At 75.8% G+C, this 114,606-nt stretch carries 95 protein-coding genes and 1 pseudogene (1 of these 96 cut by a window edge); 43 read left to right on the top strand and 53 right to left on the bottom strand.

All coding sequences use genetic code 11. From position 1 onward, the window contains the following. From OH807_RS39450 to OH807_RS39420, 7 genes are all read right to left on the bottom strand, one after another. Positions 1–1,061, bottom strand: partial view of an amino acid adenylation domain-containing protein gene (locus OH807_RS39450; RefSeq protein ID WP_406209737.1) — the 5' end (the start) only. It extends 8,719 nt beyond the left edge of the window; only the first 1,061 of its 9,780 coding nucleotides appear in the window; the start codon lies at positions 1,059–1,061; its stop codon lies beyond the left edge, outside the window. After that, complete coding sequence (locus tag OH807_RS39445; RefSeq protein ID WP_406209734.1) at positions 1,058–13,507, bottom strand: amino acid adenylation domain-containing protein; 12,450 nt, start codon at positions 13,505–13,507, stop codon at positions 1,058–1,060. The genes OH807_RS39450 and OH807_RS39445 overlap by 4 nt, the downstream gene beginning before the upstream one ends. A gap of 126 nt (positions 13,508–13,633) precedes the next feature. Then, entirely contained in the window at positions 13,634–14,629 is a 996-nt protein-coding gene (locus OH807_RS39440) for an ABC transporter substrate-binding protein (protein WP_406209731.1), read from the bottom strand. A gap of 170 nt (positions 14,630–14,799) precedes the next feature. After that, a complete protein-coding gene (locus tag OH807_RS39435; protein ID WP_406209729.1) occupies positions 14,800–15,057 on the bottom strand; it encodes a phosphopantetheine-binding protein in 258 nt (85 codons plus the stop codon). A 101-nt stretch (positions 15,058–15,158) separates the two neighbouring features. After that, the gene (locus tag OH807_RS39430; protein WP_406209726.1) at positions 15,159–16,517 is read right to left on the bottom strand and encodes a lysine N(6)-hydroxylase/L-ornithine N(5)-oxygenase family protein; all 1,359 of its coding nucleotides are present in this window, start codon (positions 16,515–16,517) and stop codon (positions 15,159–15,161) included. Positions 16,518–16,802: 285 nt separating this feature from the next. After that, positions 16,803–17,684 carry an acetylglutamate kinase gene (gene argB / locus OH807_RS39425; RefSeq protein ID WP_406211429.1) on the bottom strand — a complete coding sequence of 294 codons (882 nt, stop codon included), beginning with the start codon at positions 17,682–17,684 and terminating at the stop codon, positions 16,803–16,805. A gap of 742 nt (positions 17,685–18,426) precedes the next feature. Then, positions 18,427–19,149: a siderophore-interacting protein gene (locus OH807_RS39420; RefSeq protein WP_406209723.1), complete on the bottom strand. Its 723-nt coding sequence runs from the start codon at positions 19,147–19,149 to the stop codon at positions 18,427–18,429. Positions 19,150–19,310: 161 nt separating this feature from the next. On the opposite strand from OH807_RS39420, the gene OH807_RS39415 reads away from it, so the two are divergent. Together OH807_RS39415 and OH807_RS39410 are read left to right on the top strand one after the other, a co-directional pair. Continuing rightward, positions 19,311–20,015 (top strand): TetR/AcrR family transcriptional regulator, encoded by a 705-nt coding sequence (locus OH807_RS39415; RefSeq protein WP_406209720.1) that lies wholly within the window; start codon positions 19,311–19,313, stop codon positions 20,013–20,015. Between the two features lie 49 nt (positions 20,016–20,064). Then, a complete protein-coding gene (locus OH807_RS39410) occupies positions 20,065–21,255 on the top strand; it encodes an FAD-dependent oxidoreductase (protein WP_406209717.1) in 1,191 nt (396 codons plus the stop codon). Positions 21,256–21,294: 39 nt separating this feature from the next. On the opposite strand, the gene OH807_RS39405 is transcribed toward OH807_RS39410, so the two are convergent. The 4 genes from OH807_RS39405 to OH807_RS39390 form a co-directional block, all read right to left on the bottom strand. Further along, a complete protein-coding gene (locus OH807_RS39405) occupies positions 21,295–21,822 on the bottom strand; it encodes a MarR family winged helix-turn-helix transcriptional regulator (protein ID WP_406209714.1) in 528 nt (175 codons plus the stop codon). Between the two features lie 16 nt (positions 21,823–21,838). Then, entirely contained in the window at positions 21,839–23,584 is a 1,746-nt protein-coding gene (locus OH807_RS39400) for an MFS transporter (protein WP_406209711.1), read from the bottom strand. Between the two features lie 53 nt (positions 23,585–23,637). After that, a complete protein-coding gene (locus OH807_RS39395) occupies positions 23,638–25,035 on the bottom strand; it encodes an ATP-binding protein (RefSeq protein ID WP_406209708.1) in 1,398 nt (465 codons plus the stop codon). Between the two features lie 133 nt (positions 25,036–25,168). Continuing rightward, positions 25,169–25,846 carry a response regulator transcription factor gene (locus OH807_RS39390; RefSeq protein ID WP_406209705.1) on the bottom strand — a complete coding sequence of 226 codons (678 nt, stop codon included), beginning with the start codon at positions 25,844–25,846 and terminating at the stop codon, positions 25,169–25,171. Positions 25,847–25,987: 141 nt separating this feature from the next. Here OH807_RS39390 and OH807_RS39385 point away from each other — a divergent pair, with 141 nt between their 5' ends. Together OH807_RS39385 and OH807_RS39380 are read left to right on the top strand one after the other, a co-directional pair. Further along, positions 25,988–26,629 (top strand): hypothetical protein, encoded by a 642-nt coding sequence (locus OH807_RS39385; RefSeq protein ID WP_406209702.1) that lies wholly within the window; start codon positions 25,988–25,990, stop codon positions 26,627–26,629. 5 nt (positions 26,630–26,634) lie between these two features. After that, positions 26,635–27,465 (top strand): hypothetical protein, encoded by an 831-nt coding sequence (locus tag OH807_RS39380; RefSeq protein WP_406209699.1) that lies wholly within the window; start codon positions 26,635–26,637, stop codon positions 27,463–27,465. Between the two features lie 426 nt (positions 27,466–27,891). Here the strand turns inward: OH807_RS39380 and OH807_RS39375 are convergent. Together OH807_RS39375 and OH807_RS39370 are read right to left on the bottom strand one after the other, a co-directional pair. After that, positions 27,892–28,194: pseudogene (locus OH807_RS39375) on the bottom strand (CopD family protein); the annotation flags it as partial. 917 nt (positions 28,195–29,111) lie between these two features. Beyond that, positions 29,112–29,471 (bottom strand): 5-carboxymethyl-2-hydroxymuconate Delta-isomerase, encoded by a 360-nt coding sequence (locus OH807_RS39370; protein ID WP_406209696.1) that lies wholly within the window; start codon positions 29,469–29,471, stop codon positions 29,112–29,114. Between the two features lie 305 nt (positions 29,472–29,776). On the opposite strand from OH807_RS39370, the gene OH807_RS39365 reads away from it, so the two are divergent. Further along, positions 29,777–29,947: a hypothetical protein gene (locus OH807_RS39365; protein WP_406209693.1), complete on the top strand. Its 171-nt coding sequence runs from the start codon at positions 29,777–29,779 to the stop codon at positions 29,945–29,947. A gap of 104 nt (positions 29,948–30,051) precedes the next feature. Here the strand turns inward: OH807_RS39365 and OH807_RS39360 are convergent, their stop codons facing one another. The 6 genes from OH807_RS39360 to OH807_RS39335 form a co-directional block, all read right to left on the bottom strand. Further along, positions 30,052–32,916: an ATP-binding protein gene (locus OH807_RS39360; RefSeq protein WP_406209690.1), complete on the bottom strand. Its 2,865-nt coding sequence runs from the start codon at positions 32,914–32,916 to the stop codon at positions 30,052–30,054. Positions 32,917–33,231: 315 nt separating this feature from the next. Further along, positions 33,232–33,756, bottom strand: coding sequence for a hypothetical protein (locus OH807_RS39355; RefSeq protein ID WP_406209687.1), 525 nt, complete (start codon positions 33,754–33,756; stop codon positions 33,232–33,234). 292 nt (positions 33,757–34,048) lie between these two features. Next, entirely contained in the window at positions 34,049–34,948 is a 900-nt protein-coding gene (locus OH807_RS39350; RefSeq protein WP_406209685.1) for a GNAT family N-acetyltransferase, read from the bottom strand. A 365-nt stretch (positions 34,949–35,313) separates the two neighbouring features. After that, entirely contained in the window at positions 35,314–36,585 is a 1,272-nt protein-coding gene (locus tag OH807_RS39345) for a hypothetical protein (RefSeq protein ID WP_406209682.1), read from the bottom strand. Positions 36,586–36,837: 252 nt separating this feature from the next. Continuing rightward, positions 36,838–37,041 (bottom strand): hypothetical protein, encoded by a 204-nt coding sequence (locus tag OH807_RS39340; RefSeq protein WP_406209679.1) that lies wholly within the window; start codon positions 37,039–37,041, stop codon positions 36,838–36,840. A 230-nt stretch (positions 37,042–37,271) separates the two neighbouring features. Continuing rightward, on the bottom strand, positions 37,272–38,102 hold the full coding sequence (locus tag OH807_RS39335; RefSeq protein WP_406209676.1) for an SDR family NAD(P)-dependent oxidoreductase: 831 nt from the start codon (positions 38,100–38,102) through the stop codon (positions 37,272–37,274). A gap of 469 nt (positions 38,103–38,571) precedes the next feature. Between OH807_RS39335 and OH807_RS39330 the strand changes: the two genes are divergently transcribed. Continuing rightward, positions 38,572–39,951 carry a histidine-type phosphatase gene (locus OH807_RS39330; protein ID WP_406209673.1) on the top strand — a complete coding sequence of 460 codons (1,380 nt, stop codon included), beginning with the start codon at positions 38,572–38,574 and terminating at the stop codon, positions 39,949–39,951. A 231-nt stretch (positions 39,952–40,182) separates the two neighbouring features. Then, positions 40,183–40,653 (top strand): GreA/GreB family elongation factor, encoded by a 471-nt coding sequence (locus OH807_RS39325; RefSeq protein WP_406209670.1) that lies wholly within the window; start codon positions 40,183–40,185, stop codon positions 40,651–40,653. Positions 40,654–40,725: 72 nt separating this feature from the next. Here OH807_RS39325 and OH807_RS39320 read toward each other — a convergent pair whose 3' ends face one another. Beyond that, positions 40,726–41,361, bottom strand: a complete 636-nt coding sequence (locus OH807_RS39320; protein ID WP_406209667.1) for a DUF1345 domain-containing protein — start codon at positions 41,359–41,361, stop codon at positions 40,726–40,728. 286 nt (positions 41,362–41,647) lie between these two features. Between OH807_RS39320 and OH807_RS39315 the strand changes: the two genes are divergently transcribed. Then, positions 41,648–42,217 carry a TetR/AcrR family transcriptional regulator gene (locus OH807_RS39315; protein WP_406211427.1) on the top strand — a complete coding sequence of 190 codons (570 nt, stop codon included), beginning with the start codon at positions 41,648–41,650 and terminating at the stop codon, positions 42,215–42,217. A 100-nt stretch (positions 42,218–42,317) separates the two neighbouring features. After that, positions 42,318–43,493, top strand: coding sequence for a GDSL-type esterase/lipase family protein (locus OH807_RS39310; RefSeq protein WP_406209664.1), 1,176 nt, complete (start codon positions 42,318–42,320; stop codon positions 43,491–43,493). Between the two features lie 132 nt (positions 43,494–43,625). Here OH807_RS39310 and OH807_RS39305 read toward each other — a convergent pair whose 3' ends face one another. Next, complete coding sequence (locus OH807_RS39305) at positions 43,626–44,216, bottom strand: lytic polysaccharide monooxygenase (protein ID WP_406209661.1); 591 nt, start codon at positions 44,214–44,216, stop codon at positions 43,626–43,628. Positions 44,217–44,676: 460 nt separating this feature from the next. On the opposite strand from OH807_RS39305, the gene OH807_RS39300 reads away from it, so the two are divergent. The 3 genes from OH807_RS39300 (at position 44,677) to OH807_RS39290 (ending at position 48,707) form a co-directional block, all read left to right on the top strand. Next, complete coding sequence (locus OH807_RS39300; RefSeq protein WP_406209659.1) at positions 44,677–44,871, top strand: hypothetical protein; 195 nt, start codon at positions 44,677–44,679, stop codon at positions 44,869–44,871. Positions 44,872–45,105: 234 nt separating this feature from the next. Continuing rightward, positions 45,106–45,546 (top strand): Lrp/AsnC family transcriptional regulator, encoded by a 441-nt coding sequence (locus tag OH807_RS39295; protein WP_406209656.1) that lies wholly within the window; start codon positions 45,106–45,108, stop codon positions 45,544–45,546. 191 nt (positions 45,547–45,737) lie between these two features. Next, on the top strand, positions 45,738–48,707 hold the full coding sequence (locus tag OH807_RS39290; protein ID WP_406209654.1) for an aminotransferase: 2,970 nt from the start codon (positions 45,738–45,740) through the stop codon (positions 48,705–48,707). A 36-nt stretch (positions 48,708–48,743) separates the two neighbouring features. Here OH807_RS39290 and OH807_RS39285 read toward each other — a convergent pair whose 3' ends face one another. After that, on the bottom strand, positions 48,744–49,739 hold the full coding sequence (locus OH807_RS39285; RefSeq protein ID WP_406209651.1) for an aldo/keto reductase: 996 nt from the start codon (positions 49,737–49,739) through the stop codon (positions 48,744–48,746). A 243-nt stretch (positions 49,740–49,982) separates the two neighbouring features. On the opposite strand from OH807_RS39285, the gene OH807_RS39280 reads away from it, so the two are divergent. Then, positions 49,983–50,729, top strand: coding sequence for a hypothetical protein (locus OH807_RS39280; protein WP_406209649.1), 747 nt, complete (start codon positions 49,983–49,985; stop codon positions 50,727–50,729). Positions 50,730–50,964: 235 nt separating this feature from the next. Here the strand turns inward: OH807_RS39280 and OH807_RS39275 are convergent, their stop codons facing one another. Further along, on the bottom strand, positions 50,965–51,978 hold the full coding sequence (locus OH807_RS39275) for a LacI family DNA-binding transcriptional regulator (protein WP_406209646.1): 1,014 nt from the start codon (positions 51,976–51,978) through the stop codon (positions 50,965–50,967). A 320-nt stretch (positions 51,979–52,298) separates the two neighbouring features. Here OH807_RS39275 and OH807_RS39270 point away from each other — a divergent pair, with 320 nt between their 5' ends. The 4 genes from OH807_RS39270 to OH807_RS39255 all read left to right on the top strand — a co-directional run bounded on the left by OH807_RS39270 (position 52,299) and on the right by OH807_RS39255 (position 56,767). Beyond that, a complete protein-coding gene (locus OH807_RS39270; RefSeq protein ID WP_406209644.1) occupies positions 52,299–53,009 on the top strand; it encodes an RDD family protein in 711 nt (236 codons plus the stop codon). 106 nt (positions 53,010–53,115) lie between these two features. Beyond that, complete coding sequence (locus OH807_RS39265; protein ID WP_406209642.1) at positions 53,116–53,631, top strand: SSI family serine proteinase inhibitor; 516 nt, start codon at positions 53,116–53,118, stop codon at positions 53,629–53,631. A 159-nt stretch (positions 53,632–53,790) separates the two neighbouring features. Then, positions 53,791–55,218 (top strand): DUF2252 domain-containing protein, encoded by a 1,428-nt coding sequence (locus OH807_RS39260; RefSeq protein WP_406209639.1) that lies wholly within the window; start codon positions 53,791–53,793, stop codon positions 55,216–55,218. 181 nt (positions 55,219–55,399) lie between these two features. Next, the gene (locus OH807_RS39255) at positions 55,400–56,767 is read left to right on the top strand and encodes a M64 family metallopeptidase (protein ID WP_406209636.1); all 1,368 of its coding nucleotides are present in this window, start codon (positions 55,400–55,402) and stop codon (positions 56,765–56,767) included. Between the two features lie 80 nt (positions 56,768–56,847). Here OH807_RS39255 and OH807_RS39250 read toward each other — a convergent pair whose 3' ends face one another. Then, entirely contained in the window at positions 56,848–57,810 is a 963-nt protein-coding gene (locus tag OH807_RS39250; RefSeq protein ID WP_406209634.1) for an EamA family transporter, read from the bottom strand. An 84-nt stretch (positions 57,811–57,894) separates the two neighbouring features. Here OH807_RS39250 and OH807_RS39245 point away from each other — a divergent pair, with 84 nt between their 5' ends. Continuing rightward, positions 57,895–58,803 (top strand): LysR family transcriptional regulator, encoded by a 909-nt coding sequence (locus OH807_RS39245; RefSeq protein ID WP_406209631.1) that lies wholly within the window; start codon positions 57,895–57,897, stop codon positions 58,801–58,803. A 25-nt stretch (positions 58,804–58,828) separates the two neighbouring features. On the opposite strand, the gene OH807_RS39240 is transcribed toward OH807_RS39245, so the two are convergent. Beyond that, positions 58,829–60,595 carry a glycoside hydrolase family 3 protein gene (locus OH807_RS39240; RefSeq protein ID WP_406209628.1) on the bottom strand — a complete coding sequence of 589 codons (1,767 nt, stop codon included), beginning with the start codon at positions 60,593–60,595 and terminating at the stop codon, positions 58,829–58,831. Then, positions 60,589–61,374, bottom strand: a complete 786-nt coding sequence (locus tag OH807_RS39235) for a tyrosine-protein phosphatase (protein ID WP_406209624.1) — start codon at positions 61,372–61,374, stop codon at positions 60,589–60,591. Before OH807_RS39235 ends, OH807_RS39240 begins: the two co-directional genes overlap by 7 nt. 226 nt (positions 61,375–61,600) lie before the next feature. Here OH807_RS39235 and OH807_RS39230 point away from each other — a divergent pair, with 226 nt between their 5' ends. After that, positions 61,601–62,443, top strand: coding sequence for a GntR family transcriptional regulator (locus tag OH807_RS39230; protein ID WP_406209621.1), 843 nt, complete (start codon positions 61,601–61,603; stop codon positions 62,441–62,443). Here OH807_RS39230 and OH807_RS39225 read toward each other — a convergent pair. Then, on the bottom strand, positions 62,428–63,051 hold the full coding sequence (locus OH807_RS39225; protein ID WP_406209619.1) for a TetR family transcriptional regulator: 624 nt from the start codon (positions 63,049–63,051) through the stop codon (positions 62,428–62,430). The two genes, OH807_RS39230 and OH807_RS39225, sit on opposite strands and share 16 nt — an antisense overlap. Before the next feature lie 304 nt (positions 63,052–63,355). Here OH807_RS39225 and OH807_RS39220 point away from each other — a divergent pair, with 304 nt between their 5' ends. From OH807_RS39220 to OH807_RS39185, 8 genes are all read left to right on the top strand, one after another. Then, positions 63,356–64,915 (top strand): ABC transporter substrate-binding protein, encoded by a 1,560-nt coding sequence (locus OH807_RS39220; protein ID WP_406209617.1) that lies wholly within the window; start codon positions 63,356–63,358, stop codon positions 64,913–64,915. After that, a complete protein-coding gene (locus OH807_RS39215) occupies positions 64,912–65,880 on the top strand; it encodes an ABC transporter permease (RefSeq protein ID WP_406209614.1) in 969 nt (322 codons plus the stop codon). The genes OH807_RS39220 and OH807_RS39215 overlap by 4 nt, the downstream gene beginning before the upstream one ends. Next, positions 65,867–66,766 (top strand): ABC transporter permease, encoded by a 900-nt coding sequence (locus OH807_RS39210; protein WP_406209612.1) that lies wholly within the window; start codon positions 65,867–65,869, stop codon positions 66,764–66,766. Before OH807_RS39215 ends, OH807_RS39210 begins: the two co-directional genes overlap by 14 nt. After that, positions 66,763–67,875 carry an ABC transporter ATP-binding protein gene (locus OH807_RS39205; RefSeq protein ID WP_406209610.1) on the top strand — a complete coding sequence of 371 codons (1,113 nt, stop codon included), beginning with the start codon at positions 66,763–66,765 and terminating at the stop codon, positions 67,873–67,875. The genes OH807_RS39210 and OH807_RS39205 overlap by 4 nt, the downstream gene beginning before the upstream one ends. After that, on the top strand, positions 67,872–68,819 hold the full coding sequence (locus OH807_RS39200) for an ABC transporter ATP-binding protein (RefSeq protein ID WP_406209607.1): 948 nt from the start codon (positions 67,872–67,874) through the stop codon (positions 68,817–68,819). The genes OH807_RS39205 and OH807_RS39200 overlap by 4 nt, the downstream gene beginning before the upstream one ends. 129 nt (positions 68,820–68,948) lie before the next feature. After that, complete coding sequence (locus OH807_RS39195; RefSeq protein ID WP_406209604.1) at positions 68,949–69,506, top strand: GNAT family N-acetyltransferase; 558 nt, start codon at positions 68,949–68,951, stop codon at positions 69,504–69,506. Positions 69,507–69,592: 86 nt separating this feature from the next. Continuing rightward, a complete protein-coding gene (locus tag OH807_RS39190; RefSeq protein WP_406209601.1) occupies positions 69,593–70,360 on the top strand; it encodes a GNAT family N-acetyltransferase in 768 nt (255 codons plus the stop codon). Between the two features lie 158 nt (positions 70,361–70,518). Continuing rightward, entirely contained in the window at positions 70,519–71,079 is a 561-nt protein-coding gene (locus tag OH807_RS39185) for a DinB family protein (protein WP_406209598.1), read from the top strand. A 134-nt stretch (positions 71,080–71,213) separates the two neighbouring features. On the opposite strand, the gene OH807_RS39180 is transcribed toward OH807_RS39185, so the two are convergent. Further along, positions 71,214–71,864 carry a DUF4360 domain-containing protein gene (locus tag OH807_RS39180; protein WP_406209595.1) on the bottom strand — a complete coding sequence of 217 codons (651 nt, stop codon included), beginning with the start codon at positions 71,862–71,864 and terminating at the stop codon, positions 71,214–71,216. Between the two features lie 183 nt (positions 71,865–72,047). Further along, positions 72,048–72,293, bottom strand: a complete 246-nt coding sequence (locus OH807_RS39175) for a hypothetical protein (RefSeq protein WP_406209592.1) — start codon at positions 72,291–72,293, stop codon at positions 72,048–72,050. Between the two features lie 229 nt (positions 72,294–72,522). On the opposite strand from OH807_RS39175, the gene OH807_RS39170 reads away from it, so the two are divergent. Together OH807_RS39170 and OH807_RS39165 are read left to right on the top strand one after the other, a co-directional pair. After that, positions 72,523–73,443, top strand: coding sequence for a hypothetical protein (locus tag OH807_RS39170; protein WP_406209589.1), 921 nt, complete (start codon positions 72,523–72,525; stop codon positions 73,441–73,443). 170 nt (positions 73,444–73,613) lie between these two features. Continuing rightward, positions 73,614–74,105, top strand: a complete 492-nt coding sequence (locus OH807_RS39165; protein WP_406209586.1) for an HPP family protein — start codon at positions 73,614–73,616, stop codon at positions 74,103–74,105. Between the two features lie 239 nt (positions 74,106–74,344). On the opposite strand, the gene OH807_RS39160 is transcribed toward OH807_RS39165, so the two are convergent. The 5 genes from OH807_RS39160 to OH807_RS39140 form a co-directional block, all read right to left on the bottom strand. Beyond that, complete coding sequence (locus OH807_RS39160; protein ID WP_406209583.1) at positions 74,345–74,500, bottom strand: DUF6131 family protein; 156 nt, start codon at positions 74,498–74,500, stop codon at positions 74,345–74,347. Positions 74,501–74,609: 109 nt separating this feature from the next. After that, positions 74,610–75,452 (bottom strand): YhjD/YihY/BrkB family envelope integrity protein, encoded by an 843-nt coding sequence (locus OH807_RS39155; RefSeq protein WP_406209580.1) that lies wholly within the window; start codon positions 75,450–75,452, stop codon positions 74,610–74,612. Between the two features lie 25 nt (positions 75,453–75,477). After that, positions 75,478–76,356 (bottom strand): SigB/SigF/SigG family RNA polymerase sigma factor, encoded by an 879-nt coding sequence (locus OH807_RS39150; protein ID WP_406209577.1) that lies wholly within the window; start codon positions 76,354–76,356, stop codon positions 75,478–75,480. Positions 76,357–76,711: 355 nt separating this feature from the next. Then, positions 76,712–77,182 carry an ATP-binding protein gene (locus OH807_RS39145; protein WP_406209574.1) on the bottom strand — a complete coding sequence of 157 codons (471 nt, stop codon included), beginning with the start codon at positions 77,180–77,182 and terminating at the stop codon, positions 76,712–76,714. A 181-nt stretch (positions 77,183–77,363) separates the two neighbouring features. After that, the gene (locus OH807_RS39140) at positions 77,364–77,759 is read right to left on the bottom strand and encodes an STAS domain-containing protein (RefSeq protein ID WP_406209571.1); all 396 of its coding nucleotides are present in this window, start codon (positions 77,757–77,759) and stop codon (positions 77,364–77,366) included. A 217-nt stretch (positions 77,760–77,976) separates the two neighbouring features. Here OH807_RS39140 and OH807_RS39135 point away from each other — a divergent pair, with 217 nt between their 5' ends. After that, on the top strand, positions 77,977–78,915 hold the full coding sequence (locus OH807_RS39135) for a SigB/SigF/SigG family RNA polymerase sigma factor (RefSeq protein ID WP_406209569.1): 939 nt from the start codon (positions 77,977–77,979) through the stop codon (positions 78,913–78,915). 390 nt (positions 78,916–79,305) lie between these two features. Further along, positions 79,306–80,550: a PP2C family protein-serine/threonine phosphatase gene (locus OH807_RS39130; RefSeq protein ID WP_406209566.1), complete on the top strand. Its 1,245-nt coding sequence runs from the start codon at positions 79,306–79,308 to the stop codon at positions 80,548–80,550. A gap of 6 nt (positions 80,551–80,556) precedes the next feature. On the opposite strand, the gene OH807_RS39125 is transcribed toward OH807_RS39130, so the two are convergent. The 5 genes from OH807_RS39125 to OH807_RS39105 all read right to left on the bottom strand — a co-directional run bounded on the left by OH807_RS39125 (position 80,557) and on the right by OH807_RS39105 (position 83,907). Next, positions 80,557–81,057, bottom strand: coding sequence for a DUF6328 family protein (locus OH807_RS39125; RefSeq protein ID WP_406209563.1), 501 nt, complete (start codon positions 81,055–81,057; stop codon positions 80,557–80,559). Between the two features lie 80 nt (positions 81,058–81,137). Further along, a complete protein-coding gene (locus OH807_RS39120; protein ID WP_406209560.1) occupies positions 81,138–81,281 on the bottom strand; it encodes a hypothetical protein in 144 nt (47 codons plus the stop codon). 203 nt (positions 81,282–81,484) lie between these two features. Next, on the bottom strand, positions 81,485–81,994 hold the full coding sequence (locus tag OH807_RS39115; RefSeq protein ID WP_406209557.1) for a DinB family protein: 510 nt from the start codon (positions 81,992–81,994) through the stop codon (positions 81,485–81,487). Positions 81,995–82,101: 107 nt separating this feature from the next. Beyond that, the gene (locus OH807_RS39110; RefSeq protein WP_406209555.1) at positions 82,102–83,085 is read right to left on the bottom strand and encodes an aldo/keto reductase; all 984 of its coding nucleotides are present in this window, start codon (positions 83,083–83,085) and stop codon (positions 82,102–82,104) included. Between the two features lie 138 nt (positions 83,086–83,223). Beyond that, positions 83,224–83,907 carry a Tat pathway signal sequence domain protein gene (locus OH807_RS39105; RefSeq protein ID WP_406209552.1) on the bottom strand — a complete coding sequence of 228 codons (684 nt, stop codon included), beginning with the start codon at positions 83,905–83,907 and terminating at the stop codon, positions 83,224–83,226. Positions 83,908–84,157: 250 nt separating this feature from the next. On the opposite strand from OH807_RS39105, the gene OH807_RS39100 reads away from it, so the two are divergent. Beyond that, a complete protein-coding gene (locus tag OH807_RS39100; RefSeq protein WP_406209549.1) occupies positions 84,158–84,598 on the top strand; it encodes an SRPBCC family protein in 441 nt (146 codons plus the stop codon). A gap of 75 nt (positions 84,599–84,673) precedes the next feature. Here the strand turns inward: OH807_RS39100 and OH807_RS39095 are convergent, their stop codons facing one another. The 3 genes from OH807_RS39095 to OH807_RS39085 all read right to left on the bottom strand — a co-directional run bounded on the left by OH807_RS39095 (position 84,674) and on the right by OH807_RS39085 (position 88,021). After that, positions 84,674–86,020: a cryptochrome/photolyase family protein gene (locus OH807_RS39095; RefSeq protein ID WP_406209547.1), complete on the bottom strand. Its 1,347-nt coding sequence runs from the start codon at positions 86,018–86,020 to the stop codon at positions 84,674–84,676. A 206-nt stretch (positions 86,021–86,226) separates the two neighbouring features. Further along, positions 86,227–87,438 (bottom strand): helix-turn-helix domain-containing protein, encoded by a 1,212-nt coding sequence (locus OH807_RS39090; protein WP_406209544.1) that lies wholly within the window; start codon positions 87,436–87,438, stop codon positions 86,227–86,229. 145 nt (positions 87,439–87,583) lie between these two features. Continuing rightward, entirely contained in the window at positions 87,584–88,021 is a 438-nt protein-coding gene (locus tag OH807_RS39085; RefSeq protein WP_406209541.1) for an SRPBCC family protein, read from the bottom strand. 248 nt (positions 88,022–88,269) lie between these two features. Here OH807_RS39085 and OH807_RS39080 point away from each other — a divergent pair, with 248 nt between their 5' ends. After that, the gene (locus tag OH807_RS39080; protein WP_406209538.1) at positions 88,270–88,602 is read left to right on the top strand and encodes a VOC family protein; all 333 of its coding nucleotides are present in this window, start codon (positions 88,270–88,272) and stop codon (positions 88,600–88,602) included. Between the two features lie 66 nt (positions 88,603–88,668). On the opposite strand, the gene OH807_RS39075 is transcribed toward OH807_RS39080, so the two are convergent. Further along, positions 88,669–89,817, bottom strand: coding sequence for an FAD-dependent oxidoreductase (locus tag OH807_RS39075; RefSeq protein ID WP_406209536.1), 1,149 nt, complete (start codon positions 89,815–89,817; stop codon positions 88,669–88,671). Between the two features lie 240 nt (positions 89,818–90,057). On the opposite strand from OH807_RS39075, the gene OH807_RS39070 reads away from it, so the two are divergent. From OH807_RS39070 to OH807_RS39060, 3 genes are all read left to right on the top strand, one after another. Further along, positions 90,058–90,636 carry a TetR/AcrR family transcriptional regulator gene (locus tag OH807_RS39070; protein ID WP_406209533.1) on the top strand — a complete coding sequence of 193 codons (579 nt, stop codon included), beginning with the start codon at positions 90,058–90,060 and terminating at the stop codon, positions 90,634–90,636. 173 nt (positions 90,637–90,809) lie between these two features. Beyond that, the gene (locus OH807_RS39065) at positions 90,810–91,319 is read left to right on the top strand and encodes a hypothetical protein (RefSeq protein WP_406209531.1); all 510 of its coding nucleotides are present in this window, start codon (positions 90,810–90,812) and stop codon (positions 91,317–91,319) included. Positions 91,320–91,356: 37 nt separating this feature from the next. After that, positions 91,357–92,136, top strand: coding sequence for a hypothetical protein (locus tag OH807_RS39060; RefSeq protein WP_406209529.1), 780 nt, complete (start codon positions 91,357–91,359; stop codon positions 92,134–92,136). An 89-nt stretch (positions 92,137–92,225) separates the two neighbouring features. Here the strand turns inward: OH807_RS39060 and OH807_RS39055 are convergent, their stop codons facing one another. Together OH807_RS39055 and OH807_RS39050 are read right to left on the bottom strand one after the other, a co-directional pair. After that, complete coding sequence (locus OH807_RS39055) at positions 92,226–93,545, bottom strand: MFS transporter (protein WP_406211425.1); 1,320 nt, start codon at positions 93,543–93,545, stop codon at positions 92,226–92,228. A 17-nt stretch (positions 93,546–93,562) separates the two neighbouring features. Then, positions 93,563–94,102 (bottom strand): ArsR/SmtB family transcription factor, encoded by a 540-nt coding sequence (locus tag OH807_RS39050; protein ID WP_406209526.1) that lies wholly within the window; start codon positions 94,100–94,102, stop codon positions 93,563–93,565. A gap of 425 nt (positions 94,103–94,527) precedes the next feature. Between OH807_RS39050 and OH807_RS39045 the strand changes: the two genes are divergently transcribed. Genes OH807_RS39045 through OH807_RS39035 form a run of 3 tightly spaced genes read left to right on the top strand, consistent with a single transcriptional unit; the run spans position 94,528 to position 98,062 of the window. Then, entirely contained in the window at positions 94,528–95,856 is a 1,329-nt protein-coding gene (locus OH807_RS39045; protein ID WP_406209524.1) for a discoidin domain-containing protein, read from the top strand. A gap of 2 nt (positions 95,857–95,858) precedes the next feature. Continuing rightward, positions 95,859–97,094 carry an MFS transporter gene (locus OH807_RS39040; protein WP_406211423.1) on the top strand — a complete coding sequence of 412 codons (1,236 nt, stop codon included), beginning with the start codon at positions 95,859–95,861 and terminating at the stop codon, positions 97,092–97,094. Further along, positions 97,061–98,062 (top strand): TolB family protein, encoded by a 1,002-nt coding sequence (locus OH807_RS39035; RefSeq protein ID WP_406209521.1) that lies wholly within the window; start codon positions 97,061–97,063, stop codon positions 98,060–98,062. The genes OH807_RS39040 and OH807_RS39035 overlap by 34 nt, the downstream gene beginning before the upstream one ends. 149 nt (positions 98,063–98,211) lie before the next feature. On the opposite strand, the gene OH807_RS39030 is transcribed toward OH807_RS39035, so the two are convergent. From OH807_RS39030 to OH807_RS39020, 3 genes are all read right to left on the bottom strand, one after another. Next, the gene (locus tag OH807_RS39030) at positions 98,212–99,993 is read right to left on the bottom strand and encodes a S8 family peptidase (protein WP_406211421.1); all 1,782 of its coding nucleotides are present in this window, start codon (positions 99,991–99,993) and stop codon (positions 98,212–98,214) included. Between the two features lie 324 nt (positions 99,994–100,317). Continuing rightward, positions 100,318–101,073 carry a thioesterase II family protein gene (locus OH807_RS39025; RefSeq protein ID WP_406209518.1) on the bottom strand — a complete coding sequence of 252 codons (756 nt, stop codon included), beginning with the start codon at positions 101,071–101,073 and terminating at the stop codon, positions 100,318–100,320. 162 nt (positions 101,074–101,235) lie between these two features. Further along, the gene (locus OH807_RS39020) at positions 101,236–101,847 is read right to left on the bottom strand and encodes an AAA family ATPase (RefSeq protein ID WP_406209515.1); all 612 of its coding nucleotides are present in this window, start codon (positions 101,845–101,847) and stop codon (positions 101,236–101,238) included. A gap of 442 nt (positions 101,848–102,289) precedes the next feature. Between OH807_RS39020 and OH807_RS39015 the strand changes: the two genes are divergently transcribed. The 3 genes from OH807_RS39015 (at position 102,290) to OH807_RS39005 (ending at position 104,556) form a co-directional block, all read left to right on the top strand. Further along, the gene (locus OH807_RS39015; RefSeq protein ID WP_406209513.1) at positions 102,290–102,520 is read left to right on the top strand and encodes a hypothetical protein; all 231 of its coding nucleotides are present in this window, start codon (positions 102,290–102,292) and stop codon (positions 102,518–102,520) included. Positions 102,521–102,785: 265 nt separating this feature from the next. Beyond that, on the top strand, positions 102,786–103,649 hold the full coding sequence (locus OH807_RS39010; RefSeq protein WP_406209510.1) for an aldolase: 864 nt from the start codon (positions 102,786–102,788) through the stop codon (positions 103,647–103,649). A gap of 1 nt (position 103,650) precedes the next feature. Then, on the top strand, positions 103,651–104,556 hold the full coding sequence (locus OH807_RS39005) for a dihydrodipicolinate synthase family protein (protein WP_406209508.1): 906 nt from the start codon (positions 103,651–103,653) through the stop codon (positions 104,554–104,556). 115 nt (positions 104,557–104,671) lie between these two features. Here the strand turns inward: OH807_RS39005 and OH807_RS39000 are convergent, their stop codons facing one another. The 4 genes from OH807_RS39000 to OH807_RS38985 all read right to left on the bottom strand — a co-directional run bounded on the left by OH807_RS39000 (position 104,672) and on the right by OH807_RS38985 (position 112,842). After that, complete coding sequence (locus OH807_RS39000) at positions 104,672–105,247, bottom strand: helix-turn-helix domain-containing protein (protein WP_406209505.1); 576 nt, start codon at positions 105,245–105,247, stop codon at positions 104,672–104,674. Between the two features lie 140 nt (positions 105,248–105,387). Further along, positions 105,388–106,419: an ABC transporter ATP-binding protein gene (locus OH807_RS38995; protein WP_406209502.1), complete on the bottom strand. Its 1,032-nt coding sequence runs from the start codon at positions 106,417–106,419 to the stop codon at positions 105,388–105,390. 145 nt (positions 106,420–106,564) lie between these two features. Further along, entirely contained in the window at positions 106,565–109,477 is a 2,913-nt protein-coding gene (locus OH807_RS38990; protein WP_406209499.1) for a hypothetical protein, read from the bottom strand. Then, positions 109,474–112,842, bottom strand: coding sequence for an FtsX-like permease family protein (locus OH807_RS38985; protein ID WP_406209496.1), 3,369 nt, complete (start codon positions 112,840–112,842; stop codon positions 109,474–109,476). Before OH807_RS38985 ends, OH807_RS38990 begins: the two co-directional genes overlap by 4 nt. A gap of 343 nt (positions 112,843–113,185) precedes the next feature. Here OH807_RS38985 and OH807_RS38980 point away from each other — a divergent pair, with 343 nt between their 5' ends. Then, positions 113,186–113,893: an ABC transporter ATP-binding protein gene (locus tag OH807_RS38980; RefSeq protein ID WP_406209493.1), complete on the top strand. Its 708-nt coding sequence runs from the start codon at positions 113,186–113,188 to the stop codon at positions 113,891–113,893. A gap of 214 nt (positions 113,894–114,107) precedes the next feature. Here the strand turns inward: OH807_RS38980 and OH807_RS38975 are convergent, their stop codons facing one another. Beyond that, positions 114,108–114,383, bottom strand: coding sequence for a hypothetical protein (locus tag OH807_RS38975; protein WP_406209491.1), 276 nt, complete (start codon positions 114,381–114,383; stop codon positions 114,108–114,110). Positions 114,384–114,606 lie beyond the last annotated feature (223 nt).

The raw sequence follows: 114,606 nt of genomic DNA, 5'->3' as shown, positions 1-114,606 counted from the left end.
GCGGCGGCGCCGGCCAGGGTGGCCCCGGCGGCGGGGCGCACCCGTACCGGCACGGTGTTGATGAAGAGGCCGACCATCGTCTCGGCGCCCGGCAGGTCGTCGGGGCGGCCGGAGACGGTGGTGCCGAACACCACGTCGGTGGTGCCGGTGAGGGAGCCGACCAGGACGCCCCAGAGCGTGTGGGCGACGTTGCCGAGGGTCAGGCCGCGGCCGCGGGCGGCGGCGGCGAGGCGCTCCGAGAGGGCGGCGTCGGCGTACCGGGTGATCAGGCCCGGCTCGACGGCGGTGGCGGTGTCGGCGCCGGGCGCCACCGGGTGGGCCTGCTCGAAGCCGGCCAGCGCCTCGCCCCAGGCGGCCTCGGCGGCGGCGGTGTCCCGGGTGGCGAGCAGCGCGAGGTGATCCTTGTAGGGGCGGACGGGCGGGAGCGCGGAGACGTCCCCCGCGGCGCCGTACAGGGCCATCAGCTCGCGGAAGACGATCGGCATGGACCAACCGTCGAGCAGCAGGTGGTGGCAGGTCAGGACGAGCCGCGAGCGGTCCTCGCCCAGGCGCAGCAGGGCGAGGCGCAGCAGCGGCGGGGCGTCGAGGTCGAAGCGGCGGTGCCAGTCCTCGTCCATGGCGGCGCGCACGGCCGCGTCCTGGGCCTCGCCGGTGAGCGCGGTGAGGTCGGCCTCGCGCAGCGGGGTGCCGACGCTGCGCTGGACGAACTGGACGACGGCCTCCGGGTCCTCGTACCAGAAGCCGGCCCGCAGGTTGGCGTGGCGGGTGAGCAGGGCGTCGAGGGCGGCGGCCAGCCGCGGCGTGGCGACGGCGCCGGCCAGGTCGAGGTGGGCCTGCACGACGTAGACGTCGCGGGCGCCGTCGTCGTAGAGGGCGTGGAAGAGCAGGCCTTCCTGGAGCGAGGAGAGCGGGTAGACGTCTTCCAGGTCCGATGCGGCCGCGCCCTCGGCCTGGGGGTCGTCGATCGGTGCGGTGGAGTCGTTCATCACGGTCTTCTCGGTCCTGGGGGTGGTGGGGACGTGGTGGTCGGTCGGGTCGGGTCGGGAGGCGGCGGCGCTCATCGGCGGCGCCGTCCGCGCAGCCGGGACTCCAGCCGGTCGATCTGTGCCTGCTTCAGCGAGACGAGGCTGAGGTCGGAGGGGGTGACCCCGCCCGCCCCGCCGTCGGCGGTGTGCCGGGCGAGGGCGTCCAGGGCGGCGAACCAGGCGTCGGCGAGGGCCGCCACCTCGGCCTCGGTGAGCAGGGCCTGCGGCCAGCTCCACTCGACGGCCAGCTCGGGCCGGCCGTCCGCGCCGGCCCGGACGACGGCGTCGATCTCCAGCGGGTAGCCGGCGGCCATCCGCGGGTCGGGGCCGGCGCCGGCGGCGACGGCGTCCCGCTCGGGCTGCGGGGCGAGCGGCCAGCCGCCGAGCGCCCCGGTCGCGCCGTCGGCACGCCCCCGGTAGTTGAACAGCACCTGCGAGCGCGGCGCGGCGGCGAGCAGCGCGGCGGTCTGCGGGTTGAGGTGGCGCAGCAGGCCGAAGCCGAGGCCCTTGTCGGGGGCGGCCCGCAGCTGCTCCTTGACCTGCTTGAGGACCTGCCCGGCGGCCGGGCCGCCGGCGAGCGCGGCGGCGGGGTCGATCCCGGCGAGGTCGAGGCGGACGGGGTGGACGGTGGTGAACCAGCCGACGGTGCCGGCGAGGTCGGGGGTGAGGCCGGGGTGGCCGCCGCGGCCGTGCCCCTCCAGGTCGACCTGCACGGCCGGGGCGCTGCCCGGGCGGGCGGTGGCCGCGCCGAGCACCAGGCCGGCCAGCAGGACGTCGTCCACGCCGGCGCCGAAGGCCTCGGGCAGCTCGGTGAGCAGCGGGGCGGTGCGGTCGGCCGGCAGGGTGCGGCGCAGCGTGCGCACGGTGGCGACGGTGTCGCGCTCCGGGTCGGCGGCGAGCGCGGCGAGCGGCCCGGCGGGCCCGGCCAGCGCGGTGCGCCAGTGCGCGGCCTCGGCGACCCGGGTGCGTTCCTGGGCGTGCGTCAGCAGGTGCTCGGACCACGCGCGCAGCCCGTACGCCTCGGGCTCCGGGGAGCGGCCCTCGTACGCGGCGGCGAGGCCGGGCAGCAGGGTGCGCCAGGAGACGCCGTCCACCGCGAGGTGGTGCACGGTCAGCAGCAGGCGGCCGTCCCGGTCGTCGCCGGCGTCGAACCAGACGGCGCGCAGCACCCGGCCGGCGGCGGGGTCGAGGGCGGCAGCGCTCGCGTCGGCCTCCCGGGTGAGCAGGGCGGTGAGGTCGCCGTCGCGGGCGTCGACCCGGCGCAGCGTGTCGGCCTCGGTGGTGGCGGGGGCCTGCGCGACCGGCAGGATCTGCTGGGTCCAGAGGCCGTCGGTGCGGTCGAGGCGCAGCCGCAGCGCCGGGTGGTGGGCGGCCAGCGCGGCCAGGGCGGCCCGCAGCGGCTCCTCCCGCAGGCCGGCCGGGACGGTGAGCAGCACCGACTGGTTGAACCGGTCGACGGGGCCGCCGCGTTCGCGCAGCCAGTGGACGACCGGCAGGGCGGGCAGTTCGCCGTCGGCCGGGCGGGCCGCGGCGGCGGCCGGGGCGGCGGGGCCGGTGGTGACGGCGTGCCCCTTGGCCGCGGCCAGGGCGGCCGGGGTGGGGTGCTGGAAGACGTCCTTGGCGGCGAGGTCGAAGCCGGCCTTGCGGGCGCGGCTGATCAGCTGGATCGAGACGATGCTGTCCCCGCCGAGGGCGAAGAAGTTCTCGTCCTCGCCGACCTCGGCCAGGCCGAGCACGTCGGCGAAGACCCGGGCGAGCGCACCGGCCGCGGACCGGCCGCCGCCGGTGGGCAGCGCCTGCTCGGCGCGGCGGCCGGGGGCCGGCAGGGCCTTGCGGTCGAGCTTGCCGTTGACGCTCAGCGGCAGCGCGTCCAGCACGGTGACGGTCACCGGCACCATGTGCTCGGGCAGCACGGTGGCGACGGCCGCGCGGACGGCGTCGCCGCCCACGCTCGCGCCGGCCTGCGGGACGACGTAGCCGAGCAGTTGGCGCGCCCCGCCCTCGGTGAGGGCACGGGCGGTGACGGCGGCCTGGCCGACGCCGGGGACGGCGGCGAGCGCGGACTCGATCTCGCCGAGCTCGATCCGGAAGCCGCGGACCTTGACCTGGTCGTCGGTGCGGCCGAGGTACTCGACCTCGCCGTCGATGCGGCGGCGCACCAAGTCCCCGGTGCGGTACATCCGCTCGCCCTGCGCGAACGGGTCGGCGACGAAGCGGCCCGCGGTCAGGCCGGGGCGGCCGAGGTAGCCGCGGGCCAGCTGGACGCCGGCCAGGTAGAGCTCACCGGGCACGCCGACCGGGGCGGGGCGCAGCGCGGCGTCCAGCACGTACAGGCGGGTGTTCCAGACCGGGCGGCCGATCGGGACGACGCCGGAGCCGGCCCACGCCCGGTGGTAGGTGACGTCCACGGCGGCCTCGGTCGGGCCGTACAGGTTGTGCAGCTCGATCTGCGGCCAGAGGGCGAGGAAGCGGTCCACCGCGGCGGCGGGCAGGGCCTCGCCGGAGCAGTAGACCCGGGAGACGCCGGCGAAGGCCGTGCGCAGGGTGTCGTCCTGCTCGGCCGCGCCGGTGAAGGCGGTCAGCATGGAGGGCACGAAGTGGCAGGCGGTGACGGACTCGCGGGCGGCCAGCGCGGCCAGGTACTCGGGTTCGCGGTGGCCGCCGGGGCGGGCCAGCACCACCCGGGCGCCGGTGACCAGCGGGAGGAAGAACTCCCAGACCGACACGTCGAAGCTGGCCGGGGTCTTCTGCAGGATGCGGTCGGCGGCGGTGATGCCGTAGACCTCGCGCATCCAGTCGAGCCGGTTGACGATCGCCCGGTGGGTGACCACAACGCCCTTGGGGCGGCCGGTGGAGCCGGAGGTGAAGATGACGTACGCGGCGTGGTCGGGGCCGGGCGCGGCGGGGGTGACGGGCGCCGGTGCCTCGGCGTCGACGGTGAGCACCGGCGCGCCCGGGACGGCGGGCAGGCCGGGCAGGCCGCCTTCCGGGCCGGGGGCGGTGAGCACGCACACCGGGGCGGCGTCCTCGACCATGGCGGTGAGGCGCTCGGCCGGGTACTCGGTGTCCAGCGGCAGGTAGGCGGCGCCGGACTTGAGCACGGCCAGCAGCGCGACCATGAGCTCGGCGGAGCGCGGGACGGCCACGGCGACGATCCGGTCGGGGCCGGCGCCGGCGGCGGTCAGTGCCCCGGCGAGTCGGGCGGCGCGCCCGTCCAGCTCGCGGTAGGTCAGCGCGGTGCCCTCGAAGACCACCGCGACGGCGTCGGGGGTGGCGGCGGTGCGCTCGGCGATCCGGTCGAGCAGGGTGCCCTCGCGCACGGTGATGGCGGTGGCGTTCCACTCCCCCGCGAGGCCGCGCCGCTCCTGGGCGGCGGTCGGCTCGATCCGGGCGACCGGCCGGCCGGGGGCGGCGAAGGCCTGCTCCATGACGCGCAGCAGCCGGGCGCCGAACAGCCGCGCGGTGGCGCGGTCGAACAGGTCGTCGGCGTGGATGACCGTCAGGTCGGTGCGGCTCCCGTCGGCGGACTCCACGAACGTGAAGGCCAGGTCGAAGCGGGCCGCGTGCACCGGGTCGGGCAGCAGGGCCGTCCGGGCGCCGAGCAGCCGGTCGAGGCCGCCGGCCTCCCGGCGGTGCTGGACCATCACCTGGAACAGCGGGTGGCGGCCGAGCGAGCGCTCGGGGTTGACGATCTCCACCAGCCGGTCGAAGGGCAGGTCCTGGTGGGCGAGGGCGCCGAGCACCGTCTCCCGGGAGCGGGTGACCAGTTCGTCGAAGCTCGGGTCGCCGGCCAGGTCGTGGCGGAGCACCAGGGTGTTGACGAAGAAGCCGACCACGGACTCCAGCACCTCGTCGCTGCGGCCCGCGACGGGCGTGCCGAGCGCGACGTCGGCGGTGCCGGCCAGCTTGCCCAGCAGCAGCGCCGCGGCGGCCTGGGTGACCATGAACGGGGTGGCGCCGGTGCGCCGCGCGTAGTCGCGCAGGGCGGCGTGCAGGTCGTCCGGCAGGCGCAGCCGCACCGCGCCGCCGCGGCCGCTCGCCTCGGCCGGGCGGGCCCGGTCGGTGGGCAGGGTCAGCTCGGCGGGCAGGGCCGCCAGCCGCTCCGTCCAGTAGCGGGCCTGGTCGGCCGCCGGGCCCTGCTCCGCGGCCAGCAGCTCGCCCTGCCACAGCGCGTGGTCGGCGTACTGCAGGGGCAGCGGCGGGAACTGCGGGGCGGCGCCGGCCCGGCGGGCGGCGTAGGCGAGGTCGAGGTCGCGCAGCAGGACGCCCTCGGACCACTCGTCACCCGCGATGTGGTGCAGCGCGATGCAGAGCACGTGCCGGGCGGGGCCGGCGCTCAGCAGGGTGGCCCGGACGGGGATCTCGGTGGCCAGGTCGAAGGCGTACGCGCCGGCGGCGGCGACCTCGGTGTCCAGCCGGAGCCCGGTGACCTCGGCCGCGGTGAACGGCACACCGGCGGCCTGCGGGTCGAGGATGCGCTGGTACGGCCGGCCCTCGTGGTCGGGGAAGACGGTGCGCAGCGCCTCGTGGCGGGCGAGGACGTCGGCGAAGGCGGCGCGCAGCGCGTCCGCGTCCAGTGCACCGTCGATCCGCAGCGCGCACGGGATGGTGTACGCGGTGCTCGGGCCCTGGAGGCGGTGGAGGAACCAGAGCCGGGCCTGCGCGGCGGAGAGCGGGATCCGCTCGGGGCGCGGGCGGGCGGCCGGGGCGGTGCGGCCGGTGGCCGCGCCGTCGAGGCGGGCGGCGAAGGCGGCGGGGGTGCGGGTCTCGAACAGGTCGCGGACGGCGACCTCGGTGCCGAGCGCGGCGCGCAGCCGGCCGACCACCCGGGTGGCGAGCAGCGAGTGGCCGCCGAGCGCGAAGAAGTCGTCGTCGATGCCGGCCGCGGGCAGGCCGAGCACGTCGGCGTAGACGCCGCAGATCACGGCCTCCCGCTCGGTGCGCGGGGCCCGCCCGGCCGGGGCGGCGAAGGCGTCGGCGCCGGGCTCCGGCAGGGCCTGCCGGTCGAGCTTGCCGTTGACGTTCAGCGGCAGCACGGGCAGCGCCACGATCGCGGCGGGGACCATGTACTCGGGCAGCTCCCCGGCGAGCGCGGTGCGCAGGGCGGCGGGGTCGGCGACGGCCCCGGGGGCGGCGACGACGTAGCCGACCAGCCGCTTGACGCCGCCGGCGGATGCGCGGGCCAGGACGGCCGCCCCGGCGATGCCGGGCTGGGCCGCGAGGGCGGCCTCGACCTCGCCGGGCTCGACCCGGAAGCCGCGGATCTTCACCTGGTCGTCGTCGCGGCCCAGGTAGTCCAGACTGCCGTCGGGGCGGTGGCGGACGACGTCGCCGGTGCGGTACATCCGCTCGCCGGGGGCGCCGAACGGGTCGGCGACGAAGCGGCTCGCGGTGAGCGCCGGGCGGTTGCCGTAGCCGCGGGCCAGGCCCGGGCCGGCGATGTACAGCTCGCCGGGGACGCCGGCCGGGACGGGGCGCAGCCGGGCGTCCAGGACGTAGGCCCGGGTGTTGCCGATCGGGCGGCCGACGAACGGCGTGGGGCTGTCGTCGAGCGCGGCGCCGAGGGTGTCGACGGTGTATTCGGTGGGGCCGTAGAAGTTGTGGCCGAGCACGCCCTCGGTCTCCCGGATGCGGGTCCACAGGGCGTCGTCGACGGCCTCGCCGCCGACCAGGAAGAGCAGCGGGCGGTGCCGCTGCGAGTCGAGCAGGCCCCACTCGACGAGCTGGCGGCCGAACGACGGGGTGACGTCGAGGGTGTCGATCCGGTCGGCGAGCAGCCGCTCGGCCAGGGCCTGCGGGTCGCGGCGCAGGTCCTCGCCGTAGACGTGCAGTTCGTGGCCGAGGATCAGCCAGAGCAGCTGCTCCCAGGAGGAGTCGAAGGAGAACGAGGCGGTGTGCGCGGCGCGCAGCCGGCGGCCGCCGGCCAGCTCCACGGCCCGGGCGAAGACGGTACTGCCGTGGTGCTCCAGCATGTTGGCCAGGCCCCGGTGCGGCACGAGCACGCCCTTGGGGCGCCCGGTGGAGCCGGAGGTGTGGATGACGTACGCGAGGTCGTCGGCGTGCGGGCGGACGGGGTCGGCGCCCAGCGTGCCGAGTTCGGCGACGGTGAGGACGCCCTTGCCGTGGGCGGCGAGCACCGGGTGGCGCTCGGCGACCTCGGGCGTGGTGAGGGTGAGCAGCGGGTCGGCGTCCTCCAGCATCAGCGCGATCCGCTCGTCCGGGTGGTCGAGGTCGATCGGCAGGTAGGCGGCGCCGGAGGCGAGGACGCCGAGCAGGGCGGCGACGAGGTCGGCCGAGCGGGGCAGCGCGAGGGCCACCACCCGGCCCGGTCCGGCGCCGAGCGCGGCGAGGTGCCGGGCGGTGCGGGTGACGCGGGCGGCGAGCTCGGCGTAGTCGAGCCGTTCGTCGCCGAAGACGACGGCGGTCTCCGCGGGCATCGCGGCCGCACGGGCGGCGAAGGCGTCGACGACGGTGCCCTCGGGGACGGCGCGCGCGGTGGCGTTCCACTCCTCCAGGACGGTCCGGCGCTCGGCCGGGGCGAGGATCTCCAGGGCTCCGACGGCGGTCCGCGGCGCGGTGGCGATGGTGGTGAGCAGCCGCAGCAGGCGCTCGCCGACGGCGCCGGCCTGCTCGGCGGTGAACACGTCGGGGCGGTACTCCACGGTCAGCTGCGGGGCCTCGCCGGGCAGGGTGAGCACGGTGAGCGGGTAGTGGGTGGCGCCGCGGTTGCCGATCCCGGCGACCCGCAGGCCGCGGGCGGTGAGGTGCTCCGGGTCGACGGGGTAGTTCTCGAAGACCAGCAGGGTGTCGAAGAGGGTGCCGTGCCCGGCCGCGGCCTGGATGTCGGCGAGGCCCAGGTACTGGTGGTCGAGCAGGGCGGACTGCTGGGCCTGGAGGCGGCCGAGCGCCTCGGCGACCGGCTCGTCCTCGCGCGGCTCGAACCGCACCGGGACGGTGTTGCTGAACAGGCCGACCATGGCCTCGACGCCGGGCAGGTCGCCGGGGCGGCCGGAGACGGTGGCGCCGAAGACAACGTCCGTGCGGCCGGTGAGGCGGCCGAGCAGGATCGCCCAGGCGCCCTGGACGAGGGTGTTGAGGGTGAGGCCGTGCTCGCGGGCGGTCGCGGTGAGGGCGGCGGACACCTCGGCCGGGATCGGCAGGTCGATCTCCCGCCCGGCGGCGGCGGGCCCGGCGGCCGGGGTGCCGAGGCTGTCGGCGAGCAGCGTCGGCGCGTCGAGGCCGGCCAGTGCCTGCTGCCAGGCGGCGGTGTCGGCGGCCGCGTCGCGGGCGGCCAGCCAGCCGAGGTGGTCGGCGTAGGGCGCGGCGGCGGGCAGCGCGGCGGCGCTGCCGTCGGCCCCGTAGGCGGTGATCAGCTCGCGCAGCAGGACGGGGGTGGACCAGCCGTCCATGACGATGTGGTGCCGGGTCAGGACGAGCCGGTGGTGGTCCCGGCCGAGCGTGACGAGGGCGCAGCGCACCAACGGCGGGCGGGCCAGGTCGAAGCGGCGGGAGGCCTCGGCGTCCTCGATCCGGGCGGTCTCGGCGGTCTGCCGGTCGGCGGGCAGCGCGCTCAGGTCGTGCTCCGTCCACGGCACCCGGACCAGGCCGGCGACGAGCTGCAGCGGCTCGGGGACGCCGGCGCCGAGGAAGCCGGCGCGCAGCGCGGAGTGCCGGTTGACGACGGCGTCGACGGCGCGGACGAGTCCGGCGCGGTCGAGCGGGCCGCGCAGGTCGAGCGAGGTGAGCGAGGTGTAGAGGTCGTCGGCGCCCCGCTCGTCCTGGAGCAGGGTGTGGAAGAGCAGGCCCTCCTGGAGCGGGGAGAGCGGCAGGACGTCCTCGGTGTCGGGGTGTTCGGCGGCCAGCTGGTCCAGGACGGCCTGGGTGACGGGGGCGAGCGGCACGTCGGAGGGGGTCAGGCCGCCGGCGTCGGGGCGGGCGGCGTACCGGGTGAGCGCGTCGAGGTGGGCGAACCAGCCCTCGGCGATCTCCCGGACGGCGTCCTCGGTGAGGATGCCCTGCGGCCAGCCGAACTGGACGGTCAGTTCGGGGCCCGCGGGGCCGTCCTGGACGAACGCGCCGATCTCCAGCGCGTGCGCGCAGGGCAGGCCCGGGTCCGCGGAGGCGGTGACGGCGTCCCCGGCCTCCGGGGCGACGCCCCACTCCTCGCCGGTGGTGGCGAAGCGGCCCAGGTAGTTGAAGAGCAGCTGCGGCTCGGCCAGGTCGGCGAGGGCGGCGGCGGACTGCGGGTCGAGCCGGCGCAGCAGGCCGTAGCCGGCGCCCGCGTGCGGCAGGGCGCGCAGCTGCTCCTTGACCAGCGCGAGGGCGCGGCCGGCGGCGGGCCCGCCGGCCAGGGCGGCCGCGGCGTCGACGCCGGTCAGGTCGAGCCGGACGGGGAACTCGCTGGTCAGCCAGCCGACGGTGCGGGCGGTGTCGGCGCCGGGGACGAGCGCGTCCTCGCGGCCGTGGCCCTCCAGCCGCAGCAGCAGGTCGGGGCGGGTGTCCTCGCCCGGCCGGGCGCGGCGCCGGGCGAGCAGGGTCAGCACGAGGCCGGTGAGCAGGACGTGGTCCACGCCGGCCCGGTGGGTGGCGGGGACGTCGGTGAGCAGCGGGGCGGTGCGCGCGGCGGGCAGGGTGAGCCGCAGGCGGCGGGTGGTGGCGGCGGTGTCCCGGCCGGCGTCGAGCGGGCGCTCGCCCAGCAGCGGTCCGCTGCCGTCCGCCAGCACGGCCTGCCACAGGGGCAGTTCGGCGCGGACGAGGTCGCCGGTGGCGGCCTCGGCGAGTCCGCGGGTCCAGGCGCGCAGCGGGGTGGGGACGCCCTCCGGGGCGCGGCCCTCGTAGGCGGCGCGCAGGTCGGGCAGCAGGATGCGCCAGGAGACGCCGTCGACGGCCAGGTGGTGGGCGGCGAGGACGAGCAGGCCCGGGGTGCGGTCACCGGCGTCGAGGTGGACGGCCTGGAGGACGACGCCGAGGCCCGGGTCGAGGCGGTCGGCGGCGGCCTCGCGCTCCAGGGCGGCGGCGGTGGCGAGCTCCTCGGCGGTCACGTCGATGTGGCGCAGTCGGTCCGCGGCGGGCGCGGCGCCGGCCGGCCGGACCTCCTGGGTCCAGCTGCCGTCCTCGGCGACGTGCAGGCGCAGGCGCAGCGCGTCGTGGTGGTCGGTCAGCGTGTCGAGCGCGGCGGCCAGGCGCTGCCGGTCGAGGCCGGCGGGGACGGTGACGACGGTGTGCTGGGCGAAGCGGGCGACCGGCCCGCCGCGCTCGCGCAGCCACTCGCTGATCGGGGTGGTGGGCAGCGGCCCGGTGGTGTCGACGGCGTGGGCGGCCGGGCCGGCGTCGGTGCGGCTGCCTTCGGCGACGGCGGCGATCCGGGCGACGGTACGGCGGTCGAAGACCACGCGCGGGGTGATCCGGAAGCCGGCGCGGCGGGCGCGGCTGCCGAGCTGGATGGCGGAGATGCTGTCCCCGCCGAGGGAGAAGAAGTTGTCGTCGACGCCGACCTCGTCGGCGGGCAGGCCGAGGACTTCGGCGACGAGCGCGGCGAGGATGTGCTCGGTCTCGGTGCGCGGCGCGCCGCCGCCGTCGCCGCGGCCGGCGGCGGGCGCGGGCAGGGCCTTGCGGTCGAGCTTGCCGTTGAGGCTCAGCGGCAGGGCGTCCAGGCCGACCAGCACGGCCGGGACCATGTGCTCGGGCAGGGTGCGGGCGAGTTCGGCGAGCAGTGCCTCCGGGTCGGCGGGCGCCGGCACGGCGTAGCCGACCAGCTGCCGGGCGCCGCCGGCGGTCAGCTCACGGGCGGTCACGGCGGCCTGGACGACGCCGGGCAGGGCCTCCAGGGCGGCCTCGATCTCGCCGAGCTCGATCCGGAAGCCGCGGACCTTGACCTGGTCGTCGGTGCGGCCGAGGTACTCGACGGTGCCGTCGGGGGCCCGGCGGACGAGGTCACCGGTGCGGTACATGCGCTCGCCCGGTGCGCCGTGCGGGTCGGCGACGAAGCGGCCGGCGGTCAGGCCGGGGCGGCCGAGGTAGCCGCGGGCCAGCTGGACGCCGGCCAGGTAGAGCTCACCGGGCACGCCGACCGGGGCGGGGCGCAGCGCGGCGTCCAGCACGTACAGGCGGGTGTTCCAGACCGGGCGGCCGATCGGGACGACGCCGGTGGCCGGGGCGGTGTGGTGGTGGGTGACGTCGACGGCGGCCTCGGTGGGGCCGTACAGGTTGTGCAGCGGCACCGCGGGGAGGGCGGCGTACCAGCGGTCGACGACGTCGCCGGGCAGGGCCTCGCCGGAGCAGAAGGCGCGGCGCAGGCCGGCGCAGCGCTCGGTGACGGTGGGCTCCTCCAGGAAGGCGCGCAGCATGGACGGTACGAAGTGCAGGGTGGTGACGTGCTGTTCGGCGATCAGCGCGGCGAGGTAGGCGGGGTCCTTGTGGCCCTCGGGGCGGGCCAGGACGACGGTGGCGCCCTCGCACAGGGCCCAGAAGAACTCCCAGACGGAGACGTCGAAGCTGGCCGGGGTCTTCTGCAGGACGCGGTCGTCGGCGCCGAGCCGGTAGGCGTGCTGCATCCAGTCGAGCCGGTTGACGATGGCGCGGTGGGTCACGACGACGCCCTTGGGGCGGCCGGTGGAGCCGGAGGTGTAGATCAGGTAGGCGGCGTGGTCGGGGCCGGGCACGGGCAGTGCGGGGGCGTCCTGGGCGGGCGCCACGGCGGCGGCCGGTCCGTCGACCAGCAGGGCGGCGGCGCGGGCAGCCTCGGGGAGCCGCTCCAGCAGCGGGCGGACGGTGACGACGCGGACGGGCGCCGCGTCCCCGACCATGTACGCGAGCCGGTCGGCCGGGTAGTCCGCGTCCAGCGGCAGGTACGCGGCGCCGGACTTGAGCACGCCGAGCAGGGCGACCATCAGCTCGACGGAGCGCGGCACGGCCACCGCGACCACCCGGTCGGGGCCGGCGCCGGCGGCCCGCAGCGCGTGGGCGAGGCCGGTGGCCCGGGCGTCGAGCTCGGCGTAGCTGAGGCTGCGGCCCTCGGCGATCACCGCGGTGGCCTCGGGGGTGGCGGCGGCGCGCTCGGCGATCCGGCTGACCAGGGTGCCTTCGCGGACCTCGCGGGCGGTGTCGTTCCACCCGTGCAGGACGTCGTGGAGCTCGGCGTCGGCGAGCAGCGGCAGGCCGGCCAGCGGCTGCTCGGGCGCTTCGGCGAGGCGGGTCAGCAGGGCGGCGAACCGGTCGGCGTGGCGGGCGAGTTCGCCCGTGCCGTAGAGCACCGGGTTGGCGTCGAACTCCAGGACGAGGCGGTCGTCCGGCGTCTTCAGGACGGAGAGCGAGAAGTCGTCGACGGGCCCGGAGGCCAGGTTGACGGTGCTGCCGGGGCTGCCCGCGAAGTCCAGGTCGAGGTCGAAGGGCTTGATGTTGAGCATCGGCCCGTGCAGGCGCCGGTCCGTGCCGACCAGGCCGAGGTCGCGCCGGATCTCCTCGCCGCGGTGGAGCTGGTGGCGGCGGACGGCCTTGAGCTCGCCGGCCGAGCGGCGCATCAGCTCGGTGAAGGAGTCCTCGCCGGTGACGGCGAGCCGGACGGGGAGGATGTTGACGGCCATCCCGGGCACCCGCAGGGTGCCGGGGGCGGTGCGGGCCATGAAGTGCATGCCGAGCACGGCGTCGGCCGTGCCGGTCATCCGGTGCAGGTAGGCCGCGAAGGCGGCGTTCGCGGCCTCGGCCCAGGTGACCCGGGCGGCCTTCGCCGCGGCGAGGACGGCGGCGGACGGCCCGGCCGGCAGCTCCACCCGGTGCCGCAGCCCGGCGGGGGCGGCCGCGGCGGTCTGCTCGGTGAGGCCCACGACCGCCGGGGCGTCGGCGAAGCGCTCCCGCCAGTAGGCACGGTCGGCCCCGGCCTGCTCGGAGGCCAGGTAGTCGCGCTCGGCCTCGGCGAGCAGGGCGGCGGGGCGGAACGGGCTGTCGGGGACGTCCGCGCCGGTGGCGAGGGCGGTGTAGACCTCGGCGACGCGGCGGCTGAACAGCGCCACGCTGTAGCCGTCCACGACCAGGTGGTGGAACCACTGGAACCACAGGTGGCTCGCCGGGCCGGTGCGCACCAGGAGGGAGCCGGTGAGGGCAGCCGCACCGGGGCCCTCCAGGACGGCGGGGACGGCCAGTTGCTCGCGGACCAGGGTGACGGCGGCGCCGAGCGGGTCGGTGGCACCGCTGGTGTCCAGCCGGGGCAGCGCCCAGGCCTCGGCGTCGAAGCCGGCGGGCACCCGGGTGGTGCGCTCCTGCGGCCCGGCGAGGCGGATGTGCAGCCCGTCGGCCTCGGTGAGGGTGCGGCGCAGCGCGGCTTCGAGCAGCTGCTCGTCGAGCTCGCCGTCGATGCGGACGTACTGGCCGACGTTGTAGGCCGGGTTGTCGGGGTCGATCCGTTGGGCGGCGAGGATGCCTGCCTGGGCTGCCGTCAGCTCCTGCGGAGCGTCCTGCTCGGCCTGCGTGGTGGTGCTGCCAGCCATGGGTCGGGCCCTTCCCGGTTTCCGCGGCCCCGCCGACGTGCCAGCCCGGGGCGCTCCTGCGCTTGGTGCGATGTGGTGGTGAGCGTCCGGGCGGCCGCGGGTGGGCGGCCGCCCGGACGTGGCGGGCTAGAGGCCCTTGAGGATGGTCTCGATCTGGTCGAGGACGTTCAGCGAGGTGCCGTACCGGTCGGAGGTGGCGTAGGTGACCGGGACGACCTTGCCGGCCTGGACGGCCTTGAGGTTCTTCCACGACGGCTGCTTGTCGAGGTCCTTGGTGTCCTGCGGGACCTCGCCGGTGGCGGCCGTCCTGGGGACGAGGATGATGTCGGCGTCGGCGAGGACGTCGAGCTTCTCGACCGAGTAGGTGGTCTCGTGCTCCTTGGTCTCCGAGGAGGCCTGGGAGAACTTGGCGCCCGCGTCGTTGAGCACGCGGCCGACCCAGGAGGTGCTGGTGTCGACCAGGAACTCGCCGCCGCCGTAGGAGGAGGCGATCGTCCACTTGACGGAGTTGAGCTTGGTCGCGTAGTCCGTCTTGATCTTCGCGGCCTTGGCGTCGTAGTCGGACTTCAGCTTCTTGAACTCCGCCTCCTTGCCGACGGCGGTGGCGATCTTCTCCTGGGCGTTCAGCAGGTCGACCGGGGTGTCGACGCCGAAGTACAGCGTGGGGGCGACGCCCTCCAGCTTCTTGACGCCCCAGTCGAAGGCGGTGGCACCCTCGACGACGATCAGGTCGGGCTTGAGCGAGGCGACCTTCTCGATGTTGATCTCGATGCCGGAGCCGATCGGCTCGATCTTCTTGGCGGCCTCGGTCTGCGAGGGCAGCAGCTCCATCGGGTTGTTGTCGTCGATGGTGCTGGTGCCGACCGGCTGCACGCCGAGGTCCAGCAGGGCGCCGGTGGCGTAGGAGATGCTGACGATGCACTTGACGCCGGCCGGCACGGTGATCTTGCCGTTGGTGGCCTCCACGACCACGGGGCCCGCCGCGGAGCCCGCCGCGGCCGAGGCCCCGGCCGAGGCGTCCTTGCTGTCGCCGTTGGAGCCGCAGGCCGCGAGGGTGAGGGCGGTGGTGGCGGCAACGGCGGCGATTCTGACGCTACGGGACGTCAGGGCGCGGGTGTTCATGGTTCTCCTTGGAGGTGATACGCGGTGCGTGCGGCGGCTCGCGGGGGTCGGCGGGCCGCCGAGGTCGGGGAGCCCGGTCCGCGGGACGCGGGCGGGTGGTGCCGGCGGGGTCGTGCGGGCCTGGTCCGGGACCGGGTCCGGGACCGGGTCCGGGACGGCTCGGGTACGGCTCAGGGACGGCTCAGGTAGGCGGACCAGGTGGTGACGGTCGGCTCGCCGAGATCGGCCAGGTCGGCGAACTCGACCCGGGCGCCGCGGGCGCGCCAGATCTCGACGAGGTGCATCAGCCGCATCGAGTCGAGGCCGACGTCCCGCAGGTTCTCGTCGTCCTCGATGTCCTCCGGACGCTCGCCGAGGAGGTCGGCGATCTCCGCCCGAATCGTGTCCGGGCCGAACCCCTGCGGGCCGGGTGCGGTGGTGGCGGTCATGGAAGAGGTCCGTTCGGTGAGGAAGGGGTGTGGTCCGGCGGGGCGGTGGTCCTGCCCGGCGGGGTTCCGACGCGGCGTTCCGGCCGGGCCCGGCGGGGAGTTCAGCCGGCCACGCCGAGCGGGCTCTGCCGGGCCCGCAGCTGGTGTCCGGCCTGCCGCAGCAGGATGGAGTCGCAGATCTCACCGGAGCGGACGGCCAGCGTCGAGAGCAGCGAGGAGGTGATGCCGTGGGTGTGCTCGGTGCCGCCCTGGAGGTAGATGCCCACGTCGACGTGGTCCTCGGTCAGCACCCGGTGGTCGCGGTCGACCCGGAGGTGGCCGGACTCGTCGGTGAGGCAGGAGGCGGCGAGGTCGCCGAGCAGCTCCCGGGGGTCGACGTGCGCGTACCCGGTCGCGAGGACGACGGCGTCGCAGTCGAGCGTCTGCTCCTCGCCGGTGAGGAACGAGCTGACGCCGGCGCGCACGCCGTCCGCCGCGTCGCTCACCCCGGTCAGGCGGCTGGCGTTGAGGATCCGGAGCCGCTCCTTGCCCGCGACCTTCTCCTGGTACACGATCCGGTACAGCTGCTCGATGAGGTCGCCGTCCACCACCGAGTAGTTGGTGTTGGCGTGGTAGCCGAGCAGCGCCCGCTTGGCCTCGTCCGACGCCGCGTAGAACTCGTCCACGGCGGACGGGTCGAAGATCCGGTTGGCGAACGGGCTGTCGTCCGCCGGGCTGTAGCCGTAGCGGGTGAGGACGGCGCAGATCTCCGCGTCCGGGAAGGTGCGGTGGAGGTACTCGACCGCCTCGGCGGCCGACTGCCCGGCGCCGACCACCGCGATGCGGCGGTGGCGCAGCTCCCGGCCGGCCAGGGCGGGCGCCTGCACCAGCAGGTCCCGGGTGTGCCAGACGCGCTCGCCCAGGGTGACGCCGGCGGGCAGCCGCGGCGTCAGACCGGTGCCGACCGCGATGTTCCGGGCCCGGCGGACCTCCCGGTCGCCGCCGGCGACGGCCTCCGAGACGACCTCGACGCTGTCGATCCGGCCGTCCGACTCCACCGGCCGGATCCCGGTGACCTGCCGGCCGTACCCGGTCTGGCCGGCGAACTCCGCGGCGCACCACTCGAAGTAGTCGTGGAACTCCAGCCGGGTCGGGTAGAACGACTTCATGTTGATGAAGTCGACCAGCCGGCCGCGCTCCTGGAGGTAGGTCAGGAAGGTGAACCGGCTGCGCGGGTCGCGCAGGGTCACCAGGTCCTTGAGGAAGGACACCTGCATCGTGGCGCCGTCGAGCAGCATGCCCCGGTGCCAACCGAAACGTTCCTGCTTCTCCAGGAAGCGGACCTGGAGCGCCTGCGCGGAGTCGCGCCGGTTGTGGTCGTCGATCGCGATGGCCAGAGCCAGGTTGGAGGGGCCGAAACCTATACCGACCAGGTCATCGACGCTGCCGTCTCCGTGGATTGCGCCGTTCTCGCGCGACATGACTCGTCCTTCCGTCTGCCTACTGCTGATTCGCGGACCCGGAGAGAAGCTCCGGGGCTGAAACTCCCGGCGCAACACCGAAGAGCTTTGGTTAGGCTTGCCTAAGTTCTCCTATCGGAGCGGCAGAGTCAAGTTCGCGACCCCCTGCCGCACCCCTGCCACCCCGCGGGTGACCTGCCCAGACGTGCCGTCACCCACCCCGGCGGCCTGCGCGGCACCCCCGGCGGCCCGGAAATCCGGACCGGCCGCACGGTCGGGCCGGGGGCACCGGGCCCCCAGGGCCGTTCACCGGTGGGCGAGTTCGCCGGGAGCCGGACTCCGCGACGCCACCACCGGAGCGGGCGGCGACGGGACCACCTCGGTCCCCGGGGCCGCCGCGCCGAAGGCCCGCAGCACGGCGTACGGGACGCGGCCGTCCAGCACCCGGACGGCACCCACCCCCGCCCGCAGGCCCGCCAGACAGGCCTCCATCTTCGGCACCATCCCGCCGGCGAGGCCCGGCAGCAGGGCCGCCAACTCCTCGGCGGTCAGCCGCGGAATCACCTCGTCGTCGGTGGGCCACTCCCGGTAGAGGCCGGGGACGTCGGTCAGCATCAGGAACACGTCCGCCCGCAGCGCACCCGCCACCGCCGCGGCGGCCGTGTCGGCGTTGACGTTGTAGACGCTGCCGTCCTCGCCCGGCGCCACCGACGAGACCACCGGGATCCGGCCATCGGCCAACAGGGATTCCAGCAAGGACGGTTGGACGGAGACCACGTCCCCCACCAGGCCGATGTCGACCCGCTCGCCGCCGACCACCGCGAAGCGTTTCGCCGCGGTCATCGTGCGGGCGTCCTCGCCGGTCATGCCGACCGCGAACGGCCCGTGGGCGTTCAGCAGCCCGACCAGCTCGCGCTGGACCTGACCGGCCAGCACCATCCGCACCACGTCCATCGCCTCGGGCGTGGTCACGCGCAGGCCGCCGGCGAACGACGAGGCCAGGCCCAGCCTGTCCAGCTGGGCACCGATCTGCGGGCCGCCGCCGTGGACCACCACGGGGCGCAGCCCGGCGTAGCGCAGGAAGACCACGTCCCGGGCGAAGGCCGCCTTCAGCTCCTCGTCGACCATCGCGTTGCCGCCGAACTTCACGACGACCGTGGAACCCCGGAAGCGCCGGAGGTCCGCCAGACACGCCTGGAGGTCCGGCGGATGCCCCTCGGCCGCCGCCCGACCTGCACCAGAAGGAGTCACACTGCCGCTGCCCACCGGTCCCCCGCGCTCGTCACCTCAACTCACCGGCGCCATTCGCGCCGGGGCCCGTCCGACCGGTCCGGCGTACGCGCCGGAAGGCGGTTCGACCCCCACCAGGGAGATTAGGCAAGGTTTACCTTACATGCTCCGCGGAGTACCGCCCAGACCGCGGTCGGCGCCGACGGGCGGGGCCCACCGGCAGAGCTGACGGACGGGCACCGGCCGACGGACGGGCAGGGACGGGCACGGACGCGACAGCGCCGCCGACGGCTCACGGCCGCCGGCGGCGCAGCGGCCTGACGGCCGGTCGGTGGGACGGGGGTGGTCGGCCCTGCAATCGGCCCTGCACCTACAGTCGGCCCGCGGCGGGGCAGGCAAGGGGCCCGGCCTCGTCGGCGGCCCACCGGCCTGACGACGAGGCCCCGCGCCGGCAGTCCTCGGCGACGAGGAGCCGTTCGTGCCGTGACGGCATTGCGGTGGGAGCCGCTGCTGAGCAGGGTCATCAGCCGGCGGTCGACGGCTCGCGCGGCTTCCGGATCCTCGTCCGCGCCCGGTGGGCGGGTTCCGAGGCCGGCGACTTGTTTGTCGCGTTCGTCGCGGCCGCGAGGCGCGCCGCGGGAAACAGGACGTGGCGCTCGGCCGAGGGGGGACCATCCCCCCGGCCGGGCGCCACGGGTCTTCAGGGCCGCCAGTAGCCGAGGGCATGCACCTGCGGCTTGGCGAGCGCGAGTTCCTTGCGGGTGAACCGGGCGAGCGCCCGGGTGGTGGCGGTGTCGCAGGCGATCCAGACGTACGCGCCGGCCGGGTCGCCCAACAGGCCGGGCAGGGCGTCGCGGACCTCGGCGACCAGCCGGGCGCCGTCGCCCTCGCGCGGGACGTGCCGCACCTCGTGGCGGGCCGGCCGGATGCGCAGCGGAAGCTGCTCGTCGGCGGCGTGCTGGGTCTCCAGCCAGATGGTCGCCGGCACGTCCGGCAGCGCGGAGAGCAGGGAGTTGACGGCGGGCACGGAGGCGCGGTCGCCGATCAGGAACATCCGCTCCGGCAGCGGCTCGGGGGCCGCGAAGGCCGAGCCCTGCACGGTCGCCGGGACGGTGTCGCCCGGCCCGGCCGCCGCCGCCCAGCGGCTGGCCGGGCCTTCGTGGAGCGCGAACTCGATGCCGAAGGTGCCGTCCGCCGGGTCGGGGTCGACGAGGGTGTAGGCGCGCTGGTGCGGGCGCCCCGCACCCGGGAACCAGACCCGCACCCACATCGTCGGGTGCACGCCGGTCTCGGCGAGCATGCCGCCGTCGGTGAACCGCACCCGCCGGCAGTGCTCGGTGACCTCCTCGACGCCGGTCACCGTGAACGTGAAGTCCCGGCCCCGCATCAGCTTGAGGACGACGCCCTCCCAGCCATGCCCCACGACACCCTCCCCCGAGCTCATCAATTATTAGGTAAGCCTACCCTGATTACCTCCATTTCGCCCGGTCGAGCACGTCACCGCGCCCCGCCCTCGAACCGGATAATGACGAACATGTTCGTCACGTACTTGTTCGGAGCAAACGCGTTCGTTACCGTGGTGGTGTGACCGAGAAGCCCAGGAACCCCGTGAGCCGCCGTGAGCGGCCTGCCAAGCCGGCCCTGACCAGGGAGGCGATCGTGGCGGTGGCACTCGCCGTGCTGCGGTCGGACGGACTGGAGAAGGTGACCATGCGCCGCCTCGCACAGGAGCTGGACACCGGACCGGCCTCGCTCTACGTGTACGTCCGGAACACCGCCGAGCTGCACGCCGCCGTGCTGGACGAGGTGCTCGGCGAGCTGGACGTCGCCGTGGCCCGGACCGGGGACGGCGACTGGCAGACCCGGCTGGAGCGCCTGCTCGTCTCCTACACGGTGCTGCTGTTCGGCCACCCCGCGCTGGCGCGCTCGGCGCTGGTCGCCCGCCCGAGCGGGCCGCACTACCTGGACCTGCTGGAGACGCTGCTCACCCTGCTCGCGGAGGGCGGCGTGCCGGACGGCCGGGCGGCGTGGGGCGTGGACGTGCTGCTGCAGTTCGGGACGGCGACCGCCGCCGAGCAGGCCGCGCGCCACGCCGCGCCCGGTGCGGACGGCGAGCTCGACGCCCTGGCCGCCGCCGTGCAGGCGTCCTCGGCGCAGACCCGGCCCCGGCTCGCGGCGGTCGCCGACGACGTGCTCTCCGGCACTCCGGAGGACCGGCTCGCCTGGGGCTTCCGCGTCCTGCTCACCGGCGTGGCCCGGACGGCGCGGCCGGGCCAGGAAACCGGCTGACCCCGCCCGCCGCCTCGCCACCCCGACCCGATCCCGAGAGGACCTCCCCGTGAACACCACGACCACCACCCCCGGCGGCGCCGGATCCCCCGCCCACCACCCCGTCGTCATCGTCGGCGCCGGGCTGGGCGGCCTCACGCTCGCCCGCGTCCTGCACGTCCACGGCATCGCCGCGGCCGTCTTCGACCTGGAGGCCTCCCCCGAGGCCCGGACCCAGGGCGGCATGCTGGACATCCACGAGGAGTCCGGCCAGCAGGCGCTGCGCGCGGCCGGCCTGTACGACGAGTTCCGCGCGCTCGTCCACCCCGGCGGCGAGGCGATGCGGCTGGTCGGGCCGGACGCGGTGGTCCGCCTGGAGGAGGCGGACGACGGCACCGGCGGACGCCCCGAGGTCGACCGCGGACAGCTGCGCGACCTGCTGCTCGCCTCCCTCCCGGCGGGTACCGTCCGCTGGGGCCGGAAGGCCGCCGGCGCCCGCACGCTCGACGACGGCCGGCACGAGGTCTCGTTCGCGGACGGCTCCACCGTCACCACCGGCCTGCTGGTCGGCGCGGACGGCGCCTGGTCGCGGATCCGGCCGCTGCTCTCGGCCGCGGAGCCCCGCTACACCGGGGTCTCCTTCGCCGAGACGGACCTGCACGACGCCGACCGGCGCCACCCGGCCGCGGCGGCCCTGATCGGCGGCGGCTTCTTCCTGGCACTGCCGGACGGCACCGGCAGCGGCCGGGCTGTCCTGGCCCACCGCGAGAGCGACGGCAGCCTGCACGTCTACACCGCACTCCGGGCGGACGAGGAGTGGCTGGACGGCTTCCGGACCCTCGGCCGGGACGCGGCGAAGGAGGCCGTCCTCGCGTCGTTCGACGGCTGGCACGAGAGCCTGCGGGCGCTGGTGGCCGACGCCGACGCGGTGGTCGGCCGGCGCATCCACGCCCTGCCGGTCGGGCACCGCTGGGAGCCGCGCCCCGGGGTCACGCTGCTGGGCGACGCCGCCCACCTGATGTCACCCTTCGCGGGCGAGGGCGCCAACCTCGCCATGCTCGACGGGGCCGAGCTCGGCCGCGCCCTCGCCGCCCGGCCGGGCGACGCCCGCGGTGCGGTGGCCGCCTACGAGGAGGCGATGTTCACCCGCTCCGAGGCGGCCGCCGCCGAGTCCGCGGCCAACCTGGAGCTGATCCTCGGCGAGAACGCCGTCGAGTGGATGGCCGCCGTGTTCACCGGCGCCGGGGCCGGGGCCGCATAGCGGCCGGTCCGCACCGGGCGGGCCGCACCGGGCGGGCCGTCAGCTCCCGTCGTCCTCCGTCGCCCCGACCGGCTCCTGCTCCTGCTCCTGCTCCTGCTCCTGGGGCGGCTCCGGCTCCTCGGCGAGGAGTTCCAGCACCGGCAGGGCGGCGAGCAGGATGTCCGTCTGGCCCGGCGAGAGGCGCACCAGGCGGTCGGCCAGCAGTTGCGAGCGCTGGGCGCGGATCTGGGCGATGGTGACGCGGCCGTGCTCGGTGAGGGTGATCCGCGCGGAGCGGCGGTCCCGGGGGTCGGTCTCCTTGGTGATCAGCCCGTCCGCGTGCAGCGGGGCGAGCGTGCGGTTCATGGACGGCGGGGCGACGCCCTCGCGCGCCGCGAGGTCCACCAGGCGGACGGGGGCGTGCGCCTCGATCCGGGCCAGCGCGGAGAGCTGGGCGAAGGTCAGGTCCAGGCGGGTGGACGCCTGCACCATCTGCCGGTGCAGGCGGGCGACGGCGAGCCGGAGCCTGGTGAGGTCCTCGGTGGGCAGGGGGTGCTCGGCCCCGGTCGGGGTCGGTTCCGTCGCCATCGGCCGGTGGCCCTCCTCAGCTGCGCGGCTCTGCCCGGGCGGAGCGCGCCGCGGCGCCCGGTTCGGTCTTCACCGTACCGTCCGGCGCCGGTGCCGCCGAGGCCGGCGGACGGCTCCGCACCAGCGAGGCGACCGCTCCGAGCAGTGAGAGCACGATGGCGAACCAGAACACCACGACCAGGCCGTCGTGGAACGGGCCGGAGATGAGCTGGGGGAAGAACTCCCGGCCGGTGAGCGTCTGCGCGTTGTCGGCGGGCAGCCGGCCGAGCACGTCCGGGCCGAGCAGTTCGCGGACCGGGTTGTACCCGAGGAAGGCCGCGAACAGCGTGCCGACCGGCGGCAGCGCGGCGATCGACTGCGCGGTGCCCGCCGGCACGCCCTGCGCCGTCAGCCCGCTCTCCAGCCCGTGCGGCAGCGAGCCGGACAGACCGGCCACCATCAGCGAGAAGAAGATGCCGATCGAGAGCACCATGCCCGCGTTCTGGAAGGTGGCCCGCATGCCGGAGGCCGCACCGCGGGCGTCCGCCGGGACGGCCGACATGATCAGCGAGGTGTTGGGCGCGGCGAACAGCCCGCCGCCCAGCCCGTTCAGCAGGATCAGCAGCGCGAACCACCCGTACCCGAAGTCGGTGGGCAGGAGCAGCAGGCCGCCGAAGGAGACGGCCATCAGCGCGAGCCCGCCGGCCGCGAAGAGCCGGGCCCCGTACTTGTCGGAGAGGTGCCCGGCGACCGGGCCGGCGATCAGGAAGCCGACCGTCAGCGGGATCATGTAGATACCGGCCCAGAGCGGGGTGTCCTCGTACTGGTAGCCGTGCAGCGGCAGCCAGATGCCCTGGAGCCAGATGATCAGCATGAACTGCAGGCCGCCGCGCGCCACCGAGCCGAAGAGGGTGGCGGCGTTCCCGCCGGTGAAGGAGGCGTCGCGGAAGAGCCGCAGCGGGAACATCGGCTCGGCGGTGCGCCGCTCGACGACGCAGAACAGCAGCAGGACGGCGGTGCCGCCGATCAGGCCGGCGAGCACCCACGGGTTGGTCCAGCCCATGGTGTGGCCGCCGTAGGGCTGGATGCCGTAGGTGATGCCCGCCAGCAGGGCGGTCAGGCCGACGCCGAAGGTCAGGTTGCCCCACCAGTCGATCCGGGCCGGACGCCGGATGCCGGTGTCGCGCAGGGAGCGGTAGGCCCAGACGGTGCCGAGGATGCCGATCGGCACGTTGACCCAGAAGATCGAGTGCCAGTTCCACTCGGCGAGCACCCCGCCGAGGACCAGGCCGATGAACGAGCCGGCGATGGCGGCGACGATGTTCACCCCGAGGGCCATGCCGCGCTGCCGGGCCGGGAAGGCGTCGGTGATGATCGCCGCGGAGGTGGCCATCAGCATCGAGCCGCCCACCGCCTGGGCCACCCGCCAGAGGATGAGCCACAGCGCGCCGCCCCCGCCGGACATCGGGTCCAGGGAGAGCGCGACCGAGGTGAGCGTGAAGATCAGGAACCCGGCGTTGTAGATCCGCACCCGGCCGTGGATGTCGCCCAGCCGCCCGAGGGTGACCACCAGGACGGCGGTGACCAGCATGTAGCCCATCAGCATCCAGAGCAGGTAGCTGACATTGCCGGGCTCCAGGGGGTTGAGCCCGATGCCGTTGAAGATCGCGGGCAGCGAGATCAGCACGATCGAGCTGTTGATCGTGGCCACCAGCATGCCGAGGGTGGTGTTGGACAGGGCCACCCACTTGTAGCGCGAGTGGTCCTGCGTCTCGATCTCCATGACGACCCCCGTGCTCCGGACCGAAGTGCCCAGAAGTAGTTAGTTGCGCTTAACTAACTATCTTCCCGGGACGGGCCGCGCACAAGACCCACCGGCAGGCGGGTGCGGAAGGTGGTGCCGGCCGCGGTGTCCCGCGCGGTGAGGGTGCCCCCGTGGAGGGCCGCGATGTCGCGCGCGATGGGCAGGCCGAGGCCGCTGCCGCCGTCGTCACGGCTGCGCGCGTCGTCGAGGCGGGCGAACCGTTCGAAGATCTTCTCGCGGTCGCCGGGATCGATCCGCGGCCCGTCGTTGGCCACGTCGAGGACGGCCTGTCCCGCCTCCGCGTCCCCGAGCAGGGTGACGGTGACGCTCTGCCGGGCGTGGCGCTGGGCGTTGTCGAGCAGGTTGGTCAGCAGTCGGCCCAGCCAGAGCGGGTTGCCGGTGACGGTGACCTCGTCGGGGGTGCGGAGGACCACCGGGTGCGGCTGGGGTCCGCGGGCCCGCACGGTCGTCCGGACGAGTTCGGTGAGATCGACCGGCTCGTCCGCCCGGTCGTGGCCGGTGGTGTCGAGGCGGGCGAGCAGCAGGAGGTCGGTGCTGAGCGCCTGGAGGCGCTCGGTGTCCTGGAGCGCGCCGGCCACCAGGTCGGCGCGGACGTCGGGGTCGGGGTGGGTGAGCGCGACCTCCAGCTGGGTGCGCAGCACCGCGAGGGGGCTGCGCAGCTCGTGCGAGGCGTCGGCGATGAAGCGGCGCTGGCGGGTGCCGGCGGCCTCCAGCCGCTCCAGCATGGCGTTCATGGTGTGGGCGAGGCGGGCGATCTCGTCGTCGCTGCGCGGTTCGGGGACGCGCCGGTCGAGGTCGCGGTCACCGATCGCGGCGACCTCGGCGCGGATCGCGTCGACCGGGCGCAGCGCGCGGCCGGTGGCGCGCCAGGTGAGGGCGCCGACGGTGAGCACCAGGACGGCACTGAGGGCGGCGAGGGCGGCGGTGGTGACGTCGTCGGCGGCGTCGGCGGTCCGCAGCGAGGCGCCGACGTGGACGGTGACCGGGCCGGTGGGGGTGTCGGCGGTGAGGGTGGTGACGCGTTGGTGGTGCTCCTCGCCGAGGGCGTGGAGGTTGTAGCTGCGGTGGCCGTCGCGGGCTCCGGTGGGGGCCAGGGCCGGGCGGCCGATGAGGTTCTGGCTGGCGGCCACGACCCGGCCGCCGGCGTCGATGACCTGGACGAAGTCGGTGCCGTGGTCCAGCGGCAGTGCCGCGGTGAGGTGGCCGTCGGTGGCGAGCCGGGCGACGGCGCGGGCCTGTTCGCGGGCACCGTCCTCGACGCTGCGTTCCAGGTTGGCGCGGAGCAGCAGGACGACGGCGGCGGAGGCGGCCAGCAGGACGACGGCCACGCTGGTGCAGGCGGCGAGCGTCGTGCGGGCGCGGACGGAACGCGGCGCCAGGCGGGTGGCCAGGGTGACCAGGGCGACCACCCGGGGGTGCCGGGTGGGACGGCGCAGGACGGCCCGGACGGCCCGCAGAGGACGAAGGGGACGAAGGGGGCTCGGTGCTCGCGGTGGCCGGGCGGCCCTCGCCGCGGGGACGGTGCGGCGGGCGCGGGTCGGGTCAGCCACCGTCGGCCGCCAGCCGGTAGCCGGCGCCGCGCACGGTCTGCACCGCCGCGCGGCCGAACGGGGTGTCGATCTTCCGGCGCAGGGCGCTGACGTGCACCTCCACGGTGTTGGGGTCGCCGTCGGGGCCGCTGTCCCAGACCTGGTCGAGGATCTCCCGTTTGGAGACCGCCTCGCCGGCCCGCCGGGCCAGGTGGTCGAGGAGGGCGAACTCGCGGGGGGTGAGGGCGACGGCGGCGCCGGCCCGGGTGCAGGTGCGGGCGGCGGAGTCCACCACGAGATCGCCGAGCACGGTGCGCTGCGGCGCGCGGCTGCCGATCCGGCGGGCGAGCGCCTTGAGCCGGGCGACCAGGACGACGAAGGAGAACGGCTTGGACAGGTAGTCGTCGGCGCCGGTGTCCAGCGCCTCCGCCTCGTCCCACTCGCCGTCCTTGGCAGTGAGCATCAGGATGCCGGCGTCGCTGCCGGCCGCCCGCAGCCGGGCGCAGACCCGGTAGCCGTTGAGGCCGGGCAGCATGATGTCCAGCACGATCACGTCGTAGGACTGGTCGGTCGCCCGGGCGAGGCCGGTGAGGCCGTCGTGGGCGATGTCCACGGTGAATCCCTCCGCCGTCAGCCCGTGCTGCAGCGCCAGGGCCAGCCGCCGTTCGTCCTCCACCACCAGTACGCGCATGCCCACCAGGGTGGCAGGTCGCCGGGCCGGCTCGCTGAAGGGGCCTTCAGGTCTTCAGCAGACCTTCAGCAAGGCCCGGTCATGCTGGCCGCGTCGTCCGGGCGCAGGGCCCGGGCCTGGCAGGGAGTCGGGGTGGGCAGCATGAGCGAGCCTTTCGGTGCACAGGAGCCGCAGGAGCAGCAGGAGCAGCCGGGCGGCGGGCGTCCGGGCCGGGCGGCGGGCGTCCGCCGCTGGGTGCGGCGGCGCCCGGTGCGCTGGATAGCGGCGGGTGCGGCGGCCGTGGTGGTGGTCGGCGGCGGTGCGGCCGTCGCCGTGCACCACGCGGCGGAGGGGCACGGCGGTCACCGCGGCCCTCTGGCGGCCGGCGAGGAGCACGGCGGTCAGGAGGGCGGCGGTCGCGGGGGCCACGACGGCCGGGGCAGGGGCGGCGACGGGAAGCGCGACGAGCAGCGGGGGCACGGCGGCCCGGAAGGCCGGGGCGACCACGGTCAGGGCGGGCGCGGCCAGGACGACCACGGGCAGGACGGGCCGGCGCCGGGTGACCGCGCCGGACGGCAGGGCCCCGCGGCCGCGCCGCTGCCCGCGCTCTCCGCGGCCGACGCGGTGGCCAAGGCGGCCGCGGCGGTGGACGGCGGCCGGGTCGAGTCGCTGACCACGGTCAGCGACCAGGGCGGCGGCCGGGCCTGGCGGGCCGTGGTGATCGGCCCGGACGGCGTCCGCCACACGGTCACCGTCGACGGCGCGAGCGGCACGCTCACGGGCAACACCGTCCTCGGCGGCTGACGGCCGTGAGCACCACGACGTCCCCGCCCGCGACGCGGCGCCGCCGGTCCGCGGGCGGGCGGCCCCGGCCCGGACCGGTACCCGGCCCCGGGGCGCAGCTGAGCAAGGTCCCGCAGGTCACGGCGGCGTTCTGGGCCGTCAAGATCCTCACCACCGGGATGGGCGAGACCACCTCCGACTACCTGGCCCGGACCCTCGGGCCCGTCCCGGCGGTCGGCTCGGCCGGCCTGCTGCTGGCCCTTGCGCTGGTGGCGCAGGCCCGCGCCCGCCGGTACGTGCCGGCGGTGTACTGGGCGGCGGTGGTCATGGTGAGCGTGTTCGGCACGATGGCCGCGGACGTCGCCCACGTCGCCCTGGGGGTGCCGTACGCGGTGTCCGCGTCGGCGTTCGCCGTCCTGCTGGCCCTGGTGTTCGGGCTCTGGCGGCGGACGGAGGGCACGCTCGCGGTGGAGACGGTCGCGGGCGGGCGGCGCGAGGTCTTCTACTGGGCGGCGGTGCTGGCGACCTTCGCGCTCGGCACCGCCGTCGGCGATCTGACCGCCGCCACCCTGGGCTGGGGCTACCTGCCGTCCGGGCTGCTGTTCGCCGGTCTGATCGCGGTGCCCGCGCTCGCCCACCGGCTGCCGGGCCTGCCGCCCGTGCTGACCTTCTGGTGGGCGTACGTGCTGACCCGGCCGCTCGGCGCGTGCTTCGCCGACTGGGCCGGTGTCGGTCACGAGCGCGGCGGCCTGGATCTGGGCACCGGGCCGGTGAGCCTCGTCCTCGGGGTGGTCATCGTGGTGGCCGTGGGGTGGTCGACGGTCGTCGACCGGCGGGCGCCGCGGCCCCTGGGCTGAGGTCGCGCCGGCCTCCGCGGGCCCGAACCGGCCGGGGGCCCACGGACCCGGCGTGCTCCCTCGGCCACTCCGCCTCCGGACTCCCCCCGGCCGGCAACGCACGCGACGCGGGGGCGCATGCAGCGCCCCCGCGTCGACCGTGTCCGTCGGGTGTTACGGGCCGTCGGATTGCTACGGCCGCCGGCCGTTTCAGGCCGTCAGGCCGTCAGCCGTTTCGAGCCGTCAGGCGCCTCAGGCCGTCGCCGCGGCGGTGACGACCGGGCGGCGGGACAGGGCCTCGGAGGCCTTGGCCGTGGCGTAGAAGGAGACGGCCAGCGCGATCGCGAGGGCGGCGCCGCCCGCGAAGACCGTCCCGGAGGAGACGGCCTTGGCACTGCCCGCCTCGGTGCGGGCGGAGCCGGCGATGAACGGCAGCACGAAGAGCACGGCCACCCCGAGGACGACCTCGCCCCAGACCACCTTGGGGAAGTGGCGCAGCGTGAGGTGCAGCAGCGAGCCGGTGTCGTCGGCGCGGCGGGCCCGGACGATCCTGGGCATCAGCCAGAACTGGTTGAAGGCACCGGCGGTGACCAGGCCGGCCACCAGCAGGATCTTGACCAGCAGGGCGATGCCGTAGCCGGTGGTCCACAGCTGGGAGATCCCGCCGACGTGCTTCCAGCTCAGCCAGAGGCCGGAGAGGACGACGGCGCCGACGCAGACCATGGCGACGAGGCTGAAGCGGCGCCACATCTCGGCCCAGAGCAGCCCGGCGCCGGCACCGAGGCGGCCGCGGGTGCCGGCCAGGGCGACCAGCAGGGCCAGGCCGCCGAGCCAGACGACACCGGAGACGATGTGCGTCTGGTCGAAGGCGAGGTCCAGCCACTTGTCCAGGTCGGCGGGCTCGGTCGCGGGGACGGCGGCGATCAGGGTCACGGCGAGCGACAGCGGCAGCGCGGTGAGGGCGATCGCGTCGGTGTGGCGGCGGACGGCCGGCACGAAGAGGGCGATCAGGGCGGCGGCCGCCATCACCAGCACCGCGTTCTGGACGATGTAGACGGTGCCCTGGGCGATCCAGGCGCCCTTGGCGGCCGGGGCCCGGAGGTAGTCCCAGATCCGGTCCGGGGCGAGGGCGTCACCGAACGGCATGCCCTTGCCGGCGCGCGCGAGGCGGGCGGCGAGCTGGAAGTAGCCCGCCACCAGCAGGACGACGCCGGCCCAGGCGAGGTAGGTCGCCGATCTTCTTCGCAGCACCGCGGCGTCCTCGGGGCTGCTGCCCGGTGCGCGGAGCGCCGGCCGGACGGTGGTGGCGTAGGTGACGGTGGCGCCGATGGCCCCGCTCAGACCGATGAAGTATCCGGTCTTGGTGAGAAGCCGCCACGACTGGGGCATGGTGTATCCGGCCGTGGTCGCGGCCAACAGGGCGTGGTTCATGAGGGAAGGCTAACCTAAATAAGGGCACCGTTAGCAACCCCTCCCGGCCCCGGTTGTTCAATCGTCACCTTTCCGTGAGCTACCGCCCGGACGGCCTCCGTTCCCGGCGTTCTCCCTGGTCGGACGGGTCGGCCCGGGCGCGGGCAGGGCCGTGCGTACACGCCGGCGCCGCCCGGCCTCCGGGGTGCCCCGGAGGCCGGGCGGCGCCGGGCGTGGCCGGGCGGACCCCTCGCGGGTCAGCCGGCCCGGTGGCCGGGGTGCCGGACCACGCGGTAGGTCTCCCGGTCCAGCTCGGTGACCTCCACCCCGAGCGCGGCCGGCACCCGGACCAGCGCCTCCAGCACCGTGAGCACCCGCGCCGTCAGCTCGGCGCGCTGCCCGGCCGAACGGCCCGCGAGGATCTTGATCTCCACGAGCACCACCGCGTGCCCGTCCGTCCCGTCGCCGACCGCGTACTGCGCGGCCGGACGGAAGACGGTCTTGCAGTCCGCCACCGTGGTGTCGATCACCTCGGCGATCAGCCCGTGCACCTCCTTGACGAAACCGGCGTGGTCGAGGTCGAGGTCGGACGAGTGGTCGACCAGAATCTGCGGCACCGAAAGCTCCCCGGGGGACAGGCCCGCCGGGGCTCCGGCGGGCGGCGTCGTGACACCGTCGTGCAGTGCGGGCACCCCGACGGGCACCCTTCTGAATGAGGTGTGACATGGCATCATGTCTCGTCGACGGTACCGGGGGCCGACCGTACGGCGGTACCCACGATTCGGCGCAGGGGTTGGGTAGCGGTACGCATTGTTCCCCCAGCGGCCGGGCCGGTTTGCTGGACCTCGCCGCACCCAGGCCGCACCGCACCGCACCCGCACCGCACCCACGCCGCCGACCCCCAACGCCACCGGAGGCCGCCATGACCCGCCGCGAACGCTTTCGGCTCTACGCCCAGGAGCACTTCACCGCCCTCGACGACCCCGGGCTCGTCCACCCCGCCCGCCGCGGCACCGCCGGCCGGCAGACCCGCCTCGCCCGGCTGGCCCGGCTCGCCCGGCTCGCCGAACGCGCCGGCCACCCGTACCGCTGACGGCCGGCTGCCGAGCATTGCCGACGGCCGAGTACTGAACTACTGACTACTGACTACTGACCGCTGACTCCCGATCGGGGCCCGGACCCTCACGAGCCCGGACGTCACGAGCCCGCCGGCCCCCCGGGGGCCTCGGTCCCCTCCTCCGCCGCCAGTGCCTCGGCCAGCTCCGAGCGGCCGGCACCCAGCTTGCGGAGCACGCTCGCCACGTGGTGCTCGACCGTCCGCGGCGAGAGGAAGAGCGCCCGGGCGATGTCCTGGTTGGCCGCCCCCTGGGCCGCCAGCGCGGCGACCTGACGCTCCCGCGGCGAGAGCCGCTCGCCGTAGCCCCGGCGGCCGGGCGACGCCACCCGCCCGAGGCCGAGGTCGCGGCGCAGGCGCTGGCACCGGGCCGCGTCCGAGGCCGCACCCAGCACCAGGTAGGTCTGCTCGGCGGCGGTCATCCGCTCCCCCGCCCCGGCCCGGTCGAGCCCGGACAGGGCCCCGCCGGCCCGCTCCTCGGCCCGGGCCGCCTCGTACGGGCGGCCGATCTCCCGCCAGCCGTCCCGGGCCCTGGTGAACGCCTCGGCCGCGCCTGCCGGATCCTCGTCGCCCAGCAGCAGGCCGCGCGCGAAGTCGAGCGCCGCGAAGGCCGCCGGGGCGTCCCGGCCCGCCAGCCTCGCCGCGGCCTCCTCCGCCAGCCGGTCGGCGGCCGGGCGGTCGCCCTCGGCGAGGAACACCTCGACCGCGACCGGCAGCAGTTCGGCGGCCCGGGCCCAGGCCCGGGCGCGGTGCAGCGCCGCGACGGCCGGCGCGAGCGTGGCCGCGGCCTGCGCGGTGTCCCCCTCGGCGAGCTGCAGGGCGGCCAGCCCGGCGGCGGCCCGCATCGCGGCCGTCACCTGGGACTCGCGGTCCCCGTACGGGCCGGCCTCGGCGAACTGCTGCCGCGCCACGGCGAGCCGGCCGCGGGCCGCCGCCAGCCGGCCGAGCAGCAGGGCCTGCTCGGCCCCGGCCATCGCGAGGTCCGGGAACTCCGTCCCCAGGGCGGCGAGCCGCTCCTCCAGACCCGCCCAGTTCCCCGCCAGGCCGTCGAGCCGGACGAGCGCGATCCGGCTGTAGCACTCCAGGTACGGGATGGCCGCCCGGCGGGCCAGCCGCCGGCTCTCCTCCAGCAGGCGCGCGGCCCGGCGGTCGTGGCCCAGCTCGACGGAGATCTCGCCGACGTTGTAGAGCGCGCGGGTGGTCTGGCGGACGATCTCGGCCTGCTCGGAGCTGCGCGGCAGCCGCTCCAGCAGCGGCCACACCGCTGGGTCCCCCTCGCGCGCCAGGAAGGTGAGCCGGGTGGCGCGCACCGCGGCGGCCACCTCCTCGTCCGGGCCGGTGGCCAGCGTGCGCTCGGCCCGCTCCAGCCACTCCCAGGACCGCTCGCCGGCGCCGTCGCGCTCGTTCATCGCGATCGCCACCATCGCCCGGGCCGCGCGCGCCGGGCGCTCCTCCAGCTCCTCCAGCGACTCCTCGATCCGGGCGAACCCGGCCCGGTCGCCGCCCTGGATGGCCATCAGGATGCCGAGGGTGAGCCGGATCTCGCCGCGGTCGGCCACCGGCAGCCTCGGGTCCGCGATGATCCCGGTCAGCGTCTCGGCGCTCGCCGCGGCGTCCACGCCGTTGGCGGCGATCCGGGCGAGCGCGAGGGCGGCGCGGCCGCGCCGGCGGGGGTCGAGGTCCGGTTCGTCGAGGAGCCGGCGCAGCAGCGAGCCCGCGAGCCCGCTGTCACCGAGCGCGACGGCCTGGTCGGCCGCCGCCTCGGCCACCTCCTGCCAGGCCCGCCGGTCGCCGAGCGCGAGGGTGTGGTGGGCGATCTGCACGAGCGGTCGCGGCTCGCGCTCCCCCAGGGCCCCCACCGCCCGCCGGTGCAGGGCGGTGCGCTGCGGCCCGGGCAGCCGGCGGTAGGCCACCTGCTGCGCCAGGACGTGCCGGAACCCGTAGTGGGCGAGCGGCTGCTCGTGCAGCAGCGTGGCGCGCAGCGCCTCGGTCAGCCCGTCCGCGGCAGCGCCCCGGTCGAGGCCGGCCACCGCGGCGAGCAGTTCCTCCGCCACCGGCAGGCCGAGCACCGCCGCCGCGGACGCCACCGCGGCGGCGTCCGGCGAGAGCGCCGCGAGCCGCTCGGTGACGGCGTCGCGCAGGCCGCGCGGGACCTCCGAGTGCTCCAGGTCGGCGGCGAGGTCCGCGGCGTCGGTCAGCCCGCCCGGTCCGCGCTGCTCGCACAGGGTGATGAGGTCCTCCTCGGCGACCAGCGGCAGGCCCTCGCTGCGGTCGAAGAGCACCCGGGTGAGCGCCGCGGTGGCGCGCAGGCCGAGGGCGGCGCGGGCCAGGTCGTGGATCTCGGTCTCGGCGAGCGGCCGCAGCCGGATCAGCGCACCGCCGACGCCGGACGGGCGCCGGTAGGCGGCGCCGAGCACGGGCGTGTCGGCCGGGAGGTCCTCCGCGCGGTAGGTGAGCACCAGGGCCAGCCCCGGCGGCATGTCCCGGGCGAGCAGCAGGAGCAGCTCACGGGTGGCGTCGTCCACCCAGTGCAGGTCCTCGATGACCAGCACCACCTCGCCGAGCACGCCGAGCAGCGCGCGCACCGCCTGGACGAGCAGGTGCCGGCCGGGCAGCCCGTCACCCGCACCCGGCGGGTAGGGCGGCAGCCGGTGGGCCAGGTCGGGCAGCAGCGGGCGCAGCGCCCCGGCGCTCGCCGGGATGCCCCCGGCCGGCGGGAGGAGCGGGCCGACGGCCCGCAGCGCGTCCACCACCGGGCCGAACGGCAGCGGCTCGCGCAGGGGGTGGCAGAAGCCGGTCAGCACCCGGCGGCCCGCGGCGGTGGCCCGGGCAGCGGCCTCGGCGACCAGCCGGGACTTGCCGAGGCCGGCCTCGCCCTCGACCAGTACGACGGCGGGCGGGCGCACCATGGCCTCGGTCAGGCGGGCCAGTTCCGGTTGCCGCCCCACGAAGTCGAAGCCCGCACCGGGCGCCCCCGGTTCCGCCGGCCGGCTCACGGCCGCCCGGCCGGTTCGCGCAGACGGCGCGAGCCGGGGAGGGGTGCGGAGGACATGGGCCCATCATGCCGTGCCGGCTTCCGGTGGCGCCCGCCGGGGTGGCCGGTCCCGGCCGGCGGGCGGACCTCGCGGCGGCCGGTCGGCCGGGCTCTGCGGCCGACCGCCGGAGCCGGGTGCGCCGAGCGGGGGCGGGGGTCCCGGCGGCGGCAGCCGGGCCGGGGGTGCGGGCGGGCGTCGGATCCACGGCGCGGAGCGGACGGTGCACGCTCAGGCGCTGCGGGCGTCGACCGGCGCCGGGCGGGTCGCCGGCCGGGCGGGCGGGCACGTCGCGAAGGCGGGCCGCGGCACCGGCGGCCGGGCCCGGTCGGCCCGGTCGGCCCAGGCGGCGCGCCCGGTCAACCCGGCACGCTCGGCCTGCGCGGCGCGGTCCGCCTGCACGGCCCGGTCCGCGCGCCCGGGGAGTTCGAGCACCTCACAGCCCAGCGCCTCCAGCCGGCACACGGTGGCCCGGGCGGCCCGGTCGTCGAGCGCGAAGACGAACGGCCCCGGCACCAGTACGACGTCCACCCAGCCCTGCACGGCCTCGCGCAGCAGACGTTCCAGGGCCGGCAGCGGCGCGCCGGAGCGGTGCCCGTTGTCCAGGTAGAGGCCCGGCGCCGGCAGCCCGTGCTCGACGGCGAGCCGCTCCAGGGCCGCGCGCTGGCAGTCGAGCCCCGCCGTGTCGCACGGGTAGCAACGGAGGTAGAGCGCGGCGCGGGCCGGGCGGCCCGGCCGGGTGGGGTGGTCGATCATGCCGTTCACCTGATCTGTCCGAACGGAGGGAGACGGGCCGGGGAGCCCGTCCACTCCAGCAGGCCCCGGGAAACCGTGCGGGAACAATAGGGGTGATCACCCAATCCCCCAATCCGCCGCATTCTCCCGTACCCGTACCCGCTCCCGGCCCGGAGCATGGGACGAGCGGTCCGGACCTGCCGACGGACCGGACCGCTCGCCGCGTGCTGCTCCTCGCCGGGGCCTGTCCGACGATTCCCGCCGCGTGCCGATGCGACGCGAATCGTCGGACAACCCCCGAACCCCCTGACCCCTAGACCGCCCGGCCGGCCGGGTGGAAGTTGACGCGTTCCCTGACGACGGGGAAGCCGGCCTTGGTGAAGTTCGCGGCCATGGGGAAGTTGCCCTGGTCCGTCGCCCCGGTGACGAACTCCGCGCCCTGCTCGACGAGGACGTGGGTGCACTCGGCGAGGAGGTCGTAGGCGTAGCCGCGGCCGCGGTGTTCCGGGACGACCCCGATGAAGCCGATGGTCGGGCCGGAGGGGTTGTGGGCCGGGATGTGGATGCCGGCCAGGTCGCCCTCCGGCGTGTGCGCGAGCTGCCACCACTCCCGCGGGGAGGGGCACCAGTGGAAGAAGTCGAGTTCCTCCTGGGCGGCCCGGTCGAGGCCGCCCTCCGCCACGGCCCTGCGCGCGTGGGCGTCCAGCGTGACGGAGTGGATGCGGCGCAGCGCGTCGAAGAACACGGTGTCGTCGGGTTCGGCGCTGAAGCGCAGGCGTCCGGGCCGCTCGGGCAGCCCTCGCTCGGGCGTCCAGCGGTAGAGGAAGCGTTCCACCAGGAGTTCGTACCCTGCGGATCGTGCGGCGGCGAAGCGAGCCTCGGCGCCGGCGCGCAGGTCGGCCCTGTCCCGCCAGCCGCCGGGCAGGTTGATCTCCAGTTCGACCTGCCGGGGCGCGGAGCGCAGGAGTGCGGCCCCGGCCTCCTCCTCGCCCTCGGCGACGTCGAACCAGTTGATGGTGACGGGCTCCGCATCGTCGGGGCCGCCCCACCACGCGCCGCGTGCGACGACCTCGCCGTCGCGCAGGGCGACGCGCTTCCAGTCGGGGCGGAACCGGGTACGCCGATGGCCTTCAGCGGCGCCCAGGGGGTCGGGGAGTGCGTCGAAGAGATGAACGTCGCGCGCGGAGAGCGCGCGGATGACCGGATCGGTCATGGATTCCTCCGGGATACAGGCTGCTTGGAGCGCTCCCGGTCAGGACTGACCAACCACGCCGGGACAGCGGACGAGGGAGCGCGGGAACGGTGTGAACTGCACGGCACTCGCCTCCTTCCATCCGTCTCAGGGCGTGTGGCCACACCGTACGTGATCTTCCGCGGGCCCGTCCACGGATTTTCGCGCCCCCGGAACGACGGGTTCGCGGCACGGGTGCGGAGCACCGTCGAGGGCTACCGGCGCCTGCGGACGGCCTGCCGTTCGCCCGGTTGTCGGGTCCCGCCCCGCCCCGGCCCCGGGCGCGGACGCACGGGTGCCCGGTCCGCCCGGGATCCGGGCGGACCGGGCACGGGAGCGGCACGGCGTCAGCGGCGGCCGGTGACCACCAGCGGCTGGTAGTCCGAGGACTTCGGGGTCGTGCCGGCGCCCACGGCGGTCAGCCGGCCGCCCGGGCCGGCCACCACCGCCTGGTAGGACTGGTTGACGTACCCGGGCACGGACAGGTCGAGCGTCTCCCACCGGCCGTGGGTGAGGCGCAGGCCGAGCGGCTGGTCCTGCTCACCACTCGCGTCCCAGCCGACCGCGGCCATGCCGCCGGGGGTGGCGGTGACCGACCAGAGCTTGCCGGCCACACCCTCGGGGGCCGCCACCGTGCTCCAGGAGCGGCCGTCGTAGTGGGCGACCAGCGGGTGGCCGCGGTCCTTGTCGGTGAGGACGGCCCGGCCCACCACCCAGACGTCGTCCGGCCCGGCGGCCGCGACGCTCTGGTACTCGCCGTAGAGCCCGGTGAAGGCGGGGGCGGCGACCCTGGTCCAGTCGTGGCCGTCGTAGTGCAGCAGGACGGGTCGGTCGTCGGGGTAGCTGGTGTTCCCGACCGCCCAGACGTCGTCCGGCGCGATCTCGGTCACGGAGTTGAGCCACCAGTTCCCGTCGATCTCGGGAGCGTCGATCCGGTGCCAGGCGGTGCCGTCCCAGCGTTCGATCACGCCGGTGGTCCGGGTCTCCGTCAGGGGCGGGTCCCCGGGGGTCGGACCGGGGGTCCGGCCGGTGACGACGCTCGCGCCGCCGACCGCCCAGGCCCGGCCCGGCCGCGGTGCGGAGACGCCGAGCAGATAGGCACTGTTGAGCTCACCGGGCGGCGCCTCGATGGTGGTGCTCGTCCAGGTGGTGCCGTTCCAGTGCTGGGCGAGGATCCGGCCGGTGTGCCGGTCGAGGTCGCCCACGAGCCAGGCGTCGCGCGCCGAACTGCCCGCCACCGCCGTCGCCCGGCCCTCGAAGTCGGCAGCGGGGAGCGGGAGTTCCCGCCAGGGACCGTCCGCTCCCACCCGCTCCGCGACCGTCGGCGCGAACCGCAGCCTGCCGTTGTCGCCGGTGAGCCGGAAGCCGGCCGCCCAGGTGGTGCGGGCGTCGAGCTGCGCGCCGGAGCTGAGTATCGCGCCCTCCAGGGGCAGCTTCGCCGGCGTGAAGCGCGCCCCGGCCGAAGTGGCCCCGGCCGCCCCGGCGGCCGTGGTGGGTGCGGTGGGTGTGGTCGCCGCGTTGGGTGCGGTCGCCGCGGTCGCGGTGGTGGCCGTCGCCGTGGCCGCCGTCAGCACGGAAACCGCCAGTGCGGCCGCGGCCCAGTGTCGTACTCGCCTCATGTGTCGATCCCCGGATTCCTCGGTAGGCGTGGCATCGAGGGGCACCATCGGCGTGATCGCGCCCCCGCAGAGAAGAGGCACCGGACCTGACGATCTGTTACACGCCCGCGCCGCACCCACCGGGGCCGACGTCGACGGCGCCGGGATGCGCGCCGCACCCACCGGGCGCGCGCCCGCCTCCCGCCTCCCGGGCCCGGACGCACGGGTGCCCCGGCCGCACGGAGCGGCCGGGGCACCCGGAGCCGGAAGGCGTCAGCCGTTGGAGCGGCTGTAGGCGTCGAGCCAGCTGATCTTCGGGCCGAAGAGGCCGACCGAGGCCCCACCCGTCGAGAGGCCGGACGCCGAGGACGGCTGCGGAGCCCCGTACGCCATCGCCGCCGTCGGCACGGCCACGGTGGCAACGGCCGCCAGCACCGCGGTGACAGCGACCTTGCAGAGCTTTCCACGAACGGACATCTCATGACCTCCAGGTCACATCGCTGCTCGTCAATCTGCCCGAGCGGGCAGGCCGGGCCCGGAACGGGCCGCGGGAAACGCCCCGCCGAGGGGCGCACGAGCCACGTTTGCACACGAACACACCGGGCTCGCACCTCTCGCAACCGCAGCGGTGCGAACGGGTGACAGAGATCCCCCGACCGGCCCAGCGCGCCCGGCCACCGGCGCCGAGGGGGCCGCCGGAGACCGGCTCAGGCCGGCCCGGCGTCCAGCAGGGCGCGCGCGGCGGCGAGTTCCTCGGCGGCCGCCACCTGGACGGCCGCCACGAAGTCCTGACTGCCCGGGCCGACCGGTATCCGCACCGGCAGCGGCCCGGGCTCGGCGACGATCCGCAGCACCAGCCGGGCGAAGTCCTCCGGCCGCCCGACCGTCGGGCCCTCGACCATCGACCCGAGCAGCCCGCGCATGGGGTCGGTGAACGGCGCGTAGAGCGGCGAGCGGCCGGCCGCGTCGGCGAGCGAGGTGCCGTACCGGGTCGCGTACCCGGCCGGCTCCAGGGCTGTGACCCGGACGCCGAACGGCGCCGCCTCCGCAGCCAGGGCCTGCGTCATGCCCTCCAGCGCGTACTTGCCGGTGACGTACGCGGCCAGCCCCGGGAAGGCCATCCGGCCGGCCAGCGACGAGACGTTGAGGATGTGCCCGCCGCCCTGCGCGCGCATCAGCGGCAGCACCAGCCCGGCCAGCCGCCACGGGCCGACCACCAGCGTTTCGAGCTGGTCCCGCAGTTCGCCGTCCGTCACCTCCTCCACCGCGCCGAACACGCCGTTGCCCGCGTTGTTGACCAGGACATCGAGCCCGCCGAGCCGCTCCACCGCGTGCGCCACCGCCGCCTCGCACTGCGCGCCGTCCCGGACGTCCAGTGCCACCGGAAGGAGCCGGTCGGGGCGGGACCGGACCAGCTCGTCGAGGTCCGCGGGCCTGCGCGCGGTGACCACCACGGTGTCCCCCGCGTCGGCGGCCGCGGCCGCCAAGGCCCGCCCCAGCCCGGACGAGCAGCCGGTCACCAGCCAGCGCCGTGTCATGCGGTACCCCCATCGTCGAACGGATCGTGCCGCGGTCACCGTCCCAGAGCCGGTCCCGCCCGCCCAGACCTGCGACGTGCAGCTCCGGGCGCACCGAGGCACCCCGGGGCGTGCGGCAGATCCCCGCACGCCTGCCGAACGACCCTCCGCCGCAGCGGAACCGGTCCGCGGGCCCGCCGCGGAGCGGACACCGCGGGCACCGCGGGCACCGCGGGCACCGCGGGCACCGCGGGCACCGCGGGCACCGCGGGCACCGCGGGCACCGCGGACACGACGACCCACCGGCGCCCCACCGGCGGCCCGCCCACGGCCCGCCCACGGCCCGTCGGCGGCACGGGGGTTCGCCCGGTGTTCACCCGCGCCTCACCGGACGCAGCGGAGCCGCTCACCGCCCGTTCGACGGGTGACCCCAGGCTGCGCAGGGCCGCGGCCGAACCGTCGGTCGCCGCACTCCCTGAAGGGCCTGGTCGTGAACCGCTCCGTCCCCCTCTCCGCCGCCATGGCCGCGGCCCTGACCGCCGTCGCCGTCCTCGCCGGCGGCACCGCCGCCGCGCACGACGCCTCCGGCGCCTCCGCCGCGTACCGCCCGTCCGACGTGTACGGGACCAAGACCCCCTACGAGCCGCAGGGGAGGCCGAAGCAGTACCAGCGGACGCCGAAGGGCTACACCCCGGTCCTCACCGAGAACGTCGCCCGGCACGGCTCCCGCGCCATGACCAACAGCGGCGACGGGGACGCGGTGCTGGCGGTGCTGCAGAAGGCCGGGCAGGACGGCGCCCTGACCCCGCTCGGCACCGAGCTGGCCCCGCAGGTACGGCAGTTGCTCGCCGCCGCGGCGGCGCTCGGCTACGGCAACCTCTCCGGCCGCGGCGCCCGGGAGCACCGCGAGACTGCCCTGCGGCTGGAGGAGCGACTGCCCGAGCTGTTCCGCACGATCACCGCCGAGCACGAACCGGTCGTCGTGGAGACCTCGGGCGTGCCCCGCGCGGTGGCGAGCGCGAACGCCTTCACCGCCGGACTGACCCAGGGTGTGCCCGCACTCGCCGGCGTCGTCGCACCCCCGGTCACCGACAAGGACCTGCTGTACTTCCACAAGCAACCGCAGAACGCCGACTACCAGGCCTACCTGGCGAGCGACCCGGACCTCGCCGCCGTGCTCGCCCGGATCGACGGCCTGCCGCGGACGGAACAGGCGGCCGGCCAGGTCGCCGGACGGCTCTTCACCGCGGGCTTCGCGGCCGCGCTGCCGCCCGCCGACCGGATCGCCTTCGCCCGTGCCCTCTACCAGCTCTTCAGTGCCGCCCCGGACCTCCGCGACGAGGCGCCGGACGTCGACCTCCGGCCGTTCCTGACGACCCGTGACGCGCAGTGGTTCGGCTACCTCGACGACGCCGAGGAGTTCTACGGGAAGGGCCCCGCCTTCAGCGGGCGCACCGTCACCTACCGGATGGCGCAGGTGCTGCTCGACGACCTCTTCCAGCAGGCCGAGGCCAAGGCCGGCGGGACCAGCCGGAACGGCGCCGTGCTCCGCTTCACCCACGCCGAGGAGATCGAGCCGCTCGCGGCGCTGATGGGCCTGCCCGGCAGCACCGAACCGGCCGCCCCGGACGAGCCGTTCGACTACCGGAGCAACCCGTGGCGGGGGGCCCGGGTCTCCCCGATGGCCGCCAACATCCAGTGGGACCTCTTCACCAAGGACGCGGGCGGGCGCGGGAAGTCCCCCGCCCACCTCGTCCGGATGCTCTACAACGAGAAGGAGACGGCCTTCAAGCCGGGTTGCCGGCCCGTCGCGAAGGGCAGCTACTTCTACGACCTCGACGAGCTGAAGCGCTGCTTCGGCCGCGGCTGACCGGTCGGCCGGGCGGGGCGCTCCCCCGCCCGGCCGTACCGTGACCGCCGCGCCCGAGCCGCCCCGGGCCGTGACCGTGACCGTGACCGAGCTGCCCCGGACCGTGCCGGTGCCACCCCCGGCCGCCCCGGGCGGCTGCCGTCGCAGCGTGGCGATTTACCCGATATCGTGAAGAATGCCGCAGGCCATCCGCGGCCTTCGCCCGTGCCGCCTGCACCCACAGGAGCCGGAATGACCGGTGGACCCGAGCCCATCAGTGCCGTCGCCCGCGAGGCGTTCGAACGCGAACTCGCCCAGCTGCGCACCGACCGCGCGGCGGTCGCCGCCACCCTGCGCGGCGGCAAGGAGGTCGGCGACCAGGCCGACCAGGCCGACGAGTTGCAGCGCGCCTCCGAACTCGACCGCCTGGACCGGCGGATCACCGGGATCGAAGGCCGGCTGCGCGAGGCCGCCGTCGCCGAACCGCCCGGCACCGACACGGTCGGCGTGGGCAGCACGGTGAAGGTCCGGTTCGCGGACGGCACCGAGTCCACCGTCCAGCTCGGCGAACTCGCCACCGCCCTGGACCGGACGCTGGTCACCGCCGACAGCCCGCTCGGCCGGGCCCTGCTCGGCCGCCGCGCCGGAGACACCGTCGCCTACGAGACCCCCCAGGGCCCGACGCGCACGGTCGTCCTGGCCATCGGCGACGACGCCTCGTAACCGACCGGCCGCACTGAACCGAACCGGACCGAACCCGCCCGGCCCGGCCCGGGCCGCTGCGGACCGCGCCGGTCAGCCCGTGACGATGCCCGTCACCAGGTTGATGGTGGTGGCCAGGATGCTGGCACCGAAGAGGTAGGACAGCAGGCAGTGCCGGAGGGTGACCGCCCGGATCGCGGACGTCGAGACCGAGGTGTCCGACACCTGGTACGTCATGCCGAGGTTGTAGCTGAAGTACAGGAAGTCGCTGTACCGAGGCGGGTCCTCGGTGTTGAAGTCGATCCCGCCCCCGGGCGGCAGGTAGTAGATGTACGCGTAACGGGTGGCGTACATCAGGTGCAGGGCCGCCCAGGCCATGAAGACGCCGCAGAGCGCCGTGGCGGCCGCGACGGGCCCCTGGTCCGAGCGGCCGACCAGGAGCAGCAGCACGATGCCGACCAGCCCGCACAGGGCCGCCGCGACGACGGCCAGCTCCTCGACCACCGGCCGGAACTCCTCGCGCCCGACGTTGCGCCGGGTGCTCGCCGCGTCCATCGGCCACAGCACCAGCCACCCGGCGACGACGAAGACCGTCTCCGCCGCCGCGATCCCGGCGAGGATGCCCAGCGGCGCCCCGGCCGGGAGGCCGACGGCGGCCCCCGTCACCGCACCGACGAGCGAGGCCCAGACGAGCCGGGGAACGGCGGACAGCACCGGCCAGTGGTTCATGCGGGCCTCACGGGTGGCGCCTCGACACCTCGGCGGCGGAGCCGACGGTGCGGCCTGCGCGGAGGGTACGGCTGGGACGACGGCGGACGGCGCCAGCGTATCCGCGCGGCCACCGGGGTGCACCGCCCCGCCGCGTCCCGGCCCGTCCCCGCCCCGCCCCGGCCACGGCCCTGCCGGCCCGTCGGGCGGATGTTGGGCCCGTCAGGCCACGGCCTGAACGACCAATCTATTTGCCTATAGGCTGTAGGCAAGCGCATGATGACCATAGGCAAATGGAGGGAACATGATGGTTCGCGCAGGCCTGACCCCCGAGCGGCTGACCCTGGCCGGGGCCGAGCTGGCCGACGAGGTCGGCTTCGACCAGGTCACCGTGTCCGAGCTGGCCCGGCGCTTCGACGTCAAGGCCGCCAGCCTCTACTCGCACCTGAAGAACTCCCACGACCTCAGGACCCGGATCGCCCTGTTCGCCCTGGCGGAGCTCGCGGACCGGGCCGCCGACGCCGTGGCCGGGCGGGCCGGCAAGGACGCCCTGGCCGCCTTCGCCGACACCTACCGCGACTACGCCCGGGAGCACCCCGGGCGCTACGCCGCCATGCGCTACCCGCTCGACCCGGAGACGGCGGCCGCCAGTGCGGGCGTCCGGCACGCCCAGCTGACCCGCGCGCTCCTGCGCGGCTACGACCTCAGCGAGCCCGGCCAGACGCACGCCGTCCGGATGCTCGGCAGCGTCTTCCACGGCTACGTCAGCCTGGAGACGGGCGGGAGCTTCGCCCACACTCCCGTCGACCCGCAGGAGTCCTGGGAGTGGATCGTCGACGCCCTCGACGCCCTGCTGCGCGGCGGCGCCGCCCGCTGAACCCGGCCGCACGGCACGCCCCCGAAGCGGGCCGGCCCGAAAGCGGCCCCCCGAACACGACCGTCCCGAGGGCGGTCACCCCGAAGACCGGACTGGAACGATGAGCACCGCGCACCCCCTGATCACCACCCCCGTCACCGCGGACCTGCTACGCGGACACCTCGACGTCGAGCGCACGCCGCACGGGCTGCTCCCGCACCGGCTGCCCGCCCGGGCGCGCCGCCAGGTGCCCGACGCCCAGCTCGCGATGGCCGAGGCCCAGCCGTCCGGCGTCCGCCTCGCCCTCCGCACCCGCGCCACCGTGGTCGAGCTGGAGACCCTGCCGACCAAGCGGCTCTACCGCGGCCTGCCCGCCCCGGCGGACGGCGTCTACGACCTGCTCGTCGACGGCCGTCCGACGGCGCACACGACCGTCGCCGGCGGCAACACCCGCGTGATCGACATGGCCGCCGGCACCGCCGAGCTGCGGGAGGGCCCGACCGGCACCGCAAGGTTCACCGGACTGCCCGCGCGCGACAAGACCGTCGAGATCTGGCTCCCGCACACCGAGATCACCGAGCTGGTCGCCCTGCACACCGACGCACCCGTGACGCCCGCGCCCGACAGCGGGCTCCGGCGGTGGCTGCACCACGGCAGCTCGATCAGCCACGGCTCCAACGCCGACCGCCCGACCGCGACCTGGCCCGCCCTGGCCGCCGCAGCCGGCGGCGTCGACCTGGTCAACCTCGGGTTCGGCGGCGGCGCACTGCTCGACCCGTTCACCGCCCGCGCCATGCGCGACACCCCCGCCGACCTGATCAGCGTCAAGATCGGCATCAACATCGTGAACGCCGACGTGATGCGGCTGCGCGCCTTCGGCCCCGCCGTCCACGGCTTCCTCGACACCGTCCGCGACGGCCACCCGACGACGCCGCTGCTGGTCGTCTCCCCCGTCCTCTGCCCCGTCCAGGAGGACACCCCCGGCCCGCTGGCGCCGGACTTCAGCAGCGGCACGCTGAAGTTCCGGGCCACCGGCGACCCGGCCGAACGTGCCGCCGGGCGGCTCACGCTCACCGTGATCCGCACGGAGCTCGCCCGGATCGTCGCCGAACGCGCGGCCGAGGACGAGCAGTTGCACTACCTCGACGGGCTCGCGCTGTACGGCCCCGCCGACCACGCCGAGCTGCCGCTGCCCGACGAAGTCCACCCCGATCCGGCGGCGCACCGCCGTATCGCGGAGAACTTCGCCCGCCTGGCGTTCGCCCCCGGCGGGGCCTTCGCCCGGCCGGCCGGCTGACGACCCCGGCCTGACGCGCGGGCCGGGGCGGCCGGGGCTGCCGCGGGTGGCCGCCCCGCGGGCCGCCGACCGTCGATCGGTCGGCGGCCCGGCCGGGCGGGCCCGGCGCACGGGGTGAGCGTCCGGATCGGATCAGAACTGGACGTCGGTGCAGGAGTAGAACGCGTTGGCCGTGTCGGCCACGTCCCAGACCGCGACGACCACGTGGTGCCCGGTGCGGCCCGTGGGGAGGGTCGCGGTGTGAGTGGTCGTGGCGGCGGGCTGGCGGCCGTTGTAGGGAACGGTCAGGAACGGGGTCAGGTCGAGGCTGGCCCGGGTGATCTTCTGGGTCGCGTCGTAACCGGGCTTGGTCAGGAAGTAGCGGAAGTTCGTGGTCGAGTGCCTGGCCTCGATCTCCCAGGTGAAGTTGAGCTGCTGGCCGGCCGTCACCTTGGTGGTCGGCCACTTCCCGCCGCGCGGGTTGTCGAGCGGCGCCCAGCGCGCGTCGGCGCCCGCGCAGATGGTCCCGTCCGCGGGGCCCTTGGCCGGGAAGCCCTTCGGCCCCTCGACGCTCTGGGGCTCCCACTGGATGTCGCCGCAGTTGGTGACGGCGCCCGTCCCGCAGAGTGCGGCCCGGCTCGGCGGGAGGTTGATGAAACCGTGCGAACTGGCCGGTGCGGCCATGGCGAGCGGCACGGCCGCGGCCGCGGCCAGGGCGGCACCGATGATCTGACGTCTGCGCATGATGCTCCTCCGTGGGGGGATGGAGAGTGCGCCCGGCGACAGGAAGCGCGTGGGGGTGCGCTGGCCACGACAGTTCTTGGCATGCCTTCGCCAGGCCGGTACCGGAAACCGTAGACGCCGCCCGACACGCCGTCAATGGTATGGACCACTGGGCCAGTTGGACAGAACACCGGTCCCGGCCGACCCCTCTGCCGGCCCCTCCGTCGACCTCCGCACCGACCCGCGACCGGACGCGCCCGGACCGCGACCGCGCCGCGCGCCGGCCCCGGACGGACACCGGCGGGTACGACCGGCAGCAGGGCCCGCGCCTGGCGCCGCCGTCGCGCTCCCGTGCGCGGCTACTCCCCGGCCGGTGGCGGCTGGTGTCATGGATGCGCCGACCGCCCACCGGCCCGCGGGAGAGACCCGCCGAGCGGGGCCGACGATCCGCCGACCGACCCGCACGAACGGGGACACGCCGTTGACCGTCAGCGCGACCGTGGCATTCGCCGTCATCATCCTCATCCGGCTCGCCCGCCGGACCGAAGCCCGGACCAGGGCGGACGAGAAGTTCACCGCCTTCCTCTGCGTCGTGCTCGGCGTACTCATCGCCGCGACGCCGTGGGGACAGGCCATTCTCCGGCTCGTCGGCGTGCTGACCCGGGCGACCCTGTAGCCCCCGGGCCCCACCCCGGGCGCAGGCCCCCGACCGCCGAGCGGCTCCAGCCGCCCCTCGCACCCTTTTCCACGTCTTCCACGATCGATTCGAGCGTGAAACATTGCCGAAGCACGCGAATCGATCGTAGAGTCAATCCCACCCCGACCCTGGAGGACCACCGATGCACCGCTCCTGCACTCCGGCCGCCGGGCCGGCCGGCCGTTCCGCCCGGGCTGCGGGGCGGTGAACGCCATGGACGGGACCGACCGGGCGATCCTGCGGGAGCTCCAGGCCGACGGCCGCATCCCCTACGCCGACCTGGGGCCCAAGGTCGGCCTGTCGCCGTCCGCGGCCCGGCTCCGGCTGCAACGGCTGATCGACGCCAAGGTCGTCCAGGTCGTCGGCGTCACCGACCCGATGGCGATGGGCGGCCAGGCCATGGCGCTGCTCGGGATCCGGGTCGACGGCGATCCGCGGGCGGTGGCCGACGCACTCTCCCGCCACGAGGAGGTCGTCTACGCCGTCCTGACCTCCGGCACCTTCGACCTCTTCACCGAGGTCGTCTGCCGGAGCCCGACCGCCCTGCTCGACTTCATCAACGACGTGGCCCGCCCGGTCGAGGGCGTGACGGCGATCGACAACTTCCCCTACTTCGGCATCCACACCCACCGGTTCTTCTGGGACGTGGGCTGAGGCCCGACCACCGCGGCCCCACGCGGCCGACCGGCCCCACGCGCCCTACCCACGCCCCTCACGCGGCCGACGCGCCCCCACGCGGCCGCTCCCGTCCGCCGCCGCCGACCCGTCCGCCGCCGATCCGACCGGCGCGCGGCCCCGCACCGCGCCGCCCCCGGCCGACCGCGCCCAGCCGAAGGAACCGCCGCATGCCCCACGACCAGCCCTCCGGCGTCGACTTCTTCGCCCGCAAGGCCCTGCCGGCCCCCCGGGTGAGCGGCCCGGACGCACGCCGGATCGCCGCCGAGGCCTTCGGACTCTCGGTGCGCGCCGACGCGCTCGGGAGCCAGCAGGACACCAACTTCCTGCTGCGCCGGGGCGACGGCTCCCCCGTGGCCGTGCTCAAGATCGCCAATCCGGCGTTCGGCGCCACCGAGATCGAGGCCCAGGACACCGCCGCCGACCTGATCGCGGCAGCGCACCCGGAGCTGCGGGTGGCGACCGTCCTGCGCGACCTCGTCGGTGCACGGCAGGCGACGACCGTCCGCACCGAGGACGGGCCGGTCACCGCGCGGCTGCTGCGCTACCTGCCCGGCGGGGCCCTCTCCGGGCCCCGGCACCTCTCCGCGCGCACGGTCGCGGCCATGGGCGGCATCGCCGGCCGGGTCGGCAACACGCTCCGCGACTTCCGCCACCCGGGGCTGGACCGCGTCCTGCAGTGGGACCCGCAGCACGCCGACCGGGTCGTCGACGCCCTGCTGCCGCACGTCCGCGAGGCGGACCGCCGCAGCACCGTGGCGGCCGCCACGGCCGGGGCCTGGGCGGACGTCTCCGAGCTCGCCGACGGCCTGCCCCGGCAGGCCGTGCACCTCGACCTCACCGACGACAACCTGGTCCGCGCCCCCGGGAGCCGCGCGAACCTCCCCGACGGGATCATCGACTTCGGCGACCTGACGCACAGCTGGGCCGTCGGCGAGCTCGCCGTCTGCCTCTCCTCCGTGCTGCACCACGCCGGCATGGAGCCCCACCACGTCCTGCCCGCCGTGCGCGGCTTCCACGCCGTCCGCCCGCTCGCCCCCGAGGAGGCGGCGGCGCTCTGGCCGCTGGTCGTGCTGCGCGCCGCCACCCTGGTGGTCAGCGGCCGGCAGCAGGCCGAGGTGGACGGCGACAACGCCTACGCCCGCGCGGCGCTCGCCGACGAGTGGCGGATCTTCGAGCAGGCCGTCTCGGTGCCCTCCGCCGTGATGGCGGGGCTGGTCACCGACGCGCTCGGGCTCCCCGCCCGGCCGGCCCCGTCGCTGCCGGTCGGCCGCCCGCTGGTGGCGGGGCTCGCCCCGGACTCGATCGCCGTGCTGGACCTCTCGACCGACTCCGACGTGCTGGACCACGGCAGCTGGCTGGAGGCCGGCACCGAGGAGCGGCTGGCGGCCGACCTGCTCGCCCGTGGCACCGCCGCCGTGGCCACCCGGTACGGCCGGCCCCGGCTCACCGCGGCCGCGCCGCTCCGCGCCGACTCGCCCGCGACCGTCGCCACCGGCATGGACCTCTGGCTCGGCGGCCCGGCCGAGCTCCGCGCGCCCCGGGACGGCGAGGTGCTCGACGCGGCGCCCGGCCGCGCGACCCTCGGCTGCGGCCTCCACCTGCTGGAGGTCACCTGGGACGGGCCCGCCGAGCCGCGGGCCCGCGCCGGCGCCGCGCTGCGCGCCGGGGAGCCACTGGCGGCCCTGCCCGCCGGGAGCCGCGTGCACCTCGCCCTGCGGCGCCGGCCCAGCCCCGCCGCCCCGCCGCTGGTACGGCCCGAGTACGCGGCCGGCTGGCTGGCCCTGACCGCCGATCCGGCCGCCCTGCTCGGCCTGCCGGCCGCCGCGCCGGCGCCACCGCCCGCGGAGCTGCTCGACCGGCGCGGCGCCTCCTTCGCCACCGTCCAGGAGCACTACTACGACGACCCGCCGCGGATCGAGCGCGGCTGGCGCCACCACCTCGTCTCCACGGACGCGCGGGTCTACCTCGACATCGTCAACAACGTCACCCCGCTGGGCCATGCGCATCCGCGCGTCGAGCGGGCGGTGGCACGGCAGTTGCGGCGGCTGAACACCAACTCCCGCTTCCACTACGCCTCGGTGGTGGAGTTCACCGAGCGCCTGGCCGCCCTGCTGCCGGACCCGCTCGACACGGTGTTCCTGGTCAACTCGGGCTCCGAGGCGGTGGACCTGGCGCTGCGGCTGGCCATCGGCGCCACCGGCCGGCACGACGTCGTGGCCCTGCGGGAGGCGTACCACGGCTGGACGTACGCCTCGGACGCCGTCTCGACCTCGGTGGCCGACAACCCCAACGCCCTGACCAGCCGACCGGGTTGGGTGCACACCGTGGACTCGCCCAACCCGTACCGCGGGCGCCACCGCGGCGCCGACGCGGTGGCCTACGCGGCCGACGCCGTCCGCGCCGTCGACGACCTGGCGGCGGCCGGCCGGGCGCCGGGCGCCTTCATCTCGGAGTCCTTCTACGGCAACGCCGGGGCGGTGGCCCTGCCGGACGGCTACCTCCGCCAGGTGTACGGCGCCGTCCGGCGGCACGGCGGCCTGGCCGTCGCGGACGAGATCCAGGTCGGTTACGGCCGGCTCGGCAGCTGGTTCTGGGGGTTCGAGCAGCAGGGCGTGGTGCCGGACATCGTCACGGTGGCCAAGGCCATGGGCAACGGCCATCCGTTGGGCGCCGTCATCACCTCGCGGGAGATCGCCGACCGCTACCGCGACCAGGGGTACTTCTTCTCCTCCACCGGGGGCAGCCCGGTCTCCAGCGTGGCCGGTCTCACCGTGCTGGACACGCTGCGGGACGAGGACCTCCAGGGCAACGCGCTGCGGGTCGGCACCCACCTGCGGGACCGGCTCCGGGCGCTCGCGGACCGCCACCCCGTGATCGGCGCCGTGCACGGCGCCGGCCTCTACCTGGGCGTCGAGCTGGTGCGCGACCGCGACACGCTCGAACCCGCCCCCGAGGAGACCGCGGAGCTCTGCGACCGGATGCTCGAACTCGGCGTCGTCGTGCAGCCCACCGGGGACCACCTCAACGTCCTCAAGATCAAGCCGCCGCTCTGCCTCGACCGCGCGGCCGCCGACTTCTTCGCCGACATGCTCGACCGCGCCCTCACCGAGCTGGCGCCGGGCCCGCGCGGGCACTGACACACCCGGGGGCAGGCCCGGCCGGCCCGTCGGCGGTCACGCCCAGGGCAGCGCCGCGCGATCCCGCCAGTACTCCTGCGCGGGCTCGGCCAGCGCGGCCAGCCCGGCGAGCTGCGCCGCGTCGGGCCGCAGCGCGGCGGCGGCGAGGTTGGACGCCAGCTGCTCCTCCGTCGCCGCGCCGGAGAGCACCACGTCCGCCCACGGCTGGGCGGCCACGGCCGCCAGGGCGACGGCGTCGCAGGTCGTACCCGCTCGGGCGGCGGCCGCCCGCAGTGCGGCGGTGTCCGGCCCGGTGGCGTTGCGGTCGGCGAGGCGGCCGTTGGCCATGCCCTCCTTCACCACCACCAGCCACCCCGCGTCGTGCGCGGCCGCCAGCGCCGGCCCGGCGGAGGGCTCCAGCAGGTTCCAGGTGGACTGCACCGCGGCGAACAGCGGCCGGCCGGCCACCTGCACCTCCAGGGCCGCCCGGACGGTGGCGGCCTGCGCCGGGCCGCTGGTCGACAGGCCGATCCGGACGCCCTCCGCGGCGAGGCCGGCGAGCCGCCCGTGCAGGGCGGGGTCGGTCAACGCCGGGCTGTCCGGCGTCACCGAGTGCACCAGGTACACGTCCGGGGCCCGGCCCAGCAGCGCCCTGCTCTCGGCGATCTGACGGTCGAAGACCTCCGCCGTGTGCTCCTTGACCTCGTGCACGGGCACCCCGGAGGTGCGCCAGCCGGCGGTGTAGGTGTAGCCCCACTTGCTGCCGACGGTCACCTCCGCGGCGGCCTCCGGCCGCGCGGCGAGCCACTCGGCGACGAACTCCTCGGCGCGGCCGTAGGACCGGGCCGTGTCGATGTAGCGGACCCCGGCCGCGTAGGCGGCGTCGAGCAGGTCGTGGGTGCGCCGGCGCAGCGCCTCGACGGTGCGCCCGGCCGGGAGGTCGAGGTCGCGCCCGAGCGTGATGTAGCCGGGCCGGCCGACGGCGGCGGTGCCCAGTCCGAACCGGGTGAGCGACGGCCGGGGTGTGGGTCCGGAGGCAGGTGCGGCCGGCATGGCGTGGTCCCTTCGACGTGGCGGTGCGCGGGTGCTCCGCACGCACCCGTCCGTACGCACCCTATCCAGCGCCCGTTCCGGGCCACCCGCCGTGACCGGCGGCGACGGCACGGACGGCCGGGGTCGGGCCGGGGCAGGCGGTGCCGGGGCGCGCGGTTTCCGGCGTTCTGCCGCTGGGCGGGTCCGAGTTCTGCCACCATCGGACTCACACCACGAGGGGTGGGCTTCACGAGGGGGTGGGGTGTGGGTTCCCAGCGCGCGTCCCTGGCCGGGCGGGCGTCCCGGATCCGGCGAGCGGCCGGCCCGGTGCCGGTGCTGCTCGCCCTGGTGCTGGCGGGCTGTTCGAGCGCCACCGGCGGGACGGCCGCGGACGGCAGCCCGGCGGGCGCCACCGGTACGGCGTCGGCCACCACCGCGAACGGCACCGCGACGGTCTCCACCTCGACGGCCTCGACGCCCTCGCCGACCGCGACGCCGGCGCCCACCGCCACCTGCTACGACACCGCGATGGTCGGGGACTCCACCGCCGCCCGGTTCCTGACCCGGCTGCTCGGCCCCGAGCGGCCCATCTCCCCCGGCATCGTGATGGATCTGGACGGTCTGCACCTCAAGACGACCAACAGCGAGCGCACCTGCGGGCCCGTCACGCTCCGGATCACCCGGTTCACCGTGCGGATCGCCGGTGCCGGGCCCGCCACCGCGACCCACTCGGTCTACGACTACCGCCCGCTGGACAGCATCACCGTGACGCTGGGCCCGGCCGACGGCCTCGCCCCGAACAGCGCGCCGCCGGCGCCCTCGGCGTGCACGGCGGTGCTCTCGGTGGCGCACCTGGGCGATCCGGTCAAGGACTCCCAGCTCCCGAAGACGCTCCCGCTGGGGGCGTCGGACCCGGCGCCGACCAAGCCGTACGCCATAACCGTCAAGGTCCAGGGCGACACCGTGGTGGCCGCCGGGCTGGTCGTGCCGCCCACCATCAACGGCTGCTGACCCCCCGATCCCCGCGATCCCCGCCCGCTCCCGGCCCGCCCGACGGCCCGGCGGCGCGGTCGGAACCGGAGAACCGGCAATGCCCGGTCGCCTTTTTGCGTGATACCACCGAACAGTTGCAGTGCCGCTCCGGCCGGGCCGACGGACCGTGCGGCCGTGCGGCCGTGCACGCACGGAAGCGGGGCGGGCACCCGAAGGCACCCCGCCCCCTCGCACCCGGCGCCCGGACGCCCCGTCAGTCGCGCTCGCGCGGCGGCGCGGTGGACCCGCGCACCACCAGCTCCGGCTCGAAGAGCAGCTCGTCATGGGTGACCCTGACGCCGCCGATCTCGCCGACCAGCAGCTCCACCACCGCGCGGCCCATGGCGTCGATCGGCTGCCGCACCGTGGTCAGCGGCGGATCGGTGCACATCATGAACGACGAGTCGTCGTACCCGACCACCGAGACGTCGTCGGGCACCGTGAGCCCGGCCCGGCGGACGGCGCGGACGGCGCCGAGGGCCAGCGGATCGCTGGCGCAGACCACTCCGGTGACGCCCCGGCGCAGCAGCCGGGTGGTCGCGGCCTGGCCGCCCTCCAGGGAGAACAGGGCCCGCTCGACGCAGTCCTCGCCCAGCTCCAGGCCGAGCCGGCCGGCGACCGCCCGGGCCGCCGCGAGCTTGCGCTGCGAGGGCACGTGATCGGCCGGGCCGAGCACCAGCCCGACCCTGCGGTGGCCCAACTGCCGCAGGTGGCCGAGGGCGTGCTCGACCGCCACCGCGTCGTCGCAGGAGACCCGCGGGAAGTCGAGGTCGTCGATCGCGGCGTTCAGCAGCACGGTCGGCAGGCTGCGCTCGGCCAGGCGCGCGTAGTGCCCGTGCGGCGCGTCGCCCTGCGCGTACAGACCGCCGAAGAACACGACACCGGACACCTGCTGCTCCAGCAACAGGTCGACGTAGTCCGACTCCGAGACCCCGCCGGCGGTCTGGATGCAGAGCACCGGGGTGAACCCGTGGCCGGCCAGCGCACCGCCGACCGCCTCCGCGAACGCCGGGAAGATCGGGTTCTGCAGTTCGGGGAGCACCAGACCGACCAGCCGGGCCCGCTCGCCCCTCAGCTGGGTGGGCCGCTCGTAGCCGAGCACGTCGAGGGCGGTCAGCACCGCGGCCCTGGTCGCCTCGGAGACGCCGGGCTTGTCGTTGAGCACGCGGCTGACCGTCGCCTCACTCACCCCGACCTTCTTGGCCACCTCGGCAAGTCGTCGTGTCATGGCGGAGAGCTTACGCCAGGCACGCAAGCGGCTTGCGCGTACTTGCAAACCCATGTCGTTCCCGAACAGTGGCCGATCGTTCCGCGATCCGTCATCACCCACTGGCTTTACCCGGCCTTTGCCGTCCTCTACAGTGCTGTAGAGATTCAGCCGGCCCTGCCCGGCCCGGCCACAAGTCCCGTGCCGTCGGGGAACGGCGACCTTCCGTCACCCCGATCCGGGCGGCCCGCCCGACAACCCGCGCCGGGACCTTCCGGCAACCCGCGCCCGCCGGGACAATGACGCAACGGCAACGCGCTCGCGACACGAAGAGAGCCCACATGAGCACCAACGATCCGTCGGGCCACGGCTACCCGACCGGCGGCCAGAACCCGTACGACCCGTCCAACCCCTACGGCCAGCAGCCGCCCCCCGGACAGCAGAGCCCCTACGGCCAGCAGCCGCCGTACGGTCAGCAGGCCCCGTACGGACAGCCCGACCCGTACGGGCAGAACCCGTACGGACAGCAGCCCCCGAGCGGCTACGGCGCTCCGCAGCAGCCCTACGCCCAGCAGCCGCAGGGCGGTTGGCCGCACTGGCTGGGCCAGCCCGACCCGTACGGCGGCGCGCCGATACCCGGCGCCCGCCGGATCGCGCCGATCGGCGAGCGGTTCGTGGCCCGGCTGATCGACGTGCTGGTGCTCATCGTCCCGAACATCGTGCTCTACATCGCCATCAACTCGTCGATCCTGTACTCGGTGGCGACGGCCGTGCTGGCGTTCGGCTACGAGGCCGTCATGCTGACCACCCAGGGCGGCCAGACGCTCGGCAAGAAGGCGATGCGGCTGCGCGTCGTCGACCTCGCCCACGGCGGGGCGCCGGCCGACAGCGGCTTCCTGACCCGCGCCGCCGTCTACGCGCTCCCCGGCGCCGTCTACTGCATCGGCTCGCTGTTCTCGCTCCTCAACGTGCTCTGGCCGCTCTGGGACAAGCCGCTCCAGCAGGCCCTGCACGACAAGGCCGCCAAGACGATGGTCGTCAAGGAGGGCTGACCGGGCACCGGGCGGCCCGCCCGCCGGCGCGCGGTGGCCCGGCCCGGAGCCCGGCCACCGGGCAGCCCCGGCGTGACCGGAGGCCGCCCGGCGGCGTTGGCCGGGCATGGTATCCACACCCCGCCCCTCGGCCGCCCGCCTGCTGGCCGCCCTCGCCCTCGCCGCCACCCTGTCCGGCGCCACCCCGGCACTGTCCGCCACCCCCGACCCTGCCGCCCCTGCCGCTCCGGCCGCACCGGCCGCACCGCCCGCACCGCCCGCCGCGAGCGCCGCCCCCGAGCCCGGCCCCGCCCCGGCCCCCGGGCCTGCCGCGTCGGCACTCTCCCTCACCGTCCACCCGGGCGAACCGACGGACGAGACCGCCGACCGCACCGTCACCCTCGGCTGCTACCCCGAGGTCCGCGGCACCCACCCCCGGCCGGACGAGGCCTGCGAGCTGCTGGAGCCGGTCGACGCCGACATCGACCGGCTGGACGCGGATCCGGGTCTGTGCACCCTGGAGTACGCGCCCGTCACGGCACGGGCCACCGGCACCTGGAAGGGGCAGCCGGTCACCTTCGCGTACACCTTCGGCAACCGCTGCGCCCTGCTGCGCCAGGCCGGCGCGCTCTTCGACTTCTGACCCGGCGGCCGGCCGGCTCCGGGGCGGGGTGGGTCGCCGGGCGGTCACGGCAGGCCGGATCGGCGGGCGGCGGCGATGATCGAAGGGTGGCGGCGGATCGGCCCCCGGCTGTCCGGGGGTGGGGGTTGCCACCGCCCCCGGTCAGGCAGGAGGACGGCGATGGGTCAGAAACAGTGGCATCCGGCCCCGCGCGCGACGCCCGCGGAACGCGCGGCGGCCGGGCGGGCGGCGCGCCGGACGGCACCCCGCTCCAGTCACGGCGAGTACCGGCCGGGCCCCGACCGGCCGGATCCGCTGGCGATCCTGGAGGCCCAGTCGGCGCTGCGGGTGCAGGAGCTGATCCCGATCCGCTACGGACGGATGTCGGAGTCCCCGTTCCGCTTCTACCGGGGCGCGGCCGCGATCATGGCCTCCGACCTCGCGGGCACTCCGGCCTCCGGCGTGCGGGTGCAGCTGTGCGGCGACGCCCACATGCTCAACTTCCGCCTGCTGGCCTCCCCGGAGCGCCGGCTGATGTTCGACATCAACGACTTCGACGAGACGCTGCCCGGCCCCTGGGAGTGGGACGTCAAGCGCCTGGCGGCCAGCCTGGTGATCGCGGCGCGGGCGAACGGCTACGACGACACCGTGCGCGCGGGCATCGTGCAGGCGGCGGTCCGCTCCTACCGGGAGGCGATGCGGCGGTTCGCCGGGATGGGCAACCTCGACGTCTGGTACGCCAGGATGGACGCCGACCGGATGCGGGAGCTGGCCGAGGGGCGGATCTCGCGGCGCGGCCGCCGGAGCCTGGACGAGGCGATGGTGAAGGCCCGCACCCGCGACAGCCTCCAGGTCTTCGGGAAGCTCACCGAGGTGGTGGACGGACAGGTCCGGATCGCCGCCGATCCGCCGCTGCTGACCCCGCTCACCGACGTGCTGCCCACGGTCGAGCGGACGGCGCTGATGACGCTCTTCCACGGGCTGGTGGAGCGCTACGGCAGCACCCTGTCCTCCGACCGCCGGGCGCTGCTCGCCGACTTCCGGCTGGTGGACGTGGCCCGCAAGGTGGTCGGCGTCGGCAGCGTCGGCACCCGCTGCTGGATCTTCCTGCTGCTCGGCCGGGACGGCCGGGACCCGCTCTTCCTCCAGGCCAAGGAGGCCGACACCTCCGTGCTCGCCGCGCACGTCGGCGCGAGCCAGTACGCCAACCAGGGCGAGCGGGTGGTGTCCGGCCAGCGGCTGATGCAGGCGGCCAGCGACATCTTCCTCGGGTGGGAGCGGGTCGAGGGCATCGACGGCCGGAACCGCGACTTCTACATCCGCCAGCTGCGCGACTGGAAGGGCATCGTGGTGCCCGAGGCGATGGTCCCGCGCGGCATGCGGGCGTTCGGCGAGCTGTGCGGGGCCACGCTGGCCCGGGCGCACGCGCGCTCCGGCGACCGCATCGCCATCGCGGCCTACCTGGGCGGCAAGGACGCCTTCGACCGGGCGCTGGTGCCGTTCGCCGAGGCGTACGCCGACCAGAACGAGCGCGACCACGCGGCCTTGCTGGCGGCCGTCCGCGCGGGCCGGCTGAAGGCCGCGGACACCACGGCCGAACAGGCCTGAGGACCACCGAACAGGCCTGAGCCCCACCAGACCGGCCTGAGCCCCGCCGGGCCGCCGCGCCGCCCACCGCCCCCGCGGTGGGCGGCGCGGCGGCTCCGGCGCGACGGCGCTCTTCCCTTCCCGGGCCCGGACCTCGTCCAATAGGGGTTGCTGTCGCCAGTCCATCCGCGAAGGAGCCCGCGTGCGCAGGAACAGCTCGGTCACCGCCGTTCTCTTGGCTGTCATGTCCATGGCTTTACTGGCCGGGGCCCCGGCCGGCGCCGCCCCCGGCGGACCGCCGCCGCACGGGCAGCGGGTCGAGGTGTTCGCCGAGGACGGCGGCATCTCCCGGGCCGACGTCTCCCCCGCCTCCCCGTACCTCGCCGACCGGCCGGCCGCCCTCGCGGGCGACGGCGCCGTCACCCCGATCGCCGGCGACGGCACCATCGCCACCAAGCTGGACGTGGTGGTGATCGGCGACGGCTACACCGCCGGCGAGCAGGAGAAGTTCCGCGCCGACGCCGCCGCCAAGTGGGCGGAGATCAGCGCCGTGGAGCCGTACGCCACCTATCGCGGGCTGTTCAACGTCTGGGCCGTCCAGGCCGTCTCCGCCCAGTCGGGCATCACCGGCGACCCCGACCGGAGCACCGTGCGGGACACCGCGCTCGGCTCGTACTTCTGGTGCGACGACATCGAGCGGCTGCTCTGCGTGGACGTCAAGGCCGTCGAGCGCTACGCCGCCAAGGCCCCGCAGGCCGACCTCGTCCTGGTCGTCGCCAACACCGCCAAGTACGGCGGCGCCGGGTACAACGACGTGAGCTCCCCGCTCGGCTACGAGGGCATCGCCACGGTGGCCGGCGGCAACAGCAGGTCCGGCCAGATCGCCGTGCACGAGACCGGCCACTCGCTGGGCAAGCTCGCCGACGAGTACTTCTACGACGGCCAGGGCGGCTACGTGGGCGAGGAGCCCGCCGAGGCCAACATCAGCACGCTGACCGCCGACCGGATGGGCGCCGGGCGGGCGAAGTGGTACCGCTGGCTCGGCCGGACGTCGCCGGACGGCGGGACGGTCGGCGCCTACCTCGGCGGGGGCTACTACCCCGAGGGCCTGCTGCGGCCGACCGAGAACTCGATCATGCGCTCGCTCGGACGGGAGTTCAACCTCCCCGGCCGGGAGGCGATGATCGCCGGCTTCTACCGCCACGCCACGCCCCTGACCAGCAGCGTCCCGGCCGGCCGGCCGCTCGACCCGTCCGGCCGGATCACCGTCGAGCTGCCCGTCCCCGGCACCACGCTGCGCTGGTACGCCGACGGGCGCGAACTGGTGGGCCTGCGCGGTCGCACCACCGTCGCGCTCGACGCCGTGGACCTCGCGGCGCCCGCACTTGCCGCGCCCGCACTGGCCGCCCCCGCACTGGCCGCGCCCGCCGCCGGAACCGGCCCGGTCGCCGCCCCGCGCGGCATCGGCCACCGGCTGACCGCCGTCGCGGCGGATCCGACCCCGGCCGTCGTCGACCCCGCCCTTCGCCCCGCCCTCACCGGCACGCTCTCCTGGTGGGTGATCGGCTGACCGCCGGTCGCTCCGGGGCCCGTGGGAACGCGCCGGGCCGCCCGGACGCCGCGCTGTGCGGAGTCCGGGCGGCCCGCCCGTCACCCGGCGGGACGGGCGGGTTCGGGCTCCGGCTCCGGGGCAGGCACCGGCTCCGGCTCCGCGCTCGGCACCGCGGCGGCCGGCCCGGCCGGCGCACGCCCGCCCGCCCGGATCGCGGCGACACCGGCGGTGATCACGCAGAGCACACCGAGGATCCCGACGGGCCCGGGCAGCTGCCCGAGGACGACGGCCCCGATCACCAGGGCGATCACCGGTTCGAGGCTCATCAGGGTGCCGAACGCGGCGGCCGTGAGCCGCCGCAGGGCGAGGAGTTCCAGGCTGAACGGGAGCAGCGGCGCGAGGACGGCCAGCAGCAGCCCGGTGAACGCGACGGACGGCGTCAGGGCACCGATCGCGGCGGGGCCCACGAAGGCCGTGGTGACGAGCGCGGCGGTCGGCAGCGAGACGGCCAGCCCCTTGAGGCCCTCGACCTGGTCGCCGGCGCGTTGGGTGAGCAGGATGTAGCCGGCCCAGCACGCGCCGGCGGCCAGCGCCAGCGCGACGCCGACCGGGTCCGTGCCGCCCCGCCAGGGTTCGGTGAGCAGGACGACACCGGCCGCGGCCAGCAGGCTCCAGCGCAGCAGCCCGGCGCGGCGCCCCGCGTACAGGGCGAGGCCGAGCGGGCCGAGGAACTCCAGGGCGCTCGCCGTCCCCAGCGGGATGCGGGCGACGGCCAGCATGAAGAGGCTCATCATGCCCGCGGTGACCACGCCCAGGACCAGACAGGCCCGCAACCCGCTGCGGGTGAAGTCGGCCCGCCGCGGCCGGGCCAGGACGAGGAGGACGAGCCCGGCCCAGACCATCCGCAGCCAGGCGGCGGTGACCGGGCCGACCCGGTCGAACTGGTCCGCGGCCAGCGCGAGGCCGGCCTGGACGGAGGTCATCGAGGCGAGCGTCATCGCGGCGCCGGCGCCGGCCCGGGAGCCGCCGGGCCCGGCCACGGCGTGGTCGTGGGTGGTCATGTCGATCAGTAGACCGCCGGGCCACCGTTGCCGTCCACGTGCCATTTCTGGACAGTCCGTTCGGACATCCTGAACGATGGGCCCATGGACACCCGCCGCCTCGCCCTGCTCTGCGAACTGTCGCGCCTCGGCTCCATGCGCGCGGTCGCGGAGAACCTCCACGTGACGACCTCGACCGTCTCCCAGCAGATCGCCGCGCTGGCGAAGGAGGTCGGCCAGGTGCTGGTGGAGCCCGACGGTCGCGGAGTGCGGCTCACCCCGGCGGGGCGCCGGCTCGTCGAGCACGGGGCGGGGATCCTGGCGGCGGTCGAACGGGCGCGGATCGACCTGAGTGCGCAGGCGCGGCCGAACGGCACGGTGCGGGTGGCGGGGTACGGGACGGCGGTGCGCGACCACCTGCTCCCCCTGGTCGTCCGGCTCGGCGAGGAGCACCCGGCGGTGCGGCTGCTGATCAGCGAGCACGAGCCCCCGGAGGCGCGGCAACTGCTGGCGGACGACGCCGTGGACCTCGCGCTCACCTACGACTACAACCTCGCACCGGCCCCGCCCGACCGGTCGGTGGAGGCGGCGGCGCTGTGGACCGGCCGCTGCGGCCTGGCGGTGCCGGCCGGCCTGGACGTGCCGGCGGGCGGGGCCGCCGAGGTCTTCGCGGCCTGCGCGGGGCTGGACTGGATCGTCAACTCCCGCAACACCGCGGACGAGACGGTGGTGCGGACGCTCTCCTCGATGGCCGGCTTCACCCCGCAGGTCACCCACCGTGCCGACAGTCTGGACCTGGTGCAGCACATGGTCGCCGCCGGGCTGGGGGTGGCGCTGCTGCCGGCCGCCCACACCCTCGTCCCCGGCGTCCGCCGGGTGCCGCTGGACAACCCGCCGACCGTGCTGCGCGCCTACGCGGTGGCGCGGCACGGCCGGCTGCGGTGGCCGGCCCTCGCCCTCGTCCGCGGCCTGCTGCAGGAGCGGGCCGGCCGGGCCGCCGGGCCGCCGCCCTGACACCGCGGCGGCCCGGCCCACTGCCTCAGCGGGCCCGGTGGCCGTACCGGAAGAGCGGGTCGCGGGTGTCGAAGGGGACGTCCTCGCGGGCGGCCCCGACGGCGGCGTCGGACCGCGGCAGGTCGAACGGGAGCGAGCCGGTCATCGGGGCGCGGCCGAGCACGGCGTCCAGGACGACGTCGTCCGCGGCGCCGAACTCGCCGACCAGCAGCGCCGCGTGCGGGGCCAGCGGGGTCAGCACCGCGGGCCGCTCCAGCTGGGCCACGAAGGCGGTGGGCAGTGCGGCGGCCAGCGCGGCCAGCCGGGCCGCCTCCGCGGGGGCGAACTCCAGCGAGCCGGAGTGGAAGTGCTGCTCCAGCAGACCCTCGCGCGCCTCGTACGGCGTGGCCAGGCGGACGACGGCCGCGTCGGCGTCCTCGGGGCGGTCGACGACGGTGCCGTGGCGGGCGGCGACGGCCGCGTCCACCCCCTCCACGTACAGCCGGGTGCCGGTGAGCGGCCGCCCGGCGAGGTGGACCAGCGAGCGTCGCTGGAGCGTGCGGCCCAGCTCCCGCCCGTCCGGGGTGCCGACCAGCCCGGCAGCCGCGTCGGCGTCCACGTACGGGTCGTCGAAGAGGCCGAGGCGGAACTTGTCGCGCAGGATGCGGCGCACCGAGGCGTCGATCCGCGCCTCGTCCACCGCGCCGGAGCGGACGGCCTCCAGGACCAGCCCGGGGTCGGTCTCGCCGCCGAGCTGGTCGGCGCCCGCGTCGATGGTGAGCGCCACCTGCTCGGGCACCGTGAGCTGCTCGACGCCCCAGTGCCGCGGGGGCAGCGAGACCACACCGGGCACCTCCATGCCGGTGATGGCGTTGAAGTCGGTGCACACGACGCCGTCGAAGCCGTACCGCCCGCGCAGCAGGCCGGTGATGACGTCGCGGTTGAAGTTGGCGCCGACCTCGGCGAGCCCGGCGCCGGAGGGGATCGCGTAGGCGGGCATGATCTGGGCCGTGCCCGCGGCGAAGGCGGCCTCGAACGGGCGCAGGTGCTGCTCGAACGCGCCGCCGGGGTAGACCAGCCGGCGGCCGGCCGCGAAGTGCGAGTCCTCGCCGCCGGCCTGCGGGCCGCCGCCGGGGAAGTGCTTGGTCATGCAGGCGACGCTGTCCGGGCCGATCCGCTCGCCCTGGAGGCCGCGGATGTAGGCGGCGATCATCCGGGCGGCGCGCTCCGGGTCCTCGCCGAAGGTGCCGCTGATCCGGGCCCAGCGGGGTTCGGTGGCGAGGTCGGCCATCGGGTGGATGGCGAGGCGGATGCCGACGGCGCGCAGCTCCCGGCCGATCAGCGCGGCGTACTCCTCGACCAGGGCCGGGTCGTCGGTGGCGGCCAGACCGATCGGCTCGGGGCCGGTGGAGAAGCCGCCGCCGGTGTGGGCGGTGGCGGGGTTGGCGGTGAAGCCGTGGCGGGGGTCGGAGGCGAGGGTGACGGGGATGCCGAGCCGGCCCGCGGCGGCGAGGTCCTGCACGTGGTTGTTCCACCGGGCCATGGTGCGGGCGTCGGGGACGGCCATCATGGCGAAGGCGGTGAGGCCGCGTTCGGTGATCAGCCCGGCGCCCGAGGGGAACGGGCCCTGGTCGCCCGGGAGCATCCGGCCGTGGCACATCAGGGCGGCCTTCTCGGCGAGGGTCATCCGGCCGAGCAGGTCCTCGACGCGCTCCGCGACGGGCAGCCGGCGGTCCTCGTAGGGCTCCATGGTGCCGTTGTGGTTGAGGTCGCGGAACGGCGTGCCGTCGTGGTGCCGGAGCAGGGTCAGCACGCGGCACCACCGGCGGCGGGGGCGGCAACGACGGTGGCGGCAGCAGTGGCGGGGGCGGCGGCCTTGGCGCGGAAGGCCTCGACCGTCGCGGCGTCCACCCCGCAGTGGGCGAGGAAGGCCTCGGTGCCGCCGTGCCGGGTGGCGACGAGCTCCAGGAAGGCCGCCATCGCCCCGGCGGGGGCCTCCAGCAGCGGGGCGGGCACCTTCAGCGCGCCGGACGCGTAGTCGTTCAGGGCGGCGCGGTTGCGCTCGGCGAGACCGGCGAAGATCTGCGGCAGCGCGTCGGTGGTGCGGGCGTAGTCCGCGACGATCTCCTCGGCGGGGACGCCGAGCAGGTCGAGCAACAGGGCGGTGAGCAGCCCGGTGCGGTCCTTGCCGGCGGCACAGTGCAGCAGGACGCCGCCGGGCCGGGCGGCGGCCTCCACGGCGAGCGCGACGGCGCCGGGGGCGGACTCGGCCATCAGCAGGTAGAAGGCGCCGAGGTCGGCGGCGGTGGTCATCTCCCGCATGGACGCCTCCAGGGCCGCGCTGGTCGGGTCGATCCGGGCGGCGACGACCTCGACGCCGGCGGCCTGCGCCTCGGCCCAGTCGGCGGGCTCGCTCTCGGCGGCACCGCGCAGGTCGACGACGGTGCGGATGCCGGCGGCTGTCAGCAGCTCGACGACCGCCGGGCCGGCGGCCGGGAAGGGCTGGGCGGAGCGGTGGAGCACGCCGGCCCGGACCCAGCGGCCCTCGGGGTCGGCGAGGGCGGCGGGGTCGCGGTAGTTGACGAGGGTCATGCGGGTGGTCCTTTCGGAGGGGCTGTCGGCCGGAACGGCTGGACATCTAGACATCTAGATGTCTTCACAGCGAGATGTCTAACGGTCGGAGGGGCTCCGGGGCAAGCCACGGGGCGGTGAACTCCCGGGCAACCCGGGGTGCCCGCCGCACGGCCGGCCGCGCACGGGCGGCGGGCCGTCGGGCACCGGCCCCTGGCGCCGCGGCCGAGTCCGTAGGATCTGGCGCGTGGCAACGCACCGAAGCGAGACCCCGCTGTACCGCCGGCTGGCCCGGCAACTCCAGGAGCGCATCGACACCGGGGCGTACCCGGCGGGCGTCCGGCTGCCCAGCGAGCCCGAGCTCGCCGCCGAGTTCGGCGTCAACCGGCTGACCGTCCGGCAGGCCGTGGCCGAGCTGGAGCGGGCGGCCGTCCTGGAGATCCGCCGCGGCGTGGGCACCTTCGTCCGCACCCCGGCCGTCCGGGTGTCGATCACCGTCGACCCGCGCAGCCAGCGGATCGACCTGGGCAGCGTGCACACCTCACTGCCGATCGGCGGACCGCCGGCGGCCGGCGGCGGCGCGTCCGCCGGCGCCGGGGAGGACGGCGCCGGGAGAGGCAGCTCCGGGGAGGACGGCGCCGGGAAGGACGGCGAGTTCGTGGTCGCCACCCCGCCGCCGTCGGCCGGCTCGGCCGAGGACGAGGAGGCCGCCCGGCAGCTCGGCCGGCCGGCCGGCGAACTGGCCCGGGTGGACACCGTGATCCGGCTCGGCGGCCGGCCCCGGGTCGCCACCAGCTACTGGGTGCCGGGCGGCCCGCTGCCCGCCGCGCTGGTCCGGCCGGGCCGGGCCGGCAACATGGTGCCCGACCTCGCCCGGGCCGCCGGCGTGGAGCTGGAGTACGACTGGCGCTCGTTCGGCGCGATCGGCGCGGACCTCGCCGACGCGGAGCTGCTCGGCCTTCCGGTCGGCACCCCGCTGCTGCTCCGCGAGGGCGTGAGCTGCACCCCGGACGGCACCCCGGCGCTCTACCTCCGGCGCCGGATCGACGGCAGCAGCGCGCGGTTCGTCCTGCACTACCGGGACGCCTGAGGCTCCGCGCCCGCCACGAACACCTCCCGGAACGCCGCCACCCAGGCCTCCAGCGGCTCGCCCGGGCCGCCGATCATGACGTGCCGCCGGATCATCCCGCTGAGCGCCGCCCCGAGCGTGTGCGGGCGCAGGTCGGTCTCCGGGTCCACGCCGAGCCGCCGCCCGGCGACCACCACCGTCTGCTGGATGATGGCGTCGATCTGGATCACCGCGAAGTCGTGCACCGACCGGATGCCGATGAAGCGCCGGCGCAGCTCCCGCCGCCGGGCGGTGTGCTCGGCGGGCTCGTCCAGCCCCCCGTCGGTGACCTCGACGGCGTGCTGGAAGGCCGCCCAGAGGCCCAGCGAGGGAGGCGCGGCGGCGAAGGCCTCCAGGATGACGGCGCCGAAGTCCAGCCCGAAGAGGATCGCCTCCTTGCACGCGTAGTAGCGGAAGAAGGTCCGGTGGGCGACGTCCGCGCGCCGGCAGATCTGCTCCACCGTGGTGCGCTCGAAGCCCTGTTCCTCGAACAGGTCGAGCCCCGCCGTCCGGATGGCCTGCCGGGTGCGCAACCGCTTGCGGTCGCGCAGCCCGATCCCGGCCGCGGTGTCCGTCCCTTGCCCCTGCATTCGCGCCCGCTCCTCGCTGCACCCGCCTCCGGGTGCGTCAACTGCCTTCTCGCGTAAGCCTTCACCCGTACGCAATCACGCCTGATGGGGGCCGCTCAAGGCGCGCGCGAGATCGTCGACAGGCCGTCATGTGAAGTTTGCACAACTGCCTTTTGGCAGTCGTGCCACTTCAGAAAGGGTGGTTCCCGGCGGCGGTCCGGAGCCGGATCCGCCCGCCGACACCCCCAGCGAACCTCCCCGAACCGGGGCGACCGCCCGCGGCAGGACCAGCCGCGGGGCGCGCCCGAGGAAGCACCGAGGAATCATGAAGCGACACCAGCACGTCGTGGCGGCCGTGGCCTGCGCGGCCGCCCTCACCCTCACCGCCGGCGGCTGCTCGGCCTCCGACGACGCGGTCTCAGGCGGCGGACCGGCCGCCGCACCCGCGAGCGACGGCCCGGCCGTCGACGGCGGCACCCTGCGGATCGGCCTGGACCGTCCCTTCGCCAAGCTCGACCCGGCCGACTCCGGCCTCACCTCGATGCCGCTGATGATCCTGGCCAACGCGCTCTACGACCCGCTGATGACCAACGGCGACGACGGCGCCGTCCAGCCCTACCTGGCGAAGGCGTTCACCCCCAGCGCCGACGCCACCGGCTGGACGCTCGACCTGCGCGAGGGCGTCACCTTCGGCGACGGCAAGCCGCTCGACGCACAGGCCGTGGTCGACCACGTCAACCGGCTCGCCAGGCCCGAGAGCAAGTGCGCCTGCGCCGCCGACGCCGCCACCATCTCCGCCATGACGGTGAACTCGCCCACCTCCGTCGGCTTCACCCTGAAGGCGCCCGACGCGGCCTTCCCCAACCTCTTCACCCGCTCGCTCGGCTACGTCGCCGAGGCGCCCGCCGCCGCGGACGCCCCCGCCGTCGGCTCCGGCCCCTACACGGTCGAGAGCGTGCAGCCCGGCGTCTCCGTCACCCTCACCCGCAACCCCTCCTACTGGGGCGCCAAGGGCCACGCCGACAAGCTCGTCTACAAGGTGCTGCCCGACGCCGACAGCCGCTACCAGTCGCTGCGCTCCGGCGACGCCGACCTGGTCTGGACCGAGACCCCCGCGCAGTTCAAGCAGGCCGCCGGAGACGGGCTGCGCGCCGCCACCGGACCCGGCTCCACCTCCACCGTGCTGTTCAACACCAAGGCCGCGCCCTTCGACGACCCGAAGGTGCGCAAGGCCCTCCAGTACGCGGTGGACCGCGAGGCCGTCGAGAAGGTCGTCTACCTCGGCCAGGGCAAGGTCGCCGACGGCCCGATCGGCTCCGCCTCCCCCTACCGGGGCGACACCGCCCACCCCGCGCACGACGCCGCCCGGGCCCGCGCCCTGCTCGCCGAGGCCGGCCACCCCGACCTCGCCTTCGAGTACCTCGTCGACAGCCGGCCCGAGGGCCAGCAGCGCGCCACCGTGCTCCAGCAGATGTTCGCCGAGGCCGGCGTCCGGATGACCATCAAGCCGCTCGACCCGGCGAGCCTGGGCACCGCGATGTACCAGCGCCAGTTCCAGGTGATGGACTTCGTCACCAGCCTCTTCGGCGACACCGACACCGCGCTCACCAGCCTCTTCGCCCCCGGGGCGCCCTACAACTTCACCGGCTGGAACAACCCGGCCGCCGGGCGGGCCGTCACCACCGGGCGCGCAACGCTCGACCGGGCCGCGCGGGCCGCCGCGTACCAGGAGGCCGCCCGGGCGGTCGTCGAGGACGCGCCGATGCTCTTCCTGACGGAGAACAGGGTCGGCCTGCTCGCCTCCGCCAAGGTCGCCGGACTGCCCGACGTCTCCCGCCGGACGGTCGTCGGCGTCTCCCCGGCCGGCCTGTGGGTGAAGAAGTGACACCCCGGACCCTGCGCCTCGCCGGCCGGGCCGGGCAGGCCGGACGGGCCGCCGCCGTCCTCCTGCTGGTCACCGTCGCCGCACTCGCACTGCCGCACGTGCTGCCCGGCTCCCCCGCGCTCGCCGCCCTCGGCCCCACCGCCACTCCCGAACAGGTCGCCGCCTACGACGCGGAGCTCGGCCTGGACCGGAACGTCCTCACCGCCACCTGGCACTGGATCGGCGCCGCCCTGCACGGCGACCTCGGCCACTCGCTCGCCACCGGCGCCGCCGTCACCGCCGAACTCGCCGACCGCATCCCCGTCACCCTCGAACTCTTCGTCACCGCCCAGTTGGTGGCTCTCGGCGTGGCCCTGCCGGTGGCCCTGTGGTCCGCCTGGCGGCCCGGCGGCGCCGTGGACCGGATCGCCACCGCCGGGGCCTTCGTCTGGCTCGCCGTACCCGGCTTCGTGCTCGGCCTGCTGCTGATCTGGATCGCCGCCGTCCAGCTGCGGATCCTGCCCGCCACCGGCTGGACGGCGTTCACCGACGACCCGCTGGACAACCTCCGCCACCTGGTGCTGCCCGCCCTCACCCTCGGCCTCACCGAGGCCGCCGTCTTCACCCGCACCCTGCGCAGCCAGCTCCTCGACACCCTCGACCAGCCGTACATCGCCGCCGCGCGCAGCCGGGGCATGGGCACCGTGCGCCTGCTGCTGTGCCGGGCGCTGCGCCCGTCCTCGCTGCCGCTGGTCACCCTGGTCGGGATCGGCGTCGGGACGTCGCTCGGCGGCTCGGTGCTGGTCGAGTCGCTGTTCGCGGTGCCCGGCGTCGGCAGCCTCGCCGCCGGGGCCATCAACGGCCGCGACTTCCCGGTGGTCCAGGCGGTGGTGGTGGTCAGCGCCGTCGCCGTGGTGGCGGCCACCTTCGCGGTGGACCTGCTGTACCGCACGATCGACCCGAGGATCGCCCATGAGCACCGCTGAACCCGCCACCGACGCCGGGGCCGCCCCGCAGACCCGCCCGGGGCCGGTGCCGGTGCGGCCCGCCGCCGCGCCGCGCGCCCCGTGGCGGCGCCCGCCGGCCGGGGTGGTGGCCGCCGGCGGCTGGCTGGCCGCCGTCGCGCTCGCCGCCCTGCTGCTCCCGCTGCTGCCCGGGTTCGACCCGCTGCACGGCGACTTCGCCCACCCCTCCGCCGCGCCCGGCCCCGGCCACTGGCTGGGCACCGACGCCGCCGGGCGCGACGTCCTCCAGCGCACCGTCGCCGGGGCCCGTGCCTCCTTCGCCGTCGCCGGGCTCACCATCGCCGTCGGCCTGCTCGGCGGCGGGGCGCTCGGGGTCGCCGCCGGCTGGTTCCGCGGCCCGACGGACAAGGCCATCGGCTTCGCCACCGACCTGCTGATGTCCGTGCCCACCCTGATCCTGGTGATGATCGTGGTCGCCCTGCGCGGCCCCGGGCTGACCGTGATCGGCACGCTGATCGGCGTGTTCACGGTGCCGCACTTCACCCGCGTGGTGCGCGCCGTGGTCCTCTCGCTCAGCGAGCGCGGCTTCGTCCAGGCCGCCCGGATGATCGGCACCGCGCCGCTGCGGATCCTGCGCCGCGAGGTCGTGCCGCACGTCGCGCCCACGGCGCTGACCTTCGCGTTCACCGCCACCACCGTCGCCATCGTCGCGGAGGGCTCGCTCAGCTTCCTCGGCTTCGGGCTCCGCCCGCCGGCCCCGTCCTGGGGCGGCATCATCGCCGAGGGCCGGACCACCCTCGGCAGCGCCCCGTGGATCTCGCTCGCCCCCGCCGCGGTGCTCTGCCTGACCGTCCTCGCCCTCAACTACCTCGGCGAGCAGCTCCGTTCGAAGGGAAGCCGGACATGACCGCCGCCCCGCAGGCCGCTCCGGCGGCGGGCCACCGCGCCGAGCCGCACCACCGCACCGACGGCGGCCGCGCTGCCGCACCGGTCCTGGAGGTCCGCTCGCTCGACGTCACCCTGCACACCCCCGGCGGCCGGGCCCTGCACGTCCTGCACGGCGTCGGCCTCGCCATCGACGCCGGTGAGTGCCTCGGCGTGGTCGGCGAGTCCGGCTCCGGCAAGTCCGTGCTCGCCCGGACCGTCCTCGGCGTCCACCCGCGCACCACCCGGGTCACCGCCGGCGGACAGGTGCTGCTCAACGGCGAGGACCTGCTCACCGCCGCCCCCACCCGGCGCGCCGAACTGCTCGGCACCGGCGTCGCCATGGTCCACCAGGACCCGATGACCTCGCTCAACCCGGTCGTCCGGATCGCCGATCAGGTCACCGAGGCGCTCACCGCCCGGCGCCGGCTCTCCCGCCGGGCCCGCCGGGAGACCGCCGCCGCCCTGCTCGCCGCCGTCGACGTCCCCGACCCGGCCCGGCGCGCCCGCGCGTACCCGCACGAGCTCTCCGGCGGCCTGCGCCAGCGCGTCGGCATCGCCGCCGCACTGGCCGGCTCGCCCGCCCTGCTGCTCGCCGACGAACCCACCACCGCGCTCGACGTGACCGTCCAGCGCACCGTCCTCGACCTGCTCGACCGCCATCGCGAGGAGCGCGGCCTCGCCACCCTCCTGATCACCCACGACATCGGCCTGCTCTACGGGCGGGCCCGGCGGATCGCCGTCATGTACGGCGGGCGGATCGTCGAGACCGGCCCGACCGGGGCCGTCACCGAGTACCCCGCCCACCCCTACACCGCCGCACTGCTCCGCTCGGTGCCGCGCGTCACCGGACCGCTGCGGCGCACCCTGCCCGCCGTCCCCGGCTCCCCGCCGGACCTCTCGCTGCCGATCCCCGGCTGCCCTTTCGCGCCGCGGTGCGAGCGTGCGGAGCCGGTCTGCACGGCCGAGGCGCCGCCCGTCCACCGGGCCGGTCCCGGCCGGACGGCCTCCTGCCACTTCCCGCTCACTCCGCCACACCCGTCGCCGCACCCGTTGGAGAAGACCGTGACCACCGCGGAGAACGCCGCATGACCGCCGTCCTGCGGGCCACCGGGCTCTCCGTGGTCCACCACACCCGCTCCAGCCCGCTGCACGCCGTCAGCGGTGTCGACCTGACGCTCCACGAACGCCGGACCCCCGCCCTGGTCGGCGAGTCCGGCTCCGGCAAGAGCAGCATCGCCAAGGCGCTGCTCCGGCTCCCTCCGCCCACCACCGGCACCGTCACCCTGGACGGCACCGACCTCGCGGCGCTCACCCCGCGTGCGCTGCGGGCCCTGCGCCCCAGGATGCAGATGGTCTTCCAGGACCCGGTCTCCTCCCTCAACCCGCGCCGCGCCGTCCGCGACCTCGTCGCCGAGCCGCTGGACGCCCACCCGGACGGCGCCCGTGACCGCGCCGAGGTGGTGGAGCGGCAGTTGGACGCCGTCGGCCTGCCGGTCGGGCTGTTCGGCGACCGCCTCCCCGGCCGGCTCTCCGGCGGCCAGGCCCAGCGGGTCGCCATCGCCCGCGCGCTCGCGGCCGAGCCCCGCGTCCTGATCGCCGACGAGGCCGTCTCCGCGCTCGACGTCTCCGCCCAGGCCACCGTGCTCAACCTGCTGCGCCGGCTCACCGAGGAGCGCGGCCTCGCCGGCCTGTTCATCTCGCACGACCTCGGCGTGGTGCGGGCGGTGAGCGACGACATCGCGGTGCTCCAGCTGGGCCGGCTCTGCGAGCGCGGCCCGACCGAGCAGGTGCTCGCCGCCCCCGCCCACCCGTACACCGCCGCCCTCCTCGCCGCCGTCCCCGAGCCGGGCCGGCCGCTCGGTGCCACCGGTCTGCTCCCCGCCGACCCGCCGTCCCCGCTCGACCCGCCGTCGGGCTGCCGGTTCCGCACCCGCTGCCCGCTCGCCGACGCCCGCTGCGCCGAGGAGGCTCCCGTCCTGCGCGAGCTCACCCCCGGCCGGTCGGTCGCCTGCCACCGGCCGCTGCCGCACTGACCCGGCGGCCTGCTCGGAATTGCCACGGCCGACGGCCGGGACCACCCCGGGTGCCCGGTCGGCCCGGGTGCCCGGTCGGCCCGTGGTAATTCCGAGCAGGCCCGCGCCAGCCGCGATATAACATGTCACATGCTATCCATGGGACGGGTCGTGCTCCGCGCACGCCAGGACACCGACATCGCCACCCTGCACACCGAGCTGTACGACGACGTGGCGACGCGCTCGCGCGCCGACTCCCGCCCGTGGCGGCCGCTCGCCGCGACGCCGGCCGAATCGCCCTACCGCGTGCCCGCCGACGCCGACGACGCGGCCTTCTTCTCCGTCGTCGACGCCGGATCGGGCGAACTCGCCGGCGAGGCCCTGCTCTGGGGCATCGACACCCACAACCGCACCGCCCACCTCGGCCTCGCGCTGCTCCCGGCCTTCCGTGGCCGCGGGCTGGCCGGCGACGCCGTCACCGTCCTCTGCCGCTACGGCTTCACCGTCCGGGGGCTGCACCGGCTCCAGGTGGACACGCTCGCCGACAACCGCCCGATGACCGCCGCCGCCACCCGGGCCGGGTTCGTCCTGGAGGGCACCCTGCGCCGCTCCGCCTGGACGTGCGGCAGCTACTCCGACGAGGTCGTGCTCGGCCTGCTCGCCGAGGAGTGGACGGACCCGGCCCGGCCCGCGGCGGCCGGCGGCTGACCGACGCCCCACCGGCCGGCGGCCCGCACCGGCCGGCCGGTGACGCGGTGCGCCGGGCGCGGCGGGCAGGCTCTAGGATCGGCCGAATGCTTCCCGTTGCCGTACACGACCGGTCCGCCCTCGCCGCCCTGCTCCGCCGGGATCCCGCCCTGCACGCCTACGAACTGGGCGATCTCGACGACTTCTTCTGGCCCTGGACGACCTGGTACCGCCTCGGCGACAGTCTCGCACTCGTCTACCACGGCGCCGGGCTGCCGACGCTGCTCGCCTTCGAACAGCCCGAACACCTCGGCGGGCTGCGGGAGTTGCTCGACGGCCTGCGCGACCTGCTGCCCCGCCGCCTCTACGCCCTCGTCACCGAGGGCGCCGAGGACCTGCTCACCTCCCTCCCGGACGCGGCATCGCGCGGGCTCTACCTCCGGATGGCCCTGACCGACCGGGGCCGGCTGCACGCCCAGGAGCCGCAGGGCGAACCGCTCTCCACCGCCGACCTCGCCGACCTGCGCGCCCTGTACGAGGCGGCCTACCCGGAGAACTGGTTCGACCCGCGGATGCTCGAAACCGGCCAGTACGTCGGTGTGCGGGAGAAGGGCGAGCTGGTCGCCGTCGCGGGCGTGCACGTCTGGTCGCCCGAGCACCGGATCGCCGCGCTGGGCAACATCACGACCCATCCGCGCATCCGTGGCCGGGGCGTCGGCCGGGCGGTCGTCGCGGCCCTCTGTCACCGGCTGCTCGGCACGGTCGACCACATCGCGCTCAACGTCAAGGCGGACAACACCGCTGCCGTCGCGCTCTACACGGCGCTCGGCTTCGAGGCCGTCGGCCGGTACCACGAGGTCTCCGTCGGCCGCTGACCCGCCCGGCGCCGCCACCCCGCCACCGCGCCGTTCGCCCCTGGTCCGGGCGCCCTCCGGGAGAGCCCCGGCCGGCGATCGGACTAGGACACGATCCGTCCTACTTCGCTCCTACTGTGGTTCTCGGCAAGGGAACAGGAACGACGAAGGCGGACATCATGACCGACAGCACCCTCACGGCCACCACCGGACCGACCCCCCGGGTGCAGGCCACCGGCGAGCGCGCCGACCTGCTGGTGATGCTGCAGACGCACCGCCACCACCTGCGCTTCACCACCCGGGACTTGACGGACGAGCAGGCCGGGCTCCGCACCACCGTCAGCGAGCTGTGCGTGGGCGGGCTGATCAAGCACGTCTCGGCGGTCGAGCGCGGCTGGGTGGACTTCATCCTGGAGGGCCCGTCCGCGATGACCGACTTCGCGGACATGACGGAGGCCGACTTCGCCCGTCGGACCGCCGAGTTCAGGATGCTGCCCGGCGAGACGCTGGCCGGCGTGCTCGCCGAGTACGCGGAGACGGCCCGCCGGACGGACGAGCTGGTCGCCACCCTGCCCGACCTGGACGCCGCGCACCCGCTGCCGAAGGCGCCCTGGTTCGAGCCGGGTGCGCACTGGTCGGCCCGGCGGGCGCTGCTGCACGTCGTCGCCGAGACGGCACAGCACAGTGGCCACGCCGACATCATCCGCGAGGCCCTGGACGGCGCCAAGAGCATGGGCTGACGCGTCCCGCCGCGCCCCGTTTCCGCCCCCGTGACCGTCCGCGCCCGCCCACCGGGGCACGGGCGGGCGCGGACGGAGCACCGGGGAGGATCAGGGGCACGTCCCGGGGTGGTCCCGGGCCGGGCGGGGGCGGATCAGGGGCACTGCTTCCAGGCCAGGTGGTAGACGGTGTTGATGCTGCCGTCGGTGGAGTCCATGGTCATGAAGCTGGTGGTCCGGGTCGGGTCCGAGGTGCCGGCGCTGACCCGGAGTTCGGTGTTGATGTTGAAGTTGCGGAGCTCCCCGCAGGGTGCCCAGACCAGGGCGGCGACCTCCACGGTGTCGGTGGCCTGCCAGCTGTTGTCGAGCAGTCCGGCGAACTGGTGGGTGCGCGAGGAGGTCTGCGGGGAGCCCTGGAAGTAGTAGCTGGCCTTCTGGAGCGCGCTCGCCCCCTTCTCCAGGCGCGCGTACCCGCGGTAGTCGGCGGAGGCGATGGCGTAGGTGAAGCCCTGCGGCACGTGGACGTTCAGGTTCAGCTGACAGTTCTTGCGGAAGTCGGTGGGCCTGGAGCCGACCCCGACCTGCGCGATGTAGTCGCTGTAGGTCACCGTGAAGGCGGTGTTGTCCGGGGAGACGGCGATGGCGGCCGTCCCGGCCGGGCAGCCGGATCCGTTGACGGTGGCCACATTGATGACGATCTTGTCCGGCGGCGGCGTCGTCCACCCGGTGCCGGCGGCGACGCCGGCGAGCGGAGTGGCGAGCAGCACGGCGGCTGCACCGCCGACGGCCAGGATGCGTGCGGTCACGGGCATGCCCTTCCCTCGCCCGCCGGTTCCCGTCAGCACCCCCACGTGCCGACCTCGGCGGGTTGTCGCGTACATGTCAGCATTGCCGGGCATTCGGCGTCCAGGGGGAGCAGCGGGGCGCATCCCCGCGCGTCGGCGTGAACGCACCGGCGCGGGCCGCTGCGTTCACGCCCCCGGCACGACTCACCCGTCGCCGTCGCGCCGCCGGCCGGGGCGGCGCGACGGGGGCCGGCGACGGTCGCCCTGCCAGGTCGTGTAGAGGCTGACGCCGATGGTGGCGATCACGCCGACCTGTGCGCCGGCGAGCAGGAAGAGCAGGGCCGCCGCCGCCAACAGGGCGAGGAGGGCGGCGAGATCGGTCATGCGCTCACGCAGCCGGCCGGGCTGCGGCCGCGGGCTGCGCCGCGGCGTGGGAGTCGGGTCGCTCATGACACCCATGGAAGGGCCCGGGGTGCCCGGGCACCCAGCCGCTCGGACGGATCCGCACGGAGCCGGACCCCACCGGACGCCCGGAGCACGGGCCGAGCACCGTTCCGGACAACGTCGGACACTCCCGGACAGCGCCGGGACCGGCTCCGGCGCGGCTCCGACCCGGCCCCGGACACCTTCCCCGTCGGCGGCCCGTTCCGGGGCGCGTCCACCGGGGAACCCATCCGTCATGACCACCAACGACACCCCGGCGGACCCGCCGCCCGGGGGCTCCTACGAGGAGCACCGCGCCGCCCTCGCCACGGAGCTGACGAGACTGTGGCGGAGCCGCTCCCTGCCCCCGATGCGGACGATGGAGAGACGCTCCCCCGCAGGCACCTCGGTCTCGTCCTCGACCATCAGTACCGCCCTCAACGGCAAGCACCTGCCGAGCTCCGACAACTTCGTGACCATCGTCCGCACCCTCCTCTCGTTCGACCAGGACGGGAAGCCGCTCCTGGGGCCGCCACCCGGGACGCAGGACCCGGTGGTGAGGGCATGGCGCGAGAGGTGGCAGGCCGTCGCGGCCCTGCGGACCGCATCCCGGAGCCCGTCACCGGCGCGGAGCGGCACCGCCGGTACCGCCTGCGACACCGGTACCGCCTGCGACGCCGACCGCACGACACTTCTCGGCCGGCTGCTCGCCCGGGAGCTCCGCCCGAAAGCGCGGGGCCGGCGCATCGTCGTCGCCGAGCCGGGGTCGGTGATCCGGCTCCGGGCGGGCAAGGACCGCACCCTGGCCGCGGCCCAGCAGGCCCTGGAGTCGGGCGAGGAGCTGCTGGCCTTCCTGGACCTCAACCACCGGATCAATCCCTTCGCCCGCGGCCGCTACCTCGCCTTCACCACGGCCGGCATCCGCTGGCTCGGCTTGGCAGGCCTGGAGACGTTCGTCACCACCGAGCAGCTCGCCGGGGCCGGGATCCGCCTGCACCGGAAGCGCAGCTGGCACCAGGCCGTCGAGGGCGGCCCGGTGCTCCCGGACGAGACCGTCCACGTGACCATCACCGACGGCCGCCGGGCACTCGACTTCCCCCATGAGGTCCTGGGCGAGGAGCGGAGCGTCCACCTCCTCAGGAGCATCCAGGCACTGGTGGCCGAGCACGCGGCCTGACCGAGCACGCGGCACGACCGAGCACGCGGCCCGACCGCGGACCGACCGCCACGGCGGCGCTCCCTCCCGGCGGACGGGCCCGGGATTTGCCCCAGAGGCAAGAGTTTTACCCTTCAATCAACAATCTGTTTATGATCTCCGGGTCCCCGACCCACCTGCCCGGAGCCCGCATGTCCACGCCACCACCCGCCGCCGGCCCCCGACCCCACCCGCTGCACGTCCTGCGCACCACCGTCTTCGCGATCGGCGCGCTGCTGGTGCTGGTCGGGGTCGGTGTGGTGCTGCGGCAACCGCTGCTGATCCCGCCGCTGGCCGCCAGCGCCGCCCTGGTGCACGGCGCGCCCGGGCTGCCGATCTCCCAGCCGCGCAACCTGGTCGGCGGCCAGCTGCTCTCCGCCGCGATCGGGTTCGCCACCCTCGCGGCGACCGGCTCCACCGGGTGGGGCGCCGCCGTCGCGGCCGGGCTCTCGCTGGGCGCGATGATGCTGGCCAGGCTCTCGCACTCCCCGGCCGCCGCCACCTCCGTGATCGTGGTGCTCCAGGCCCCGCCGGCCGCGCACTTCCTCCCGCTGCTGGCGCTCTCGACCGCGCTGCTCGTGGCGATCGGCCTACTGCCCGGCCGGATCGGCGGCCACCCGGTGCGCTACCCGCTGACCTGGTAGCACCCGCCGCACAGCGCGGTCACCGGCGCCCTGTCGGACCGCCGGTGACCGCGGGGGTACTGCTCAGCACTGGGGCCGACGACCGTGATTGGCTCGACGCTTGGCCCGGGCCTTCTTCTTGCGGCGCCGCTTCGACGACATGGCCTCTCCTCTCGCGACAGGTGCGCTCCCCCGGTTCCACGGTGGCACAGCCGGCCGCCCCGGGCCTCCGGAGCGGCACGGGCGCGGTGGCCCGTCGCTCACCAGTAGTGACGCCGTCCGCCGACCTCGTGGCCGGCCGCGCCCATCAGCCACAGGACCAGGCCGACGGCGACCAGCACCAGGCCGATGGTCCACAGGATCGAGATGCCGGCGACGAATCCGATGACGAGGAGGATGGCTCCGAGAACGATCACGACGACCTCCGGTGGTGTGCCCCCGGTTCCGGCCCCGCTGCTGCGGAGGCCAAGGTGCGTCTGTCCCGTTCCCCGGTCTTCAATCAGGCCGGAGGGCCGGGCCGGCCGGTCAGCGCGGGCCCCGGCGGTGCGGGACGACCCGCAGCGACAGCAGCGCCCGGCCCACGATCGCGCCGCCGTAGACGCAGAACCCCGCCCCGATCAGCCAGGACTGGACGACCAGCACCGTGCCGACCGGCCCGTACGCGACCACGTTGGAGACGATCAGCGGCGCGAACACCAGCCGCGAGAAGGCCCGGAGGCCTGCCAGCGCGAGGACGGTCGCGACCGCGCCCGGCAGCAGCCGGCGCCAGGGGACGCGCGCACCGAGCAGCAGCCGAGGCAGCCACCAGAACAGCAGCACGCCGCCGACCGCCGTGGCGGCGGCGCGCAACGCCGGCTGGGCGGACGTGTGCTGCCAGGGGATCCTGCTCCAGGTCGCCGCCAGGAGGTAGCCGATCAGCCCGCCCAGCGCCGCCACCTGCCGCCAGACGCCGTGCCAGGCGCCGGGCGCCAGCTGCCAGATCCGCTCGTACGCGTTCTGCACCGCCGTCATCAGGGTGACCCCGAAGACGGCGAGTGCGGCCAGGCCGAGCGCGGTGGTGGTACCGAGGACTTCCCGGCGCGAGGCGAACAGCTGCGCCACGTCGGTCGACGAGCGGCCGGACAGGCCCAGCCCGTCGGCGATCCAGTCGGCGATCCCGCCGCCGCGCGCCGGCGACGCGGCGGCGATCACGACCAGCAGCGGCACCAGGGTCACGAAGCACAGCGCCGCGAACGCCAGGGCCCGGTGCATGAGTTCCACCTCGCGGCCGCGCCGCCACACCGCGACGGCCACCCGCCGGGCGTGCCGGGCCGCGGCCCGGGAGCGGCCCGGGCGGGGTGGGCCGGCGTACCGCTCGACGCGCGTCATGGCGGCCTCCTGCCGGGCCGCTCCCTCAACGGCCGTCCGCCGCCGCGTCGGCCAGCCGCTCGCGCAGACCGCCGAGGGTGGCCGCCAGGAGGCGGGAGACCTGCATCTGGGAGCAGCCGATCCGTTCGGCGATCTCCGACTGGGTGCAGTCGCCCCAGAACCGCAGCATCAGGACGGTCCGCTCGCGCGGGAGCAGCTCCCCGAGCAGCGGCCGCACGGACTCCCGGAACTCGACCAGGGTGAGGTTGCGGTCGCGCTCCCCCAGCCGGTCGATCAGCGTACCGCCGCTCCCGTCCGCGCGGTCCTCGCGCAGCGCGTCCAGCGAGTCGGAGCGGTGGGCCCGCCCCACGTCGAGCGCCACGGCGACGTCGGCGGCGTCCAGGTGCAGGTCCGCGGCGAGCTCCGCCCCGGTGGGCGGGCGTCCGAGCTCCTGCTCCAGGGCGGCGGAGCGGCGGGCGACCCGCAGGAAGAGCTCCTGGAGACTGCGCGGGACGCGCACCGGCCAGGAGGTGTCCCGGAAGAACCGTTTGATCTCGCCACTGATGGTGGGGATCGCGTACGTCACGAACACCACGCCCCGCCGGTGGTCGTAGCCGTCCACGGCCTTGATCAGGCCGACGGTGCCGGCCTGCAGCAGGTCGTCCGGCTCGGCGGACCGGTGGCGGAAGCCCGCGGCGACGAACCGCACCAGCGGCATGTTCAGCTCGATGATCGTGCCGCGCACGCGGCTGTAGGCGTCGGACTCGCGCTCCAGGCCGGCCAGGCGCTCGAACAGGGCGTCGCTCCTCGCCCGGGCTTCGGCCTTGCCCATGGCCCGCAGCTCCTCGCGGGTCGGGCGGTGGAGGTCCTGCTCCTGCGGCCGTGGTGCGCGCACGGGCGGCACGGCAGTGGTGACGGCGGACACGGGGTCAGCTCCCTGACTCGCCCCTGCGCGGCCTCGCCCGCCGCGAGGGCTTTGTCACGCCCTGCGGGGCACGGGCTCCACCCGTGGACGGCAGCGGACTGCCGAGGACGGGGGCGCGCAGGAATTCGGGGGTGGGAGACCGTGGGACCCGGCTGCTTCAGGTGACGGCGTCCCGGCACGGTGACCGTGCCGTGAGCCCGGCGGGTGCAGAACCGCCGGTACGGAGGGGGCGCGGGGCCGAGGACTCCGTCAGGTGGTGATACCCGGCCACCGGCGGACGAACCCTTCCGCGCCCCGGCCGTCGGGTACCGGCGGGCAGCCGCCCGGGCCGTGCGCCGGCGCACGGCCGCGCGGTTCAGCCCTGCGGGAGGTCGATCTCGACCCAGACGGCCTTGCCGGGGCCGTCGACGCGCGGGAGGTGCCCCCACCGGCTGGCGAGCAGGGCGACGGTGTGCAGGCCGTGTCCGCCCGCGTGCAGCGGCGAGTGCGGCACGCGCGGCCGGGGCGGCGTGTCGGAGCCGTCCAGCACCTCGATCCGCAGGGTGCCCGCGGAGGCCGCCAGCACCAGCTGGTCCGGTCCCCCGGCGTGCCGGCAGGCGTTGGTGGCGAGTTCGGAGACGAGGAGCAGCACGTCGTCGGCCCGGGCCTGCTGGTCGGGGTCGGCCGTGGGCAGCCAGCCCCAGTCCTCCAGGGCCGACCGGGTGTGGTCCCGGCAGCGTCCGACCACTCCCGGGACGCCGCTCAGGGTCAGCCGGCGGGTCTGGCCCGTGGCGGGCAACCCGGGCAGGACCGACCGACTCGTGGTCCGGTACTCACTGGCGCTCATCTGTCCTCGCTCTTACGACCGACCGGGGCCGGGTGGTGTGGCCGGCCGTTGCTTCCTTGTGCCCGCCGACCCTCCGGAAACACCGGGAACACCGGAAACACGGGCGGGAACGCGCCGAGTCGCGCCTGCCGGGTGCACCGGGGCCGACGCCGCTCGGATCGCCGTTGCGGGGCTGGTGCCGTCAGACGAGGGCGGCGCCGACATCCGCACGGATGTCGAAGACGGCCCGTGCCCCCGTGACCTCGAAGACCCTGGCGACCGCGGGCTGGAGGTCGGCCAGGATGAGCGCGACGTGCGCCCGCTCCGCTTCGGTGCGGGTGTTCAGCAGCAGGTTGAGGCCGGTGGAGTCGCAGAACGAGAGACCCCGGCAGTCGACGACGACCCGCTCCTGCGGTTGCCCGATCGCCTCGTGCAGCCGCTCGCGCAGGAGCGCCGTGCTGTCGTAGTCCAGTTCGCCCACGGGCGACACGACGACGGCCGTGCCCGCCGTCCGCAGCTCGACCCGCAGCCGCCCGACGTCGGGCCCGCCCCCGGGCCGGTGAGGGGCGGCGGTCGGTTCGGGGACGCTGTCGCGCATCGCTCTCCTTCGTCGGGTGGCCGGCTGCACGTACGACCATACGGCGGCATCCGCAGGCAAGGTACGCCACCGGGCGGAACCCGTCGAATGCGCAGGCCGAATGTAGGGGAAACGTGAAGGTTACGGGGCCGTGTGGCGAAGGCAGGCCTGTTCCGGGCGAGGCGGGGCACGTGAGTCCCGTCGTTCCGAGCCAGTGATCACCAGCAGAGGAGAGAGCATGCCGACCGTCGCGTCCCGCCCTTCGACCACTGCCCGCACCAACAGCCCCTCGGCCCCCGCCGCGGCCGGCCCGGTTGCGGGCAGCGACGAGGTGACCTGCCCGGCCGACTTCGTCCGGGTCGCCGCCCGCCTGGGGATCTCCGCGGAACAGCCGGCCGCGGTGTGCCCCGCGGACGCGCGCGAGTTGTCGAAGGTGCTGTTCGCCCGCCTGCACGCCGCCGAGGAGGGCAGCGCCGAGTACTCGTACGTGCGCGGCACGCTGGTCGAGCTGAACATGGCGCTGGTGAAGTTCGCGGCGAGCCGGTTCGCCCACCGCAAGGAGCCGGTCGAGGACATGATCCAGGTCGGCACGATCGGCCTCATCAAGGCCATCGACCGCTTCGACCCGGCGTTCGAGGTGGAGTTCTCCACGTTCGCGCTGCCGACCATCAGCGGGGAGATCAAGCGGTTCTTCCGCGACACCGGCTGGATGGTGCACGTCCCGCGCCGGCTGCAGGAGCTGCGCCTCACGCTGGCCAAGACCAGTGACGCGATGGAGCAGCTGCTGGACCGCGCCCCCACCCCCGCCGAACTGGCCGCCCACCTGGACCTCACCGAGGACGAGGTGCGCGAGGGCCTGATCGCCTCCCAGGCGCAGAGCGCCAGCTCCCTCGACGCCCCGGCCCCCGGCCACGGCGGGGCGGACGGCGGCACCGTGCTGGCCGACCGGGTCGCCCAGGAGGAGGGCGCCTTCGAGACCGTGCTCTGCCTGGAGACGCTCAAGCCGGTCATCGCCGCGCTGCCCGAGCGCGACCGCACCATCCTCTCGCTGCGCTTCGGCGCCGAGCTCACCCAGGGCGAGATCGGCCGCCGGCTCGGCATCTCCCAGATGCACGTCTCCCGGCTGCTCACCCGCATCCTGGCCGGCCTGCGCACCGAGCTGCAGGCCGAGGCCTGAGCGGGCCGGGCCGGAACGGGCGTGGCGGGGCCCGACCGGGGGGCCGCCGATTCGGAGCCGATCAGTGCCGATCGGCGCGGTTTGCCCGCAATGTCCCGGGTAGGAGCCGCAGCGAGCGACTCCGGCGAGGAGGGAGCACCATGACCGTCCCGACGCCCCCGGGGCCCGACACCGAGCCGGTCCCGCACCCGTACCCGGCGCCACGGCCGGGCGGTCCTCCGCCGCCGGCCCCACCGCCCGTCCCGCCCTTCCCCGACCCCGGCCCCTTCCCGGCCCCCGATCCCGTCCCGCCGCCCCGGCCGCAGCCCGCACCGGCGTGACCGCCACGGCTGCCCGGGCCGGGCGGCACGCGGCTGGCGCCGTCCGGGCGGGCGGCGCACAGTGGGGTGCGTGGACGACGCGGCGTTCGGCGCGCTCCTCGGTGACCTCGTCGAACAGGCGCACAGAACCTCGCCGGACGGCCTGGCCGCCCTGGTGCGGCGGACCGCCCGCGCGATGGGCCTGGACGACGCGCGGGTGTACCTCGCGGACGTCCAGCAGACCCACCTCGTCCCGCTCCCCCCGGCCGACAGCGACAGCGACGGCCCGGCGCCTGCCGAGGACACCGCCGCCGCGACGCTGGGCGTGGAGGGCACCCTGGCCGGCCGGGCCTACCGCACGGAGTCGCTCCGGCTGAGCACCGACGGCGCGCCGGTGCTCTGGCTGCCCCTGCTGGACGGCGTCGAGCGGATCGGCGTCCTGCGCGTCACCGCGCCCGCGCCCGCGCCCGCGCCGGACGACGCCACACTCGCCCGCTGCCGCACCCTCGCCTCCCTGACCGCCCTGCTGGTGGCCTCGAAGACGGCGTTCAGCGACACGATCCTGAAGATGGTGCGCACCCGGCCGATGACCCTGCAGGCCGAGCTGGCCTGGGCGTTCGTACCGCCGCGCACCCTCGGCACCGCGGACGTCACGTCCAGCGCCGTGCTGGAGCCGGCCTACGAGATCGGCGGCGACGCCTTCGACCACGCGCTGGACGCGCACCACCTGCACGTCACCGTGGCCGACGCGATGGGCCACGACGTCGCCGCCGGCCTCTCCTCGGCGCTCGCGCTGGCCGGCTGCCGCTCCACCCGCCGGGCCGGCGGCGGCCTCGCCGACATCACCGCGGCCGTCGACCGGGCCCTCGCCGAGTGGGTGCCCGAGCGCCTCCTCACCGCCGTCTTCGCCGACCTCGACATCGCCACCGGCCGCCTCTCCTGGGTGAACTGCGGCCACCCCGCCCCGCTGCTCATCCGCGGCAGCCACGTCGTCCCCGGTGCCCTGGTACGGCCCGTGCACCCCCCGCTCGGCCTCGGGCCCGGCTACGCCGTGCCCGCGCCCGTCGTGCACCGGGCCCAGCTGGAGCCCGGCGACCGCCTGCTCGTCCACACCGACGGCATCACCGAGGGGCGCGGCGGGGGCGGCGAGCTCTTCGGGGAGCCGCGGCTGGTGGACAGCATCCTGCGGGCCACCGCCGCCGGGGAGGCCGCCCCCGAGGCGCTGCACCGCCTCATCCGCTCCGTCCTCCGTCACCAGGACGGGCGGCTCACCGACGACGCCACCATCCTGCTCGCCGAATGGCATCCCCGGGGCGCGGGCCGGGCGGGCGGGTAGGCCCGGTCAGGGCTCGTCGCGGCCGCGCTCCCGGGCCCTCCGTGCGGCGGCCCGGTGCAGCACCAGCCGGGGCAGCAGCAGCCACGCCGTGGTGAACCAGAGCAGCACGGCCGCTCCGAGCACCGCGGAGAGGACGGCGTTGTCCGTCGCGGCCCGGAGCAGCAGCAGGACGGCCGCCGAGATGGTCAGGGCCAGCAGGACGAGGCCGACGGCGATGAGCCGCGCGGCGATGTGGATGAGCTCGGGCTTCAGGTCGTGGCCGGCGAGGAAGCGGTGGAAGGCGACGGGCGCGATGAGCGACCCGGTGGCGAACGCGCCGAGGACGACGGTGACGATGTACAGGTTCTTGTCGAAGGCGGACAGCCCGGCGAAGCGCGGGGTGAAGGCGACGCCGATGAGGAAGCCGAAGATGATCTGCGCGCCGGTCTGCGAGACCCGGACCTCCTGGAGCAGGTCGTTCCACCTGCGGTCGGCGCGTTCCCGGGTCGTCTCGTGGCGCCCGCTCACCGGGGTCGCACCCCCGCGGTCGGCCCGGGCGCCGCGCCCGGCCCGGTGCGGGCCGCCGCCGCGGTCGCCGCCACCGGAGATCACGCGGGACGGCCGGGGTCGGTGCCCGTCGCGTCGCGGTGGGCCGGGGCGGCCGGGGCGACGACACGAACCGGACGGAGCGGACGCACCGGGTGGCCCGGGTGGCCCGGCAGGGCGGTGCGGGCGTCGGACCGGCTCTCCACGGTGCCTCCTCGCGGTGCCTCCGGGGCCACGGACCGGCGGACCGGCGGCGCGTCCGGCCGGGGCCCCGGGTGTGGTCCTGGCCCCCGCCCCGCCCCGGTGCGGCTGCCGGCGCGGAGCGGCCGCCGAACGGCCCGGATGCCCAGTCTGCCGGTGCGCGGGCCGCTCCGCGCGCCGTCCGGCCCGGGTGCCAGTGGGACAGCCCCTAGCGCCTCCGGAGCATGCCCCGGACGAAGGCCGCCTGGCCGATGTGCTGGAGGTCGTCCGCGACGACGCTGATCAGGCGGACGCCCAGGGTGACGGGCGGGCTCCAGGCCTCGTCCACGATCCGCTCCAGCGCGGGGCCGGTCAGCCCGCGGACGAAGGAGAGCGTCCGCTCGTGGACGGCGTCGTGGTAACCGGTGAGCAGCTCCGGGGCGTCGACGCGGACGGCGGCGACCTCGCGGGCGCGGTGGCCGTAGCCGGTCGAGCCGGCCGGGAAACCGAGGGCGAAGCGCTCGAACCAGCCGTCAGCGGTCCAGATCTGTTCGGTGCCGGCGGCATCGGCGATGTGGTCGTCCTGGATCCGGGTCAGGTGCCAGACCAGCCAGACGATCGAGTTCGCCTGCGGGTCGACGCGCGCCGTCAGCTCCTCGGCGGTGAGGCCGTCCACCACGTCGTGGACGGCCTCGTGGATCCGGCCGAAGGCGTCGGCGAGCAGGTCGGCACTCTTCATGGGGACTCCCCGTCCGGGCGCGCGGCCCTTTCGCAGCAGGTGACTGCCGGCATTGTGGACCAGCGGCGCCCGCCGCACCGCCGCCCCGCGCCGCACCCCCGCCGGGCTCACCAGCGTGGGTGCACCCCGGCGCGGAACCTGCGGTCGTACAGCTCCCGGACGGCCGCCAGGGTCTGCTCCGGCAGCGGGTCGAGCTCCGCCGCCGCCGCGTTGGCCCGCGCCTGCCGCGGCGAGCGGGCCCCGGGGATCACCGTCGTCACGCCGGGCTGCTGGACGATCCAGCGCAGTGCGGTCTGCGCCGGCGTCGCACCGGGCGGGACGAGCGAGGCGAACTCGACCGCACCCTCGACGCCTTCGTCGAAGTCGACGCCCGAGAACGTCTCGCCGCGGTCGAACGCGGAGCCGTCCCGGTTGTACGTCCGGTGGTCGGACTCGGGGAAGACGGTGTCCTTGGTGTAGCGGCCCGAGAGCAGCCCGGAGGCCAGCGGCACCCGGGCGATCACGCCCACGCCCGCCGCCCGCGCAGCGGGGAGCACCTCGTCCAGCGGCTTCAGCCGGAACGGGTTGAGGATGATCTGGACGCTCGCCACGCCCGGGCGGGCGATCGCCGTCAGCGCCTCGGCGCAGGTCTCGACGCTCACCCCGTACGCGGCGATCCGCTCCTCCGCCACCAGCGTGTCCAGTGCGTCGAACACCGCGTCCGTCGAGTGGACAGCGGTCGGCGGGCAGTGCAGTTGGACGAGGTCGAGCCGTTCGACGCCCAGGTTGGCCCGGGAACGGTCCGCCCAGGCACGGAAGTTGGCCAGGGTGTAGTGCTCCGGAAGCTGTGGCACGCGGCGGCCGAACTTGGTGGCCACCAGGAGCTGCTGACCGGGGTGGGCGCGCAGGTACCGCCCGATCAGCTGCTCGCTGCGGCCGTCACCGTAGACGTCCGCCGTGTCGAAGAAGGTGACGCCCCCGGCCACGGCCGCGTCGAGGACGGCGAGGGCGTCCTCCTCCCGGACGTCACCCCAGTCCGCACCGAGCTGCCACGTGCCGAGCCCCACCACGGACACCGGACGATCCGTCCGGCCGAGTACGCGCTGTTCCATGCCCCGAGCGTTCCACACCGCCCGCGGGCGCGGGCGGCGACACGACCGCGGCCGGCCGGGGCCCGGCCGGGGCGGGTGTGCGCACCGGGGCGGGCCCGGCCGGTGGCCGCGGCTGCCCGCCGGCCGGGCCCGCGCGGCTCAGTTGACGTGGACCACGGGGCCGCCGGGCTGGGTGGTGTCGGTGACGGGGCCGTAGGTGGCGGAGAAGTAGCCGTCGGCCGGGCAGAGCGCGGAGCCGCCGCTCTTGGCGAAGTGCTCGTTGCGGAAGCCCATGCTGTGGGCGGCGTTGTCGGCGTTGCCGGCGAACGCGCCGCTGAGCTGGTAGGTGCAGGTGATGGCGCCGAACCAGGAGTTGAGCACGGCGGTGGCCTGGATCGGCCCGGCCGCCCCGGCGGTGAGGGTGACCGGGAGCCCGGCGCCGTCGTCGACGGCGATGCCGTGCGGGAGGTTGCCGACCGTCAGGCTGCGCACCGAGGTGACCCCGGTGACGTTGCTGGTGCACGAGCCGAAGGTCAGCCCGGTGAGGGATTCGGTCGCCGTGCCCGGCGCCGCCGGGTTGCTCAGCACCTTGGCCGACAGCTGGGAGGCGGCGCAGGTGACACCGGTGGTGCTGGTCGCGGTCGAGTAGAAGGTGGCGCGGGTGCCCGCGGCGAGCGGTGCGGCGAGCGCATCGCCCGCGGCGACGGCGGTGCCGCCCGCGCCGCCGGTGGTCAGCACCGGGGTGGCGGCGGGGGCCGGTGCCGCCGCGGCGGGGACGGCGCCCAGGGCGAGCACGGCGACGGTGGCGGCGAAGGCGAGGTGGGGGTGGGTGCGCATGGGCATGCCTCTTCCTCGGTGGGGGTGCGGGAAGGCGGAACGTCCGCTGCTCCCGGCCGGGTGGGACCGGGGAGCTGACTACGTTGTAGAGCCGTGTCAGAGCACCGTCAAGGCGATCGGCGGAACTTGCTGACTTTTCGTCAGCAAGGATTTGCCGGGCCCGGATCCCGCCGAGGGCCGGGCCGCGGGCCCGGACCGGCGGCGCACCGCCGCGGCGGTGCGGCACCCCACCGGGCCGGGCTCGTTAGGGTGAGCTGTGGCCCACTTCGTCCTGACCCGCCGTACCGCCCTGCCCCCCGCCGTGTGCCTGGAGCGGCTCACCGACTGGCCCCGGCACGGCGACCACGTGCCGTTCACCCGCGTCCGCGCCTCGCGCGGCACCGGCCGCCTGGTCGGGGACGTCGTCCTGGCCCGGACGCGGCTCGGCCCGTTCGTGATCGACGACCTGATGGAGATCGTCGAACTGACCGCGCCCACGCCCGGATCCGACGGGCTGTGCCGGCTGGAGAAGCGCGGCCGCCGCGTCCTCGGCCGCGCGGAGCTGCGGGTGCGCGCGGCGGGCGGCGGAGCCGACGGCAGCGAGGTCACCTGGGCGGAGGAGATCCGGTTCGCCGGCGTCCCGCGGTTCCTCGACCCGGTCCTCGCGCGGGCCGGCCGGATCGTCTTCGGCCGGGTGCTGGACCAGCTGCTGCGCTGAGCCCGGCCGGGCCGTGCACCGCGGGCGGTCTGCGCAGCGGACGGTCCAGCACCCGGCTCAGCTCCGGGCCGCGACTCAACTCCGGGCCGCGGCCCGGGCCCGGGCCAGGCGGAAGCGGGCGGTGAGGGCCTCCGGCGCGACGATCGGCTCCGGGTAGTCGGGGGCGAACAGCCAGGGGCGGTGCACGGCCGGCCCCGGCAGGTCGGCGAGCTCGGGCACCCAGCGGCGGACGTAGGCGCCGTCCGGATCGTGACGGTCGGCCTGGCGCAGCGGATCGAGGACCCGGTCGGGCCGGGTGTCGGTACCGGTGCCCGCCACCCACTGCCAGTTGAGCTGGTTGTTCGCCACGTCGCCGTCGACCAGCAGGGCGAGGAAGTGCCGGGCCCCGATCCGCCAGTCCAGGTACAGCGACTTGGTGAGGAACGAGGCCGTCAGCAGTCGGGCGCGGTTGTGCATCCAGCCCTCGTGGGCGAGCTGGCGCAGACCGGCATCGACGACCGGGTAGCCGGTGCGGCCCTGCCGCCAGGCCTCGGCCTCCCGCTCGTCGTGGTGCCAGTGGTCGCCCCTGCCGCGGTAGTCGCGGTGCGCGGCGTCGGGCCGCGCCGCGAGCACCTGGTGGTGGAAGTCCCGCCAGGCGAGCTGCCGGACGAACGCCCGGGCCCCCGCGCCGCCGCGCCGCGCGGCGGCCGCGGCCAGCTCGGACGGGGAGAGGCAGCCGAAGTGCAGGTACGGGGAGAACCGGGAGGTGCCGTCGGCCGCGAGATCGTCGTGCCGGTCCGCGTACCCGTCGACGTCGGCCCCCCACTGCCGCCACCGGGCCCGGGCGGCCGTCTCGCCTCCCGGCGGCAGGGCGGGGGAGGCGGGCCGGGCGGTTGGCAGCGCCTCGCTGCCGAGGCCGGCCGGGGTGGTGAGCACCTGCGGCGCGCCCAGCACCGCCCGGCGGGGCGCCTCCTGCCAGGCCCGGTGGTACGGGGTGAACACCGTCCAGTGATCCCGGCCGGCCGCGCCGCCCGGGCCTGCCGGGCCTGCCGGGACCACAGTGAGGGAGGCGTCGTGGACGTGCAGCCGGCCGCCGAACCGCGCGCGCAGCCGCGCCTCGCGGCGCCGGGCGAACGCACTCACGCCGGCGGCGACGTGCACGGTGGCGGCACCGGCCTCCGCCGCGACGCGGGCCGTCTGCTCGGCGGCGTCCCCGTGCCGGACGATCAGCCGGGCGCCGGTCCGGCGCAGCGAGGCGTCCAGGTCGGTGAGGCAGGCGGCCAGGAAGGCCCGCCGGTTCGGGGCGGCGAAGCCCGAAGCCTCGACGGCGGGGTCGAGCACGAACAGCGGGACGACCTGGTCGGCCGCGATCCGAGCGGCGTGCAGGACGGGGTTGTCGTGCAGGCGGAGGTCCTGGGTGAACAGGGCGACGGAGACGGTCATCGGAGTGCCTCGGAGCTGGTGCGGTCGGGGCCGGTGCGGTCGGGGCCGGTCGGGACGTGTGCGGTCGGGTTCTTCGGACTGAACGGCGGCCCGGGCGACCGTCCGAGCCGCCTGTTCGGAGCCCACCGCCCGGCGGATTGGCCCGAGTGGGCCGGCCGCTTCGCAAAGCCGCACCGGGCCGTCGCGCGCCGGGTGCTCCGGCGCCGCTACAGCGCGAACCCGAGCCGGCCGGCCGCGGCTTCGAGGCGGGGTGCCGTCCCCACCAGTTCGCGCACCAGCGGGTGGCTGCGGACGACCTGCGGAGCGCGGCGGTCGGCGGCGAGCAGCTCGTGCGCCGCCTGGTCCCAGTGGCCGGCCCGGGTGTGCGCGCGGGCGCGGTCGATGCCGTGCCGGGCCTGCCGATCGGCCGGCAGCCCTGTCGTGTCCACCCCGTGGACGCGCTCCAGCGCCCCGACGTCCTCGCCCAGTTCGAGCGCCGCGTGGAGGGAGTGCACGGCCCACTCCCCCGTGCCGAACCCCGTCCGGTCGAGGCCTCCCGGAGCGGCGTGCGCGACGGCCGCCGCCGCCTCGGCGAGGTGCCGGGCGGACTCCGCCTGCCGCCCGCCCTGCGCCTCCACGACGGCTCCGACCAGGTGCAGCGTGCCCCAGACGCTCCAGGCCTGCGGGCCGGACCGGCCGAGCAGCTCGGCCGTCGTGGTGAGTCCGGCGTCGACCAGGGCCGCCGCCTCCGGCACGGCTCCGGCCGCGAGGCAGACCTCGGCGCGCAGCCACTGCACGGCGGCCTCCGCAACCGGGTCCGCGACGGCCGCGACCCGCGACCGGGCCTCGTTCGCGGCCACGGCGGCCAGGTCGGTGGCCCCCAACCGCTTGGCCAGCATCGCCGTCTCGTGCAGCGCCTCGACGAACAGGGCGGGCAGCAGGGCGTCCGGGTCCGCTCCGGGGGCCGCCGACACCGCGGTCAGGTCGTCCAGCAGCAGCGTCAGCCCGGCGGCGAGATCCGCGAGCCGGCCCGCCGCGCGCAGCCGGGTCACGGTGCCGAGCCGGCCGCGGAGCCGCTCGACGGCGGCCGACGACGCTCCGGGCCCGGCCGGCGCTTCGCGTGCTCCGGGCGCTCCGGGCGCGGGCGGGAGCCCGGTCCGCAGGACGGCCGGTCGCAGCGCGGCGAGCGCCCGGTGGGCGGGGGCCGTCACCCCGTCCTCCCGTCCGCACGGCAGGCCGAGGAGGTCCGCGGGGGCGACGCCCAGGGCCTCGGCCAGGGCGTGGACCATCGCGTACCGGTCCAGCCGCCGGTGCCCGGACTCCACGGCCTTCAGCCAATCGGCGTTCCGGCCGACCGCCTCGGCGAGCTCGGCACGGGTGACGCCGAACGCCCGGCGGAACCGTCCGACCCGCACCCCCACACCCGTCTTGGCGTCCACGGCACCTCCAGCTCGTTCGGCGGCCCGGCCGCGCGGACCGGCGGGATGTCCAGGACGGTCCGTGCCGTGCGGGGCCTTCATGATCTCTCACCGGCCGCCCGCCGCCCGGGGCGCAGCGCCGACGGCGCCGCCCGGGCCGCCCCGGTCACGGCCCTGCCGCGCCCAGGACGGCGGGCAGCCGGTGCGCCACCTGGTCGGCGAGGCGTTCGAAGGCCGGGCGCAGGAAGGGGGAGGCCAGCCGCGCCACGCCGTGGAAGCGCAGGTGGGCGCGGTAGACCACGAGGCTGTGGCCCGCCTCCGGCCGCACCGCGATGTCGTCGGTGGCCGTGACGGTGCGGTTGCGGCCGACGAACACCAGGCGGTCCAGCTCGTAGCGTTCGAGGCGGTAGGAGAGTTCGGTGCGGCGGCCGCGGAAGCGGGAGACGTTGCGCCAGCACGCGCCGACGACCACCGGCCCGTCGTCCAGACGGGTACAGCTCTCGGTGCCCGGGTCCCACTCGACGGTGTGGCCGAAGTCGGCCAGGTACCGCCGGACCTCCTCGGCCGGGCGGCCGACCGGGATGCGGCGCTCCACGGTGATCATCGAGTGCTCCTTCGGCTCGCGGTGCCGGTGTGCGGGGCAGACAACTCCTCGGCGCATTCGGCGCGGAGGGCGCCGCGGATTGGGGTCCGGAGGGGATTCTGCGTCGCGGGGCCGGCTCCGGCGCCCCGGCGTTCTTCGACCACCGCGACCCGGCCGTCGCCGCCGAGTTCGGCCACCGGCGCCCGACCGGCTGGGCCCGGCCCGGGGCGCCGGGGAGCCCGGTCCGCCGCGGTGGCTACAGTGTGCGCATGACGCTCTCGGCAACGATGATCACGGTGGACTGCGCGGAGCCGCAGGAGCTCGCCCGGTGGTGGGCGACGGCCCTGGACGCGGAGATCGTCCAGGACTTCGGCGAGTTCGTCGTGGTCGGGGCGCAGCCGGTGGCGCTGGGGTTCCAGCGCGTCCCCGAGGGCAGGCAGGGCAAGAACCGCGTCCACGTCGACTTCGCGTCGCAGGACCGCACCGCCGAGGTGGAGCGGCTGGTGGGCCTGGGCGCCACGGTCGTGGACGAGCACAGCGTGCCGGGTCTGACCTGGGCCGTGCTGCAGGATCCGGCCGGCAACGAGTTCTGCGTCAGGTAGCCGGGGCAGCCGGGCCGGTGGGCCCGCGGGCGCGTCCGGCGCTCGGGGCCCGTGGTGCGCCGCCCGTCAGTGGCGGCCCGTCAGGTGGGCGAGAGCCTGCTCGGCACTGTCGGGGGCGAAGGCGCCGTCGATGCCTTCCGCGGCGCCCGCGGCCGCCTCGGCGGACCGGGGCAGCAGGACGTCCTCGTAGGCGGTGACGGCGGCCTCGACGGTGGGGTGGTCGATCAGGGCGCGCGCGAGGTCGGCGCCGTCGAGCATGGCGAGGTTGGCCCCCATGCCGGAGAACGGCGACATCAGGTGCGCGGCGTCACCGAGGAGCGTGACGCCCGGGGTGCGGGGCCAGGTGTGCGGGACGGGCAGGGCGAACAGCGGCCGGTTGACGTAGCCGCGGTCGGTGTCGGTGACGAGGCCGAGCAGCTCGTCGCCCCAGCCGGCGAACTCCGCCAGCAGGGCGGCCCGGACGGCCCCGGGGTCGGCCGGGTCGACGCCGGCCAGCCGGTGCCAGGCCTCGTCGGTGCGCAGGCCGACGTAGACGCGGATGTGCCCGCCGCTGTTGCGCTGGGCGATCAGGCCCCGGTTGTCGTCGAGGGCCATCATGGTGCCGTTGCCGGTGAGCGCGGCGAGCCGGGGGTGGCGGGTGTCGGCGTCGTCGAGGCCGGTCTCGACGAAGGTGACGCCGGTGTAGGCGGGGCGGGCGTCCGACACGAGGCCGCGGACCACGGACCAGGCGCCGTCCGCCCCGACCAGCAGGTCCGTCTCGCTGGTGGTGCCGTCGGTGAAGTGCAGGCGGTGGGTGCCGTCACCGAGCGGCTCGGCCCGCTCCAGCCGGTGTCCCCAGCGCACGGTGCCCGGGGCGAGGGAGTCCAGCAGGAGGTCGCGCAGTTGGCCGCGGTCGATCTCGGGGCTGCCGGCGGCGACGGCGTCCGCCGGGGGGAGGGCGTCGACGAGGACCGTCCCGTCCCGGCCGACCAGGCGCAGGTGGCCGCCCTCGGGGCGGGACAGGGCGAGGAACTCGTCGAGCAGACCGGCTTCGTGCAGGGCGTGCCGGCCGGAGGCGGCGTGCATGTCGAGGGTGCCGCCCTGGGGCCGGGCCGTACGGGAGGCGTCGCGGTCGTGGACGGTGACGGCGATGCCGTGGCGCTGGAGGATGCGGGCGCAGATCAGGCCGCCGGGGCCGGCGCCGACGACGGCGATCCGGGGGGTGCTGGTGGTCATGGGGGTGCCTTCCTTCTGGGGGATCGGGCCTTCCGGGGGCTCGGGCGTCCGGGGCTTCGGCCCGCCGGCCGCCCGGCTACTCGGCGCCGGGCTACTCGGCCGCTCGGCCGCTCGGCCGCTCGGCCGCTCGGCCACAAAAACACACTGACCCAAAAAGTGCAACGACACAACCTTTTGCGCTGTGCCCTTTTTTCTCCCGCACACGTTTTTGCCCCGCACACCTTCCGGTACGATGCCGGCATGGATGCCACCGTCGGCCGCCGCGAGCGCAAGAAGGCCGCCACCCGCCGAGCACTCGCCGACGCCGCCCTGAACCTCTTCCTGGAGCACGGCTACGACCGGGTGACCCTCCGGGACGTCGCCGAGGCAGCGGACGTGTCGACCACGACGCTGCTCAAGCACTTCCCCGGCAAGGAGGCCCTGGTCTTCGACCAGGAACCCGACCAGGAGGCCGGTCTCCTCGCAGCCGTGCACGACCGGCCGCCCGGCCGGTCCGTCCCCGCCGCGCTGCGCGAGTACGTCGAACGCGCCCACCTGCGCACCACCGGCACCGACGACGCCGCCTTCCGGGCCTTCGCGGAGCTCGTCAGGACCACCCCCGCCCTGAGCGAGTACTCCCACCGGATGTGGGCGCGCCACCAGGGCGCCCTCGCCCGGGCCATCGCCCGGGACACCGGCGCCGAGGCGGACGACCCCCGGTGCGCCGCCCTCGCCCGGTTCGCCCTCGAAGCCTCGGCCCTCGCCCGCGACGCCGACGACCCGGCACGGGCCCTCGACGCCGCCTTCGACCTCCTGGAGAACGGCTGGAACGCCGGGTAGCCGCGCCGTGGCCCGCACGGGCCGCCCGGGTGACACTGGAGACAGCCAGGGGCGACGAGGTTCGCCCTCGACGCCACCGGCCGCTCGCGACCGATGCCGACCGCGCTCGATGCGGCAGTACCGCGGTGCCGCGGTGCCGGTGAGCCCTCCCCCGGCACGGGAAGGAGGCCGTCGTGAGCGATCCGCACCGCCTCGCCGCCGTGCGCCGCCTCCTCCGCGGACGGCGACCGGCCGGTCCCACCGCGCGCCCCGCCGAACCACCCGCCGGCCCGACCCGCGCCGCCCAGCTCCGCGCGCTGCTGCCGCTGCTGGAACGCGCCGTGCTGCTCCAGCCGGACGCCGAGGTGGTCGTCTGGGGCTGCTCCGCGCCCGGCAACACGGAGGGGAGCCTCGCCCTGCGCGCCAGCATCGTCCAGATCGCCTACTGGAAGCTGCGCCGCGATCTCCAGACCGTCCGGGCCGACCCCGCGCTCAAGGACGAGATCCAGCGCCTGCTGCTCTACCACGAGTGGTACGTCCACGACGCCGTCGCCTGCGCGTACGCCCCGGTGCAGTCCCGGCAGCTCGTCGAGAGCCGCACCCGCCTCACCGGCCTCGGCACCCCCGCCGCGCTCCTGCGCGACCTCCACCACCGCCTCGGCGAGGAGCTCGCCGCACTGACCGGCCCGCCCGGCGCCCGATGAGGGCACCGCCGGCCGGGGCCACCCCCGGGAGGAATCCTTGCGTCTCACCGACACCCGCACCGGCAGCGCCGCCGAGATCCGGCCCGCCCACCACGGCCTGCTCCGCGTCGCCGTCCACCTCGGACACCCGGGGCGCCCGTTCGACCTCTCCGACCTGCGCGCCCTGCTGACCGCCGACGTGCTGCGGCGCGCCGGCGAACTCGGCGGGCGGCTCCAGGTCAGCCTCGCCTGGGCCCACCCCGCGCTGCCGCCGGGCCAGGTCGCGGAGCTGGCCCGGCAGGCCGATCTGCTCGGCGTCCACCCGCCCGACACCGACCACCCGGCCGGCCCGGCGGACGTGCACCTCCTCGCACCGGGCACCGACGCCGGCCGCCCGGCCACCGGTGCCGTCGTGGCCGCCACGACCCCGGCCCGGCCGCCGGTGACCGGCGAGCCGCCGCTCGGCTTCCTGGAGCACGGCGGGGCGGAGCCGCTGGCCGTCCGCCTCGCGCTGCTGCGCCACTCCTACCGGGCGCCGGTCGACCTCACCCGCCGGACCCTCACCGACGCCCAGGAGACGCTGGACCGCTGGCGGCGGCTGGTCGCCTACTGGGCCCAGGAGCCCTCGCTCCCCGTGCTCGCCGACCCGCTGCGCCGCTCCCTCGCCGCCGTCGGCGACGACCTGGACACCGCGACGGTCCTGGCGGAGCTGGACGCGCTCGCCGACGGGCCCGACCCGGCCGGCGCCGGGTTCGAGACCTCCGTGCGCCTCGACCGCATCCTCGGCCTCGAACTCCCCCGCGACATCGGCCGGTCGGCACCCCGGCCGGTCGGCTGAACCGGCGCCGGCCGAACCGGCATCACCGAGGAGCCGGCGCGCCGGGGCCCGGGGCCCGGGGCGCCGCACCCCTCGTCGATCCCGCCGGCTCACGACCGCGCGGCGTCCTCCAGGGCACCCTCCCGAACGGGAGCCCCGGAGCCGGGGCGGTCCGGACCGGCGACCGGATCAGCGGCCGCATCGGTGGCCGAATCGGCGGCCGGGGCCGCGGCACGCAGCGCCGCCTCGACCTGGCGGTTGCCGGTCATGGTCGCGGTGACGGCGGTCATGGTGAGGAGGAGACCGGCGGCGACGTAGAGCGGGGTGCGCACGTCGTAGGCGGTGGCCAGCCAGCCGCCGAGGAAGGCGCCGAACGGGGCGGCGCACATGGCGAGCATGCGGGAGGTGGAGGCGACCCGGCCCATCAGGTGGGCGGGGACGATCGCCTGCCGGAGGGAGGGGGCGAGCACCATCGTGGCGCCCATGCCCGCCCCGCAGACGGCGAGCGCGAGGCCGGCGACGTACGGGTTCGGGGCGAGGGCGAGGCCCAGGACGGCGAGCCCCTCGACCGCGGCCGTGCAGGTCAGTGCGGTGCCGGTGCCGAGCCGCCGGCCGAGGAAGGAGGCGATGCCCGCGCCGAGCAGACCGCCGGTGGCCTCCGCCGTCAGGAGCAGGCCGAAGCCGAAGGTGCCCGTGCCGAGCCGATCGTGTGCGAAGAGGGCGAGGACGGTCTCCACGGCGAGGAAGGCGACGTTGCCGACCGCCGGGCGCAGCGCGAGCCCGAGCAGCAGCTGGTTCCGGAAGACGTACGAGGCGCCGGCCCGCGCCTGCCGCAGCAGCGACTCACGGGCCTGCGGCACGGGCCGGGGAGCGGCCGGCAGCGACCGGACGAGCAGGGCGGAGAGCGCGAACGACACCGCGTCGGCGAGCAGCGGAACAGCCCGCCCGAGCGCGAGCAGGGCGCTGCCCGCCGGCGGCCCCGCGAAGCCGGACGCGGCAGTCTGGGCGCCGCGCAGACGGGAGTTGGCGCGCTCCAGGAGTGCGGGGTCGCGGCCGAGAAGATCCGGCAGGTAGGCCGTGGCGGCGGTGTCGAAGAAGAGCCCGCCGAGGCCGAGCAGGAAGGCGACGGCCGCGAGCAGGGGAATGCTCAGTGCGTCGAGCGCGGCCGCTGCCGCCGGTATCACGAGCAGTGCCGCACGGGCCGCGTCCGTCACCCACATCGTGCGCCGGCGGTCCCAGCGGTCCACCAGCGCACCGCCGAGCACGCCGAAGAGCAGCCACGGCAGCGTTCCGGCGGCCGTGACGACGGCGAGCGCCATCGGATCCCGCGTCAGCGTCAGTGCGAGCAGCGGCAGCGCGGCATGCGTCACCCCGTCACCGAGCGAGGACACCGTCTGCGCCGTCCAGAGCCGTCCGAACCCGGTCGGCAACGTCGAAACGTCCGAGCTCACTCGGCACCCCCGTCGGCCTGCGCGCGGGCTGCCGGGTGGAACAGCGCGAAGACGAGCGACGCGTCCGGCAGGGACGGGTCGGACAGCGCCCGGTACTCCTTCGCCAGCGCCTGCAGCCGGGCCCCCAGCTCCGCGAACTGCCCCTCGGTGAGGCGCAGATGCATCATCCCCACGTGCCGCTCACCGTCCGCCGGCGACGCCTCCAGATCCGCCACGGCGTGCCGCATCAGCACGTCCGGGCCGCCCTCGCCCGGGTCCGGCAGCACGATCGCCCGTGCGGCCATGGCGTAGTAGCGCTCGGTGACACCCCGGACCTTCCGGGTCCGTACCACCTTCACCAGGCCGGCCCGTTCGAGCAGCCGTACGTGGTAGCTGGAGCTGCCCTTCGCGAGGCCCACCCGCTCGGCGATCTGCGTGATCGTCGCGGGCTCGAAGCGGAGCACGGCCATGATCCGGTGGCGCGTGAGGTTGGAGACCGCGCGCAGTTGCTCGTCGGTGGTGACGTGGAACGTCTCGGGAAGATCCTCGGTTGGCATGTCCCCAATGGTCAACGTTTCTTGACCATTGGTCAAGGGGTTTCCCCGAACTCCCCGGATCGACCGCCCGGCACGCGGGGCCCGCCACCCTCCCGGCACGCGGGGCCCGCCACCGCCCCGACCCGCACCGGGCACCTTCGGCCCACCCCGAACGGGGGCACTCGCACCCGGATTCGATGCCGTCGGACTATTGATAGGAAACTTTACTTTCTCCTAGACTGCTGCCCGGCGGCTTGGCGCGGCCCCCGGCCCGATGGGGTGTGACGCGCTCAGCGAGAGCTCTGACCCGGCCGCCGCGGTGGTGCGGCCGCCGCTTTGCCGGTGGGTCCGTCCGGGGCGCGCCGGTGTCCAGCTCTCGCCGTTTCTCAAGGTCAGGGAGTCCAGGGATGCGTCATGGTGTCTCGGCAAGGCCTGTTCGTACCGGTGTGTTCGCCGCTGTGCTCGCGTTGCTCGGCGGCCTGTTGCTCGGCTGGTCCGGGCAGGCGGGAGCGGCGGCCGATCCGCTGATCTCGCAGGGCAGGGCCGCGACGGCCTCGTCCACGGAGGGCTCGTCGTACGCGGCGGGCAAGGCGTTCGACGGGAGCGCCACCACGCGCTGGGCGAGCGCCGAGGGGAAGGACCCGCAGTGGCTGCGGGTGGACCTCGGTGCCGGCGCCACCGTCTCGCGGGTGAAGCTGAGTTGGGAGGCCGCGTACGCGAAGGCGTACCGGCTGGAGGTGTCGGCGGACGGGGTGGCCTGGACGACCGTCGCGGAGGAGAAGGCCGGGAACGGCGGGACGGACGACTGGACGGGGCTGGCCGGCAAGGGCCGCTACGTCCGGATGTACGGCACCGCGCGCGGGACGTCGTACGGGTACTCGCTGCTCGAAATGGAGGTGTACGGGGCCCTGGGCGGCACACCGTCACCCACGTCGACGCCCACGCCGTCGCCCACGTCGACGCCGTCACCGGGCGGAGCGTTCACCGTGGTGGCGGCCGGCGACATCGCCGCGCAGTGCACCGCCTCGGACAGCGGCTGCGCGCACCCGAAGACGGCCGCACTGGCCCAGCAGCTCAACCCGAAGTTCTACCTGACCATGGGTGACAACCAGTACGACGACGCCCGGCTGGCGGACTTCAAGAACTACTACGACAAGAGCTGGGGTGCGTTCAAGGCGAAGACCCACCCGGTGCCGGGCAACCACGAGACCTACGACCCGGCCGGATCGCTCGCCGGCTACAAGTCCTACTTCGGCAGCATCGCCTATCCGCAGGGGAAGAGCTGGTACAGCTTCGACCAGGGCAACTGGCACTTCGTCGCCCTGGACTCCAACGCCTTCGACCAGAGCACCCAGATCGACTGGCTGAAGGCCGACCTGGCCGCCAACGCGAAGAAGTGCATCGCCGCCTACTGGCACCACCCGCTCTACTCCTCGGGCGGGCACGGCAACGACCCGGTCTCCCGGCCGGTGTGGAAGATCCTCTACGGCGCCGGGGCCGACCTCGTGCTCAACGGGCACGACCACCACTACGAGCGGTTCGCCCCGCAGGACCCGGACGGCAAGGCCACCGCGGACGGCATCGTCGAGATCGTCGGCGGGATGGGCGGCGCCGAGCCTTACCCGATCGAGCAGGTCCAGCCGAACAGCCAGAAGCGGATCAGCGGTGACTACGGCGTGCTGAAGCTGGACTTCACCGACACCGGCTACGGCTGGACGTACGTCGGCACGGACGGCCAGGTCAAGGACACCAGCCCCACCTACAGCTGCCACTGATGATGTACCTGGCCACCACCGGCCGCCGTCCGGACGCGCCGCCTCTCCCCACCGGGGCGGGGCGGCGCGTCCCCGGCACGGTCGTCGCGCTCGGCGCGGTCAGCCTGGTCACCGACGTCTCCTCGGAGATGGTCACCGCCGTGCTACCGCTCTACCTGGTCCTGGGGCTCGGCCTCTCGCCCCTTCAGTTCGGCTTCCTCGACGGGCTGTTCAACGGCGCCACGGCCCTGGTACGCCTGCTCGGCGGCAGGCTCGCCGACCGGGGCGGCGGCCGGCACCGCACCGTCGCCGGGGCCGGCTACCTGCTCTCGGCGCTCTCCCGGCTCGGGCTGCTGCTGGCCGGCGGGGCGGCCGGCGGGATCGCCGCCGCACTGGCCGCCGACCGGCTCGGCAAGGGCGTCCGGACGGCGCCCCGGGACGCGCTGATCTCGCTCAGCGCACCGCCGGAGGCGCTCGGCCGGGCCTTCGGCGTGCACCGGGCGATGGACACCACGGGGGCACTGCTCGGGCCACTGGTCGCGTTCGCGGTGCTCTGGGCGACGGCCGACGCGTACGACGCGGTGTTCGTGGTCAGCTTCGCCGTCGGGCTGCTCGGCGTGCTGCTGCTGATCCTGTTCGTCCCGTCCGGGGCGGCGGTGCCGGCCGTCGTGCCGAAGCCGGCCCGGCGCCGGAGCAGGGCACTCGCCGACCCGGTGTTCCGACGGGTGGTCACGGCCGCCGCGCTGCTGGGCGCGGCGACGGTCGGCGACTCCTTCCTCTACCTGCTGCTCCAGCGCGGCCTGGACCTGCCCGCGCTGCTCTTCCCGTTGCTGCCGCTCGGCGCGGCGGCGTGCTACCTGCTGCTGGCCGTGCCCGCGGGCCGGATCGCGGACCGGACCGGGCGACGCACCCCGTTCCTCTGCGGGCACGGCGCCCTGCTCGCCGCCTACCTGACCCTGGTGGCACCGCCGGGGTGGCCGACCGCCGTGCTCGTCCTGGCGCTCCTGGGCGTCTTCTACGCCGCGACGGACGGCGTGCTGATGGCGCTCGCCGGACCGGTGCTGCCCGTGGACGGCCGGGCCGGCGGGCTCGCGGTGCTGCAGACCGGCCAGGCGCTGGCCCGGCTGGTCGGCGCGGCCGGCTTCGGCGCGGCCTGGACGTGGTGGGGCCCCCGCCCGGCCCTGGTGGCGGCCGCGGTCGCGCTCGCCGCCGCACTCGCCGCCGCATGGCGGATCCTGCCGGGACGGGAGGCCTCGTGAAGGCGCGTTCGCTGGTGCTGGTCCTCGCCGCCCTCGTGCTGCTGGGCGGTTCGCTCGGGTACGTGCTGCACGCCAGGGCCCGGGACGGCGGGCACCGACTCGTCGCGGCGGAGGGCTCGTTCACGCTGAACGAGCCCGGGCTCTACTACCGGGACACCGCCACCGGGCGGATCGCCCGCGGCCAGGGGCCCCCGGACGGGCCGTCCTGCGAGCGGTTCTACGCCGCGGGGGACCGCGCGCTCTGCCTCCAGGCGCTGCCCGGCGTCCCGGCCCGCACCCGGGCGGTGGTGTACGACCGGCGGTTCACCGAGCTCCAGGCGGTGACCGTCCCCGGCATCCCGAACCGGGCCCGGGTGTCCGCCTCCGGGCAGCTGCTCTCCTGGACCGCCTTCGCCGTGGGGGACTCCTACGCGGCCGGCGGCTTCTCCACCCGGACGTCCGTCCTGGACCTGCGCACCGGCTACCTGGTCAAGTCGATCGAATCCATCCCGCTGACCGTCGACGGCACCCGCTACCACGCCGCCGACCTCAACTACTGGGGCGTCACCTTCGCCGCCGACGACAACCGCTTCTACGCCACCGTCTCCACCGGCGGCCGGACCCACCTGGTCGAGGGCGACCTCCGGGCGTGGTCGGCGCGGACGCTGCGGGAGAACGTCGAGTGCCCCTCGCTCTCGCCGGACGGCACCCGGATCGCCTTCAAGAAGAGGGTCTCGGCCGACCCGGACGCGCCCTGGCGGCTCCACGTCCTGGAGCTCGACGGGCTGCGCGAACACCCGCTGGCCGAGTCGCGCAGCGTGGACGACCAGGCCGCCTGGCTCGACGGGGGGACGCTCGGCTACGCGCTGCCGGGGCGGGACGGGAAGGGCAGCGACGTCTGGGCCGTCCCGGCGGACGGCAGCGGGGAGCCCCGGCTGCTGGTGCCCGGCGGCTCGTCCCCGGTGGCCGTGCCGGCCCCGCCGGGCTGACCCGGCCGGCGGGGGTGAGCGGTGACGGGGCCGAGCGGTGACGGCCCCGTGCTCCGCCGCCGGGGAGGCGGCGGAGCACGGGGCCGTCGGTGGTGCGGGGCCGTCGGTGGTGCGGGGCCGTCGGTGGTGCGGGAACGCCCCGGTGAACGTCAGAAGGTGAGGTTCCAGGCGTTCACGGTGCCGGTGTCGCCGGAGGCACCGTCCTTGACCCGGAGCTTCCAGGTGCCGTTCGCCGCGCTCGCCGCGGCGTTGACGGTGTAGGTCTTGACGACGTCGTCGGCGCTGTCGCCGTCCGCGAAGTCCTCCAGGAGGTAGACCGTGCCGTTGGGGGCGACGAGTGAGATCACCAGGTCACCGCGGTAGGTGTGCTTGATGTCGACACCGACCTTGAGCGTGGCGGGGGCGTTGCCGGCCACGCCCGTGACGGTGATCGGGCTCTCCACGGTGGCGTTGTCGGTGATCGCGACGTCGGCCGGGTTCTCGAAGTAGCTGCCGGCCGGCGGGGTGGTGGTGCCGCCGAGCGCCTTGAGCGCGTCGACCTGGCCCTCGCCGAAGAAGCCGTTGTTGGCGGTGGTGCCGGTGCAGCGGCTGTCCGAGGCGGGGCAGGCCAGGTCGTTCGCCTGGGTGGCCAGCCGGGCCCGGATGTCGGCCGGGGTGAACGTCGGGTTGGCACTGGCGATCAGCGCCGCCACGCCGGTGACGTGCGGGGAGGCCATCGAGGTGCCGCTCTTCGTCCCGTACTTGCCGCCGGGCAGGGTGGAGTAGACGCCGGTCGCGCCGTCACCGCCGGGCGCCGCGACGTCGATGACGCCCCGGCCGAAGTTGGAGTAGGAGGCCTTGCCGCTGCCACTGGCCAGGGCCGCGACGGTCACCACGCCCGGGAGTTCGGTCGGGATGTCGAGGCAGGCGTTGCTGATGGTCCGGGTGACCGGGGTCGAGTCGTTCGGGCTCGCCGTGTCGGTGGTCTTGTTGGCCAGGTCGTAGTTCGAGTTGCCGGCCGCGGCGACCTGCAGCGAGCCCTTGCCCTCGGCGTACTCCTGGGCGCGCTTGACGCCCTCGATGAGGGCCGCCTGGTCGAGGTCGTTCGGGCAGTTGAACTGCCACGGGTCGGTGTAGTAGCTGTTGTTGGTCACCTTGAAGCCGTGGTCACCGGCCCAGACGAAGCCGCACACCGTGTTCTCGGCGTAGAAGAGGGTGCTGGTCGGCTCGGCGATCCGGACCGAGGCGATCTTCACGCCCGGTGCGACGCCGATGACGCCCTTGCCGTTCTTGGCGGCCGCGATGGTGCCGGCCACGTGGGTGCCGTGGGTGTCCACGTCGCGCCAGGCCCCGCTGCGCGCGTCGGGCTTGCCGTAGGCGCAGGAGACGGAGTCGGCGGCGTCGAAGTTCGGTGCGAGGTCCTGGTGCTGGTCGTCGACGCCGGTGTCGAGGACGCCGACCTTGACGGTGGGCGAGCCGGTGCTCACGGCCCAGGCCTGGTCGGCCTTGATCTGGGTCATGTCCCAGCGGTTGGACTCAGTGAGGGTGGTGGCCGCCTGGGCGGGGTTGGCGGGCAGCGCCGGGCTGTACGCGTCGGCCGGCACGTCGGAGGTGCGGGTCGCGCCGACCTGCTGGATGCCGGCGACGCCGCGCAGGGCGGCGGCGAAGCCGGTCGTGGTGGAGTGGGCGACGATCACGCCGATCGCGTCGTAGCTGGAGAAGACCGTGCCGCCCTTCGCGGCGACGGCGCTCTTCGCGGCGGCGACGTCGGCGGGCGCGCTGATCACCAGGTAGGAGCGGGTCCCGGCGGCCCAGCCGGCTGCGGCGGGCCGGACGGCCCCGGCACCGGCCGGAGCGGCGGGAGCGGCGGCGGTCACGGGGACACCGGCCGTGGTGGGAGCGGTACTTGCGGGGGCGGCGGTGGCCAGCGCGGCGGGAGTGGCGAGCGCCATCGCCGAGAGCGCGGCGAGAGCGGCGGCCGGGCGGGCGAGCCGCCGGGATATCAGGGGTGACACGTGCGTCCTCCGATCGGCCCGTGCGTGAGGGGCTCGCACGGGGATTGAACGCAACATGCCAGAACGGTGTGCATTTGGGGAAGGCTTTACGCACCAAAACTTGTCACAACCGTGTCAACATTTGATGTCGCAGCCCGGTCGGCCCCCGCCCCGCCCCTGGCCGCACCCCGCCCCGAACCCCCGTCACCACCCGCCCGCCCGGCGGTCCGTGCGGCCCCGCCGCCGGACCGCCGGACCGCCGGACCGCCGGACCGATCGGCGTCAGGCCCGCAGCTGGGCGATCAGCACCTCCTGCACGGCGGCGCGCTGCTCGGCCAGGTAGAAGTGCCCGCCCGGGAAGACCCGCAGGTCGAACGCGGCGGTCGTGTGACCGGCCCAGTCACGGACCTCCTCCAGCGAGGCCCGCGGGTCCGCGTCCCCGGTCAGCGCGGTGATCGGCTGCGACACGACCGTGCCCGGCTCGCACCGGTACGTCTCCACCGCGGTGTAGTCGCCGCGCACCGCCGGCAGCACGAGAGCCCGCAGCTCCGGATCGGCCAGCACCCGTGCGTCGGTGCCACCGAGCCGCGCCATCTCGTCGATCAGCTCGTCGTCGGGCAGCCGGTGCACGGCGGAGTCCCGGAACCGGGACGGCGCGCGGCCGCCGGAGACGAACAGGTGCACCGGCCCGGCCGTGCCGTCACGGTCGAACCGGCGGGCCACCTCGAAGCAGACGGCCGAGCCCATGCTGTGGCCGAAGAAGGTCAGCGGGCGGTCGGCCCAGGGCAGCAGCGCCTCGTGGATCCGGTCGGCCAGCGCGCCGATGGACTCGATCACCGGCTCGCCGAACCGGTTCTGCCGCCCGGGGTACTGCACGGCCAGCACGTCGGCAAACGGCGACAGCGCGGCCGACCAGTCGAGGAAGTAGCTCGCCGAACCACCCGCGTGCGGGAAGCAGACGAGCCGGGAGGGCGCGTCGTCCATGGGGTGGAAGCGACGGAACCAGTCGCTCTCGGTGACGATGTTGCTGCCGGCCATGCGGGACAACCTCTCTGCGTACGGGTCAGGTGGTGCTCTGCTCCCAGTGTCCCCACCCGTCCCCCCGGCCCACCAGGCCACCCCGCCGCGGGGAACACCCGCCGCACCGGACACGCGCGGCACCGGCGGCACGGCGGGGGCCCGGCACCGGCGGCACGGCGGCTACCCGGCGGGCGGGACCGGGCCGAAGCTGACGTCGGGGCGGCCGCGGGAGGCCCCGTCGAGCAGGAGGACGGAGGCCGCCTCCGGGACGGGCGTCGGGGCCGCGCCCCGGGCGTGCCGGGTGAGCGCCGCGACCAGGTGGTCGAGGCCGCGGCGGTGCCGGGCGAAGGCCCGGCTCGGGGCCCACCGGCCGCGCTCGCGCTGCCCGGCGAGGGCGGTGGCGGCGCCGACGTCCAGCAGCACGAGGTGGAGCCGGCGCCCCTGCCGCGCGGCCGAGCGCGCGAGCCAGCGGCGCATCCAGGCCCGGCTGCCGCAGTCGTGCACCAGCAGCGGGCCGCCCCCGCGCACCGAGGCGCGCAGCAGCCGGGCGTGCTCCAGCCGGGCCCACGGCCGGTAGACCGCGTACGGCAGGGCGGCGGGCATCACCGCCGCGCAGGCCTCGTGCACGGCCCGCGGGTCGACGGTGGCGGCCTGCGCCGACCAGCGGCGCAGCAGGGTGCTCTTGCCGCTGCCGGGCAGGCCGGAGACGACCACGACGGCGTCCGCCGGGTAGTGGACGGTGAACGACTCCCCGCCCTCGCCCCGGAGATCGACCAGTCCTCGCGGCTCCATCGCTGTCCGTGCCTCCTGCCGTACCGCGGTCTTCCCGCGCGGCCCGGTCGGCCTGCTCATGCTGCTCACTCGTCCCCGCTTCTGCCCGACCCGGAACGATAACAACCCCGGCGCCCCGGCGCCGCACGCGGCCCGGTGGCCGGGTGCAGCGCTCCGCAAGCTCCAGGACCGGGGGGCCGTGTGACGATTCGTCAGGTCCAGGATCGGCGGAGAGCCGGATGGAGAAGGGCGGGGCTCCGGGCGCCGACGACCGGGGCGGAGCGGCGCGCGGCGGCGCGTGACGCGCGCCGATGATGCCTCGACCGCCCGCGCGCACGCCCGACTGCGCGGCGGATGCTCGACCTGTCCGTCCGTGGACACTCGACCGGGCGGACCAGGCTGCCGATATCACCGGCGGTACGCCATTCGCCCCCTCCCCCGCGTCCCTCCGGAGGCACCTTCCGTGACCTGGCTCCGCATCCTGACCGCCGTCGGCATCCTCGCCGTGGCGGCCAGCGCCCTGCTCGTCTTCGCCCTCTGCACCGCCGCCGCCCGTGGGGACCGCGGCGGCCACGGCGACAGTGACAACGGCAGCGGCGACGGCCCGGGCGGCAGCGGCGGCGGACGGCGGGACGGCGTGCGGGAGGACGCCGAGCGCAGCGGGCTCATCCGGCCCACCAACGGCGAGGACTGAGCCCCGCCCGCGGCCGCACTCCCCGGCCCCACTCCCCACCCTGCGGCCGGTCCGAGGCCGGTTCGAAGTCGGCCGTCCGCGGACCGGCCTCGACGTCAGGACACATCGTGTCCTAAAGTGAACGACGTGTCCCCGGCGGCTTCCCGGCGGCCGACACCGGCGCCGCCGCGCACCGTGCGCCGCACCCCGCCGCGCCACCGCTGCACCCGCACCCGCACCCGCCGTCACCGCACCCGGCGTTCCCGACCCGAGGAGAACCACGGCCATGGCAGAGACCTTCACCGCCTCCAAGGCGGACCTGGTGGAGCTCGCCCACCGCAGCATGCGCTCCGCAATCCCCGACAACGACTGGACCACCCGTCAGAAGCTCGCGCTCACCTGCCGGATCCTGTTCGACGCCGGCCACGACTCCGGCCTGGCCGGCCAGATCACCGCCCGGGCCGAGCAGCCCGGCACCTACTACACCCAGCGGCTCGGCCTGGGCTTCGACGAGATCACCGAGGCCAACCTGCTGCTGGTGGACGAGGACCTCAACGTGCTGGAGGGCGACGGCATGGCCAATCCGGCCAACCGCTTCCACAGTTGGGTCTACCGCGCCCGCCCGGACGTCAACTGCATCATCCATACCCACCCGAAGCACGTCTCGGCCCTGTCCATGCTGGAGACGCCGCTGATCGTCTCCCACATGGACCTCTGCCCGCTGTACGACGACTGCGCGTTCCTGGAGAAGTGGCCCGGCATACCCGTCGGCAACGAGGAGGGCGAGATCATCTCGGCCGCGCTGGGCGACAAGCGGGCCCTCCTGCTCGCCCACCACGGCCAGTTGGTGGCCACCGGCACCGTCGAGGAGTCCTGCGTCCTGGCCGTCCTCGTCGAACGGGCCGCCGAGCTCCAACTGCTGGCCTCCGCCGCCGGCCGCATCCAGGAGATCCCGGAGCTCCTCGCCCGCGAGGCGCACGACTGGATCTCCACCCCCAAGCGCGGTCAGGCCTCCTTCGCCTACTACGCCCGCCGCGCCCTCCGGGCCGGCCACGGCGACGCGCTCACCCTTGCCGACGGACCCGGCCCCGGCCACGGACCCGACCCCCTCGCCGGCCCCGGCCCCCTCGCCCCGGAAGGCGGTGCCTGAGATGGCCGCTCCCACCCTGCACGGGATCATCGCCTACCCCGTCACCCCGTTCTCCCCCGCCGACGGCGGCGTGGACACCGCCCGGCTCGCCGCGCTGGTCGACCGCCTCGTCACAGCCGGCTGCCACGCCGTCGCCCCGCTCGGCTCCACCGGCGAGAGCGCCTACCTGGACGACCAGGAGTGGTGCACCGCTGCCGAGACGGCGCTCGGGGCGGTGGCCGGCCGGGTGCCGACGGTGGTCGGCGTCGCGGACCTCACCACCCGCAACGCCGTCCGGCGCGCCCGGTTCGCCGAACGCGCGGGTGCGGACGCCGTGATGGTGCTGCCGCTCTCCTACTGGAAGCTGGACGAACGGGAGATCACCCGGCACTTCACCGAGGTCGCCGGTGCCGTCTCGATCCCAGTGATGATCTACAACAACCCCGCCACCAGCGGCATCGACCTCTCGCCCGAGCTGATGGTCTCGCTGGTCGAGCGGGTGGAGAACATCACCATGGTCAAGGAGAGCAGCGGCGACGTGCAGCGGATGCACCGGCTCGCCCAACTCACCGGCGGCGAGCTGCCGTTCTACAACGGCAGCAACCCGCTCGCGCTGGCGGCGTTCGCGGCCGGCGCCGCCGGGTGGTGCACCGCCGCCCCCTGTCTGATCCCCGGACCGGTCCTGGAGCTCTACGCGGCCGTCCGGGCGGGCGAGCTGGACACCGCGCGCGAGGTGTTCCGGCGGCAGCTGCCCGTCCTGCAGTTCATCCTGCGCGGCGGGCTGCCGACCACGATCAAGGGCGGGCTGGCCCTGCGCGACCTGGACGTCGGCGCGCCGCGCCACCCGCTGCTGCCGCTGGACGAGGAGCGGACGGCGGAACTGGCCGGCCTGCTCGCCGAGCTGGACCGCTCCGCCGTACCCGCCTGACCACCGGGCCCGGCCTCCCGGCCGGCGACCGTCCGCCCGCTGCCGCCCCGGCCTCCGCCGGGGCGGCAGCGGGCGGCAGCGGGCGGCAGCGGGCGGCAGCGGGCGGCAGCGGGCGTCAGGGCAGGGTGGGCACCCGGTCGGACGGCCCGGCCGGGTCGTCGTGGATCACCACCAGGACGGCGGCCGGCTCCGCGCCCGTGCTCCGGCAGCGGTGCGGCAGCGCCGAGTTGAAGTAGACGGTGTCCCCCGGGCCGAGCCCGACCGTCCGCTCGGGGAACTCCAGCTCCACCGACCCGGCGTGGACGAAGAAGAACTCCTCGCCCGTATGGGACTTGAACGGCGAATCGCCGAGCTCGGCCGGCGGGTACATCATGAACGGCACCATCTGCTTGCCGCTGAGGCCGGTCGCGATGCCCTCGTAGTGGGGGCTGCCGGGGTTCGTCCCGGTGGCCATCGGTGTGCGCTCGCCGGCGCGGACCACGGTGATCAGCTCCGGTTCGACCTCGTCCGAGAAGAGCCGGCTGACATCCACGTTCAGCGCGTGCGCCAGCTTGAGGGCGGTCGAGATCGAGGGGTCGCTGAGCCCCCGCTCGACCTTGGAGAGGTAGCTCTTGGTCACCCCGACCTGGGCTGCCAGCGCCTCCAGGCTGAGCCGGTTCTGCTTCCTCAGCACCCTCACTCGGCTGCTCATGTGCCACCCCTCGGCCCGGAACGTTCGGTTCAGTATCCCATCGGCCCCGGGCCGCGGAGTCCCGCGGCCCGGCCGGCACCGCGACGCCCGGCCGATCCCCGGCCGATCCCCTTCCGCTCCCCCCCGGCCCGGGGCCCGGGTCAGTGCCCCGCGACGTCGTCCGGCCGGACGGCGATGTGGTCCGCGCCGAGGTCCACGGCGACCCGGTGCTCCATGCCCAGCGCCTCCAGGAACTTCACCGGCAGCTGCACCCGGCCGGTCCGGTCCAGCATCACGTACTCCCGCTCGTTGACGGACTCCTCGCCGAACTCGTCGGTCACCGTGCGGCGCAGCACCTCACTGCTGGTCCGGCCGTCCCGGATGGCGACCGTACGGCGCACCTCGCCCGCGACCATCGGGTCGTGGGTGACGATGACGACGGTCGCGCCGAGCTCCCGGTTGACGGTGCGGAAGGCCTCGAAGATGCCCGCGCCGGTCTCGGAGTCGAGCTCGCCGGTCGGTTCGTCGGCGAGCAGCACCGGCGGGTTGTTGGCCATCGCGACGGCGATGGCCACGCGCTGCTGCTGGCCGCCGGACATCTCGGCGGGCCGCCGGTGCGCGAGGTCCCCGAGGTCCATCGCCTCCAGCAGCTCGGCCACCCGGGCCGCCCGCTGCTTCGTCCGGGAGGCCGAGCCGCCCGGCAGGGCGCGGCGGCCGCGCAGTTGCATCGGCAGCGCGATGTTCTCGGCGGCGGTCAGGAAGGGCAGCAGGTTCCGGGCGGTCTGCTGCCAGATGAAGCCGACCACCTCGCGGCGGTAGCGCAGCCGCTCCCGGTTGGACATCTCCAGCAGGTCGTGGCCGGCCACCGTGGCCGTCCCGGCGGTGGGCACGTCGAGCCCGGCCAGGATGGTGAGCAGGGTGGACTTCCCGCTGCCGGAGGCACCGACCAGGGCCACGAGGTCGCCCTGCCGGATGGTCAGCTCCAGCCCCTGGAGGGCCTGGACCTCGATGCCCTCGGCGCTGAAGATGCGCACCAGGCGGTCGCAGACGATCGCGGCGCCCTCGCCGTACGCCTTGGGTGTCGCGGCGGCGAGGGCCTTCTCCTGGAGTTCCTGGAAGGTGGGGGCCGGGCCTGCGCCCGGGCTCTGCGTCGACCGGCTCGGGGTCGTCTGACTCTGGGGGACGCCGTTCACCGCTGGTCTCCTGTCGCCGCTGCGCCTGGGTGCGCTCCTGGTCGGGGGTGTCGTGGGCCGGGGGGCCGGCCGGCGCCGGTGCGGGCGGCGCGGCCGCCGCTCGCACCGGCTGTTCGGCCGCCCGGGTGGGCGGCGGGGGTGGTGGTCACCGCTGGTCCCCCACCCGCAGTTCGGTGGTGATCTGCCGCCGGCCGGAGATCAGCGCCTCGGCGAGCACCCCGGCGGAGACCAGCGCGGCCAGGCCGAGCACCTGGATCAGCACCGGCAGGACGGCCGGGTCCAGGCCGGTCCGGACGGGGGCGCCGACCAGGGCGGAGAGGTCGATCGCCGGTCCGAGCAGGACGACCGCGGCGAGCGCGACCAGACCGCCGCCGACCGCGGCCACCAGGGTCTGCGGCAGGGTCTCGGTGACGATCAGCGCCAGGCCCTGCCGGGGCCGCAGGCCCATGGTGCGCAGCCGGGCCAGCAGGGCGACGCGCTCCGGGGCTGCCCGCAGCAGCGTGAGCAGGACGGCGAGCAGGGCGAAGCCGGCGGCACCGATCACGGCGGCCCAGAACAGCCGGCCGGCGGAGCGCTGGAGCGGGTCGTCGGCCAGCTCCGCGACCTGGGCCGCGCTGGTGCGCACCAGGTAGCCGGCCGGGGCCTTGTCGGCGCCGCCGGGCGTACCGGCCGCGGGCGCCCGGGCGGCCGGGGCGGCAGTCGTCGCGGCGGGGGCCGCAGCGGGGGCCGCAGCGGGGGCCGCGGTCGTGGTCGGGCCGTCGGGCGCGGGGCCGGCGGGGCCGGCGGGACCGCTCCGGCCGGCCGACGCCGTATCCCGGACGACCGCGTTCAGCTTCCGCTCGTCCACGTCGCCCAGGGCGAACCAGAGGTTGGGCTCGCCGATCCGGGGGAAGCGGGCGGCCGCGGGGCCCACCGGCACGATGACGAACCGCCGGCTGGACATCTCCAGGGCCGGGGTGCCGTCGATCGTGCCGGCCGACCGGGCCGGCAGCTCCGAGCCGTTTCCCATCCGCAGGCGGGGGCTCGGGTCGGCACCGAGCTTCGCGGCGAGTTCGGTGCTGAACAGCGCGGGAAGCGGCGTGTCGACGTCCGCGGTGCCCCCGGAGAGCACGTCCGGGTCGAACCGGCCGCGCCCGACGGTGCGGGACAGCTCGGCGTAGGCCTGCGGGTCCACGGCCAGCACGCTGACCCGGGTGGTGCCGTTGTCGGTACCGAGGAGGAACACCTCGTTGTCCCACCAGACCGCGGTGCCCGTCCGGACCCCGGGCAGGGCGGCCGCGGCCGCGGTGAAGGCCGGCGGCAGCGTGACACCGGGCGGCGTCGCGACGGACGCGTCCCCGCCGATCGTGCTGCGGGTGGCGGACAGCCGGGCCCCGCTCACCGCGTCCAGCACGGTGGCCCCGAAGCCGGCCGTGGTGACGGCGAGCATCAGCGCGAGCAGCGGCAGCACGGAGGGGCGCGGACGGCCGCCGGTGCCGCGGGCGGCGCGGGCCAGGCCGAGGAAGCCGACCAGTCCGGCGCCGCGGCCGGTGACCCGGGCGAGCGCACCGACCAGGGCGGGCTGGATCCGGGCGAGGAGCAGGCCGCCGGTGAGGGCGAGCAGGAGGGGGGCCGCGACCAGGATCGGGTCCAGCCCGTCCCCGGGCGGGACGACCCCGCGGCGCCGGACCTCCAGGACGGCCATCACGGTGGCGGCGAGCACGAGCAGTTCGCCGACCAGCCGGCGCCGGCCGCCGCGGGCGCGCGGCCGGGACCAGAACACCAGCGCGCGCACCGGGAAGCCCAGCAGGGCGAGCAGCGTGGTGGCCGCGGCCGCGAGGACGGCGGCCGTCCAGCGCGGGGTCGGCAGCAGCAGGAGCGCGAGTGCGGTCGCGAGTGCGGCGGCCGGCAGGACGGTCACCGCGCCCTCGCCGAGCAGGCGCAGCAGCACCCCGCCGCGCGATCCGCCGCGGGCCTGGAGGAGCCTCAGCTCGCTCGCGCGCCGGTCGGTGGTGAGGGCGGCGGCGAGGCAGAGCACCACCGCGGCGACGCCGGCCAGCCCGGCCGGTCCGATGGCGGCGAGCGGCGCGGCGGCGGCCTGCCGGGCCACGGCCCGGTCGAACAGCTGCGGCAGGGCCGAGCTGATCCGGAGGTCCTGGCGGCCGGTGAGCGCGGCGAGTCGGACCCCGGTCGGCCCGGCCACCTGGGAGGCGATCTCGGAGCTGCTCCGGGTCAGGCGGTCGGCGCGCAGGGCGCCGACGTCGACGGGCAGCCGCCAGAAGTCGCTCGCGCCGCCCCAGAGGGCCAGCCGGTCCCGGTCGGCCGCGTCGACGATGCCGGAGGTGTTCCAGTGGCGCTTCGCGCTGCCCTCCAGGCAGGCCTTCTCGGGGCAGGGCAGGCCGGCCCAGTACGGGTCGTCGAGGTCGTTGGCGGTGTAGAGGCCGACCACGCGGGCCCCGATCGGGCCGGCGGAGACGTCCCGCCCGGCGTCGAGGACGTCACCGAGGTGGATGCCGATGGCGTCGGCGGCGGTCGTGCTGAGCGCGACGGCGACCGGCTCGGTGGCGGCGCCGGGGACGGGCCAGGTGCCGGCCGCCAGGGTCGCGTGGCCGGTGATGTCGTGCAGGTAGAGCAGGCCGGCCGTGGGCGGGACTTCGTCGGGCCGGGCGAGTCCGGTGTTCAGCAGGGTCCGGACGCCGTCCGAGCGGGTGCCGTACACCATGGCGTCGCTCTTGTACCGGAACGTCTCGTTCGGGTGGGCGGCGAGCTTCGTCGCCACCCGGTCGAGGTCGGTCACGTCGTAGCGGCTGCGCGCCGTGGCGACCAGGCTGGTCGAGACCGGCCCGCGACCGTCCAGGAACTGGCGCAGCGCGGCGTCCGTCCCCCGGTCGACGGCCCGGGGGAACGCGGCGGCCAGCAGGACGGTGCCGAAGGCGAGCGCCGCGGTGAGGAGTGCGGCGAGCGGCGCCGAACGCAGCCGGGTGCGCACCCAGGGGGCGGGGCGGTGCCTGTCGTCCGCTGCGCCGGCCGCGGGGCGGGGCGTGCCGGTGTCGGTACCGGCGTCGGTCGGGGCGGTCACATCTCCTCCACGTGCCGCAGCCGGGCGGCCACGTCTCGGCGGCTGCGGCCGGTCAGGAAGGCCGACAGCAGGGCGACGGCGGTGATGGCGGCCGTCAGCAGGGCGGCCCAGCCGAGCGGCAGCCCGACGAGCGCTTCGGGCACCGGCCGCCGGGCGGCCGGGGTGAGCACGACGAGCGGGACGACCAGGTGGACGATCAGGGTGCCCAGCCCGATGCCGACGGCACTGCCGAGGCCGACCAGCACGGCCTGCTCGGCGGCGGTCGTCCGTACCAGCCAGCGCCGCGGGGTGCCGAGGGCGAGCAGCACGGTGAACTCGCCGGCCCGCTCCCGGGCGGAGGCCGCCGAGGCGGCGGCGAACCCGATCGCCGCGAGGACGGTGCTGACCAGGGCGATAGCGGCGAGGGCGCTCTGCGGAGCGGCACTGAGCGGGTCGGCGAGCAGGCCGTCGGCCACCTCGTCGTTGAGGAGCACGTCCTGTCCGCCGGGTTCGGCCCGCAGCTTGGCGGCGGCCGCGGCGGGCAGCGGGTCGTCCGGTCGGGCGGCGGGCAGCCACCACTCCCCGGGCGGCGGCGTCTGGAGGCCGCCGGCCACGAGCAGCCGGCCGAGGGTGGGCAGGTCGAGGAGGATCGCCTTGTCGCCGACGACGGGCAGCGACGCGACGGCGCCGGTCACCTTGACCTCCAGGGTGACGCCGGCGAACGGCACCCGGACGGTGTCGCCGACGGCGGCCCCGACCGCGGTCAGGTAGCCGTGGGTGGCCACCCCGGAGAGGCTCTTGGGCAGCGGGGCGCCAGTGGGGACGACGACCGCCTGTGGTCCGCCGGGCCCGGGCCGGTAGTCCAGGCTCAGCAGGTTCTGCTCGCCGGCGGCCGGGGGCGCGACGGTGCCGGCGGGCGAGCCGCCCTCGCCGGGGAGCGCCGTCCAGCCGAGGCCCGCGGGGGCGGGGACGGTGACGGCCGGTCCGCCGGCGGTCGCGGCGGCGGAGATCCTGCGGACGGTCAGCCCACCCGTCAGCGGGGCGGCGCCGGACGCCACACGGTCCGGCCAGCCGTGGACGACCACCAGGCCCGCCACGGTGAGCGGTGCGGCGGCGGACCCGACCGGGGCGCCGGTGAGCGCGGCGAGGTCGGCGGTGGCGACGCCGTCGCCGCGGACGGGCACGCCGGTCAGCGGGGCACGGAAGGTGCTGCCGAACCGGTCGCGCAGCAGCAGCCACGCCTCGGGGTGCTCGTCCGCCGGCCGCACCTGGGTGACGGTGAGGTCGACGTCGATCCGCTGGGGGTGGCCGGGCAGCGGCAGCCCGGTGGGGGTGTTCCCGGGCACGGGCTGGGCGAGCGGTGCGAACAGGGCCCGGCGGTCCTGCCCGTCGAGCAGGTCGGAGCGGACGGGCACCCGGTCGGCGAAGCCGGCGGCGTCGAGGGCGATCACCTGTCCGGTGCCGCCGTCCGGCAGCGTGTTCGTCTGGCGGGCGACGGGTATCAGCCGGTCGCCGCCGGGCAGTTCGGCGTACCTGCCGCCCTGGCCCAGCGGGGCCAGCGGTGAGCCGGAGATCCGCAGGCCGCCGGCGGTGGCGAAGTCGGCCTGGTCGCGCTGGGACGAGGACCAGGTGGCGTGCTGACCGAGCGCCAGCACCCCGGTGGAGACCGCGAGCACCAGCAGCAGGACGGGCCCCGCGGCCCGGCCGGGGCGGCGGGCCAACTGCCAGCCGGCCAGGGCGGGGACGAGCCCGCTGCCCCGGGCGGCCAGCCGTCCGCCGGCGCGGGCGGCCAGCGGGAGCAGGCGCAGCACCAGCAGGGTGCCGGCGCCGAGGGCCAGCGTGGGGGCGGCGATCAGCACCGGGTCGAGGCCGAGCCGGCCGTCCGCGTCCACGGACAACCCGCCCTTGTACTGGGACAGTTGGTAGTAGGCGAGGACGGCGAGGCCGACCACGGCGAGGTCGGCGCCGGAGCGCACCGCACCGGCGACGACGGCCTGGCGCCGGCCGGCCCGGCGCAGTGCGGCGGTCGCGGCGCCGCGCAGCACGGCGGGGGCGGTGGTGAGCACGACGCAGGCGAGGGCGCAGACGGCCGCGACGGGCCAGAGCCGCCAGTCCAGGCCGGTGTCCAGCGGCACCCGGGCGAGCGGCCCGTACCCGACCAGCGCGCCCAGCAGGAGCGGGGTGAGCAGCGGGGCGAGCAGCGCGGCGGGGAGGGCCAGCAGCAGCGATTCGGCGGCGGTGAGGGCGCCGAGCCGCAGGCCGGAGGCGCCGCGCGCGGCCAGCAGCGTGTTCTCGTTCTCCTGCCGGGCGGTCATCAGGTGGACCACCAGCAGCAGGACCGCGGCGGCCAGGACGGTGAGCTGGAGGGCGCCGATCAGCAGGGTGGAGCGGGAGACCAGCGCACTGGAGTCCAACTCGCGGAGCACGTCGCGGAGTTCGGTCCTGACCTGGAGGCCGGTGGCCTTTCCGAGGTCCGCACCGAGGCTCTCGGTGCGGTCCCGGACGGCCGCGGCCCGGGCCGCGTCGATGCCGGCGAAGTCCGCGCCGATCAGCCAGCTGCGGCCGTTCTGCGGCAGCCGGGCAGCGGTGAAGACGCTGTCGTCGACGAGCAGCGGCCCGTAGGTGGTGAAGCCGCCGACCTGGACCTCGCGGCCGCCGACCGGGTCCAGCGACCAGTACCGGTCGCCGGGGTCGGCGGCGCGGTAGACGCCCGTGATCCGGACGACGAGCGGGGAGCCGTCGTAGCGGTCCTCCAGCCGGACTTCGGCGGGCAGCGCCGCAGCGGTCAGGCCGATCCTGGTCAGCGCGGCCTGCGGGACGGCGGCCTCCACCGGGCCCTGGCCGGTGGCGGCGGCCGCGGCGGGCCAGCCGCCGGCGAGCAGGGTGACGCGGTCGTGGTCGAGCGCGGCGAGCACGGTGAGGTCGGCGCCCCGCCCGGGGGCCTGGTCCGGCCGGGCGCCGGCCGGGGAGCCCGCCGGCGTGGCTGCCGCGGAGGGCGCGGCGGTGGGCCCGGCCGTCGCGGCCGGGGAGGCAGGCGCGGCCGGGGCGGCGGCCGGTGGTTGCGCGGCGGCGCCGGGGAGCCCGTAGGAGCGGCTCCGGGCGAGGGCCTCGGTGCGCACCGGCAGGTCGCCGAAGAGCTGTCCGGCGTAAGCTGCCACGGCCGCATCGTCCTTGGCCCGCTTGTCGAACCCGTGGTCGGCGCCGACCAGCACCGTGGTCCTCGCGTGGGCCGGCCCCTGGAGTGCCTGGCGCAGCCCGCCCTCGCCCACCGTGCGGTTGAACGCCACGAGCGCCGTGAGGACCGCCGTGGTGATCAGCACCGTGAGCAGGACCGCGGCAGCCAACGGCAGTCGCCCGCGCACACGGCGCACGACAAAGCCGAGCATCCCGTTCCTCCCCCAGTTGGGTGTCGGTCCCGCAGCTCTCCCCCGCCTGGGCACATCTGTGCCACGGGATGGACGCCTGTCGCGTATCGCCACGGTGATCGCCGGCGATTGATCACCGGATAGCGGACGATGCTGTCAGATCCGCTCCCTGAACGGAAGGGACTTGCGCGAATCATGTAACTAGTGAGCAAATTCTCGGCATTGGTTCGGCATTGGCGGTGCGTCGGTGAATCTCTCCGATCCACCCCCGCCGATCCGCCGCCGAATTTGCCATGAACACCTCATTAAGAGCATGTCACCGCGCGACCGGGAACCGCTCGAAGAACACCCAGGGGGACGCCGTATGACCCAGCAACCGGCCGGCACCGTCACCGCTCCCATGGTGGCCGTCACCGATCTTCGGCGCAGTTTCGGCACCGGCGAACGCGAGGTGCACGCGCTGCGCGGCATCTCGTTCTCGCTCGGCCGGGGCGAACTCACCGCGCTCAAGGGCCGGTCCGGCTCCGGCAAGACCACGCTGCTCAACCTCGTCGGCGGCCTCGACACGCCGACCGACGGCGCGATCTCCCTGGACGGCACCGACCTGGCGGGCCTGGACGAGGACGGTCGGCTGGCGATGCGCCGCGACCGGATCGGCTTCGTGTTCCAGTCCTTCGGCCTCATCCCGGTCCTCACGGCCGCCGAGAACGTCGGCGTGCCGATGCGGCTGCGCAAGGTGGCCCCCGCCGAACGCGAGGAGCGCGCCCGCACGCTGCTCGCCCTGGTCGGGCTCACCGACCACGCCAACCAGCGGCCCGGCGAGCTCTCCGGCGGGCAGCAGCAGCGCGTGGCCATCGCCCGCGCCCTCGCCAACCAGCCGGACCTGATCATCGCCGACGAGCCCACCGGCCAGCTCGACTCCGAGACCGGCCGTTCGATCATGCAGCTGCTGCGGGCCGTGGTCCGCAGCGAGGGCGTCACCGCCCTGGTCGCCACCCACGACCCGACCCTGATGGAGCTGGCCGACCGGGTGATCGAGCTCCGCGACGGCCGGCTGGTCGAGCAGAACTGACCCGACCGGGGCCCGGTCCACGGGCCCCGCACGCCGCGCCCGAGTCCCGGCCCCGGTCCCGGCCCCGATCCCGACTCCGGTCCCGCCAGGTCTGCCCGATCAGGCAGGGCGGGCGCGCCCCGGCGGCCACGCCCGACCGCCTCCGCGCCCCGTACCCCCCGCCCCTGAAGGCAGGGCGTGCGGGGCGTACCGGGCGGCGTGCGGCGCGTGCGGCTCAGAGCGCCTTGAGCGCGGCGTCGCACTCCCGGCACCGCCGGGTGCGCTGCGACGGCGGGTACCAGGGCGCCCCGGGCCCGGCCGGCCGGTAGGGCTCCCGGTCGAGGACGGAGGTGTCGAGCCCGCAGAACGTGACCGGCCCCGGATCCTCCGGCACGTCCGGGTCGGCCGGCGCCGCGTGCACCCACCGGATCCGGGCACCCACGTCCACCTCGCCCGCGTCCAGCACCTCCGTGGACGACTCCAGCTCGACCAGCACGACCACTCCGCTCATACCTCGACCCTGCGCCCCACCGGCAGCCCCCGCATCCCGGGCCGCGCCCGGGCACCGGTGCGGATCACCTACCGCAAGGAGCCCGGGCGGCGGACCGGAAAATCCGGCGCGCACTTCCGGACAATCCCGCGGGCGAATCCGCCCGTACCGACGGTCCGGCGATTTCTTCCCGTCGCCTTGATCGTCCCCGAGGGTGTTCCCCCGACAACGGCGAGTCGTTGTC

Source organism: Kitasatospora sp. NBC_01560 (genome assembly GCF_045208415.1).
Lineage (GTDB): Bacteria > Actinomycetota > Actinomycetes > Streptomycetales > Streptomycetaceae > Kitasatospora.
The sequence above is the reverse complement of the archived record's forward strand: the minus strand, read 5'-3'. Positions and strand labels throughout refer to the sequence as shown.

Bases quoted from the DNA above. Each gene is read 5' to 3' on its own strand.
- OH807_RS39430 (WP_406209726.1), bottom strand. From the start codon at position 16,517: ATGTCGCGCGAGAACGGCGCAATCCACGGAGACGGCAGCGTCGATGAC.
- OH807_RS39225 (WP_406209619.1), bottom strand. From the start codon at position 63,051: ATGCAGGGGCAAGGGACGGACACCGCGGCCGGGATCGGGCTGCGCGAC.
- OH807_RS39115 (WP_406209557.1), bottom strand. From the start codon at position 81,994: ATGAAGAGTGCCGACCTGCTCGCCGACGCCTTCGGCCGGATCCACGAG.
- OH807_RS39285 (WP_406209651.1), bottom strand. From the start codon at position 49,739: ATGCCGGCCGCACCTGCCTCCGGACCCACACCCCGGCCGTCGCTCACC.
- OH807_RS39010 (WP_406209510.1), top strand. From the start codon at position 102,786: ATGGCAGAGACCTTCACCGCCTCCAAGGCGGACCTGGTGGAGCTCGCC.
- OH807_RS39105 (WP_406209552.1), bottom strand. From the start codon at position 83,907: ATGCCCATGCGCACCCACCCCCACCTCGCCTTCGCCGCCACCGTCGCC.
- OH807_RS38985 (WP_406209496.1), bottom strand. From the start codon at position 112,842: ATGCTCGGCTTTGTCGTGCGCCGTGTGCGCGGGCGACTGCCGTTGGCT.
- OH807_RS39260 (WP_406209639.1), top strand. From the start codon at position 53,791: ATGGGTCAGAAACAGTGGCATCCGGCCCCGCGCGCGACGCCCGCGGAA.
- OH807_RS39135 (WP_406209569.1), top strand. From the start codon at position 77,977: ATGCCGACCGTCGCGTCCCGCCCTTCGACCACTGCCCGCACCAACAGC.
- OH807_RS39350 (WP_406209685.1), bottom strand. From the start codon at position 34,948: ATGACCGATCCGGTCATCCGCGCGCTCTCCGCGCGCGACGTTCATCTC.
- OH807_RS39315 (WP_406211427.1), top strand. From the start codon at position 41,648: ATGGTTCGCGCAGGCCTGACCCCCGAGCGGCTGACCCTGGCCGGGGCC.
- OH807_RS39235 (WP_406209624.1), bottom strand. From the start codon at position 61,374: ATGACCCTCGTCAACTACCGCGACCCCGCCGCCCTCGCCGACCCCGAG.
- OH807_RS39250 (WP_406209634.1), bottom strand. From the start codon at position 57,810: ATGACCACCCACGACCACGCCGTGGCCGGGCCCGGCGGCTCCCGGGCC.
- OH807_RS39020 (WP_406209515.1), bottom strand. From the start codon at position 101,847: ATGGAGCCGCGAGGACTGGTCGATCTCCGGGGCGAGGGCGGGGAGTCG.
- OH807_RS39000 (WP_406209505.1), bottom strand. From the start codon at position 105,247: ATGAGCAGCCGAGTGAGGGTGCTGAGGAAGCAGAACCGGCTCAGCCTG.
- OH807_RS39275 (WP_406209646.1), bottom strand. From the start codon at position 51,978: ATGACACGACGACTTGCCGAGGTGGCCAAGAAGGTCGGGGTGAGTGAG.
- OH807_RS39185 (WP_406209598.1), top strand. From the start codon at position 70,519: ATGACCGACAGCACCCTCACGGCCACCACCGGACCGACCCCCCGGGTG.
- OH807_RS39040 (WP_406211423.1), top strand. From the start codon at position 95,859: ATGTACCTGGCCACCACCGGCCGCCGTCCGGACGCGCCGCCTCTCCCC.
- OH807_RS39265 (WP_406209642.1), top strand. From the start codon at position 53,116: ATGGTATCCACACCCCGCCCCTCGGCCGCCCGCCTGCTGGCCGCCCTC.
- OH807_RS39205 (WP_406209610.1), top strand. From the start codon at position 66,763: ATGACCGCCGCCCCGCAGGCCGCTCCGGCGGCGGGCCACCGCGCCGAG.
- OH807_RS39355 (WP_406209687.1), bottom strand. From the start codon at position 33,756: ATGATCGACCACCCCACCCGGCCGGGCCGCCCGGCCCGCGCCGCGCTC.
- OH807_RS39270 (WP_406209644.1), top strand. From the start codon at position 52,299: ATGAGCACCAACGATCCGTCGGGCCACGGCTACCCGACCGGCGGCCAG.
- OH807_RS39340 (WP_406209679.1), bottom strand. From the start codon at position 37,041: ATGTCCGTTCGTGGAAAGCTCTGCAAGGTCGCTGTCACCGCGGTGCTG.
- OH807_RS39435 (WP_406209729.1), bottom strand. From the start codon at position 15,057: ATGACCGCCACCACCGCACCCGGCCCGCAGGGGTTCGGCCCGGACACG.
- OH807_RS39210 (WP_406209612.1), top strand. From the start codon at position 65,867: ATGAGCACCGCTGAACCCGCCACCGACGCCGGGGCCGCCCCGCAGACC.
- OH807_RS39155 (WP_406209580.1), bottom strand. From the start codon at position 75,452: ATGACGCGCGTCGAGCGGTACGCCGGCCCACCCCGCCCGGGCCGCTCC.
- OH807_RS38975 (WP_406209491.1), bottom strand. From the start codon at position 114,383: ATGAGCGGAGTGGTCGTGCTGGTCGAGCTGGAGTCGTCCACGGAGGTG.
- OH807_RS39050 (WP_406209526.1), bottom strand. From the start codon at position 94,102: ATGCCAACCGAGGATCTTCCCGAGACGTTCCACGTCACCACCGACGAG.
- OH807_RS39095 (WP_406209547.1), bottom strand. From the start codon at position 86,020: ATGACCGTCTCCGTCGCCCTGTTCACCCAGGACCTCCGCCTGCACGAC.
- OH807_RS39290 (WP_406209654.1), top strand. From the start codon at position 45,738: ATGCCCCACGACCAGCCCTCCGGCGTCGACTTCTTCGCCCGCAAGGCC.
- OH807_RS39310 (WP_406209664.1), top strand. From the start codon at position 42,318: ATGAGCACCGCGCACCCCCTGATCACCACCCCCGTCACCGCGGACCTG.
- OH807_RS39325 (WP_406209670.1), top strand. From the start codon at position 40,183: ATGACCGGTGGACCCGAGCCCATCAGTGCCGTCGCCCGCGAGGCGTTC.
- OH807_RS39110 (WP_406209555.1), bottom strand. From the start codon at position 83,085: ATGGAACAGCGCGTACTCGGCCGGACGGATCGTCCGGTGTCCGTGGTG.
- OH807_RS39170 (WP_406209589.1), top strand. From the start codon at position 72,523: ATGACCACCAACGACACCCCGGCGGACCCGCCGCCCGGGGGCTCCTAC.
- OH807_RS39335 (WP_406209676.1), bottom strand. From the start codon at position 38,102: ATGACACGGCGCTGGCTGGTGACCGGCTGCTCGTCCGGGCTGGGGCGG.
- OH807_RS39085 (WP_406209541.1), bottom strand. From the start codon at position 88,021: ATGATCACCGTGGAGCGCCGCATCCCGGTCGGCCGCCCGGCCGAGGAG.
- OH807_RS39390 (WP_406209705.1), bottom strand. From the start codon at position 25,846: ATGCGCGTACTGGTGGTGGAGGACGAACGGCGGCTGGCCCTGGCGCTG.
- OH807_RS39070 (WP_406209533.1), top strand. From the start codon at position 90,058: ATGGATGCCACCGTCGGCCGCCGCGAGCGCAAGAAGGCCGCCACCCGC.
- OH807_RS39345 (WP_406209682.1), bottom strand. From the start codon at position 36,585: ATGAGGCGAGTACGACACTGGGCCGCGGCCGCACTGGCGGTTTCCGTG.
- OH807_RS39175 (WP_406209592.1), bottom strand. From the start codon at position 72,293: ATGAGCGACCCGACTCCCACGCCGCGGCGCAGCCCGCGGCCGCAGCCC.
- OH807_RS39190 (WP_406209601.1), top strand. From the start codon at position 69,593: ATGCTTCCCGTTGCCGTACACGACCGGTCCGCCCTCGCCGCCCTGCTC.
- OH807_RS39365 (WP_406209693.1), top strand. From the start codon at position 29,777: ATGACCCGCCGCGAACGCTTTCGGCTCTACGCCCAGGAGCACTTCACC.
- OH807_RS39445 (WP_406209734.1), bottom strand. From the start codon at position 13,507: ATGGCTGGCAGCACCACCACGCAGGCCGAGCAGGACGCTCCGCAGGAG.
- OH807_RS39320 (WP_406209667.1), bottom strand. From the start codon at position 41,361: ATGAACCACTGGCCGGTGCTGTCCGCCGTTCCCCGGCTCGTCTGGGCC.
- OH807_RS39305 (WP_406209661.1), bottom strand. From the start codon at position 44,216: ATGCGCAGACGTCAGATCATCGGTGCCGCCCTGGCCGCGGCCGCGGCC.
- OH807_RS39385 (WP_406209702.1), top strand. From the start codon at position 25,988: ATGAGCGAGCCTTTCGGTGCACAGGAGCCGCAGGAGCAGCAGGAGCAG.
- OH807_RS39035 (WP_406209521.1), top strand. From the start codon at position 97,061: ATGGCGGATCCTGCCGGGACGGGAGGCCTCGTGAAGGCGCGTTCGCTG.
- OH807_RS39440 (WP_406209731.1), bottom strand. From the start codon at position 14,629: ATGAACACCCGCGCCCTGACGTCCCGTAGCGTCAGAATCGCCGCCGTT.
- OH807_RS39165 (WP_406209586.1), top strand. From the start codon at position 73,614: ATGTCCACGCCACCACCCGCCGCCGGCCCCCGACCCCACCCGCTGCAC.
- OH807_RS39025 (WP_406209518.1), bottom strand. From the start codon at position 101,073: ATGGCCGGCAGCAACATCGTCACCGAGAGCGACTGGTTCCGTCGCTTC.
- OH807_RS39220 (WP_406209617.1), top strand. From the start codon at position 63,356: ATGAAGCGACACCAGCACGTCGTGGCGGCCGTGGCCTGCGCGGCCGCC.
- OH807_RS39005 (WP_406209508.1), top strand. From the start codon at position 103,651: ATGGCCGCTCCCACCCTGCACGGGATCATCGCCTACCCCGTCACCCCG.
- OH807_RS39245 (WP_406209631.1), top strand. From the start codon at position 57,895: ATGGACACCCGCCGCCTCGCCCTGCTCTGCGAACTGTCGCGCCTCGGC.
- OH807_RS39200 (WP_406209607.1), top strand. From the start codon at position 67,872: ATGACCGCCGTCCTGCGGGCCACCGGGCTCTCCGTGGTCCACCACACC.
- OH807_RS39295 (WP_406209656.1), top strand. From the start codon at position 45,106: ATGGACGGGACCGACCGGGCGATCCTGCGGGAGCTCCAGGCCGACGGC.
- OH807_RS39405 (WP_406209714.1), bottom strand. From the start codon at position 21,822: ATGGCGACGGAACCGACCCCGACCGGGGCCGAGCACCCCCTGCCCACC.
- OH807_RS38980 (WP_406209493.1), top strand. From the start codon at position 113,186: ATGACCCAGCAACCGGCCGGCACCGTCACCGCTCCCATGGTGGCCGTC.
- OH807_RS39195 (WP_406209604.1), top strand. From the start codon at position 68,949: ATGCTATCCATGGGACGGGTCGTGCTCCGCGCACGCCAGGACACCGAC.
- OH807_RS39075 (WP_406209536.1), bottom strand. From the start codon at position 89,817: ATGACCACCAGCACCCCCCGGATCGCCGTCGTCGGCGCCGGCCCCGGC.
- OH807_RS39400 (WP_406209711.1), bottom strand. From the start codon at position 23,584: ATGGAGATCGAGACGCAGGACCACTCGCGCTACAAGTGGGTGGCCCTG.
- OH807_RS39140 (WP_406209571.1), bottom strand. From the start codon at position 77,759: ATGCGCGACAGCGTCCCCGAACCGACCGCCGCCCCTCACCGGCCCGGG.
- OH807_RS39030 (WP_406211421.1), bottom strand. From the start codon at position 99,993: ATGGCGCTCGCCACTCCCGCCGCGCTGGCCACCGCCGCCCCCGCAAGT.
- OH807_RS39145 (WP_406209574.1), bottom strand. From the start codon at position 77,182: ATGAGCGCCAGTGAGTACCGGACCACGAGTCGGTCGGTCCTGCCCGGG.
- OH807_RS39080 (WP_406209538.1), top strand. From the start codon at position 88,270: ATGACGCTCTCGGCAACGATGATCACGGTGGACTGCGCGGAGCCGCAG.